Consider the following 110,797-nt stretch of genomic DNA (forward strand, 5'->3'; position numbering starts at 1 on the left):
CGCCGCCGCAATAGGTTCCGCCCAAGGGAATGCAGTGACCATCAAAGCTGCACCTCTGCCCGCCCGAGCAGCAGCGGCTGCCGCAGGCAAACTGACCCGCCCGGCATTGATCCGCCCCGCCAAGCAACTGGGCCGAGGCGGGTTCGCCGCCGAGGGCAAGCGCCAAAGCTACCAGAAGGAATCGCAGAAAAGACAGCATGACGCCCGCATGGTCGGTCTGTCCCGGTGCCGAGGCAAGGTCTATTCGCTTTCCCTCAGGCAAAAGCTGGTTAGATTGAGGGCATGGAATCGGGCTTGGACTATCACACTGCAAAGGCGCTGCTGGAATGGCAGATCGAACTGGGCGCGACCGAGGCGATCGGGGACGCGCCGATTGATCGCTATGCCTTGCCGGATACGACGCCCAAGGCGAAGAAGCCTGCAACCCCGCAAACCGCGCCGGAAAAGCCCAAACAGGTTGATCCAGTTGCGAATGCCAAAGCGGCCGCTCAAGGTACCGCGTCCCTCGACCAGCTGCGCGCGGTGATGGAGGCGTTCGATCATTGTGAGCTGAAGCGCGGCGCGCGACAGTTGGTCTTTGCCGATGGCACTCCGGGTGCGCGGGTGATGATCATTGGCGAGGCTCCGGGCCGGGATGAGGATCGCGAAGGTAAACCCTTTGTTGGTCGGGCCGGGCAGCTGTTGGACCGTATGCTAGCGGCGATTGATCTGGACCGCGCGCAGGATGTCTACATCACCAATGTGCTGCCCTGGCGCCCACCGCAGAACCGCGACCCAAAACCCGAAGAGATCGGCATGATGAAGCCGTTCTTGGAACGTCACGTGGCGCTTGCCAAACCCGAAGTGCTGGTGGTGATGGGCAATATCAGCTGTCAGGCGGTTTTGGGCAAACGCGGCATCACACGCTTGCGCGGGAGTTGGGATCAGGCGCTGGACCTGCCTGTCATCCCGATGTTCCACCCCGCGTACCTGCTGCGACAGCCGCAGATGAAACGACAGGCTTGGGCTGATTTGCTCGAGCTGAAAGCGCGACTAGGGGCTGGATGATGCGTATCCTGGCGTTCTCGGACCTTCACATGGCACGTAACCGGGCGGCTGATTTGGTGGCGGCCAGCGCCGATGCGGATTTGGTAATCGGGGCCGGGGACTATTGCAACATGCGGCAGGGGCTGGATGAAGCGATGCAGATGCTTTCTGGCATAGCGGCACCGCTGGTTCTAATCCCGGGCAATGCCGAAAGCGCGGCCGAGTTAATGGATGTCGCCCCCGATGGCGTCCATGTGCTGCATGGCACGGGCATGACCGTCGACGGGTTGCGCTTGTTTGGCTTGGGCTACGGCGTGCCGGTCACGCCGTTTGGCGACTGGTCCTGTGACCTGAGCGAGGCCGAAGCCGCAGAGATGCTGGACCGTTGCGATGGGACGGATGTGCTGGTTGTTCACTCTCCGCCCAAAGGGTTTGGCGATACTACGTCGCAAGGGATGTCCGTCGGATCGGTCGCCGTGCGCGATGCGGTGGAACGCCTGCAACCGGAACTGGTCTTTTGTGGGCATATCCACGATAGCTGGGGCTATCGCGGGTCATTGGGTCGTTCAGAAATCGCCAATCTTGGCCCCAGAACAAATTGGTTTGAGGTTGCGATATGATCGAAACCGTTACTCTGCTGGCCTTTGTCCCTGCCGCGATGTTGCTGAATCTCACACCCGGCGCGGATATGATGTTCTGCTTCGGGCAGGGCCTGAAATCCGGACCCCGTCCGGCGCTGGTGGCAAGCGCCGGGATATCGCTGGGTTTGATGGTGCATGTCCTGCTGGCAGGGCTGGGCCTTGGAGCCTTGGTCAATTCGATGCCATGGCTGTTTGATGTCATCCGCTGGATGGGTGTTGCTTATCTGCTGTATCTGGCCTGGGGCGCAATCCGCAACGGAGCGGTCTCGACCGCAGGGCCAGCAAGGCCGACGCGCATGGCGTTTCGGGATGGGATGGTGGTGAACCTGACCAACCCCAAGATCGTTCTGTTCGTTCTGGCCTTTATCCCTCAATTTGTTGATCCTGCGGCAGGGCCAATCCTAGGGCAGTTTCTGATCTTTGGCGTGATCATCGCGCTGGGCGGGTTTGTCGTAAACGGGTTGGTGGGCGTGTTCGCCGGAGGTGCTGGACGTTTGCTGATCGGAAACCCGCGCGCCTCACGCATTATGGGGTGGGTGACGGGCGGGATTTTCACCGCGCTCGCGCTGCGGCTTGCAATCATGGAAAGGGCCTGACGCCTGATGTCACGTATCGACGAAACGATCGACTTTATCCCCATCCGCATCGCGGTTCTGACCGTCTCGGATACGCGCTCGGTTGATGAGGATCGTTCGGGCCAGACATTGGTGGACCGCATCGAAAAGGCGGGGCACGTGGTGGCGGATCGCAAGATCATCCGGGACGAGCGCGCCCAGATCGCCGATCAACTGCGCGCCTGGGTTGCGGATACCGGAATCGACGTGGTGATCTCGACGGGTGGCACCGGGCTGACCGGGCGGGACGTTACGGTCGAGGCGCATCGCGACGTCTATGAAAAAGAGATCGACGCTTTCGGGACTGTATTCACCATCATCTCAATGGAGAAAATCGGAACTTCGGCGGTTCAGTCGCGCGCTACGGGTGGCGTGGCGGGCGGCACCTACCTGTTTGCGCTTCCGGGCAGCCCCGGTGCCTGCAAGGACGCTTGGGACGGTATCCTCGAGAAACAGCTCGATTATCGCCACCGCCCCTGCAATTTCGTGGAAATAATGCCCAGATTGGACGAACATCTGCGACGGAAGTAGACTGGTCGCACGTTCAACACCTTATAACCGCTTTGTGGCTTGGCATATTTCCTGCCTCCGCTACATTTTCCGCAGGGCAGCCCATTTGCAACCGGGATGAATAGAAGATGCGATTCTTAAGGCAGAGTCTGGTCGGTGTGTTTCTTGCGTCGCTGACGCTGGCCTTGCTGTTTGTTGCCGTTCAGATCGTCACTGGTGCCGTGCAAGAGGTCCTGACCCGCGAGAATGAACAACCCCAAGCGCGCGAGCGGGTCTTTGCGGTGACTGTTCGCCCGGCTGTTTTTGAGACCGTCACGCCCAATCTCGAAGCCTTCGGCGAAGTGCAAAGCCGCCGGCGTCTGGAGTTACGCGCAGCGCTGGGTGGTCGCGTAATCTCATTGGCGGATGATTTCGAAGATGGCGGCACCGTTACCACAGGTGAGGTCTTGGTTGAACTTGACCCGGCGGATGCGCAATCGGCGCTGGATCGTGCCAAGTCGGACGTTCTGGATGCGCAGTTCGAAGAACGCGACGCCGAACGGTCTTTGCTGTTGGCGCAGGATGAATTGAAATCGGCCGAGGCGCAGGCCGAGCTGCGTGAGAGGGCACTGCAGCGTCAGCGCGATCTCGAATCTCGTGGCGTGGGGGCAACCGCCAGCGTCGAAGAGGCCGAATTGACCGCCGCCGCCGCTCAGCAATCCGTACTGGCACGTCGCATAGCGCTGGCGCAGGCGGAATCGCGGGTGGATCAGGCCACGACCCTGCTGGCCCGCGCGCGGATCGCGCAGGAAGCCGCAGAGCGGGATCTGGAGGACATGACCATCCGCGCCCGGTTCGGAGGCACGCTGACAGATGTCACGCTGGTCGAAGGGCGCTTGGTTTCGGCAAATGAGAAGCTGGCCGAACTGGTGGATCCCAACGCGTTAGAGGTGGCTTTCCGCGTTTCAACCGCGCAATTCGTGCGCTTGCTCGACGAGAACGGAGAGTTGATCAGCGCCCCCGTCACCATCTCGCTCGAGGTCACAGGAACCGACCTGACCGCGACAGGCCGGATCAGCCGCGACAGCGGCTCGGCGGGTGAGGGGCAGACCGGGCGCTTGATCTATGCGCGGCTCGAGGATGCCTCGGGCTTCAAACCCGGCGATTTCGTGACCGTGACGGTTCAGGAACAGCCCCTGGCGCAGGTCGTGCGCCTGCCCTCCTCGGTTCTGGATGCCGCCGGAACCGTTCTGGTGCTGGGTGCGGATAATCGCCTAGAAGCCCTGCCCGTGCAACTGATCCGACGTCAGGGCGATGAGGTTCTGTTGCGTGGCGAAGGGCTGGAAGGGCGCGAGGTCGTGATAGGCCGCACGCCTCTGCTGGGGTCCGGGGTTCGGGTGCGCCCCCTACGCGCCGAAGCCAGTGCCGATCCCGATCTGGTGGAATTGACCGACGCGAAACGGGCCGAACTGATCACCCATGTCGAGGCCAGCGAGGATATGCCCGAGGCCGAGAAAATACGCATGCTCGGTCAGTTGGAAGAGGCGAAAGTTCCGGCCTCGCTTGTGCGTCGCATTGAAAACCGGGCCGGGGGCTAGGCGCTATGATGCGCGACATCCCTAGCGCTGCCGGTGGTATCCTGAGCTATTTCACCCGGCACAGAACCGTGGCCAACCTGTTGTTGCTGGTGATGCTTGTGCTTGGCGCGGCGTCCATCCCGAATATGCGGGCGCAGTTCTTTCCGGATGTGGTTCTGGAACGGGTCGACGTGAATGTCGAATGGGAAGGGGCCGGCCCCGAAGATGTCGACAATGGCATTGTCCAACTGCTCGAACCTGAATTGCTGGCGGTTGAAGGTGTGGCAAGCACCACGGCGACCTCTCGCGAAGGCTCTGCTAGTATCCGGCTGGAGTTCGAGCCGAACTGGGACATGTCCCGCGCGGTGGAAGAGGTGCGCACCGCCGTCGACAGCGTCACCAATCTGCCCGAAGATGCCGAAGAGCCCACGATCCGACGGGGGGCCTGGCGCGATCGGGTGACAGATGTTGTCGTCACCGGCCCAGTTGATCCGGACCAGCTGGCCAAGTTCACCGATGAGCTGATCAACCGCCTGTTTGCCGCTGGCGTGACCCGTACCACGATCCGCGGTCTCGCCGCCCCGCGTGTGGTGGTTGAGGTGCCGACCGCGCAGCTGATTGCCAATGATGTGGCTTTGGCCGACATCGCCTCGGCCATTTCGGCTGAGGTCAATGCCAGCCCGGCGGGGGATGTGACAGGCGCCAACGCACGCATCCGGACCGGCGCGGAAAAGCGCACGCCGGAAGAGATCGAGACCATCGCTTTGCGGACTTTTGCGGACGGATCGAAACTGTTTGTCGGCGATGTGGCGCAGATCCGGGTGGAAGGGGTCAATCGCAACCGTAGCTATTTTGTCGGCGACAATCCCGCCATGTCGGTTCGGGTGGACCGGTCCAATCTGGGGGATGCCATCGCGATCCAGCACACTGTCGAGGAAGTGGTGACCGAGATGCAGGCCAGCCTGCCCGAAGGTGTCTCGGTCGAGATGATCCGTACCCGCGCGCAGGCCATTACTGACCGTCTGGATATTCTTATCGACAATGGGCTGGTTGGCCTTGGCCTTGTCGTGTGTCTGCTGTTTCTGTTCCTGAACGCGCGCATTGCTTTCTGGGTTGCTGCGGGTATTCCGGTTGCGATGTCGGCGGCGATTGCGCTGATGTATATCGGTGGCCTGTCGCTGAACATGGTGTCTCTGTTCGGTTTGATCATCACGCTTGGGATCGTGGTGGATGACGCCATCGTTGTCGGCGAACACGCCGATTTCCGCGCCCGCCGTCTGGGAGAGCCGCCCATCGTGGCCGCCGAACGCGCCGCCCGCCGGATGGCCATGCCGGTTTTTGCCGCCACGATCACCACCGTGATCGCCTTTTTCGGCCTGACCCTTGTGGGTGGCCGGTTCGGAGAGTTGATCCGTGATATCCCCTTTACGGTGATCGCGGTGCTAGCGGCCTCACTCATCGAATGCTTCCTGATCCTGCCCAACCACATGTCCCACGCCATTGCGCATTCTGCCAAGGAGCATTGGTACGACCTGCCCAACCGGGTGGTGAACCGAGGCTTCCGCTGGGTGCGGGACACCCTATTTCGCCCACTAATCGCTTGGGTCATCTGGGCACGCTATGTCGTGGTTGCACTGATGCTGGTGATTCTGGCGACCCAGGCTGCCCTGTTCATTCGCGGCGATGTGAACTGGCGGTTTTTCAACGCGCCCGAGCGTGGCTCGGTCACCGGCAATTTCATCATGGCGGAAGGGGCAACCCGTTCTGACACGATCGCCATGATGCGCGAATTGCAGCGCGCCACCGAAGAGCTGGGTCAGATCTACGAGGACCGCCACGGGCGCAATCCTTTGGAATATGTTCTGGCCGAGGTTGGCGGCAGCGCAGGGTTCGGTCTGTCCGCCGCTGAGGGCAAAGATGAAGATCTTTTGGGCGGTATCTCGATCGAGCTGATCGACGCCGACCTACGCCCCTATTCCAGCTTCGAATTTGTTGGTGAGCTTCAGGATTTCGTCCCCCGCCATCCCAAGGTTGAGCTGCTGAGCTTCCGTGGCTGGCGCTCGGGTCCCGGAGGGGACGCGATTGACGTGCAGTTTTACGGCGCGGATGTAGACACGCTGAAAGCCGCCTCCGAGGATTTGCAGACCGAACTGTCAAAATACCCAGAAGTCTCGGCGCTTGAGGACAATCTGGCCTATGACAAAGAAGAATACATCCTCGACCTGACGGCACAGGGTCAGGCGCTGGGCTTCCGCATCGAAACGCTGGGCCGCGTGCTGCGCAACCGGTTGAACGGGATTGAGGCCGCGACCTTCCCCGATGGGCCCCGCAGCGCTGAGATCCGCGTGGAACTGCCCGAGGGCGAGCTGACCGCCGATTTCCTGGAACGCACCCTTATGCGCACGCCCGACGGGGTCTATGTCCCGCTGGCAGACATCGTCTCGGTCGAGCGTAAATCAGGCTTTTCGACCGTCAGGCGCGAGAACGGACTGCGTGTGATTTCGGTGAATGGCGACATCTCCGAGGATGACCCCGCCCGCGCTGCCGAAATCGGGCGCGCAATGAACGAAGAGATACTGCCGCGCATTGCGGGCGAATATCAGGTCGACTGGCGCATGGCGGGCTTGAGCGAACAAGAGGACGAGTTCCTGTCCGAGGCGCGCACCGGTCTGATTCTGTGCCTGACCGGCATCTATCTTGTTCTGGCTTGGGTGTTTGCCAGCTGGTCGCGGCCTCTGGTGGTGATGTCGATCATTCCGTTTGGCTTGGTGGGCGCGATCTGGGGGCACTACATTTGGGATGTGCCGCTAAGCATGTTCACCGTTGTCGGGCTGTTGGGTATGACGGGCATTATCGTCAACGACTCGATTGTCCTTGTGACCACGATTGACGGCTATCAGCAGGAGAGGGGGTTGGTGCCCTCGATCATCGAAGGCACAGCCGACCGGTTGCGTCCTGTGATGCTGACCACGCTGACGACGGTGCTGGGTCTGACGCCGCTGCTCTACGAAGGCTCGCAACAGGCACAATTCCTTAAACCGACGGTGATCACGCTGGTTTATGGGCTGGGTTTTGGAATGGTACTGGTGCTGGTTCTGGTGCCCGCTCTGCTGGCGATCCTGAACGATTTCGCGCGCCCGATGACTGCGATGCGCCGGGCGATCTATGCGCGGGACCGCGTGGTGCAGGCCGCACTTGGCGCTACGGCTGGGGTGCTGCTGATCTGGTTCGGAGTGACGCTGGTCTGGCCGATGGTCTCGGGTGCGCCTGTAGACCCATTGGTCGGTCTTTATGGAGGTGCAGAGGCCCCCGAGATTCTGCGCATGGGTTTGGGAGCGTTTGTGGCGGGTGCCATCCCCATCGTGATCCTGAGCGTGCTGCTGTCCGGGATGTTCTATGCCCGGTTCAAAACCCGGGCCGGGGCCTAGCCTGCCTTTAGCGCAAGCTGCAACAGGCTGGCCACACGGTTGCTCATCGGCAGGTCGCCTTTGAGGATCCGCTCGATAGGAAACCATTGCGCGTCCAACGCATCATCTCCTGCCAAAGGCGTGCCGGATTGGTACCGACAGGCCACCCCGACCAGTAGGTAGTGCGACAAGACTTGCCCATCCGTATCCCTCCTCAGCAGGTCTAGATTGTCCAGATAGTGTAACGGTTCAGCCGTGACCGATGTTTCCTCAAGCAATTCCCGTTCTGCGGCCTCAAGGACGGTTTCACCCCACTCCACATGGCCGCCGGGAAACCCCCACAAGCCTCGATCCGGTTCCTTGCTGCGTTGCACCAGCAGAACGTTCTCCTGATGCAGCACAACGGCCAGCGCACCGATCTTGGGGGATTGGGTCAAAGGGTCAGCCTGCAGAGCATCCCTGGATGTCCACAGCATGGTTAGCGCCCAGAACCGTGATACGAATCTCAGACCGGTCCAGCGCAAAGGGTGCGCCCGAGGCGCTGATCACCTCGGATCGTGCAATCAATGTGCCGCCCTGCCGCTGCGTTTCGGGCTGCGAAGCCCAAAGGACCGGGTTCCCCGGCTCGATCACCGCAACCTCCTGCCCTCCGGCCGAAGGCATGGTCACCCGCGCCTCGATCTGCATCCCGTCCGAGGTTGGGGTCAGATGGCAGCTGGCCTTTGCCACACGCGCTTCGCGGGCCGAGTAGGGGCGCTGCGCCAAAGCGGCTGCAATTGCAGGATTGCGACCTGCATCAGAGTCAACCTTGTGGTCAAAATCCAGACGCTGCGGGATGCACACGTCCTTGCACACCCCCAAATCCATCTCACCCCGCAGGCGCACGGGTTTGGCTGGGTTCTTGGGCGTAATCTCAACCGGCAGCACCAATTGATCCTCGTAGCCGATGGATTTCAGGCCGTTCTGGTCGAAAATCTCGGGCGCGGGCCAGGTGATACGCACGTCGCCCACGTTCCCGGACCCGCTCCAATCGAATTGCGGCGGGATCCCGGCGTCGCCCGGCGCGCGCCAATAGGTCTTCCACCCCTCCTTGAGGGTCAGACGCAGCGCGCCCAGATACGTCCCATTGGCCGTGCGCCCGCCATCCAGAACATCCAGCGCTACAACCCCGTCCAAACCCTGCGCCGAGGCGGGTGCGGACAGGCCCAGACAGGCGAGCAGAAGGGCAACCGAAGATTTCATGCGAGTCATCATACCCCATTACATGCGCCGTGCGGACCTGAAATCCAAGTCACGTTCGGGTCACCTGTGTGAAATCTGCTGAAATCAGCTTTGCTCCCTTGCCAATACCAGTGCCTCAGGGTCATTGTTGAGGGGTAACGAGCAAGAGAAACCTCGCATGGACCTGACCGGAAAACTGTTGATTGCGATGCCGGGGATGGGCGATCCGCGCTTTGATCACTCGGTTGTGTATATCTGCAGCTACGGCGACGATGGCGCGATGGGTTTGATCATCAACAAACCCTCTGATCTGCGGTTCAAAACCCTGCTGGGGCAGCTCAACATCCCGTGTCGCATTCCCATCATAGGCGAGCGTCTGGTGCATTTCGGGGGGCCGGTCGAGATGTCGCGCGGCTTTGTTCTGCACAGTTCCGACTATGACGCCAACCTGCACTCGATGCAGATTTCGGATGATTTCAGCATGACGGCCACGTTGGATGTGCTGGAGGATATGGCCGCAGGGCGTGGTCCGCTGAACGCGATGCTGACGCTGGGCTATTCCGGCTGGGGCCCCGGCCAACTGGAGGATGAGATCGCGATGAATGGCTGGCTGACGGCGGATGCATCGTCGGAGCTGGTGTTCGATGTGCCCGATGACGACAAATGGGAAAAGGCCTTGGCCACGCTGGGTGTTGACCCGCTGACCTTATCGGCTAGTGCGGGGCGTGCCTAAATTAAGTGTCGCGCGGTGCTGCGGCGCGGCGCAGACGGTCATTGATCGCCGCCCCCAGCCCATGATCGGGGATCGGTGAAACGGCGATCGGACGCCCGGTTTCATTCAGGCTGTGCAGCGCGGCGAACAAATTGGCCGCAGCCTCGGTCAGATTGCTCGTTTCAGACAGGTTCATGTCACAAACGACCGGGCCGAATCCCAGCAGAACCTCATCCCCTTGCACGGTTTCGGCATTCAACCTGACCGGTGCATCCGGAGCGTAGTGCGATTGCAGCTGCCCCGGAGCGGTCAGCATATCCCCCGTTTTGTGCAGGTGAAGGCGGGTGTTCAGGACGGTCTCGATCTTTTCCAACGCGACACCACCGGGGCGCAGCAGGCTGGGCTCTCCGGCCAGTCCGACGATGGTGGATTCCAACCCGACACCGCAGGGGCCGTCATCCAGAACGGCGGCGATCCGACCACCTAAACCCGCATGAACATGTGCTGCCGTCGTTGGGCTAATCTGACCCGAGGGATTGGCCGATGGCGCCGCAACCGGCCCGTCAACTGCTGCCAGCAAAGCGCGCGCCGTGGGATGCGCAGGCACGCGAACGGCCAAAGTATCCAACCCTGCAGTAACCAGCGATGACACACCGTGCCCCGGCTTCAGCGGCAGAACCAAGGTCAGCGGACCGGGCCAGAACGCATTTGCCAAACGCTCGGTCTGATCCGACCACTGCACAAACCGCTGCGCCGCCTCGATCGAGGCGACATGGGCGATCAGTGGATTGAAACTGGGACGACCCTTGGCCTCGTAAATCCGGGCCACGGCCTCACCGTCTCTAGCATCACCTCCCAGGCCATAGACCGTCTCGGTCGGGAAGGCGACCAATAGGCCCTGACGCAAAAGATCTGCAGCACGGGCGATGCCGTTGGGGTCGGCTGTCAGCTCAAGAGTGGTGGGGATCATATCTGGTGACGCCGCGTTTTGGTTGCTTGCAACATGGGGAAGAGTAGGTAATCCCAATACGCAAAGATGCATACCGGCGCTGATCGCAGATTCCAAGTGCGGCCGTGCCGACAGACCGCAAGGGAAGCCATGCCATACCGCGCCCCAGTTTCTGACTATGAATTCCTGTTCCGCCATGTGGTGGGTCTCGATCAGATCACGGCCACCGAGAGATTCGCTGATGCGACCCCGGATGTAGTCAGCGCGATCCTTAGGGAAGCGGGAAAGATGTGCGAAGAGGTTCTCGCCCCTCTGCAACGCCCCGGTGATCTGGAACCGGCGCGGTTGGAAAACGGCGTTGTTCGCACCTCACCCGGATACTCGGAAGGTTGGAAAGCCATCGCGGAAGGCGGCTGGATCGGGATGAGCGGCAGCCCTGACTATGGCGGCATGGGCCTGCCCATGGCCGTCACCTCGGCGGTCAATGAGATGATGAGCGCGGCCTGCCTGTCGCTGCAGGTGGCCCCCTTGATGTCGCAGGGTCAGATCGAAGCGCTTGAGGCGCATGCCAGTGACGAGCTCAAGGCGCTGTACCTACCCAAGCTGATGTCTGGCGCCTATTCGGGCACGATGAACCTGACCGAACCGCAGGCCGGATCGGATGTGGGGGCTTTGACGACGCGGGCAGAACCCAATGGGGATGGCACTTATGCGGTCACCGGGCAGAAGATCTATATCTCCTGGGGCGACAATGATTTCTGCGAGAATATCTGCCACCTAGTTCTGGCCCGTCTGCCCGACGCGGTTCCGGGCACCAAGGGGATTTCGCTGTTCCTGGTGCCGAAATACCTGCCCGACGCACAAGGTAACCCCGGCGCGGCCAATGACCTGAGCGTGGTGTCGCTGGAACACAAGTTGGGCCTACACGGCTCTCCGACCTGTGTGATGCAGTATGACGGGGCCACGGGTTGGCTGGTCGGGAAAGAGCATGGTGGTATGGCAGCCATGTTCACCATGATGAACAACGCGCGTCTGGGTGTCGGCGGCGAAGGCGTCGGCGTGGCCGAGGGCGCGTATCAGCACGCGCTGGCCTACGCGATGGAGCGGAAACAGGGTAAGACGCCTTCGGGCACGATCATCGACCACGCGGATGTACGCCGGATGCTGACCGAAATGCGGGCAGATGTGTTTGCGGCGCGGGCGATCATGCTGGCGAATGCCGCAGCGATTGATATGGCGCACGCGACCGGAGATGCCGACTGGGCCGCACGAGCTGCTCTGCTGACCCCGATTGGCAAGGCCTTTGGCACCCAGACCGGGATGCGCGTCGCCGAGACCGGTGTGCAGGTTCATGGCGGCATGGGCTTCGTTGAAGAAACAGGGGCGGCCCAGTATTACCGCGATGTCCGCGTAACCGCGATCTATGAAGGCACCAACGGCATTCAGGCGATGGATTTGGTCGCCCGCAAGATGATGGATGGCGGAGACGCTGCCGCCAGCTTGCTCGATGAGATTGAAGATCACGCCGAACAGGCCCGCTCCAAGATGCCCGATCTCGCCGGTCCGGTGTGGGAGGCCACGGAATCCCTGCGCGAAGCGACCGAGTGGATGGTGGCGCAGGACAATATGAACGCGCGCTTTGCGGGTGCCGCGGCCTACCTGCGCGCCTTTGCGCGGGTTTTGGGCGGGCACTACCATCTGGCCGCAGCCCTTGCCGATCCGGATGGCCCGCGGGCGCGACTGGCGCGCTACTACATCAATGCCTTGCTGCCCGAGTATTTCGGTCTGCTGGCGCAGGCGCAGAACGGTGCGGATGACCTATTCGCCCTCAGCGCCGAGGATCTGGGCGCGTGATGGACGGCGTGGAGCCATCGGGCATCCGATACCCTTGGCCCGAGCCGCCCGCCGCCGGTGAAGCCATCGAGATTGCCGAGGGCGTGCTGTGGATGCGCTTGCCGCTCCCAATGGCGCTCGACCATGTGAATATCTATGCGCTGGATGACGGTGACGGTTGGACGGTGATTGATACCGGGATGTCCTCGAACAAGACCCGTCGCATCTGGGCTGAGCTGATGTCGGGTCCTCTGGCCGGAAAGCCCATTCGTCGCGCTGTTGTCACCCATCACCACCCCGACCACGTGGGCAATGCCGGTTGGTTTCAGGCCGAACATGGGGTCGAGCTGGTCACCAGCCGCACGGCATGGCTGTTTTCGCGGATGCTGACGCTGGACGTGCAGGAAAACTGGCCGCAAGAGACGCTGGATTTCTATCAAAGCGCGGGTATGGACCCTGCCTTTCTGGAGAAGCGCAAGGCTGATCGTCCGTTCAACTTTGCCGATACGGTCTATCCCATGCCCCTCGGCTTCGCACGGATCAAACAGGGCGACGTAATCCGTATCGGTGGGCGCGAGTGGGACGTGCATATGGGCAACGGTCACGCGCCCGAACACATAACACTCTGGAGCCGGGATGATCATCTGGTGCTGAGTGGCGATCAGATCCTCGGCTCGATCAGCCCCAATCTGGGCGTCTATGCAACTGAACCCATGGCCGATCCGGTCTCGGACTGGATCGAGGCCTGCGAGCGGCTGCAAAAGCTGGCCCGCCCGGATCATCTGGTTCTGGGTGGCCACAAATTGCCCTTTACCGGTCTGCCGCTGCGCATGCGTCAGCTGATCGAGAACCACCACGGCGCGCTAGAGCGTCTGCTGGAATATCTCGACCAACCCAAAGCCGCCGCCGAGTGCTTTGCCCCGCTGTTCAAGCGTACCATTCGTGAAGGTGAATATGGGCTGGCGCTGGTCGAAGCGGTTGCACATATGAACCATCTTCATCACAGTGGAGCTGTTACCCGGACGCGACGCGCGGACGGGGCGTGGACGTTTCAGCGCAAAGGGTGATGAATGCAGGACAAGATTGAAACCTCGGCTGAGGCCGCCGAAGCGGATGCCTTGCCGCGCTGCTATGAGGTTCATGCAGATTCCGAGGCCGAGTCCGGCACCCAGCCCCTGCCGGGGCAGCTGAAAAAACCTGTTGAAACCAAGAGCGCCGCGCAATGGGCATATGAGCGTCTAATCCTTTATATCCAGAACTTCGAAAAAACGCTGGATGGCGATCACGAGGTCGCAATGGGCTTTACCGGCGGTGACGCGGGTGTGATGCGGATTCAGGGGATGGGCTATTTCGACCCCGACATCATCACGTTCTTCGGCTCGGATGGAACAGGCGCGCGCACGCAGCTGGTGCAGCATGTCAGCCAGCTGAACGTGATGCTGCGCGCCTTGCCCAAATCGGTCGAGGACAAGCCCGCGAACCGCATCGGGTTCCGTTTGGCGGCCGATCTCGAAGACAGCTGACTTGCAATTCATGCCTGCACACCCTTGAATGCATGCATCATTCAAGGGTGTTCGCATGTCCATTTTTTCAACCGTTACAAATGCCTATTCCGGCGCCTGGGCAAGACGCAGGGTCTTTGTGCCCATATATCTGGCGGTGCGGCTGCTGCTGATCGCGCTGGTCGCGCCCGGTGTCGCTCTGGCGGTCAATCTGGCGGTCTCGCTGTCCGATCAAACTGCGCTGACGGATCAGGATATTGCGGCCTTCATCCTCTCGCCCGCCGGTTTCATCGCGGCCATCGTAGTGCTGAGCCTGTTTCTGTTGGCCGAGGTGTTTGTCTTTGCGGTCATGGCAGCCTCTCTGAGGATGGGAGAGGCCGATCCGTGGCGCGCGGGCAGTGCGGCGATCGGATTGGTTCTGTCGCGCCTGCCATCGCTATTCGGCTTTGCGGCCCGGTTTATTCTTCGGGTTTTGCTATTGGCGCTGCCGTTTCTGGCGGTCGCCGCGTTGATCGCATGGTGGACGCTGACCGAATACGACATCAACTACTACCTGACCTTCCACCCGCCCGCCTTTATGGTGGCTGTGGCCCTGATCGGCGCGGTGGCTCTGGCCATGGCTTGGGTGCTGATCCGCAAGCTGTCGGGCTGGGCTTTGTCACTTCATCTGGTGCTGTTTGAAAACGTCCACCCGGCGCATGTGTTCAATATCAGTACGTCCCGGATGGAGGGCAAACGCGGGCGCTTGAAACTGGCCTTGGTTGCATGGCTGGCGATGCGCCTTGCGATTGCAGCGGCGATTGCATGGGTGGCCGGGCTTTTGTTTGGACTGGTGCCGTTGCAAGGCAGCAGTAACCTAAAATTGGCGCTAACCTATAGCCTCGCGATTGCAGGGCTGTGGTCTCTGGCCGGGCTGGTGCTGGCCGCCTCTGCGCTGGGCGCATTGGCGGTTCTGCTGGACAAGTTCTTTGAACCTCAGACGGATGAGCCGCCCCATCCCGAGCCGCGCCGCATGCAGGCCTCGCTGTTCACAGCGGTCGGGCTGGCGGCAGCTGCTCTTCTGCTGGGTGGCTGGTTCGGCCACAATCTGTTGGAACGCGTTCAAGCGGAGGATCATGCCGATGTTATCGGCCACCGGGGCGCTGCGGCGCTGCGGCCCGAAAACACCATGGCCTCGGTTCTTAAAGCGATCGAAGATGGCGCGGATTGGGTTGAGATCGACGTGCAGGAAACAGCCGATGGCGTTGTCATCGTGGCCCACGACAGTGACTTCATGAAACTGGCCGGGGTCCCGACCAAAATCTGGGACGCTACGATGGAGGATGTGGAATCCATCGACATCGGCAGCTGGTTTGGCCCTGAATATGCTGACCAACGCACCCCAACCCTGCGTGAGGTGCTGGAGGCGACAAAAGGCAAATCCAAAGTCATCATCGAGTTGAAGTATTACGGCCACGACGTTGACCTGGAAAACCGGGTCGCCGCGTTGGTCGAAGAGTTCGAAATGCAGGACGACATTGCCACCATGTCGCTCAAATATCCGGCCGTGCAAAAGATGAAAGCGCTGCGCCCGGATTGGCGCGCGGGCGTATTGGCGGCGACGGCGGTGGGCAATCTGGCGGGGCTGGAAGGCGATTTTGTTGCGGTGAACGCGGCAACCGTGTCTCCGGGACTGATCCGCTCGGTACACGCGGCAGGCAAAGAGATCTATGTCTGGACGGTGAACGACCCGCTGCAGATGTCGGCGATGGCCTCGATGGGCGTGGACGGGTTGATCACGGACCGTCCCGCCATGGCGCGCGAAGTTCTACGCGTCCGCGCCGAAATGGGCCCTGCCGAACGCGTGCTGCTTTGGCTTGCCACAACCTTTGGCATGACCGTCGATACCGAGGCGATGCGCGATGACAGCCCATAAACTGGCGCTGGGCCTGGTCTTGCTGGCCAGCCCGGCCACGTCTCAAGACCTGATGCGCGCGGTCGAGATGCCCTCGCACCGTGCCATGATCGCACAACGCGGCGATGCCGAGCTGATCCCGTTCGAAACTGACGGATGCTCGGGCGGCTTGTCGGCCAGTTGGCGCTGGGTGGCTGATACGTTCCCTCAGATCGGCGAGTTGTATCAGGAACATCCGCCTTGGGAGTATTGCTGCGTGACTCATGATCGTGCCTATCACAACGCCGGTGACGCGCAGACTGCCGCAGAAAGCTATAACTCGCGCCTCGCCGCTGATCAGGCTTTGCGGCTCTGTGTCGAAACCCATGGCGAGACCCACGCGCAGGCCTATGCGGAACGCTATGACATGACGCCCGAGCAGATCCGCTCGGTCCATTCGCTGACCTCGGACGCCCTCTACGGCGCGGTCCGATTCGGTGGCGGCCCCTGCAGCGGACTGCCTTGGCGATGGGGATTTGGCTATCCGGGGTGTTTTGTGTTGGGTGACAGGACCCCTGCGCTGGAATGACGTGGTGACAGGCCTGATATTTTCGACTATCCAGCGATAAAACACGCGAACTGGGAATCTGAGACTCATGGCTGAACACAAGCACGGCGAAATGGACATCACCGTTCAAACCAAAACCTTTGAAGGCTTCATCAAGGCCACCGTCTGGTGCTGCGTCGCCATCGCGATACTGGCGTTCCTGCTGGCGCTTTACGCGTCCTAAATCTTTCGGGGTCAACCGTGTTCAGGATTTTGATCGCCTGCCTTTTGGCGGCAACAGTGGCTGGCTGCGCGAATTCTAAACGCCCTCAGGCAGAACAGGCTGAGATCGTATCGCGGTCCTACCGTGATCCTGGGCCGTCGACTCTGACGCTCTATACGATGATCAACACGCGCTCCGGTTCGGGGGCGCATACCTCGTTGATGATCGGTGCCAGCGAGAGGGTGATTTTTGACCCAGCAGGCTCGTTCCGGGCGGATATCGTTCCGGTGCGGGATGATGTTCTATACGGCATCACCCCAGCGGTTGAGCGCGCCTATCGCAGCTCTCACGCGCGCGAGACGCATTTTGCCCGCATCCAGACCATTCAGGTGACGCCGCAACAGGCTGAGATCGCGCTGCAATTGGCCAAGCAGACCGGGCCTGTCGCAGGGTCTTTTTGCGCCAATTCAACCGCGCGGCTGTTGCAGCAGGTACCCGGATTCGAGCAGATCGAAGTGACTTTCTTTCCGATCAAGCTTTCGGAACAGTTCGCCGAAATTCCCGGTGTCATCACTGAAGAATATCGCGAGAATGACGATGCCGATCTGCAAAAAGGTCTGGCAGCCAATAACGCCGCTCTGAACCAGCTGGACGCGGCTTCAAGCCAGTAGATAAAGCAGACCGTAAAGTGTGGCCGCGCCTGAAAAGATCGCGGCCAGCACGTTTTTGGTGAACACTCCAACAGACAGCGTCACTGCCGCAGCCGCCATTCGGGCCGCATCGGGTTGGCCTTCGGTCGCGGCTGGCCACACGACCAGCGGCGCGATCAGCGCGGGCAGGATCGCCACGGCGGTGTAGCGCAGGTGGCGCAGCAGCCAGGGTGGCATCGGGCGGTCTCCGACAAAGCCGATGAACACAAAGCGCAGGGCAAAGCTGCCGATGGCCAGGCCGATAATGACGGTCCACATGGTGGTGGGGTCGATCTGCGTCATGCGTGCGCCTTTCTACGATCCAAGATCACCTCGGCCTGAGCGCCTGCGATCATGCCAGCGGTTCCGGCGATCAACAGACCCAGATTGAACGGCACGTTTACGGCCAGTAATGATACGACCAGCGCCACAAGGGCCGCAATGACATGGGGCAGCGTCCGCATCATCGGCCCCAGCATGGCCAGAAAGGTAATTGGCAAGGCGAAATCCAAAGCCCAGCTTTCGGGAATCCGGGTGCCCAAAACCGCGCCCAGATAGGTCGCCAGAATCCAGCACGGCGTGATCGGCGTAACCGAGCCGATGAAATAAGCCATGCGCTGCGGCACGGTCATCTTTGGCTCTTTCTCAAACTGAACGATCGAACAGGCATAAGATTGGTCAACCGTCAGATAGGCGGCGCAGGCCCGCTGCCACATTGGGGCAGCCCCCAGAAACGGCGTCAGTGAGGCTGAATACATCGCCACTCTCAAATTCACCGCAAGGGCCGAGGCCAGTACAATGGCTGTCGGCGCGTTCTCCTGCAGCAATTGCAGGGCGGTGAATTGCGCTGCTCCGGCGAAAACCGTGGCCGAGAAGGCGACGACCTGCACGATATCCAGCCCGGCCTCGGCGGCGAAAACCCCGAACAGGGTTCCAAAGGGAATCGCGACAAAAATGAAGGGTGTCCCGTCGCGAAACCCTTTCCAGAAGTATGACTTGGATGTGGCGTCTGCCATGGCTAAATCCTATGGTATTCGCAGCAGCAGTAGCGGTCTTGGGAAGGGGTTGCAATTGGTGACAGAACTGGATGTCTCGGACTACATCATCGCCCCCGATCCCGGCGCGGCGCGTTTGACGCGCGCCGTCGAAGGTGTGGACCAGAATGGCGAAGTCAGCCAGATTTCGGTGGTCGAAGAGCGCCCGCTGACGATCTTCCTCAATTCCCAGGAAATCGTGACTGCGATGACCATTGGCGACTATCCCGAGTATCTGGCGCTGGGCTTCCTGCGCAATCAGGGGATGTTGCTGGCGGATGATGAAATCACACGGGTCGACTATGATGATGACCTAGAAACCGTGGTTGTGCGGACGGCCCGCGAAACCTCTTATGAGGACAAGCTGAAGAAAAAAACCCGCACCAGCGGCTGTGCTGTGGGCACGGTCTTTGGCGACATGATGGAGGGGTTGGAGGACGTGCGCTTGCCGCAGGTGTCGGTCCGGACCTCGTGGCTCTACGATCTGGCCGCCAAGATCAATCGCACGCCTTCTTTGTACCTTGAGGCGGGTGCGATTCACGGCACGGTTCTCTGCCGTGAAAACCGGCCGCTTGTGTATATGGAGGATGTGGGTCGCCACAACGCCGTCGACAAAATCGCCGGCTGGATGCTGTCCGAGAATGAGACAGCAGAGGACAAGATCCTCTACACCACCGGGCGTTTGACCTCAGAAATGGTGATAAAAACGGCGATGATGGGCATTCCGGTTCTGGCCTCTCGCTCCGGTTTCACCGCTTGGGGCGTCGAGATCGCCCGCGAAGTTGGCTTGACCCTGATCGGCCGCATGCGCGGGCAGCGCTTTGTGTGCCTGTCAGGCGAGGATCGCCTGCTGCGCGACGTGGACCCGGCAAGCGTGGCCGTCGAGGACAAGAAACATCGCCGGAAAAGTGCCAATGGCTGATGGTATAACCAAACCCCTAGGAGTGATCCTCGCAGGTGGCCTTGCGACCCGGATGGGCGGTGGAGACAAAGGGCTCTTGCAGATCGGCGGGCAGAGCTTGTTGTCTCATGTCATCGACCGGCTCGGTCCGCAGGTGGATGGCCTCGCGTTGAACGCCAATGGTGATGCAGCGCGGTTTGCGGAATTGAATCTTCCCGTCCTGCCGGACTCGATTGAAGGGTTTGCAGGCCCTTTGGCTGGGGTTTTGGCCGGGCTGGATTGGGCAGCAGAACAGGGGGCTGACAGTATCGTCACCGCCGCTGCAGACACGCCGTTCTTCCCGCGTGATCTGGTGGCGCTGCTGACCGAGGCGGCTCAGGGTCAAACGCACCCGCTCGTCCTTGCCACGACGCCCCGCACCGGGGATGAGGCTTTGAAGTCAGGCGGTAAGAAAGTCAACCGGCACCCGACATTCGGCCTCTGGCCTGTGGCGCTGCGTGACGATCTGCGCGCCGCTTTGAACGACGGGCTGCGCAAGGTCGTACTGTGGACCGATAAACATGACGGGCGCGAGGCGCTTTTCCCCGCCGACCCGTTCGATCCGTTCTTCAATGTCAACACACCGGACGACCTCGCGCGTGCCGAAAAACTGTTGGAGCAGGCATGAAAGTCTACGGCGTCACCGGCTGGAAGAACGCAGGCAAAACCGGGTTGATGGAGCGGCTGGTGGCCGAGATCACCGGACGCGGCTACACCGTCTCGACCGTCAAACACGCGCATCATTCCTTTGACGTCGATCAACCGGGCCGCGACAGCCATCGCCACAGGATGGCAGGCGCCAGCGAAGTTCTTCTGGCCTCGGGTCAACGCGTCGCCCTCATGCAGGAGCTGCGCGGCGCTGATGAGCCTACGCTGGCCTCTCTGCTCGCCCGCCTCTCTCCCGTCGATCTGGTGCTGATCGAGGGCTATAAACGCGAACGCCACCCCAAGGTCGAAGCCTTCCGCGCCGAGCCGGGCAATGACCTGATCGCCCCATCGGATGACACGATCCGCGCTGTGGCCAGTGACACTCCGTTGGAATTGGACCGGCCTGTGTTCGATCTGAACGACACGGCGGCGATTGCGGATTTCATCCTCTCCGAGGTCGGTTTGTGAGCCTTTTCGACAGCTTTGCGATGGTTGATTGGTCCGGTGGCAACGACACTGGGCCGCGCCCTCGCAAAGATGCCATCTGGGGCTGTGTAGTGCGCGACGGCGCGGTGCAGGTATTGGACTACCTACGCAACCGGGTGGTCACCGAGGATTGGTTGCACAGTCTGATCGACACTGAACTGTCTGCAGGTCGCCGCCTGATGCTGGGGTTTGATCTCCCGTTCGGCTATCCTGCAGGATTCGCCAAGTCGATCACCGGGACACCTGATCCGCTTACCCTGTGGGACTGGTTCGAAGATCGGATCGAGGATTCTCCGACCGTCAACAACCGCTTTGACCTCGCTGGGCAGATCAACGCGGGCTTTGGCGGGAAAGGCCCGTTCTGGATGAATGGCTTGCGGCGCGACATTGTCGGGCTGCCGCGCACGAAACAGGACTATCACAACCCGTTTCCGGATCGCCGCGAGGTCGAGCATTTGGCAAAGGGCAGCTTTACCTGCTGGCAAATGGCAGGGGCAGGGGCCGTCGGCGGACAGGTGATGATGGGCCTGCCCGTGTTGAACCGGCTACGCCGCGCCTTCGCGGGCAAGATCGCTGTTTGGCCCTTTCAACCGCTGGACAAGCCGGTGGCGTTTGTCGAGATCTGGCCCTCGCTCAACCTTGGTGCAGCGCCACCGGATCGGATCAAGGATGCTTGGCAGGTTGAACAGGTTGCCTTGACTCTGTCGCGGATGACGGATCAGGAATTGGACAGACAGTTGAACGTTTCAGCCTCAGAGGAGGGGTGGATCTTGGGTGTAGCGCAGGACAAACCGAACATATCGCCTCCGCCATTGCGAAACGATTGTTTTGCCTTGCCCGCCGGGGTGAACTGGACGCCCGTAGATGATGCGCTCGCGTTACTGCGGGATCGGTTGCGCCCCGTCACAGGGGCCGAGGTGGTGCCGCTTGCGCAGGCGATGGGTCGCGTTCTGGCCGAGGACGTGGAAGCGCAGCGTTCGAACCCACCGCAACCCAACACGGCAGTGGATGGCTACGGGTTTGCAGGCCCCGTGACCGAAGGCGCGCAGGTGATGCCACTGACCGAGGGGCGTGCAGCGGCGGGTATTCCGTTCGACGGCACGGTTCCCTCAGGCCACGCGTTGCGCATCCTGACCGGCGCGGCTTTGCCCGAAGGCGTGGACACGGTCATCCTCGAAGAGGATGTGACGGTTCAGGACGGCCACATTGCCTTCCACGGCCCGTTGAAGCAGGGAGCAAACACGCGTCGCGCGGGGGAAGATATAGCGGCGGGTGAGGTCGCCCTGACAGCCGGTCGCAAGCTGACACCGGCCGATATGGCGCTTTTGTCGGCGGTCGGTATTTCCGAGGTGCCCGTGCGCAAACCTCTGCACGTGGCCGTTCTGTCCACCGGGGATGAACTTGTAGAGCCGGGCGGGACAGCAGGTGTCGGGCAGATATATGATGCGAACCGGCCCATGTTGCTGTCTTTGATCGACCGCATGGGCTTTGTGCCGGTCGACCTGGGGCGCGTCGCCGACGACCGCGAAACCCTAAGGGCAAGGTTGGATGAGGCCGCAACGCAGGCCGATGTGATCCTGACTAGCGGCGGCGCTTCGGCGGGGGATGAGGACCATGTCTCGGCCTTATTGCGCGAGGCGGGGGCGATGCAGGAATGGCGGATTGCCCTCAAACCCGGTCGCCCTCTGGCTCTGGGTATGTGGTCGGGCACACCGGTCTTTGGTCTGCCCGGCAACCCGGTGGCCGCCAAGGTCTGTACTTTGATCTTCGCCCGCCCTGCCCTGTGCCAGATGTCAGGGCAGGGGTGGGCAGAGCCACAGGGTTTCGAAGTGCCCGCCGCTTTTGAGAAACGCAAGAAACCCGGTCGCCGCGAATATCTGCGCGCGCGTATTCGCGAGGGGCGGGTCGAGGTTTTCCACTCAGAAGGCTCTGGCCGGATCAGCGGGCTAAGCTGGGCCGAGGGGCTGGTTGAGATCGAAGACGGCGCGCGCCACATCCAGCCGGGCGATCTGGTGCGCTTTATCCCTTACGGCAGTTTTGGACTGTGACGGTCACGGTTTCCAAAGGATTCAGTGAGGCTGAAAGGCCCCAAGCCGCAGCCCTGTTCTGGCAGGCCTTTGCGGCCAAGCTGCACAAGGTGATGGGGCCGGATGAAAAAGGTTTGGCCTTCTTTGAAACGGCCCTCGACCCGGAATTCGCGCTGGTTGCGCGTGATGCTGAAGGCCGGATGCTGGGCCTTGCGGGGTTCAAGACCAACAAAGGCGGCTTGGCGGGCGGCAGCCTGTCGGACCTCGCCCGCGCCTATGGCTGGTTCGGGGCGCTTTGGCGCGGTGTGGTTCTGAGTGTGTTGGAGCGTGATCTGCAGCCCGGTGTGTTCCAGATGGACGGCATCTTTGTCGCGGCTGAGGCCCGCGGGAGGGGCATTGGCACAACGCTGCTCTCTGCCATCAAGGCTGAGGCGCAGCGCCGTGGTATGGCCGAGGTGCAACTGGATGTGATTGATACCAACCCACGCGCGCAGGCCCTGTACGAACGCGAAGGGTTCAAACCCGTGGGTGTTGAGAAGACGGGTCCATTTCGGCACCTGTTCGGCTTCAGCCGCGCCACCAAGATGAGCTGGCCTGTGCCTGCCGCCTAGTCGAAGGTTCCGGCCACACGCCCCAGCAGCATGAAGGCCCTTGCGGTTCTTGTATCACCAAGGGCGGTCAGTTCCGCGTCGCTGGCATTGGCTTCGAATTCGACGATCATGTTGTCGAACCGGCGCAGGAAATGGTGCGCCGCATCCCGGAAGATCGGATCCTGTTTCATCCGCGCTGCCGTCAGCGCCAGCGACGAACGATCCCGAATCCCGCCCAACGCCGCGACCGAGCGTCCACGTGCGCCCTGCGCAAACTGACGCCAGACTTCAGGCCGCGCCATATCGGGTCGGAGGTCATCCATATAGATGCCCTCTTGGCTGAGCAGGGTCAGAACATCCTGCGAGGCCTGCACCAGTTTGGAGGCTTTTCGATCCTTCAAGGCCATCCGAAGCGCGGTGAAGCCTTCGGTGTCTTTCTCGGTTTCGGGGAAGTTCAGCGCGCGGATGAAGGTATCGGTGGTCAGAGGCGGCGTGATCTCTTCGGCGGTGGTGCCCAGCGCCAGCGAGGTTTGCCCTCCCTGCGCAGGTGGGTCGACCGGCAAGGGTTCACGCCGCTTACTGGAAAAGGTGGCCAACGCGTCCTCGGCCTTTTTCGTCACAGCGGCGATTTCGTCCAGCTTCTTGGACACCGTCGGCTCATACGAGCTGGCGGCGCGCTGTTGCTGAACGACATAGGCTTGACGGACTGCATCAATCGCGGTTTGCAACCGTGCGCTTTCCTCGCGCATGACGCGACTGGCACGCATCGCCGTTGCGGCAACCCAGATCATCGCTACCGGCAAGAAAACCGCCAATAGAGTCACAATGAACCCGCCACCCTGTGTCTGGTCGGGCAGCACAAGGAATACGACCGAGACCACCAGCCAGATGACACTTAGCACCCCGGCCGCAATCTCGATCGAGGTCACAGACGGTCGCTGAGGGCGATCATAGATGCCCAGCGAGGTCGGTCGATCGCTTTCCTGGTCAGGTTGTGGCCCCGACATGACAGACCCTCCGGGTCAGGCGAATTCGATGTTGAGAACTTCGTAAGAGCGGACACCGCCGGGGGTGCGAACCTCGACACTGTCGCCTTCGTCCTTACCAATCAGGGCGCGGGCCATGGGCGATTTGATGTTCAGAAGGCCTTTTTCGATATTGGCCTCGTATTCACCAACGATCTGCCAGGTCTTTTCCTCATCGGTGTCTTCATCGACCAGCGTGACCTTGGCGCCGAACTTGATCGCACCCGACAGTTTGGCCGGATCAATTACATCGGCCAGCGACAGGATGCCCTCAAGCTCTTTGATGCGGCCTTCGATGAAGCCCTGCTTTTCACGGGCCGAGTGGTATTCGGCGTTTTCCTTCAAATCACCCAGTTCGCGGGCCGAAGCGATAGCTTCGATGATCGCCGGGCGCTCGACGGATTTGAGGTTTTTCAGCTCCGCCTCGAGCGCGGCATTGCCCGCAGGCGTCATTGGAATCTTTTCCATAATCTTGTTGTCCACGCATAAATTGAGCCGCCCCGCCGCGGGGAAAGCGTCGGGGCGAATGATGGGTCGTTCAGTACCTGACCCAAATGGAGCGTGAAATGCAAGAGGCCAAGAGGGCGTCACACGTCGATTTGCGACTTAACGCCGTTCCGCTGAGGCGGTTCGCGCCTGTGGCGGTGATCCGGGGGCTTGTTCCTGCGCCACCGCTGTGACGGGGTGCAGAGCCACAACATTTCAATCATATTGCACCACCTCGAACTCGATCCCGTTGTCATCGTCGAAATAGAACCTCTTGCCCGGCTCATAATCGGCGTGGTTATGCGGTGTAAAACCTGCCGCGCGCACCTTGGCCTCGGTCGCTTCGATATCCTCGACCAGAACGCCCACATGGTTCAGGCCGCCGACCACGTCATAGCTGCTTTCGTTTGAAGGTTGGGGGTGTTCGGGGCGGTAGAGGGCAAGGTAGGTGTGTTTTGTACCCACATGCACGGTATAGCCACCCGCCATCGCGGCGCCTTCCCAGCGGATGTCCCATCCAAACACTTTGTGCATCCATGCAGCCGAGGCTTTGGGATCGTTGACGGTGAAGTTGGTGTGTTCAAGCGTGGCCATCATGGCAGGTCCTTTCGTTTTTCAGGCTTGTCACGACTCAGCGTAATTTCTAAACCTAACTTTAGGTCAAGGTATTTTTTGCGAGGGTGAAATGGCAGCTTCCGAAGGTCTGGCAATTGGCGCTTTGGCGCGGCGTACAGGGTTGGCGGTGTCGGCGATCCGGTACTATGAGGCGCAGGGGTTGATCTCGCCCTGGCGCAATGCAGGCGGGCAGCGGCGATATCAACGGGCCGATATCAGGCGGTTGAGCTTTGTGATGATCGCCCAGCAATTCGGTCTGACTCTGCCTGAGATCCGTGAGGTGCTATCGGGCCTGCCTGGTAACCGAACCCCTACGCCGCAGGACTGGAAAGACATCAGCGTCACGCTGCGCGCCCATCTGGATCAGCGAATCAATACCCTGACGCGATTGCGCGACAATCTGGACGGCTGCATCGGCTGTGGGTGCCTCAGCCTGCCGAAATGCGCCCTTTACAACCCCGATGACCGCGCCAAATCACATGGTAGCGGTCCCAGATACCTTATGGGCGACTCGCCAAACACATGAAGTGTCGAATAGCGGCACTGTTACGCCGTGTTTCGATTGACCTGAGTCTTTCTCACCATGTAATCAGCCGAGAAACAAAATTGCGCCGACCGCATGAGAAAAGCGCCAATTCGGAAAGTTAGCTAAGGAGCCCGCGATGGCCGAGATTGAACGCGAAGCGATGGAATACGATGTGGTGATCGTGGGCGCAGGCCCCGCGGGCCTGTCGGCGGCCATCCGTCTGAAACAGCTGGATGCCGACCTGAATGTCGTGGTTCTGGAAAAGGGCTCGGAAGTGGGCGCGCATATCCTTTCGGGCGCGGTGCTTGATCCCTGCGGGCTGGACGCTCTGATCCTGGATTGGAAAGAAAAAGGCGCGCCGCTGAATACGCCGGTGAACGAAGATAACTTCTACATGCTGGGCGAGGCCGGAAAGCTGCGCATCCCCAATGCGCCCATGCCGCCGCTGATGAACAACCACGGCAACTACATCGTCTCGATGGGCAACGTCTGCCGCTGGATGGCGGAACAAGCGGAAGAGCTGGGCGTGGAAATCTTCCCTGGCATGGCCTGTTCCGAGCTGGTCTACGGCGAAAACGGCGAAGTCAAAGGCGTGGTCGCCGGTGTCTTCGGTCTGGAAGCAGATGGCTCCTACGGCCCCGGCACCGAACCGGGCATGGAACTGCACGGCAAGTACGTGTTCCTGTCGGAAGGTGTCCGTGGCTCGCTGTCTAAGGAAGTCATCGCCAAATACGACCTGTCTGCCGGCAAAGAGCCGCAGAAATACGGCGTCGGCATGAAAGAGATCTGGGAGATCGACCCGGCCAAGCACAAGGAAGGCAGCGTCACACACACCATGGGCTGGCCTCTGGGCAGCAACGCGGGTGGCGGTTCCTTCATCTATCACCTGGAAAACAACCAGGTCTATGTCGGCTTCGTGGTTCACCTGAACTACAAGAATCCGCACCTTTATCCTTACATGGAGTTCCAGCGCTTCAAGCACCACCCGATGGTTGCTGAGCTGCTGAAAGGCGGCAAGCGCGTGGCGTACGGCGCCCGCGCAATCACCGAAGGCGGCTATCAGTCGATGCCGAAGCTGGTCGCTCCGGGCGTGGCGCTGCTGGGCTGCTCGGCCGGTATGGTCAACGTGCCGCGCATCAAGGGCAACCACAACGCGATGCTGTCGGGCAAAGCCGCGGCCGAGGCCGCCTTTGACGCCATCAAGGCCGACCGTTCGGGTGATGAGCTGACGGCCTATGAAACCGACGTGCGCGAAGGCGCCATTGGTCAGGACCTCAAGAAAGTGCGCAACGTCAAGCCGATGTGGTCGAAATGGGGCCTCATGCCCTCGCTGGCGCTGGGTGGTCTGGACATGTGGACCAACACGCTGGGCTTTTCGCTGTTCGGCACGATGGGTCACGGCAAGAACGACGCCGAGTCGACCGAAGAGGCCAGCAAGCACAAGCCTATCGACTATCCCAAGCCCGATGGCACGCTGTCCTTTGACCGTCTGACCAACGTGTCCTTCGCGATGACCAACCACGAGGAAAGCCAGCCCTGCCACCTGAAGCTGGGCGACCCGTCGATCCCGGTTGGTGTCAACCTGCCCAAATTCGCCGAGCCTGCGCAGCGCTATTGCCCGGCTGGCGTCTATGAAATGGTCGAGGATGAAGACGGTCCGCGGTTCGTGATCAACTTCCAGAATTGCGTCCACTGCAAGACCTGCGATATCAAAGACCCGAGCCAGAACATCACCTGGACCACGCCGCAGGGTGGCGACGGCCCGAACTATCCCAACATGTAACTGAAAACTCGGGCACTGGCGGCGCGACGCTGCTGCCATCCCGCCCTTGTTCCATGCCACCGGTCTTGCCGGTGGCATTTTTTGTCGTTGGAAAGAAAGTCTGTGTCGCAAACGGTGATGTGTAGGTAGAGTGATCGCTCTACCACCGAAATATGACTGAGACACAGCAGAAAATCGCGGAAAATCTTGACCGGCAGTTTTCAGAGATGGGATTTGCCACCCAAGGTGTTGAAGCGTTGCGAGAGGGCGCGAATGTTTCCCTGCGCACGCTTTATAAGTATTTTCCCAGCCGCGAAGCGATGGTCATAGGCGCGTTGGATCATCGAGACGCCGCCTATTCCGATTGGATCGGCACCGATCAACTCCGGGGCGCGGATCATGTGTTGCGTGTTCTGACCCGCCTGGCGGACTGGCTGCGCGAGGTTTCAAACACCGGATGTCTGTTCCGCAACGCGCTGGCGGCCTATCCCGAAAGTGACGCAATCCGCGATGCCGTCACGACGCATAAACAGCATGTGCGCGACATGTTCCGCACCCGGCTAATCCACGTGGCCCCCGATTGCGATGTCGAGGCTTTGGCCGAGGCTCTGTTCATCCTGCACGAAGGTCTAACCGAGAGCGCGCGTTTGATGGGTGCCGAGGCCGCAACCTTGGCCACGATGCGTTGCGCCCGCGCGTTGCTGGCCGCTGCCGATATTCACTAGGCCGGGCCTCCGGCAAAGGACAAAAGAGACGGATATGAAGATCAAGGAAATCCACATCTACGCCCATGATCTGCCGGTCAAAAACGGCCCTTACACCATGGCCAACGCCGAGGTCTGGGCGCTGGACACCACGCTGGTCAAGCTGGTGGCCGAGGATGGCACGATCGGCTGGGGAGAGACCTGCCCGGTCGGCCCCACCTATGCCGAAGCGCATGCAGAGGGCGCGCGGGCGGCCTTGAAGGCGATGGCAAAAGGCCTGATCGGCGCGGATCTGTGGCCTGTGGCCCTGCACCACCGGATGAACGGGCTGCTGAACGGGCACAACTATGCCAAGGCCGCCATCGACATCGCGGCCCATGACCTGATTGGCAAGAAGCTGGGCGTGAATGTCGCCGACCTGCTGGGCGGGGCGCAGACCGATCGCGTGCCCTCTTACTACGCGACGGGTGTGGGTGCGCCGGACGATATCGCGCGCCTTGCCAATGAGAAGCTGGCCGAGGGCTATCCTCGGTTGCAAATCAAGGTTGGCGGGCGTCCGGTCGAGATTGATATCGAAACCATCCGCAAAGTCTGGGAGGTTGTCGGCGGAACAGGCATGCGCCTTGCGGTCGATGGCAATCGCGGGTGGACCACGCGCGATGCGCTGCGCGTCAGCCGCGAATGCCCGGATGTGCCCTTCATCATGGAACAGCCCTGCAACACCTATCAGGACCTGGAAAAGATCCGCCCTCAGGTGACCCATGGCATCTACATGGATGAAAACAGCGTCGACCTGAACACCGTGATCTCGGCCGCCGGGACGGGGCTTGTGGATGGGTTTGGCATGAAAGTCACCCGGATCGGCGGCCTTCAGAACATGCGCACATTCCGCGACATCTGCGAGGCGCGCAACTTGCCGCATACCTGCGATGACAGCTGGGGTGGGGACATCATCGCCGCCGCCTGCACGCAGATTGCATCCACCGTGCGTCCGACGCTGATGGAGGGCGCATGGCTCGCCGCCCCCTATATCGAAGGCAACTACGATCCCGAAAACGGCATCACCATCCAAGGCGGCCACATTCAGCGCCCGACCGGGCCGGGTCTGGGCGTCAGCCCCGACGAAACGCTGTTCGGCGCGCCTCTCGCTTCATACTAAGGAGAACACCATGATCCCCGAAACCATGCATGCGGTCCAACTGACCGGCCATGGCGGTATCGAGATGCTTGACTACCGCTCGGACGTGCCAGTCCCGACACCGGGGCGCGGAGAGGTTCTGATCCGGGTCGCTGCCGCGGGTGTGAACAACACCGACATCAACACGCGGATCGGCTGGTACTCCAAGGCTGTCACCGAAGACACCAATACCGGTGGTGCCTCGGGTTTTGAAACCGTGGACGATGACGATGCCAGCTGGTCCGGCACGCCCTTGACCTTCCCGCGTATTCAGGGCGCTGATGTCTGTGGCTATGTTGCTGCCGTAGGCGATGAGGTCGACCCGGCGCGCATTGGCGAGCGTGTGATTGTGCGCAACATGCTGCGGACCTATGTGGACTACCGCCCTTTTGAATGCTGGACCATCGGCAGTGAATGCGATGGGGGTTTTGCCCAGTTCTGCGTCGCACCTTCTCAGGAATCTCATGCCGTGAATTGCGACTGGAAGGATGTGGAACTGGCCGCAATCCCCTGCGCCTATTCCACCGCCGAGGGCATGCTGCACCGCGCTAGCGTCGGGGCCGAGACTGTTCTTGTTACCGGTGCCTCGGGCGGTGTTGGTTCGGCTGCGGTGCAACTGGCGAAACGGCGCGGCGCGTACGTGATCGCAATGTGTTCACCCGCAAAGGCCGAGGCTGTTCGGGCTTTGGGCGCAGATCGCGTTCTGGACCGCAACGCTGATCTGGTGGCTGAACTGGGTGAGGGCTCGATCGACGTAGTGGTCGATCTGGTGGCCGGCCCGCAATGGCCCAGCCTGCTGGACGTGCTGCGCCGGGGCGGGCGGTATGCGACCGCCGGGGCCATCGCCGGGCCGATCTGTGAAATCGACGTGCGGACGCTCTACCTGAAAGACCTCACCCTGTTTGGTTGCACCTTTCAGGAGGACATCGTGTTCGAAAACCTCGTGAAATACATCGAGGCCGGAGATATCCGCCCCGTTGTCGCCAACACTTACCCGCTCAGCGAGATTGCGACAGCGCAGGAAGAGTTTTTGACCAAAACGCATACCGGGCAGCTGGTGCTGATCCCGCCGCAGGTGGCCTCGTGAAAATCCGCAAGATCGAGCTCTATGAACTGCATCTGCCCTATGCAGGCGGCTCTTATGAGTTGTCGGGCGGGCGAATTTACACCGGATTTGACAGTGTCATCGTCTGTATCACCGCCGATGACGGGTCCGAGGGGTGGGGCGAATCCACGCCCTTCGGCCCGAACTACATCGCCGCCCATGCACGGGGTGCGCGCGCCGGGGCTGAGGAAATCGCCCCCTATCTGATTGGCCGAGACCCGCGCGATGTGGACCGGATCAATGACGCCATGGATGAGGCTCTGCTGGGCCACAACCACGCGAAATCGGCGCTTGATCTGGCCTGTTGGGATCTGTTCGGCAAATCGGTTGGCCTGCCGGTCTATAAACTGCTGGGCGGTGCGACAGGCAATCGTCTGCCCGCAATCAGCTCGATCTACGCGGGCACGCCCGAGGATATGCGCGCCCGCGTCGCGGAACACCGCGCGATGGGCTATATGGGTCATTCGGTCAAAGTCGGTGCGATGGATTCCGAAGGCGGCCCGGCGCTGGATGCCGAACGTATCGCGGCCTCATTGGCAGATCGGCAACCGGGCGAATACTTCATCGTTGACGCCAATGGCGGCCTGATCCCGGAAACCGCGCTGCGGATGCTCCGTGCCCTGCCGAACGGGCTGGATTTCGTGCTGGAGGCCCCCTGCGCCACATGGCGCGAAACGCTTTCCCTGCGCCAGCGCTGTGACGTGCCGATCATTCTGGACGAGTTGGCGCAAGAAGATGGCGACATCGCCAAGCTGGTGGCGCTGGATGTGGCCGATGGCATCGGGCTGAAAATCTCGAAAGCCGGGGGGCTGACCCATGCCCGCCGTCACCGCGACATCTGCCGCGCTGCAGGGTTGACGATCAGTGTGCAGGACACGGTGGGGTCAACCCTGTCTGCCGCGTCGATCTTCCATATGGGTGCGACTGTGCCCGAACGGCTGCTTCGTTGCGTTCTGGACCCGCGCGACATGGTGACGATCCAGACCGGTGCGTTCGACGCCCCAATCGAAAACGGTGGTGTTCTGCCGCCCGATGCGCCGGGCCTCGGCGTGACAATGAACCGGGACCTGCTGGGGCAGGCCGTTGCAATCTGGGAAGACTGAAACATGTTTCAGGACAAAAACGCCCTCGTCACCGGCGCGGCCGGAGGGATCGGGCAAGCCATCGTCAACCAGCTGCGCGCGCAGGGCGCTCGGGTCGCGGTTGCGGATCGTTCGACCGATGGGATCGAGGCCGAGGCCCATCTGCCCGGCGATCTGCTGGACCCGGCTTATTGCGACCAATTGGCCTCTGCCGCGCATCAGGCTTTGGGCGGCCTCGATATCGTCATCAACAATGCCGGTGTCATCACACGCGGCCCGGTGACCGAGACCTCGGACGCCGACTGGAGTTTGTCCATGGGCGTGAATGTCGAGGCTCCGTTCCGGATCTGCCGCGCTGCCATTCCACTGATGGCCGAGTCGGGCGGCGGGGCCATCGTCAACACGGCGTCCTGCTGGGGCGGCAAGGCGCCGGGGCCAAACCATGCGCTCTATTGCATGACCAAGGCGGCGATCGCCTCGCTGACCGAATGCATGGGGATGGATCACGCACATCAGGGCATCCGCATCAACGCCGTTTGCCCGAATGAGGTTAACACGCCGATGCTGCGCTCGGGCTTTGCCAAGCGCGGGTTTGATCCTGACGAGGCCGTGACTGAACTGGGTAAGACCGTGCCTCTTGGGCGGATCGCCGAGCCTGAGGATATTGCTGATGTGGTCCTGTTCCTCGCCTCGGACGCGGCGCGCTACATGTGTGGCACGCTGGTTGAGGTCAATGGCGGGAAGCCGGTCGCATGAGGCGGTTTGAGGGCAAGGTTGCGCTGGTCACCGGCGGCCGCTCCGGGATAGGACAGGCCATCGCGGCACGGCTGACGGAGGAGGGCGCGCGCGTCTTCACCGCTCAGCGTGGTGGCGATGATCACTTCGAAGGAATCGCGGCCGATTTCACCGACCCCTCTGCGCCTGCACAGGTGATAGCCGAGGTCGTCGCCCGCGCCGGGCAGTTGGACGTTCTGGTCAACAATGCCGGGATGATGCAGGAGGCCCGCGTCGAAGAGATGACGTTGGATGACTGGCAGAAAAACCTGACCGTCAACCTGACCGCACCGTTCCTGATGATTCAGGCCGCTTTGCCCCATCTGCGCAAAACCAAGGGCAGCATTGTCAATACAGGCTCGATCGAGGGACTGGGCAGCAATCCCGGCCACGCAGCCTATTGCGCGTCCAAGGCTGGGCTGCACGGGTTGACCCGTGCCGTGGCGGTGGATCACGGGGCCGAAGGTATCCGCTGCAACGCCATCGCTCCGGGCTGGATCGACACCGAGCTGAACCTCGACTTTATCGACTCGATGCCCAACCCGGATGCGTTTCGCCGGGACATCGGCCAGATCCACCCGGTCGCACGCACCGGCAAGCCCGAAGAAGTGGCCGCATTGGCAGCGTTTCTGGCCGCTGAGGAAAGCGGCTTTATCACAGGGCAGGTCTACACCGTCGATGGCGGGCGGATGGCAAAACTCAGCTTGCCCTGACGTGAGAGCTGGTCCGGGTTGAGCATGACCCACACGCCCCCTTTGCCATCGGTTGGAAGCCTTACCGCAAGTCTTGCAACTGAGACAGCAATTCGGTGCTGACGTTGACGCCTCCGGCCTGAGACGCGGCGCGGTTTTTCAGCCGCCCGTCACCGGGTATGCGCGCGGTTCCGTTGCCTTCGATCTCGGCGCAGATGCGCGTGACATAGTCGTTGAAGGCGGCATTTCCGAACCGTGTCGGATCAATCGCGATCAGGGTCGCGCCGCCCTTGACGTTCAACGCGCCATGCGCCTCGCGCTCGGCATTGTCGACCGAAAGGGTGCCCCCCGCCAGTGCAGCGCCCATGATCTCGATCAGGAAGGCAATCGCGGCCCCTTTATGTTCGCCAAAGGGCAACAGGCTGCGGGTTTCGAGGATTGCGTTGGGATCAGCGCTGGGCTGGCCGTCCGGAGCCAGACCCGCCGGGCGCGGCAGGTCATGTCCTTCGGCGGCGGCCATGCGGATATCCATCAACGCAACCGTCGAGGACGCCTGATCCCAGACGATGGGCTCCATGCCGTCGCGCGGGCAGGCAAAAGACATCGGGTTGGTGCCAAAGACAGGGCGCACGCCACCCTGCGGCACCACCATCGACAGTGAGTTCACGACGGCCAAGGCCACCAACCCGGCCTCGGCCAGTGGTTCGGTGTCAAAGCGCAACGCGCCTAGGTGGTGACTATTTGCGCAGGTAAAGGCAGCGATCCCGTTTTCGCGCGCCATCGCAATTAGCTCGTCCCGGGCTGCGGCTGCGGCAATCTGGTAGTACCCGTTGTCTGCGTCGCCACGCAGAACGCCCGGTGCGATACGCTCGAATGTAGGGTGGGCAGCGGGGTTGGCATAGCCCGAGGTAAAGCTCTGGGCGTAGACCGGTAGCATGCGCAAACCGTGGCTGCGCGGGCCGTCACGTTCGGATTTCACGACAATCTCAGCGATCATGTCGCTGCCCGGTTCATCCATGCCCGCAGCCACAAGGACGGATTTCGCCAATTCCCTAACCTCTTGGAGTGAGAGCGTTTTCGTCGAGATATCGGTCATTGGCTAAATCCTGTCCTTGTGTTCGTGAAAGGGGCCGCAAGACCCCTTGTTGTTCTTGTCAGGCGCGTGCGCGGGCGCTGGAGGGATCAACGGCGCAGGTGTCGATGACCTCGGACTCGCGCATCTCGTTATGGACCAGCACCTGCATTCTGGTGCCCGGTGCCGTCATATCCTGCGGCACCAGAGCCATTGCGATGTCGTGGTTGCAATAGTATGAGAACCCGCCCGAGGTGACGCGCCCGATCAACCTACCATCGGAGTAGACGCCTTCGTCAAACATCACCGAGGTATCGCAATAGGGCAGCTTCAACGTGACCAGAGAGTTGTATCCCCCCGCGTCCAGCTGTTTCAGCAGCGCCGGTTTGCCGATGAAATCCCGTTCGACCACTTGCCCGTCGATCTTCTCGGTCATGGCGACTAACCGGCCCAGATCGGCCTCATAGGGGGTCAGGTCCTTGCAGATCTCGCGGTTGATAGCGCGGTAGGATTTCTCGAGCCGCATGGACTCCAGCGCTTCAAGGCCGAAGGGTTTCACGCCCGCCTTCAGCAACAGATCCACGAGGTGACGGTTGTAGCCCGCCGGATGGTGCAGCTCCCATCCCAGCTCACCGGTGTAGGAGACGCGCAGCAGGTGAACGCCCTTGGCATAGCCCACCTCGCCCATCTGGGCCGAGAGCCACGGGAAGGCCTCGTTCGACAGGTCATTGTCGGTCAGTTTCGACAGAATCTCGCGCGATTTGGGACCGGCCAGAGCGATCACGCCCAGCTGTTCCGAGATATCCTCCATCACGACCGAGCCGTCTTTGGGCAGCAGACGTTGCATCTGGTCCCAGTTATAGGCCTGCCAATTCGGGGTCGAGATCAGGTAGAAGTCATCTTCGGCGTAGCGCACGATGGTGTATTCCGCATCCATCCCGCCCCTGTCGTTCAGCATCAGCGACAGGGTCATGCGCCCCACCTTGGGCAGTTTGTTGGCCATCAGACCGTTCAGCCATCTGGCCGCTCCCGGCCCGCGTACGGTGAATTTGGTCATCGGAGACATCTCGATGAAGCCCGCCTCTTCCCGCGTGTGGCGCACTTCTTCCTGAACCAACCCCATATGATTGGTGCGGCGGAAGGAGTGTTCGGGGATCGCCTCTTCGGGTGATTTGGCGAACCAGCGCGGGAATTCATAGCCGTTGAAGCTGGTCCAGACGGCACCTTGCGCGGTCAACAGATCGTAGGAGCCTGCGGTTTTCATCGGGCGAGCCTCGGGGAAATCCTCACCGGGGATGTGCGCATCCATATGGGTGCCCCATGTCTCGCGCACCTTGTCCATGGTCCACCGTTTCGAGGCATAGTCCGAGAACCGGCGCGGGTCGAGTTCCGACATGTCCGCACCCGGATCGCCATCCACGATCCATTTGGCCAGACGGTTCCCTACCGTACCGCCCCAGAGGATACCGCCGGGCATCCCTTCGGCCAGCCAAAGGTTCTCGTGCCCCGGCGCGGGGCCAGCCAGAGGCAGCTCGTCCGGGGTCATCTGGAACGGACCGCGGGTGTTGGCCTTGATGCCGACCTCGCCCAGTGTTGGAACCCGTTCAATTGCGCGCTCCCATTGGGTTTCGACGGCATCGAAATCTTCGGGCAGAAGGTCGACCCCGAAATCCGGCGGCACGCGGTCTTCGGCGAACAGCTTGAGGTCCTTGGTGAATTCATAGGGGCCAAACTGGATGCCGCCCACGTCCTCGCGCAGATAGGCGCCATAATCCTCGTCCCGCAGGATCGGGAATTCCGGCAACCCCTGTGCCTTGCGCTCTTTCAGCAAGGGCACGGTCTCGGTTGTCCAATATTGGTGAACGATCGGGATACAAGGCAGGTCGAGCCCCACACGGCGCGCGTTTTCACGGGCGTAGTTGCCGGTGGCAAAGATCAGATGCTCGCAGGTGATCTCACCCTGGTTGGTGGTCACTTTCCAGTGGCCGTTCTCGAGCTTTTCATAAGCGGTGGCTTCGGTGTTCTGATAGACCTTGGCCCCGGCATCGCGCGCCAACTTGGCCAGCGCCATGGTGATGTCGGCGGGATTCACATAGCCGTCTTCGGTATGCAGGATGCCGCCACGAATATCCGGGCTTTGGTTCAGCAAGGGGTGAATCTCGGCAATCTCTTCCGGTGTCAGCAGTTTGCAGGGCACCCCGGCGGCTTCGGCGATCGAGATATAGGACTGGAACTCATCCCAGCGCTTTTCGGTATTGGCAACGCGCAGCTGGCCCACTTTGCGCAACCCAACCGAGGTCCCCATCTTTTCTTCAACCTCGGTATAGATGCGGATGGTTTCCATGGTCATTTTCGACACGTTTCGCGACCGCACAAAAGTCACAAGCAAACCGGCCGCATGCCACGTGGACCCTGACGTCAGCGTCGTCCGCTCCAACATCACGGCATCTGTGCAGCCATGTTCGGTCAGACCATATAGGATCGAGGCCCCAACGCAGCCGCCCCCGACCACAACAACTTTTGCATGTGACTTCATCGTAGGTTCATACCGTGTTTCGTTTGCCAATAGTGTTTGGAAGCACCATTCCGCCAGTCGGTCTTTTGCGCAATTGGAAAAATATTTCACTCTGAATGAGTTGAAGTCACCCAAGCCAAACAAGTGCCTTGTGAAACGCGCTGGGTACCCAAGTCCTCAGCTAGGGTGAGTTGACTAAGAGCTCTATTGATGGGTTGCCATTGAGTGTTGGGCGGCGCTCCTGCTTGATCCGTGCAATAGGGCGGCCAGTTCTTAGGCGAAAACCGGTGCAATGGCGTCGTCGTGAACCTTGAACCATTGCCTCTTGCGGGCCGAGGCCCTAGCTTAACGTGCAGTCAACGATAGCAAGGCAGGATTTTGGTGGTTTCCCTGGTTCGTCGCGTGGCACTGGCCGCGCTGCTTTCATCCTCGGTCGCAATCCCGGCATTTTCGGATACCGGGTCCGGGGCCTATTTGGCCGGACGTCAGGCAATCTACGAAAACGACTATGCCGCCGCCGAAAGGTATTATGCGCAGGCGTTGCGGTCTGATCCGCAGAACGCATTGCTGTTGGAAAGCGTGGTCGTCGCGCGGCTGGCGCTGGGCGAAGTTGAGCGCGCACTGCCCATCGCTGAGACGATTGAAGAGAATGGCCTTCCGAGCCAAGCTGCCCGGATTGCCATCGCCGCAAACCTGATCGCAGAGGGCGATTGGGAGACCCTGCTGTCACGTGATCCCGAAACGCAGGGCGTGGGTCCATTGGTCGATGGGTTGATGATTGCCTGGGCCTATCTTGGTCAGGGTGAGATGACCAAGGCGATGGAGCAGTTCGACTCGGTTACAACCCAGGAAGGGTTGCGCGAGTTTGCCCTCTATCACAAAGCGATGGCTTTGGCGTCGATCGGTGATTTCGAAGGGGCTGAGGCGATTTTCGCGGCCGATGACGGGGTCGTGGCCCGGTTCACACGCCGCGCCGCGTTAGCCCGGACCGAGGTTCTGTCGCAGCTTGACCGGAATGAGGACGCTCTGACCTTCCTGGCCGATGTGTTTCAGGCCGGAAGCGATCCGTCGATCGCAGATTACACAAGCCGATTGTCTGATGGCGAAACGCTGCCCTTCACCCATGCAGGAACGGCGCAAGACGGCATGGCCGAGATCTTCTTTTCGGTGGGTGCCGCGTTGAATGACGAGGCCGCGCCGGACTACGTTCTGCTCTATGCTCGCACGGCCAGCTTCCTGCGGCCTGATCACGTCGACGCCCTTCTGATGAGCGCTGAGCTTCTGTCGGAACTCAACCAGCTTGATCTTGCGGTCGAAGCGTATCGCGCGGTTCCCAAGGACAGCACCGATCACCACGTGGCCGAACTGGGCCGGGCTGATGTTCTGGGGCAATCCGGCAAAACCGATGCGGCGGTTGAGGTTCTGCAATCGCTGGCTGCGGAAAAGCCTGATCTTCCCAGTGTCCATGTCGCTTTGGCCGATCTGCAGCGCCGCGAGGAAAACTATGCCGCCGCGGTTGATTCCTACAACACCGCAATTGATCTGGCGGAGGGTGTCTCGGCCGCGAATTGGTTCCTGCACTACGCGCGCGGGATTTCTCATGAGCGCCTCAAGCAATGGGATCAGGCCGAAGCCGATTTCCGTCGCGCGCTTGAGCTGAACCCGGATCAGCCGCAGGTTCTGAACTATCTGGGCTATTCGCTTGTCGAACGTCGCGAAAAACTCGATGAGGCGCTGGACATGATCGAACGCGCCGTCGCGGCTCGCCCCGACAGTGGTTATATCGTCGACAGCCTGGGCTGGGTCCTGTTCCGCCTTGGTCGCTATGACGAAGCGGTCGAGCACATGGAGCGTGCGGTTGAGTTGATGCCGGTTGATCCGGTGGTCAACGACCATCTGGGCGATGTCTACTGGGCCGTCGGACGCGCCCGCGAAGCTGAGTTCCAGTGGAAACGGGCTCTGTCCTTTGTTGATCCCGAAGACACCGATGGTGAGGCTGATCCCGAACGCATCCGACGCAAGCTCGAGGTCGGTCTGGATACGGTTCTGTCCGAAGAGGGCGCGGATCCGTTGAAGGTTGCCAATGGCAACTAGCGCCTTTGCGCCCGCCAAGGTCAATCTAACCCTGCATGTCACCGGCCAGCGCGCCGATGGCTATCATCTGTTGGATTCACTAGTGGCTTTTGCCGACATTGGCGATCAGCTGACGTTTGACCCGGGCGTAGGTATTTGGATCTCGGTGAGCGGAGAGCATGCCGACGGGGTTCCGACGGACAGCCGAAATCTGGTCTGGAAAGCGGCCGAGGGCACTGGGTGGACAGGCCAAATCACGTTGAACAAGGTGCTGCCTCATGGTGGAGGCATCGGCGGAGGGTCCTCGGACGCGGCGGCCGTTCTGCGCCACGCGGCGGCGCAAGGGTTTGATATCCCGCCGCATCTTCCGACCGCGTTAGGGGCCGATGTACCGGTCTGCATGGTGGCCGAGGCTGCGCGGATGCGGGGGATTGGGGAGCAGGTGGACCGGGTCGCTTTGCCCCCATTGCCTGTCCTGCTGGTCAATCCTGGGGTTGAGGTTCCGACCGGATCGGTCTTTAGCGCTATGTCGTCGCGGGACAATCCGGGCTTGCCGGATCAAATCCCCTCATTCTCGGGCGTGGAAGACTGCGTCGCGTGGCTCTCGAACCAGAGAAACGACCTTGAACAGCCCGCCATAAGCCAGGCCCCGCAAATCGGGCGTGTGTTGGAGGAATTGGCGGACACAAGGGATGTGCTGCTAGCCCGAATGTCGGGGTCAGGGTCGACCTGTTTTGCGCTCTACCCGTCGATGAAGGCCGCGCATTTCGCAGCCTATGAGATCGGCGCGGCCCAGCCAGATTGGTGGTGCCGCGCAACGATGCTCAGTTAAGGCGCGAGACCACGTAGTCGGCCAAATCGCGCAGCAGAGTGCGGATTTCGTGATCAGGCAGAACCTCGAGCGAGGCTTTGGCCTTGTTCGCCCATCCCAGCGCGTCCTGACGGGTCGCCTCGAGCGTCTGGTATTTGTTCATAAGCCCAAGCGCATATTCCAGATCGCCATCCTGCTGGCGGCCTTTTTCGATCGTGCGCTCCCAGAAGATACGCTCATCCGCTGTGGCCCGCGCAACGGCTTTGATCACAGGCAGGGTCAGTTTGCGCTCGCGGAAATCGTCACCCACATTCTTGCCGGTTGCCTTGCTATCGCCCTGATAATCCAACAGATCGTCAGCAATTTGGAAGGCAATGCCCAGGGCATCGCCATAGTCGAACAGAGCTTTGACCTGCGCGTCTGAGGCTTCCGCAATCACGCCGCCAACCTCGGTCGCTGCGGAAAACAGGGCTGCGGTCTTGCCGCGTACGACCTGCAGATAGATGCTCTCATCCGTGTTCAAATCGGTGGCCGCGGTCATCTGCAGCACCTCACCTTCGGCAATCGTGGCCGAGGCATTGGCTAGGATATCCAAAACGCGTAGCGATCCGGTTTCAACCATCAACTGGAAGCTGCGGGAAAACAGATAGTCGCCCACCAACACGCTGGATTTGTTGTCCCACAACAGATTCGCCGTGGGCCGCCCGCGTCGTTGGGCGCTTTCGTCGACCACATCGTCGTGCAACAGGGTCGCGGTGTGAATGAACTCGACCGTCGCGGCCAGACGCACGTGATGCTCGCCCGTATAACCAAACAGCCGGGCCGCCGCCAATGTCAGCATCGGGCGCAGGCGCTTGCCGCCCGCTTCGACGAGATGCGCGGTCACCTCGGGGATACGGGGCGCGTGTTCGGACGCCATCCGGGTCCGGATTAGCGTATTCACAGCCTCCATTTCGCCGGTCAACATTTCGGCCAGCCGTTCGTGCGGCTTCGAGATTGTGCTGATGCCCATCACACTCCTGATACAAGGCTCGACTTTCGCCCTGCCTTGCCCTTACATCCATCCCCATGAAAGAACTATTGCGCAGTACCGATCCGACAATCTTGGCCTTTGCATCCGCTCTTCTTGAGGGCGAGGATATAGACTGCTTTCAGATGGACGTAAATATGAGCATCCTCGAAGGCGGCATCGGAATTTTCCCGCGACGCCTGATGGTTCGGGCCGATGATCTGACCCGAGCAGAGCGGGTGATGCGCGACAACGAGATTCCGCTGGGGCGATGAGCGGGTTCAAGGAGGATGAGCTAAGCCGGAACGATTTCCTCGGCGGGCGGTTGCGCCTGTGGCAACCCGTGTCGGGCTATCGCGCGGGGGTCGATCCTGTTTTGCTGGCGGCCAGCGTGCCCGCAACCTCTAGTCAGTCGGTGCTGGAGCTTGGCTGCGGGGCAGGGGCGGCAATCCTGTGCCTTGCGACACGCGTCCCCGGTTTGGACCTGTGTGGTGTTGAACTGCAAACGGCCTATGCGGATCTGGCCTGCCGCAATGCCACAAAAAACAATATGGTGTTGGAGGTCGTTTCGGCTGATCTGAATGAGCTGCCCTCCGATCTAAAGCAGCGCCAGTTCGACCATGTGATCGCCAACCCGCCCTACTATCGCGCAGGCGCGCACACTGCAGCTACGGACAGGGGGCGCAGTGTGGCTTTGGGGGAGCAGACGCCTATTGCCGATTGGATTGATGTCGCGGCCAAACGGCTGGCCCCGCGCGGCTATCTGCACATGATCCAAAAGGCGGATCGCCTGCAAGATATGCTTTTGGCCTGTCGGGGACGTCTGGGCTCGGTCGAAGTGCTGCCGCTTGCGGCCCGCGCGGGGCGAGAGGCCGAGCTTGTGATTCTACGGGCCCGCAAAGGTGGGCGGGCGGCCTTCAGGCTGCATGCACCTATCATCCTGCATGCGGGACAACGACATGAGCGCGACGGTGACAGCTATACGCCGGAACTCTCGGATGTGCTGCGGCAAGGCGCTGCGTTGGGGCCGTTTCACGTCAATCGGCAATGACCAGCCGAATTTGTCGGATTTATCACTTTTTCTTCGCGTCTGCGGCGTGACAGGCTGGAAACGATATGCTCAACTTCTTACGTGACATCTAGACACGTAAACAAGGAGGATCGCCATGAGCGTGAGCGCACATCTGACGGAACTGAAGAAGAAGCACGAATCTCTCGGTCTCGAAGTGGAACAAGCTCAACGCGCGCCAGGCATTGATGATCTTCATATCGCCCAGCTAAAGAAACAAAAGCTAAGGCTGAAGGAAGAGATCGAGCGCTTATCGACCTAACCTTTAAGACTGGCGCGCGCCGCAACCACGGCCCCGCCGGTGATCAAGACCGCCGCGATCGCCAATGTCCATGTCGGCATGGCGATCCCGGCAAAAACCAGAACCACGGTAGACAGCAAAGGCGCCGCGTAAGAGCTGGTGCCCAGCATTTGAATGTCGCCCTGTTTGACCCCGATATCCCACACATAGAAGGCCAGACCGACCGGCCCAAGGCCAAGGGCCAGTGTCGATATCCAGCTGTGCGTGGTGTCCGGCCAGACCGGTGCCTCAAGCGCGAAATGCAGGCACCATGAGGCGATCGCCGTGAACACGCAGAACACCGCGACCGAGCTTGTGGGCGTTTCTCCCAGCTTCCGTGACAACACGGAATAGCCCGACCATGTCAATGCGCATAGGAACGCCAGCGCGTATCCCGGTAGGTGGTCGGCTTGAAACCCGGCGCTGCCGCCTCCGGTGATGATCAGCGCAGCCCCGGCAAAGCCCAAACAGGCCCCGATCAGGTGGCCAGCGCGCAGATTCTCTCCGGGCAACAGGCCCGAGAACAGGACGATAAGCAGTGGCCAGAGATAGGCGATCAGCCCCGCCTCGGCCGCCGGGGCCATCCGAAGGGCCGAGAAGTATAGCGCGTGGTAGCCGAACAGGCCCACCGTTCCAAAAGCGTAGACTTTCCAACTGATGCGGCGCAGCTGGGACAATCCGCCCGATCGCCACGTCCAGACAAGCCCCAAAGTACCGCCGATACTGAAGCAGATCGCATTCAGTAGAAGCGGCGGTGTTGGGGCTGACCCGACTGTGAACAGGGCCAGCAGCGCCCAAAGCAAAACCGCAATGAAGCCGATGGCGGTGGCGCGTTGTCTGGTCATGTGGATGAGACGTCTTCTACAGGAACGATGGTGAATTCATCCGAGATATGAGCGGTTTTTTCAATCTCCGCAACAAACCAATCGCGAAATGCTGCGACTTGAGGCCGGCTCTCCGCTCCGGGCAGGCAGAGAAATCGAAAGCGGCCTTTGGTCTCGATCGCGGTTTTAAACGGCGCGACCAGCCGCCCTTCCATCATGTCCTTGATGATCATCGCCCGTCGCCCCAAGGCCACGCCCACGCCAGCGACGGCCGCGTCAATCGCGTGGTCTGCGTTGGAAAAATGCGCCCCGTGGGTCGGCGTAAACTCCACGCCAACAGCGCGGAACCACGTCGGCCAATCTGCCGGAGGTTTCAGAAACGCGATCGAATCGTCATGAATCAGAGGCGCTTCGCGCAGGCTTTCGGGCGTTGTGAACTCGGCGGCCAATTCGGGCGTCATGACCGGGGTTAGCCACTCCTTGCGAACTGGCAGGCAATAGAGGCCATCATCCCCGCCATAGCCGAACCGGATTGCGACATCCACGTCGTCCCGCTCAAGGTCCATATTGCGCAGGGTGGCTGAGAACCTCAGGTCGATTTCGGGATGGGCGCGGGCAAAATCATAAAGGCGCGGAGCTAGCCATTTGGCGGTCAGCGCAGGTCCGGCCGTCACGGTGAGGGTCGTGTTGTCCTGCAGCCTGCGTGTTGCGGCCCACGCGGCTTTGAGCGACGCAAACCCCTCGGCAGCCCCCGGGGCAAGCGCTTTGCCCGCCTCGGTCAGCTCGACCGCGCGATTCAGGCGGCGAAACAGCGGATGGCCCAAATGGTCCTCAAGCGACTTGATCTGGAAGGACAGCGCCGCGGGCGTGACGTTCAACTCTTCTGCGGCTTTGGCAAAGGACATGTGCCGCGCGGCAGCGTCAAAGGCGCGCAAAGCGGTGAGAGGGGGAAGGCGATCACTCATGTCACTTAAGTAATACTTATCTGAATGCTTGAAAACTCTCGTTTGTGCCTTTTTCAATCAAGGGTCATGTTTAGGGCAAGTCAAGTTCAGCTTTAGCAAAGGGGATCCGCCATGATCGAGATGTCAACAAACCCGTCTGTCCAGATTGCAATTCGTCGTGCCCATGAAGAGCGCAGCAAGCTTGTTCACAAAGTTCTGGGATGGGTGTTTGGTTCCCGCTGACCGCAGCGCGCGCGGACTTACGGGATAAAGAAGGGCCGGTCCAAAAGGACCGGCCCGTTTTCGTTCAGTGCGCTGAAATCAGACGAAGAACTGAGCGCCGTTGGCCGAGATGGTCGAACCATTGATGAACTGTGAATCGTCCGATGCCAGGAAGGCGACGCAGCGCGCGATTTCCTCAGGCTCACCCAAGCGACCGGCCGGAATCTGGCCGATAATCGACTCGCGGACCTTCTCAGGCACGGCCATAACCATTTCGGTGGCGATGTAGCCGGGGCAGATCGCATTTGCGGTGATACCGGCACGCGCGCCTTCCTGCGCCAGCGATTTCACGATACCCAGATCACCCGCTTTGGTGGCTGCATAGTTTACTTGGGCAAACTGGCCTTTCTGGCCGTTGATCGAGCTGATCACGATAACGCGGCCAAACTTGCGTTCGCGCATGCCGGACCAGACGGGGTGCACGGTGTTGAACACGCCGGTCAGGTTGGTGTCGATGACTTGATGCCACTGTTCAGGCGTCATCTTGTGGAAGGGCGCGTCGCGCGTGATGCCCGCATTAGCTACGACGATGTCGATGGGGCCGACTTCGGCCTCGACCTTTTCGATGCCCGCTTTGGATTCGTCATAGTCGGCCACGTTCCACTTGTAGGTGGCGATGCCGGTTTCCTCGGTGAATTTCGCTGCGGCTTCGTCATTCCCCGCATAGGTGGCGGCAACATTGTATCCTTCGGCCTTGAGCGCCTTGGAAATTGCTGCGCCGATGCCGCGAGAACCGCCGGTTACGAGTGCTGTACGTGCCATGGATGACTCCTCCAATTTTGGTCGTCTTGGTAATTCTGTTACTCTGAGAGAGAATGTTGCGCAATATCGTTTCGTGTTCGATCTTGTCTTTCTGTCTGGCGATATTGTCGCAGCTGTTGTGTAAAGCTTGATTGTAACAAAAAAGGGCGTCCAGTGGACGCCCTTTTCTATTTAGATGTCAACGCACTTAGTCGCGCTCCACGCAGAGGGCGACACCCATGCCGCCACCAATGCAGAGGGTGGCCAGACCCTTCTTGGCATCACGGCGCTTCATTTCGAATAGCAGCGTGTTCAGAACACGGCAGCCGGATGCTCCGATCGGATGGCCGATGGCAATCGCGCCACCGTTCACGTTCACGATCGAAGGATCCCAGGCCATGTCCTTGTTCACGGCGCAGGCTTGCGCGGCAAAGGCTTCGTTGGCTTCGACCAGATCCAGATCGTCAACCGACCAACCTGCTTTCTCCAACGCTTTGCGCGAAGCGTAGATCGGGCCAACGCCCATGATCGACGGGTCCAGACCGGCAGTCGCGTAGGACGCGATACGGGCCAGTGGCTCAATCCCGCGCTTTTCGGCGTTCTCAGCCGACATCAGCAGGGTCGCCGCTGCACCGTCGTTCAGGCCCGAGGCGTTTGCCGCGGTGACCGAGCCGTCTTTGGTGAAGGCCGGGCGCAGTTTGGCCATTGCTTCCATTGTTGCGCCGTGACGGATGTATTCGTCCTTGTCCATCACGATGTCGCCCTTGCGGGTTTTGATGGTGAACGGAACGATCTCGTCGGCAAATTTTCCTGCGTTCTGTGCAGCCTCGGCTTTGTTTTGCGAGGCAACGGCGAATTCGTCCTGCATGTCGCGGCTGATCTGCCATTTCTCGGCGACGTTCTCGGCGGTTTGGCCCATGTGATAGCCGTTGAACGCATCCCACAGACCGTCGCGGATCATGGTGTCGATGTATTTCATGTCGCCCATTTTGTGACCTGCGCGCAGGGCAGCGGCGTGGGGAGACAGGGTCATGTTTTCTTGGCCACCAGCGGCGACGATATCCGCGTCGCCCAGTTGGATGTGCTGAGCACCCAGCGCAACAGCGCGCAGGCCCGAACCACAAACCTGGTTAATGCCCCAAGCCGCGCTTTCCTGCGGCAGCCCGGCGTTGATATGCGCCTGACGTGCGGGGTTCTGGCCCTGAGCGGCGGTCAGGACCTGACCCATGATGGTTTCGCTGACTTCGCCTTTGTCGACGCCGGCGCGTTCGACGACGGCTTCGAGGACGGCAGCGCCCAGATCATGTGCGGGGGTATTGGCAAACGAGCCGCCAAAGCTGCCCACACCTGTACGTGCGGCGGATGCGATTACTACATTGGTCATATAATTTGTCCTTTACCGTCGTGGTCCAGCGGGAAATGTGACGACGCGGACCGCAGAGGGCTCCCTCTGCCCGTACCAGAGCGCCAATTTCTCCCCCCTCTAGTGACTTCTGCAATAGCGCAATGCTGCACTTGCAGCAACGGACAGCTTGCCTCAGGCGGCAATCAGGCAAGTGTTCGCGCGCCGATTGTCCAACTAAGTCCCTGTTTTGGAGTTTCTTTTTGCGTTCCACGGCGGCGACAACGACGGCGCGCCAAATAGGAAACCCTGCATGCAGTCGACACCGCTTGCGCTCAGAAAAGCTGCGTCTTGCGGATTCTCGACTGATTCGGCTGTGACCAGAATTTCGAACTCTCGCGCGACTGCGATCAATGCACGGACGAGGGCCTGGTTGTCGGGGTCGGTACTGATACCGCGAATGAACTGACCGTCGATCTTGGCGGCATCAAACAAGAATTCCCGGAAATGTCGAAAGCAGAAATTGCTTGCGCCAAAGTCATCCAGAGCAAAGGCAATACCACGCTCCTGCAACCTGTCCATCAGGTCGATCACCAGCTCGGGCACCTGCATCGCCGATTTCTCGGATATCTCCAAAATCAGTCGTTCGCCCAGATTGCTATCCCGTTTGAGAAAGCGATCTAGAATACGAGACCAGTGCGAATACCCGATCGAGCGCGCTGACATGTTGATCGACAGCCGGATCTGAGGGTTCCTGACCAGTGTCTGCAACCCCATCTCAAGCGCGATGCAATCCAACTCGCGCCCGATGGGCGTGTTTTCCACCTGAGGCATGAATTCCCGTGCAGGGATAACCCGCCCGGTTTCGTCCAACACACGGATCAGACCTTCGTAGAAGGCAACGTTATGAGGCGCCTGTGCCTGCATCAGCGGCTGAAAGGCCAGTTTGCATTGTTTGTGCCGAACTGCATCCGAGGCCATCTGCAATACAGATTGATCCCGACCGGAAATTGCTGAGGTCAAAGGGCTGTCTGGCCCGTCCTCGGCATCTGCAATTGTCTTGTCTCGCATGCGCGCTGATCCCGAATGGCTCTTCGGTTGCAGTGTCGCAGGAAACAGATGAATCTGGGGTTAATGCAGGTGATGATTAGCGCGCAGATTGCCACGCATGGCTGAGCGAGGCCGCTGCCCCGAACACTGCGCCCATAGCGCCAAGGATCATCATGGAAAACCCGATTAGGACAAGCGCTGATGCTGCCGTTGCGATGGCGGCAAACATGGCCAGAAGCACACCTAGCAGTCCGACTGTGGTTGATACGGTTGTCACTCGGGTCATTCCGGCCTCCGGCCACTGGTTACGTCACGCCTGACGCTCCATATGGACCGTTCGGGCCGGATTTCAACCAGAGCGGCGTAGTGCCGCGCCAGGATCAGGCCTGTTTTGCTGCGGAATTAGGCAAGTTTTCGCGGGTTTGCTCGAATCCGGGCGTTCCGAGATCATCAGGATGGCGGGCCACATGCTTTGCCTTGATCTGCTCTGAGCTATCCCGGCTTCCATCGTGGCTATAGCCGGGCGGGGCAAAACAATAGGCGAGGCGTTGCTTCAGCGTCAGCCCCGGTTGGGTCGCATCGCGCCAGATGCCGACCCATTCGTGAAAGGCGACGCGCAGCGGGTTGAAGGTGGCGATGTTGTGAACCAGCCCGTAGTCGACCCGGTCGTTCTCTTGCTCGGGGACAAAAGTGCCGAACATCTTGTCCCAGATGATGAAAACGCCAGCATAGTTGCAATCCAGATAGCGCGCGTTGCGGCCGTGATGCGCCCGGTGATGGCTGGGGGTGTTCATGACCGCTTCGAACCAGCGGGGCATTTTTCCGATGGCTTCTGTGTGAATCCAGAACTGGTAGATCAGGTTCAGCCCGCCCACGAACAGCACCATCGCCGGGTGAAAGCCCAGCAGGATCAGCGGCGCGCGCACCACCATCATGAAGGTAAACGTATAGGTCCATGTCTGCCGTAGCGCGGTGGTCAGGTTATAGTGCTGCGAGCTGTGATGGTTCACATGACTGGCCCAGACCCAGCGGATACGGTGGCCAAACCGATGCACCCAGTAGTACCGCAGGTCATCCAGCACAAAGCACAGGATGATGATCGGGATCGACGTGCCCAGATCGAGCGGCGTGATCCGCCACAGCCACATGAAGAACCCATAGGCGATAAATCCCAGAAGGAACCCCGACGCAATATTGCCCGCCCCCATGATCAGAGAGGTCACTGCATCGCGCGTCTCATACCGCCCACCGCGGCCTTTGACTGCGATCCAGACGAACTCGGCCAAAATGGCGGCGATGAAGAACGGGACGGCCCATTGGACGGCATCGGGAAAGGTGATCTGGTCGGTCATGCGGGCTCCATCAGGTTGCGCCAGTGGGGGCGCTCAAACTCATCCAGATGGATGATGGCTTTGGGGGTGCCGAAATCGTGGAACAGAATCTCGAACCCGTCGGTGCGATCCAGCAAGTCATAGTCCAGCAGATGCTGCGCCACAGTATCCGCGCCAAAGGACCAGATGAGACCCGGCCCTTTTTCCGTCCGTACCAGCGCTGCATGGCGATCATGGGCAACCGTGACGTCAATGACGGTGTCTTCCGGGAAATGCCGGACCCATTGATCGCGCGCGGTTTCAGCAGACAGAACGCACCGTTGCGATCTGCCGGTCAGATGCAGCAACAGAGTGACCCCGGCGATCCCGCCGACCACAAGCACCAACAGAATTTCCAGTGGCATTCCATCCTCCTGCGCACAGAGTGCGGATCAGAGGATGGGCTGTCAAAGGTGGCGTTGCGTCAGCTTAGCTGTTGGCCTCGACCAGAGTCGCAATGATCGCCTTCGCGCTATCCGAGTTCCATTCGGCATCGCCGATCAGGCGGGCGATTTCATTACCATCCGGGTCGATGATGACGGTGATCGGCAGTCCAATGACACCCATCTCACGCGCCACAGCTTGCGAGGGATCCTGATGGCGGGGCAGGTTGTCGATGCCATTTTCTTCGAAGAATTTCTTGATCCCGGCAGGCGAGTTGCGCCCGGTCGCCAGAGTCAGAACCTCGAACTTGTCTCCCCCGAACTCGTCCTGTAGCTCGGCGATCTGGGGCATTTCCTTGCGGCAGGGCGCGCACCAGGTGGCCCAGAAGTTCAGCAGGACGTACTTGCCTTTGTAGTCCGCAAGTGAGGCCGTTCCGCCATCATCTTCCAGTTGGAAGTCAACCGGCGTCACCGGCTTGGGTTCTTTATGCAGGATCAGCCGTTTCAGGCTGTCTTCGCGCAAGGGGCCCAGCGTTTCGGCATCGGTCGCCAAAGCGGCATTTGCACCCAGCGCAAGGGCCATATAAAGGGGGATCAGACGAAATAGGCGCATATCAACTCCGGGTTTTCTTACATGACCGATCATTCCTCGAACCAGATGTGGGGCGGCCGCTTTGCCGCCGGTCCAGACGCGATCATGGAGGCAATCAATGCCTCGATCGGGTTCGATCAGCGGATGGCAGCCCAGGACATCGCAGGCTCGCGCGCCCATGCCGCTATGCTGGCGGCGACAGGCGTTATTAGTGATAGTGACGCGCAGGCCATTCGGGAAGGGCTACTCACAGTCTTGTCAGAAATCCAGAACGGAGAATTTCAGTTCTCGACCGCGCTGGAAGACATCCACATGAACGTCGAAGCGCGCCTGAAAGAGGTGATCGGTGAGCCCGCAGGCCGTCTGCACACGGGTCGGTCGCGTAATGATCAGGTGGCAACCGATTTCAAACTTTGGGTACGTGACCAGTTGGACGCGGCAGAAACCGGCCTACTGGCCCTGATCCGCGCGCTTTTGGCGCAGGCCGAGGCCGGGGCGGATTGGGTCATGCCAGGCTTCACTCACCTGCAAACCGCGCAGCCGGTGACCTGGGGCCATCACATGATGGCTTATGTCGAGATGTTTGGCCGCGATCTCAGCCGTGTCCGCGATGCGCGCGCCCGGATGAACGAATCTCCCCTTGGTGCCGCCGCGCTGGCCGGGACGTCTTTCGCCATCGACCGCCACATGACGGCCGAGGCGCTGGGCTTTGACCGGCCTGCTGCGAACTCGCTGGATGCGGTCAGCGACCGCGACTTCGCGCTGGAGTTCCTGTCCACTGCCTCGATCTGCGCCGTTCACCTGTCGCGCTTTGCCGAAGAGCTGGTGATCTGGTCCTCGGCCCAATTCCGGTTTGTGACGCTCTCGGATCGGTTCTCGACCGGGTCCTCGATCATGCCGCAGAAGAAAAACCCCGACGCAGCAGAGCTGATCCGCGCCAAAGTCGGCCGCATCTACGGCGCAAACACCGCGCTGATGATGGTGATGAAAGGCTTGCCGCTGGCCTATTCCAAGGACATGCAGGAAGATAAAGAGCAGGTTTTTGATGCCGCCGACAACTGGATGCTGGCACTGGCGGCGATGGAGGGCATGGTCATGGATATGACTGCAAACCGCGACAGCCTTGCCGCAGCGGCGGGGTCGGGATTCTCGACCGCAACCGATCTGGCCGACTGGCTGGTGCGTGTTCTGGGCCTGCCGTTCCGTGATGCCCACCATGTCACAGGTTCGCTGGTGGCGATGGCTGAAAACAAGGGCTGCGACCTGCCTGATCTGACCCTGGAAGACATGCAGTCGCTCCATGCGGATATCACCGATGACGTCTATTCTGTTCTTACTGTCCAAAACTCTGTAAACTCGCGTCAGTCCTATGGTGGCACCGCCCCGGATCAGGTGCGGGCGCAGGTTGAGCGATGGAAGGCGCTGGTGTGATGACAGTTCTACGCATAGCGGTGATTGTGGCGGCTGGGTTCGCGCTGGCCGGATGTGGCGCGGATGGTGAGCCGGTTCAGCCAACGGCAAGTGTGGGTGTCGGCGTCGGCTCAAGCGGAACGCATGTGGGCGGAGGCATCGGCTTCCGCCGCGGGGGCTTTGGCCTCTATCTGGGCGTTTAGTCGCTGATCCCGTTGTAATTCTGGGTAAAACACCCAAGTAGGGTCTGGCACGCCGAGGCGCGGCCCTTCGTTCTAGTACTCAGAGACTGACCTCATGCGAATTTTCGGATTTCTTCTGGCGCTCGTCGCGCTTGCGGCTTGCGAGCCGACCTCCAGCCAACGGCCTGAACCGCAAAAAGAGCCCAGTTCAACCGGAGTCTCAGTGTCCGGCTATGCGCGTGTCGGCGTGTCGAACGATTTCTGAACGCCCTGCGGCGTATCGTTTCAGTGCGAATCCATTGATCCATAGGGCGGTTTTGGTCTAATCGCGCTTCTATGGATCACTTTCTCTACCGCGACGGCGCGCTTTTCGCCGAGGATGTCCCGATCTCCGAAATCGCAGCCGCGGTCGGAACCCCGTTCTATGTCTATTCGACTGCGACTCTGTTGCGGCATTTCAAGCTGTTCGATGACGCGCTTGAAGGCACTGATCACCTTGTCTGCTATGCGATGAAGGCCGCCAGCAATCAGGCGATTCTGAAGACGCTGGCGCAAGCGGGCGCCGGGATGGATGTGGTCTCGGGCGGGGAATACCTTCGGGCCAAGGCCGCCGGTGTGCCGGGCGACAAGATCGTTTTTTCGGGTGTTGGCAAGACGGCGGATGAGATTCGCACAGCGCTGACCGGTGGTCTCCGCCAGTTCAACGTCGAATCCGAGCCCGAGATGGAAGTGATCAACGCGGTAGCGACGGAGCTGGGCGTGGTTGCGCCGATCACCGTTCGGGTGAACCCGGATGTGGACGCCAAGACCCATGCCAAAATCGCAACCGGCAAGTCCGAGAACAAGTTTGGCATCCCGATCTCGCGCGCGTCCGAGGTCTATGCCCACGCGGCATCTCTGCCGGGGCTGGAGGTCATCGGCGTCGACGTCCATATCGGCTCGCAACTGACCGAGCTGGAGCCGTTTGAGCTGGCCTACACCAAGGTCGCCGAACTGACCGAGCAGTTGCGTGCAGAGGGCCACAACATCCGCCGCCTCGATCTGGGCGGTGGGCTTGGCATTCCCTACACGCGCTCGAACGACGCGCCGCCTCTGCCGTTGGAATATGGTGCGCTGATCAAGAAAACGCTGGGTCATCTGGGCTGTGAAATCGAAATCGAACCCGGTCGCCTGATTTCAGGCAATGCCGGTCTGATGGTCAGCAAGGTGATCTATGTGAAATCCGGCGAAGGGCGTGATTTCCTGATCGTTGACGGCGCGATGAACGATCTGATCCGCCCGGCCATGTATGAGGCGCATCACGATATCGTTGCGGTACAGGAACCCGCAGCGGGGGTCGAACAACAGCCCTATGACATCGTGGGCCCCGTCTGCGAATCCGGTGATACTTTTGCCAAACAGCGCAACATGCCGCCGCTTGCGCCGGGTGATCTAATCGCCTTCCGCAGCGCCGGGGCCTATGGCGCGGTGATGGCCAGCGAATACAACACGCGCCCCCTGATCCCCGAGGTTTTGGTGAATGGGGATCAATTTGCCGTAATTCGTGAACGCCCAAGCTTTGACGAAATCATAAACCGCGATACCATACCTGAGTGGCTCTGACGCGGTAGGCGCGCGGGCCAACACCCGGAGGCCCGCTTTGAGCGACAAACCAAACCTGCCCGTTCCCCGTCTGTCCGTGTGGATGACACATGCCGGATTGCTGGCCGAGCAGGTTTTGCGCGCGTTTTGGCCGTTTTTCTCGGTTTTGATGGCTGTTTTGGCCGCGTTGATGCTGGGTCTGCATGATGTTGTGCGGGTTGAGATCGTGTGGGGCGCAGCTGTCGTCGTAGCCATTGCGCTGCTTGTCAGCGCGATCTGGGGGATTCGGCAATTCCACCTGCCATCACGAGCCGAAGCGCTGGCCCGATTGGATGAAACCCTGCCCGGGCGTCCGATTCAGGCATTGATGGATGATCAGGCGATTGGTGCGGGGGATGCGGATTCGGTTGCCCTCTGGCAGGCGCACAAGGCGCGGATGGCGGACCGTGCCGCGCAAGCGCGCGTTGCCAAACCCGACCTGAGACTGGCGTCGCGCGATCCTTATGCCCTGCGCTACGCGGCTTTGCTGGCGCTGGTGGTCGCGGCCCTGTTCGGTTCGTTCTGGCGGATTGGCTCGGTGGCCGAGATGGCCCCCGGAACTGCAGTGGCGGGGCAAGGACCAACATGGGAAGGTTGGGTCGAACCCCCACGCTATACCGGACTGCCGACTCTCTATCTGGCCGATCAGACGGGTCCCACGCTGTCGATCCCTCAAGGCAGTCGCGTTACTCTGCGTTTTTATGGCGAGGTCGGCGCGCATAGCCTGACCGAAACAAGCTCTCCCTTAGGTGCCGAGGCCGCGACCGAAACTGAGCAGGATTTCACCGTCGCCCGTTCAGGCCAGATGCGCATTGATGGCCCCGCAGGACGGGATTGGATGGTGGACGTCATTCCCGACACCCCGCCGAGCATTGCGGTTGCTGATAAGGCCGAAGCCGAGGCAGGCGGGCAGATGAAGCTGCCCTTTACGGCTTCGGATGACTATGGGATTGTCTCTGGCTCGGCGGTTATCGAGTTGGACATGGCCTCGGTAGATCGTCGCTATGGTCTGACGGCTGACCCTGAACCGCGCGAGGTGATCGAGGTCGAATTGCCAATGCCGATCACCGGAGACCGCGCGGATTTCACCGAAGATCTTATCGAGGATTTCTCACAGCACCCATGGGCGCATCTGCCGGTTCGCATCACGTTGATGGCGCGCGACGCCTCGGACCAGGAAAGCACGTCCGAGCCATATTTGACCGATCTACCTGCGCGCCGATTCTTTGATCCCCTGGCGGCTGCGGTGATCGAACAGCGCCGCGATCTACTCTGGTCGCGGACCAGTGCGCCGCGTGTGGCCCAGGTTCTGCGGGCGATCTCGCACCGGCCCGAGGAACTGTTTCGCTCCGATACCGCCTATCTGCGCTTGCGGGTCACCCTGCGGCGGTTGGAAAACTTCAACGACTACGGTTTGAAGGATAAACAACAGGCCGAGATCGCGCAGGCCCTTTGGGATCTGGCGGTTTTGATCGAAGAGGGCACTCTGGCTGATGCGCTGGAGCGGATGCGCCGGGCGCAGGAGCGTCTCACTGAGGCGATGCAAAACGGGGCCAGCGATGAGGAAATCGCTGAACTGATGCAGGAACTGCGAGAGGCCACGCAGGATTACCTGAACCAGTTGCAGCGTCTTGCGCAGGAAAACGGCGACAGTGATGAGCGCCAGTCCGGTCAGAATGGCGAAAGCATGCAAATGACGCAGGACGATCTGCAGGCCATGATGGATCGCATTCAGGAATTGATGGAACAGGGCCGCATGGCTGAGGCGCAGCAGGCGCTGGAAGAGTTCCAGCAGATGATGGAGAACATGCGCGTCACACAAGGCCAAGGGCAGGGTGGTCAATCCGAAGGGCAACAGGCCATGGAAGGCTTGGCCGAGACCCTGCGCGAACAGCAAGGTTTAAGTGATCAGGCGTTCCGCGATTTGCAGGAACAGTTCAACCCCGGCGCTCAGGCCGGAGAAAATCAGGGTAATGAAGGCCGCAATGGCGGTCAGGGCCGTGGTGAAAGCCACGAGGGTCAGGGCGGCCAGGGTCAGGGTTCGGATCAGGCGGGCGAAGGCCAACCGGGTGAGGGGTCTTTGGCGGATCGGCAGCAGGCCCTGCGGCAGGAACTGAACCGACAGCAACAGGGCTTGCCCGGTGCAGGCACCCCCGAAGGCGACGCGGCGCGCGATGCGTTGGGCCGCGCAGAAGGTGCCATGGAAGAGGCGGAGGAGGCGCTGCGCGGCAATGATCTGGCCGAAGCGATCGACCGTCAGTCCGAAGCGATGGAGGCCCTACGAGAAGGCATGCGGTCCTTGGGTGAGGCCATGGCGCAGAACCAACAGAACCAATCCGGACAAGGCACCGAGGAAGGTGAGGCGCAAGCCAACAGCCGTGATCCGCTTGGCCGCAATCCCGGTGCAGCCGGGTCGATCTCAACCGATGACAACCTGTTGCAGGGCGAAGACGTTTACCGCCGCGCGCGTGAGTTGCTGGACGAAATCCGCCGTCGGACCGGTGAAACGGACCGGCCCGAGATCGAGCTGGAATACCTCAAGCGTCTGTTGGAACGGTTCTGAGCCGGTATATCGTTTCGGCTTAAACCTGAGACACGAATACCCTGCCCCGCTTTCAGCGTTCTCGGGACATTCGTGTCACTTGGTGTTACAGGTAAAACCCGAAACGCTTTACTCCTGCGGCGCGCCTGCCCCGGCTTGCGTCTCAAGCCAGATACGGGCCTGATCAATCAGAGAGACATAGGAGTCCAGCACGGGATCGGCTTGCGGTACGGCCTCACCGATCTGTTGCGCATTGCCGTAGATCAGATACAGGATAACGCCGATGACCAGCATCACGGCAAAGCCGCGCACGAAGCCACGGGATTGTTTGGCCGGGGGCGTGTCGTCGCCCTCATCGCTCATCATGCCTGAATTGATGGTCTCAACGTCAGGAAGCTCATCCTTTTGGCCCGCATCCTCGGCGGTCTCGGTCGCAGTTGGGCGCTTGATCTGAAACTCGGGTTCGACAGAGTCTTCCAGTGCCAGATCGGGTTGCGTCTCAAGGCTGCTGCCTTCTTGAGAGCGCAGCTCCGCCTCACGCGCGGCCTCCTCCTTCAAAATGCTCGCAACGGCAGGGTCGACATTGCCGGTCTTGCCGCTATCGGACGGAGTCTCAGCAACGACCTCGACATTTGTGTCGGGTTTAGGTGTTGGCTCTGGCTTAGCGTCCGGCTCGGCGGTGGCGTCCGGCGTGTCAGTGACGGGTGCTGCGTCTTCGGGGTGCTTGGGCTGAAACCACGTCTGGTCACAGGCGGAGCACTGCACATCGCGCCCCTCTTCGGGGATAACCTCGTCCGGCACTTCGTACTGAGCGCCGCAATTCGGACATGTAAGTCTCATACTGCCTCCCCGGCCTGACGTTCGGCCCGATAGTAGTTTTTTCAGGGATGATATTCCGTTAAGACCCAACAGCAAAGGGCGTTTTCGGTTTCATGGGGCAAGTGTCGCCAATTGGACTCGGTGCAGGCATTGAAACCGCAGGCAAGCTCGGGCAAGAAGATCGGCAAAAGAACTGGGGACACCTGTGATCGAGCTGGAAAATGTCAGCTATACCTATGGCGACGGTGCGTTACTGAGCGATGTCTCAGTCAAATTGCAGCCCGGCTCGTTCCATTTCCTGACCGGACCTTCGGGCGCGGGCAAAACCACGTTGCTGAAGCTGTGCTATGGCGCGTTGTTTCCGACCTCGGGTCGGTTGAGCGTGTTTGACGAAGATATCGCGCGTCTGGATCGGGATCAGATGGCCCTGTTGCGGCGTCGGGTCGGTGTTGTGCATCAGGATTGCCAATTTTTGGATCATTTGACGCTGGCTGAAAATGTCGCCTTGCCTCTGATGGTGTCGGGACGGGCCGAGTCGGAAGAGCAGGACAACCTGACCGAGCTTTTGTCCTGGGTCGGACTGGGGGCCCGGCTTGACGCCCATCCGCCTGAACTGTCGGGTGGTGAACGCCAACGCGCGGCTTTGGCCCGAGCCGTGATCCTGTCGCCAGACGTTGTGCTGGCGGATGAGCCGACCGGCAACGTCGATTGGGAGATGTCGCAACGGCTACTGCGTCTGCTGATCGAGCTGAACCGCATGGGCAAGACCGTCCTGATCGCCACCCACGACCTGAGTCTGATCCGCGCGGCCAAGAGCCAGGTTCAGGCCCGCGTGTTGCGCATCTCGCAGCGCAAACTGCATCTGGCCGGAGCGGACCTATGAGCAACGGTGACATCCGGAACCTGCTGCGCCGGGATACACGCGCGGATCGCGTTGTCCCTCCAACCGGGTACACGGCGCATCTGACCCTGTTTGTATCGGGCGCAATGGCGTTTCTGGCAGTGTTTGCACTGGCGCTTTCGCTTGCTTCGGGTCGGATCGCAGACCGTTGGGCCTCGGAGCTGGCGGGGGCTGCCACCTTGCGCATCAACGCCCCGGCCGAGCAGATGGCGGCACAGACGGAAACCGCGCTGACCGTTCTTGGCCAGACACCCGGCGTTGCCTCAGCCCGCGCGCTGACGGCCGAGGAACAGGCCGCGCTGCTGTCACCATGGTTTGGGCCTGATTTGCCGATTGAGACACTGCCGATCCCGCAACTTATTGAAATCGTTGAAGGTGAGCCGGGTCTCGACACGGCTGGTCTCCGTCTGCGATTGGGCGCCGAAGTGCCCGGAGCGGTTCTGGATGACCACACCCGCTGGCGCGAGCCTCTGGTGGATGCGGCGATGTCCCTGCGACGGCTGGGCTGGGTCTCGATCCTGCTGATCGGAGGTGCTACCGCGGCTATGATCACGCTGGCAGCCAACGCCTCGCTTGCTGCGAATGCCAGCATCATCGCAGTGCTGCGGCAAGTGGGCGCGCGGGATCGGTTCATCGCCGGCGCATTTGTCCGCCGCTTTACCTACCGCGCCTTCTTCGGCGCATTTGTCGGGACGATGTTGGGGATGACGGGCGTTTTGCTCTTGCCCGACCCCTCGGACGAGGGCGGATTTCTGACCGGAGTAGGGTTTCAGGGGCTTGGCTGGGTGTTGCCCTTGCTGATCCCCGTTCTGGGCGCTGTGGTTGCCTTCTTCGCCACCTGGACCGCCGCCCGCCGCAAGTTGAAGGAGCTTTCCTGATGTCACAGGGCTTTCAATGGATCCGTTCCCTGATCTTCATGATTGTGATTTACGTTTGGATGTTGATCCTTGGAATCGTCTATCTGCCATACGCGATCTTCACGAAACAGGGCGCTTTGCGCGCATGCAAAACTTACGCGCGCAGCACGATGTGGTTGGCGCGATGGATGGTTGGCATAAGGTGCGAGGTGCGTGGCACGGTGCCCACTGGCGAGGTTGTCATCGGGGCCAAGCACCAGTCTTTCCTTGATATCATCATGATCTTCGACGCCATCCCGCATGGTAAATTCATCATGAAACGAGAGCTTCTCTGGACCCCGGTCATCGGAATGTATGCGCGGCGTTTGGGCTGTATCCCGGTCAATCGCGGCAAGAAGGGTGCGGCAGTGGCCAAGATGGTCAAAGACGTCGCCAAAGAGTTCGCCGAACCCGGTCAGTTGGTGATTTACCCTCAGGGCACCCGCGTCGCGCCGGGCGTGTCCAAACCATATAAGGTCGGCACGGCGATCCTTTACGGAGGGCTGGGCTTTCCGTGTGTGCCGGTTGCGACCAATGCCGGCGTATTCTGGCCGCGCAGTGGTATCTTGCGCAAACCCGGGTTGGCGATCGTCGATTTCCTCGACCCGATTGAACCGGGCGTCGAACGGGACGCGTTTCTGAGCCGTTTGGAAGATGTGATCGAGACACGCTCAGACGCTTTGATGAAAGAAGTGGGGTTTGATCCGGATGGAGTTCATTGAGGACATCCCGAGCCTAGAGGCGCTCTATGGCACGCCCGCAGCGCCGTCGTTGCGCAAAGTAGCGCACAGCCTGACGCCGCTCTACCGGCAATGGATCATGGCATCGCGCCTATGTGTCCTCAGCACCGTTGGCCCCGAAGGCGTCGATGGCAGCCCGCGCGGGGACGATGGGCCCGTTGTTTTGGAGCTTGATCCCAATACGCTGGCCATGCCGGATTGGCGGGGGAACAACCGTCTGGATTCCTTGCGCAATATCGTGCGCGATCCGAGGGTTTCGGTGTTGTTTATCGTGCCCGGCTCCAACACTGTGGTTCGCCTGAACGGGACGGCACGGGTATCTGCGGATCAAGGGTTGAGGGCGCGGTTCGACAAGCAAGGCAAGCAACCGGCCACCGTGATCGTTATCCAGATTGCCGAGATCTACACCCAATGCGCCCGGGCCTTGATGCGGGCTGGGACATGGACCGGCGGAGATCAAAGCAGTGGATTGCCCACGGTTGGCGAGATCCTTGCAGAAGCCTCATCCGGTGAGGAAGGCGGCGCGCAATACGACTCCGAATGGCGCGCGCGCGCCGCAAAGACAATGTGGTAGGTAGGGCACCTAGATAGCCTCTGCGCCAATTCTGGCGACCTTGGAAATCCAGCGATCGACGCTTCCTGGCTTTGGCTCGCTGGCCCCTGCGAAATATGTGAACCGCGTTGGCTTGAAGCCGACAAAGCCGAGTATCTGATCGCGGACTTGCCGGATCAGTGCTTGACGGTAGATCAGGCGCATGAACCAGCCGGGTGTGTCCGAGGTCAGGATGACGCGCGCGGTGCGACCGGTCAGCATCGGGGCCGGAAAGCCCAGTTTGGTGGTGTTTCTCGTATCGAACGTTCGTCCCGGGATGAACATGCGATCAATTAGGCCTTTCAGCTTAGCGGGCAGGCCACCCCACCACATCGGCGCGGTCATAACGAGATGGTCGCTCCATTCGAAATCTTGCAACAGCTTCTCAAGCTCGGGCTCAAGAGGTTTGAACTCGTGATAGTTGCCCTGCCCAAAATCGAGATCGAACTGAAGGTCGCTCAGATGGATCAGGCGGACTTCATGACCGTTCTGGCGCGCAGCGTCGCCGTAGGTTTTCGCAAAAGTACGGGACAGGCTGCTTTCGGCAGGGTGTCCGTCGAGGATCAGGATTTTCTTGGCGTGCATGGGATGTCTCCTAAAAATGACCATGGTCAGTTTATTAGGTATAAAAATGACCATGGTCAATATAAAATTTGACCGCGGTCAAAAAACATGCAATCTGGCCTCATGCAAAAGACAGTCCAGAAACGCACGTTGAAAACCCGCGCCCGCCTGATGGCGGTGTCGGAAGAGTTGATTCAGAAAAGCGGGTATGAGGGCCTTCGGGTGGAAGAGGTGGTGCAGACGGCTGGTGTCGCCAAGGGCACCTTCTTTGCACATTTTCGCGACAAGGACGCGTTAATGGAAATCCTGATCGCGGACAGATTGAATGCGTGTCTGGATCAGGCCGAGGCGGGGACATCGCCCAAAAACGTAAAACAGCTTATCGCTGCCTTGGAACCGGTCCACAGCTTCATGATGTCCGAACGGTATGTTTTCGATCTGCTGATCCGGTATTCCGGCGCAACCGCCATCGCGGATGTTGGGCCGATCGCCTATTGCTTTGAGCGGTATTTCCGGGTGGTGATGATGTGGCTTGAAGTGGCCGAGACGCGCAAGGATGTGCCGTCCGAACTTTTGGCCGAAGGTGTTCAGGCCTTTGCGATTCAGGCCATGTCTCTCAGGTTCTGCGCGTTGCATTCGGCGACAACCTTCACCGACAGGCTTGAAACTTACCTGAATGCCTGGTTGACCCCGACAGGCTGATCGCCGCCGGGGTCAGAGACCTTTAGCTGTGAATTGGGCCGTCACCACAGGCCAGAGCGGCCTCACGCACGGCTTCCGAATAGGTCGGGTGGGCGTGACAGGTCAGCGCCAGATCTTCGGCTGAGGCACCGAATTCCATCGCAACGCAAACCTCGTGGATCAGATCGCCTGCAGCGGGGCCGATGATATGCGCACCCAGAATCCGGTCGGTTTCCTTGTCGGCCAGAATCTTGACGAATCCGTCAGAGGCAAAGTTGGCCTTGGCCCGGCCATTGCCCATGAACATGAATTTGCCGACTTTGTAGGCGCGGCCCTGTTCTTTCAGTGTCGCCTCGGTTTCACCCACATTGGCAACTTCGGGCCAGGTGTAGATCACGCCGGGGATGACGCCGTAGTTTACGTGGCCGTGCTTGCCTGCGACCTGCTCGGCTGCGGCCATACCTTCGTCTTCGGCCTTGTGCGCCAGCATCGGGCCTTCGGTGACGTCTCCAATCGCGTAGATGCCCGGCACGTTGGTCTGCCAGTCCGCGCCGACCTTGATCTGACCGCGCGGCGTCATCTCGACACCCAGCGCATCCAGCCCCAACCCGTCCGAGTATGGCTTGCGACCGGTGGCGACCAGGACGGTATCGGCTTCAATCACATGTTCACTGTCATCCTTGAGTAGCTTGTAGGTGACTTTCGCTTTGGTTTTCGACGCTTCGGTCTTTTGTACCGCCGCACCCATCACAAAGTTCAGGCCCTGTTTCTTGAGGATACGCTGGAAGGTCTTCTGTACCTCGGGGTCCATGCCCGGCGTGATCTCCTTGAGGAATTCGATCACCGTCACTTCAGCACCCAGACGGCTGTAGACCGACCCCAGTTCCAGACCTATCACACCGGCACCAATCACCACCATCTTCTTCGGGATCTTCCCCAGCGATAGCGCCCCGGTTGAGGTCACAACGACCTTCTCGTCAACTTCAACGCCCGGCAGGGCCGACGGCTCGGAGCCTGATGCGATGATGATGTTCTTGGTGTCGTGAACCTCATCACCCACTTTGACCTTGCCGGCAGCCGGGATTGACCCCCAGCCTTTCAGCCAGTCGATCTTGTTCTTCTTGAAGAGGAACTCGATGCCCTTTGTGTTGCCCTCGATAACCTCTTCCTTGTAGGCCTGCATCTGTTTCCAGTCGACGGACGGAGATTTGCCCTTCAGGCCCATCTTGGCAAAGTTATGCTCGGCCTCGTGCAGCTGATGAGAGGCATGCAACAGCGCCTTGGATGGGATGCAGCCCACGTTCAGGCAGGTGCCGCCCAGCGCCTCACGCCCTTCGACAACGGCGGTTTTCAGGCCCAGCTGGGCGCAGCGGATGGCACAGACATAGCCGCCGGGACCGGCTCCGATTACGATGACGTCATAGCTGGACATTGAGGGCACTCCTTGGTGTGTCTTGGCCGCATCCTGGTGCGGCGTACTAAGCTATAGGGCTAGCAGGTAAAGATAGATCGTCGCAAGAAACCCAGCCATCCACACGATCGTGCGCAGGAAGGGAACCGGGATTGCGAAGGCGTAGATCGGAACGAAAACCACACGCGCGATCAGAAAAATCTGCGCGGCCAGCAGCGATCCGGAGGTGAAGGCGTCCTTGGCGGACAGGATCAGAACGGCGGGGGCAAACAGGGCCATGGCGACGACCGAATTGGTCAGAGCCCGTTCGACCCGGCCCGCAACACCGGTCAGGGCGGGCATGTCGTCCCGCGCGCCACCCAATGTCATCAATCCGACCTGCGACATGGCTGTCAGCACATTCAGCAAAACCACTACGACGATCAGAAGGCCGTACAGAGCAAGAATGGAAAGTTCGGAAGACATGACGAGTATCCTTTTTCAACCAGAGTCCGTTTGTCGGTTAGCATTCTCTGACATCAATAGCAGGCGCGCTTCACGTGTATTTGCGGGGCTGTGTGCAGGGCGGTCCCGCACACAGCAGAGTTTTTAAGGCAAGACCGGGTCCAGAAGTTTCACCTGAATATGGGCGACCCCACCGCGTTCGAGATGCATGGCCAGCTCTTCCGAGTCGAAGAAAGCGCGGGCTTTTTGTATGTCATCCACTTCGAACATGGCGATGGCGTGATCCTTTTGATCGGGGTCACGCCAGACATGTAGGTCGTGGATACCAGCGGCCTGGCGCATCGCGATGTCTTCGCGAAACACCTTCAGCCAGGCATCAAAGTCTGCCACATCGGCTTGCCACAGAACATGCGTTGCCATGATTACAGATCCATCAGCAGGCGGCGCGGGTCTTCTAGCGCCTCTTTCACGCGGACAAGGAAGGTCACCGCGCCTTTGCCGTCAACGATCCGGTGGTCATAGGACAGCGCCAGATACATCATCGGACGGATCACAACCTGACCGTTGATCGCCATCGGGCGGTCCTGGATCTTGTGCATGCCCAGAATACCCGATTGCGGGGGGTTCAGGATCGGCGAGGACATCAGCGAGCCATAGACACCACCATTGGAGATGGTGAAGGTGCCGCCTTGCATCTCAGCCATGCTCAGCTTGCCGTCACGGGCGCGTTTGCCTTTCTCGGCGATGGCCTTTTCGATTGCTGCAAAAGACATCGAGTCCGCATCGCGAATGACCGGAACCACCAGGCCTGTGGGCGTACCGGCGGCGACACCCATATGGACGAAGTTCTTGTAGACGATGTCTGTACCGTCGATTTCGGCATTCACCTCGGGCACTTCTTTCAGCGCATGGCAGCAGGCCTTGGTGAAGAAGGACATAAAGCCCAGACGCACGCCGTGTTTCTTCTCGAACTGATCCTTGTACTGGCTGCGCAGGGCCATCACCTCGGTCATGTCCACCTCGTTATAGGTGGTCAGCATGGCAGCGGTATTCTGGCTGTCTTTCAGACGCTTGGCGATGGTCTGGCGCAGGCGGGTCATCTTGACGCGTTCCTCGCGCGCGGCGTCATCGGCGGCCACAGGCGCGCGCGGCGCAGGGGCCGGAGCGGGAGCGGCAGCAGGCGCGGGTGCAGCAGCCGTTGCCACGGCGCGGGCCACGTCTTCTTTCATGATGCGGCCATCACGTCCGGTGCCCGAGACTTGAGCGGCGGACAGACCGGCCTCGGCCATGGCTTTCTCAGCCGACGGAGCGTTGGCGACATCCTTGCCGGTTGCTGCTGCGGCCGGAGCTGCGGTGGCGGCAGGGGCGGGTGCAGGGGCGGCGCCAGCGCCGGAGCCCGAGATCACAGCCAGCTTGGCCGATGCGTCCACGGTTGTGCCTTCTGGCGCGACGATTTCCGCCAGAACGCCAGCAGCGGGGGCGGGAACCTCGACCGAGACCTTGTCGGTCTCCAGCTCACACAGCATCTCGTCTTGCGCGACCGCGTCACCAACCTGTTTGAACCATGTCGAGACGGTGGCTTCGGTGACCGATTCACCCAGCGTGGGCACCATCACATCAACACTGCCACCCGACGCTGCCGTAGCGGCCGCAGGGGCGGGCGCTGCTGCGGCGGGGGCAGGGGCTGCACCTTCGCCTGCGGCGATGGTCGCCAGCAGGGCGTCGACGCCAACGGTTTCACCTTCTGCGGCTACGATCTCGCCCATGACGCCAGCGGCGGGGGCGGGGACTTCGACCGTCACCTTGTCGGTTTCAAGCTCACAGAGCATCTCATCCACGGCCACGGCATCACCGGGTTTCTTGAACCAGGTCGCAACCGTGGCTTCGGTAACAGACTCGCCTAACGTGGGAACACGAACTTCAATGGTCATCGTTTACTTTCCTTCGAGGCTCAGCGCTTCGTTCACGAGCGCTTCTTGTTGAGCTTTGTGTTGGCTGGCCAGACCCGTCGCAGGCGAGGCCGAGGTTGCGCGGCCGACATAGAGCGGCCGTGTATGTTTGGCGCCGATACGGGTCAGCACCCATTCGATATTTGGCTCAATGAAGGTCCAGGCACCTTGGTTTTTTGGCTCTTCCTGGCACCAGACGATCTCCGCCCCTTTGAAACGCTCAAGCTCGTTGATCAGCGAATGCGCCGGGAACGGATAATACTGCTCGATCCGCATCAGGTAGACGTCGTCGATACCACGGGCGTCGCGTTCCTCCAGCAGGTCGTAGTAGACCTTGCCGGAACACAGAACCACGCGCTTGATCTTGTCGTCCGCGGCCAGCTTGGTGTCCGAGTTGCCCTGTTGCGCATCGTCCCACAGCACCCGGTGGAAGCTGGAGCCAGTGGTGAAATCCTCGGCCGTGCTGACAGCCAGCTTGTGGCGCAGCAGCGATTTCGGGGTCACCAGGATCAGCGGTTTACGGAAGGTGCGGTGCAGCTGGCGGCGCAGGATGTGGAAATAGTTCGCCGGTGTCGTGCAGTTCGCCACGATCCAGTTGTCCTGACCACACATCTGCAGGAACCGCTCCAAACGCGCCGAGCTGTGTTCGGGGCCTTGCCCCTCGAACCCGTGCGGCAGCAGCGTCACCAGACCCGACATCCGCAACCATTTGCTTTCGCCCGAGCTGATGAACTGGTCGAACATGATCTGCGCCCCGTTGGCAAAGTCACCAAACTGCGCCTCCCACAGGACTAGAGCGTTCGGCTCAGCCAACGAGTAGCCGTATTCAAAACCCAGAACCGCATATTCAGACAGCATCGAGTCGATCACTTCGTAGTGCGACTGACCCTCGCGGATGTTGTTCAGCGGATAAAACCGCTCTTCCGTTTCCTGATGGACAAAGCCCGAGTGACGTTGACTGAATGTCCCGCGCGTCGCGTCCTGACCGGACAGTCGAACCGGAAAGCCCTCGGTCAGCAACGAGCCAAAGGCCAGCGCTTCACCTGTGGCCCAGTCAAAGCCCTTGCCACTGTCGAACATCTGTTTCTTGTGGTCCAGCAGACGCGCAACGGTTTTGTGTACCGCAATATCCGCAGGGGCGTGGGTCAGCGCGTTGCCGATCTCGGCCAGAGTCGCCGGGGCGATGGCGGTTTCACCGCGCACATAGTCCTCTTTGTTTTTGTCCAGATGCGACCAGCGCCCGTCCAGCCAGTCGGCCTTGTTGGGTTTATAGTCTTTGCCGGCCTCGAACTCATCATTCAGATGGGCCTGGAAGGCGGCCTTCATATCCTCGATCTCACCTTCGGGGATCAGGCCGTCTTTGACCAGACGTTCGGTGTAGAGCGACAGAGTGGTCTTATGCGTCTTGATCTTCTTGTACATGATCGGGTTGGTGAACATGGGCTCGTCGCCCTCGTTGTGACCAAAGCGACGATAGCAGAAGATATCGATTACCACGTCCTTGTGGAACTTCTGCCGAAACTCGGTCGCGACCTTGGCGGCGTGAACAACCGCCTCGGGGTCGTCGCCGTTGACGTGGAAGATCGGCGCTTCGACCATCAGCGCGATATCCGTGGGATACGGGCTGGAGCGCGAGAAGTGTGGCGCGGTGGTAAAGCCGATCTGGTTGTTCACGACGATATGCATAGTGCCGCCGGTTTTGTGGCCCTTTAGGCCGGACAGGCCAAACCCTTCGGCGACCACACCCTGACCGGCAAAGGCCGCATCCCCGTGCAGCAGGATGCCCATAACCTTGGTGCGGTCGGTGTCGTTCAACTGATCCTGCTTGGCGCGGACCTTGCCCAGAACCACCGGGTTCACCGCCTCAAGGTGTGAGGGGTTGGCGGTTAGCGACAGGTGGACACTGTTGCCGTCAAACTCACGGTCGCTGGAGGCGCCGAGGTGATATTTCACATCGCCAGAGCCATCCACATCTTCAGGCTTGAAGCTGCCGCCCTGAAATTCATTGAAAATCGCGCGGTAGGGTTTGCCCATCACGTTGGCCAGAATATTCAGGCGGCCTCTGTGCGGCATGCCGATGACAATGTCGCTGACGCCCAGTGCGCCACCGCGTTTAATAATCTGCTCCATTGCCGGGATCAGGCTTTCGCCACCATCCAGACCGAACCGTTTGGTGCCCATGTATTTGACATGCAGGAATTTCTCGAAACCCTCGGCCTCGACCATCTTGTTCAGGATCGCCTTACGGCCTTCCTTGGTAAAGGCGATTTCCTTGCCGTAACCTTCGATCCGCTCCTTCAGCCACGCGGCTTGTTCCGGGTCTGAGATATGCATGTATTGCAGCGCGAAGGTGCCGCAGTAGGTCCGCTTCACGATCTCGACGATCTGCCGCATCGAAGCCATCTGCAGGCCCAAAACATTGTCGATAAAGATCGGCCGGTCCATGTCGGCTTCGGTAAAGCCATAGGTCTTCGGATCGAGTTCCGGATGTGTGCTGGCCGCGCGCATCCCCAGCGGGTCCAGATCGGCGGCCAGATGGCCCCGGATCCGGTAGGCCCGGATCAGCATCAGCGCTCGCAAGCTGTCCAGCACGGCGCGCTTGATCTGGTCATCGCTGACCTCTACGCCCTTGTCTGCCGCTTTTTCCTTGATCTTCTTGCCCGCAGCCTTGGCATCGATCTCGGCCCACTCACCGGTCAGCGCCCCAGTCAGATCATCCGCAGGCATCGGCGGCCAGTCGGTCCGCGCCCAGGATGGCCCCTCGGCCTCGCGCTGAACATCCGGAGAAGCGTCACCCATTGCCTTAAAGAACTCGGCCCAAGCGGCATCCACCGCCCCGGGGTTCTTGGTGTATTGGGCATAGAGCTGCTCCAGATACTCGGCATTGTGGCCTTGCATAAAGCTTGAGGCATGGAACGCGGAATTGGGCGTATGTTCGGTCATTGGGCTACCTCATATGGGTTGGGACCGTATTGGTTGGTGCCTGGTTGAGACGGGCGGGTCAGCCACCACAGAACCAGGAGGGGCGACACAAATAAAACAAGCAGTGTCGGAATGACGATCAGCAGAGTGGCACGTGTGAACAGAATGTCCAGATTACCGCCATGCTGGAAACTTGAGGCAAGGCCGATGCCGAAAATCAGAACCGCGAAGGCCCCGAGGATCAGCAGGATCGGCAACAGAGCGTAAAGCCCACTGCGCCCGGAATCGTGCATCCGCCGCCACGCGACGGCCAGATGCGGGAAGAACACAATCAGGCTGACGATGCTTTGCACCGGTTGACGGGATGTGGCGGTGACGGATTTCACGCCGTCCCCCTCAGTCACCGAGACCTGAGTGAAGAACTGCGCATCAATGATCCCGGCGAGAATGCTCCAGATCACGATGAACAGGAAAAAGAACCAATACTCGGTCCGCGAGGCACGACCCGAGAAAGTAAAGAACTTCGAGAAACAAGTGCGGATGGCGTCGGAGAAGGTCATTGCAGTCAATTCATCCCCTTGCGTCGTCACATGAAAAAGAAACGATCAGAGCACGCTCCCTTCCGCGATTGGCTGAGAAAACGGCCCTTTCGCTGCCTATCAAATCGCAAACATAACCAACGCGTTGCACTATTTCATCCTTGGTGGATTCTTTGTTTGCGCGAAAGCGGAACTGGTATTTTTTGCTCCCCGATAGCTCGAGGTCAAAAAAACCTTTTGCCTTGGCAACGTTGTGTATGCCGCAAGCCTCGTCCTGAATAAACTGACCCTCGCTGGACCAGCCAATTCGAACTTCACATTCCATTGCTTTGGCTTGCCCAGCGGTAGAAAATGCGAACATCGCAGTCGCGAACAAAGACCACAGCCAAGCTAAAGATGAGAAGGATGGACGCAACGCGCCCACCCTTTTTTCGGGCGCCGCCCTTAGAGCGTATGCCCGGCAGTTGATCATTTACCCAATCGCTTCCAGCACGGCCTCACCCAGCGTTGCCGGGCTTTCTGCCACAACGATACCGGCCGAGCGCATGGCTTCGATCTTGTCCTCGGCGCCGCCTTTGCCGCCCGCGACAATCGCGCCTGCGTGGCCCATGCGGCGTCCCGGAGGGGCTGTGCGGCCTGCGATGAAACCGGCAACCGGCTTCTTGCGGCCCTTCTTGGCCTCATCCGCCAGGAACTGTGCGGCTTCTTCTTCGGCCGAGCCACCGATCTCACCGATCATAATGATCGAGTGGGTTTCGTCATCGGCCAGGAACCATTCCAGCACGTCGATATGCTCGGTGCCTTTGATCGGGTCGCCGCCGATACCCACGCAGGTGGATTGGCCCAGACCCACATCGGTGGTCTGCTTAACGGCCTCATAGGTCAGAGTGCCCGAGCGGGACACAACGCCGACCGAGCCGCGCTTGTGGATGTGGCCGGGCATGATGCCGATCTTGCAGGCGTCAGGTGTGATGACACCGGGGCAGTTCGGGCCGATCAGGCGCGATTTGCTACCTTCCAGCGCGCGCTTCACCTTCATCATGTCCAGAACCGGGATGCCTTCAGTGATGCAGACGATTACCTCCATCTCGGCATCAATCGCTTCGAGGATCGAGTCAGCCGCGAAGGGCGGCGGAACATAGATCACGGAGGCGTTGGCTTCGGTCACGTGCTTGGCTTCGTGGACCGAGTTGAACACGGGCAGGCCCAGATGCTCCATCCCGCCTTTGCCGGGGGTCACGCCGCCGACCATCTTGGTGCCGTAGGCGATGGCCTGTTCGCTGTGGAATGTGCCCTGCGAGCCGGTAAAGCCCTGACAGATCACTTTGGTATTTTCGTCGATGAGGACTGCCATCTGGCGTTCTCCTATTTTAGGCGGGCCACGGCCTGCCAGAATTCTTCGGAAAAGTGGGGCGAAACCCACTCCACGGAATTGGGCTTAGCCTTTCACGGCTTTCACGATCTTCTCGGCACCGTCTTTCAGGTTGTCTGCCGCGATTACATCCAGGCCAGAGGTGTTGATGATCTCTTTGCCCTTCTCGACATTCGTGCCTTCCAGACGCACGACCAGCGGAACCTGCAAGCCAACCTCTTTCACCGCGGCAACAACGCCCTCGGCGATGACGTCACAGCGCATGATGCCGCCGAAGATGTTGACCAGAATGCCTTTGACGTTCGGGTCCGAGGTGATGATCTTGAACGCCTCTGTCACTTTCTCTTTGGTCGCACCGCCGCCCACGTCGAGGAAGTTGGCAGGCTCGGCACCGTAGAGCTTGATGATGTCCATCGTTGCCATCGCCAGACCAGCACCATTGACCATGCAGCCGATCTCACCGTCCAGCGCGATGTAGTTCAGATCGTACTTGGAGGCTTCGAGTTCCTTGGGGTCTTCCTCGGTCTCGTCGCGCAGCTCGGCGATGTCGGGGTGGCGGTAAACCGCGTTGCCGTCAAAGCCCAGCTTGGCGTCCAGCACCTTGAGCTCGCCGCTGTCCGAGACGATCAGCGGGTTGATCTCCAGCATCTCCATGTCCTTCTCGACGAAGGCTTTGTAGAGGATGCCCATCAGGCGCACACATTGCTTGACCTGTGCGCCCTGAAGACCCAGCGAGAACGCGATGCGGCGGCCGTGATAGGCCTGATAGCCGGTCACAGGGTCCACCGAGAAGGACAGAATTTTCTCAGGCGTGGACGCGGCGACTTCTTCGATATCCATGCCGCCTTCGGTCGAGCAGACAAAAGAGATGCGGCTGGTCTGGCGATCCACCAGAAGCGCTAGGTACAGTTCACGCTCAATGCCGGAACCGGCTTCGATATAGATGCGGTTGACCTGCTTGCCTGCGGGGCCGGTCTGGTGAGTGACCAGAGTGCGGCCCAGCATCTTCTTTGCTTCCTCGGCCGCTTCTTCCACCGACTTGGTCAGACGGACACCGCCTTTTTCACCTGCGTCTGCCTCTTTGAAGCTGCCCTTGCCGCGCCCACCTGCGTGGATCTGCGCCTTCACAACCCATAGAGGGCCGTCCAGTTCACCGGCTGCGGTTTTGGCTTCCTCGGCGCGCAGAACCGCGCGACCGTCGGAGACCGGAGCGCCATAGCTGCGAAGAAGCGCCTTGGCTTGGTATTCGTGAATGTTCATCGAAATTGTCCCGTCTGACTACGATTAAACCGATATAGAGGTGTCTAGGGCGCAATTATAAAGGCTTTTTTGACCTCGGAGCGGTTTTTAGTGAAGATTTTTCTTATTTGTGATCACAGTATTTTGGGGTGTGATCACAAAATTCAACGGATTGACGTTTGATTCGAATCCACGTCGAACGGAGTTTCAAAACCGCTTCAAAATAGGCGGTTGCGACGTTTGCCCTAACATTCCAGGCGGCGGATTAGTGACGTAATGGGCCCGCCGAATAAAAAAACCGGCCCCATTTAGGGCCGATTCTGAGATTGAGTCTTAGAGCGCTTAAGCCAGAGAACCATCAATGCCTTTACAAGCCTCGATCAAGCCTTTGACAGCGTTGACCGAGTTTTCAAAGCCCGCTTGTTCGTCTTCGTTCAGCTTGATGTCGACGATACGCTCGATGCCACCAGCACCGATGACGGTCGGAACGCCGACATACATGCCGTCAACGCCGAACTCGCCGTTGCAATAGGCCGCGCAGGGCAGAACGCGCTTCTGATCTTTCAGGTAGGCTTCGGCCATTTCGATTGCCGAAGTCGCAGGCGCGTAGAAGGCCGAGCCGGTTTTCAGCAGGCCAACGATCTCGGCGCCGCCATCACGGGTGCGCTGAACGATGGCGTCCAGTTTCTCTTGCGTGGTCCAGCCCATCTCGACCAGATCGGGCAACGGGATACCGGCAACGGTCGAGTAGCGCACCGAAGGCACCATGGTGTCGCCGTGGCCGCCCAGAACAAAGGCGGTGACGTCGCGCATCGAGACGTTAAACTCTTCCGACAGGAAATGTGCGAAACGTGCCGAATCCAGAACGCCCGCCATGCCGCAGACCTTGTTGTGCGGCAGGCCCGAGAATTCACGCAGAGCCCAAACCATCGCGTCCAGCGGGTTGGTGATGCAGATCACGAATGCGTCGGGCGCGTGGGCTGCGATGCCTTCGCCGACCGATTTCATGACTTTCAGGTTGATGCCCAGCAGGTCATCGCGGCTCATCCCCGGTTTGCGGGCGACACCTGCGGTGACGATGCACACGTCTGCGCCTGCGATGTCCGCATAGTCGCTAGAACCTGACATTGCGGCGTCAAAGCCTTCGGACGGGCCGGACTCGGCGATGTCGAGCGCCTTGCCCTGAGGCAGTCCGTCAGCGATGTCAAACAGGACGACGTCACCGAGTTCTTTGACAGCTGCAAGATGCGCAAGCGTGCCGCCGATGTTCCCAGCGCCGATCAGCGCAATCTTGGGTCTGGCCATTTGGAATATCTCCGGTCGGTATTGAAATCGCGGGTTTGCTAGTCGTTAAATGGTTTTTGCGCAAGGGTCCTGCGGCGCGGCATGCCACCGCATACCGTTTGCCATCCCCAATCCGGTTGCGCTAAACCGCCTGTGAATCAAGCCAATTCCCGGGACGCTGCATGTTTGAATTGAACCTGATGTTTTTTGCAGTCGCGATCCCGGCGGTGATCTTTGCGGGCATCTCGAAGGGTGGGTTCGGCTCGGGCGTGGCCTTTGCGTCGTCGTCGATTCTGGCTCTGATACTGACACCGGGGCAGGCGCTGGCGCTGATGCTGCCGATCCTCATGGTGATCGACGTGGCCACGCTGGGACCTTACTGGAAACGCTGGAGCTGGCCGGATTCGCGTCTGCTGATCTTGGGCGCGGTTCCGGGTGTTCTGCTGGGCACTTGGCTATACCGCGTGACAGATGACGACCTGCTGCGCCTGCTGATCGGAGGGATCTCGGTCGGGTTCGTGATCTGGCACGTCGCCCAAAGCAAAGGCTGGATTCGCGGTTTCACCAGCCGGTTGCCTGCCTCTGCCGGACTGTTCGCGGGGCTTGTGGCCGGGTTTACCAGTTTCGTCAGCCATGCCGGAGGTCCCCCGGCTGCCGTCTATCTGCTGTCACAACGCCTGTCGAAGACCGAGTTTCAGGCCTCGACCGTTTTGGTGTTCTGGGTGATCAACGCGGCGAAATTCGTGCCCTACGCCTATCTCGGCCTTTTCACTTGGCACACGGCGCTGGCGGATCTTCTGCTGACCCCATTCGCCATATTGGGGGCCTGGCTGGGCGTCCGGGCGCATTTCATGCTGTCCGAACGCCTGTTCTTTGGCATCGCCTATGTGTTGCTGACCCTGACCGGAGGCAAGCTGATCTGGGACGCACTAACTTAGGTGTTTGGCGGCAGGGCATCGGCCATCTGCTCATAGGCCTGCCCCGAGGCCACCAGGCAGGTCAGCCCGTCCGGCAGGGTCACCGTGATCGTCCAGCTGCCGGATTGGTCCGAGGCAAACAGCTCCATCACCGCACCCTGACGCGCAATGCCGATCCCCCGGCGCGTTTCGCCATAGGTCTCGGCAAGGCGTTGCAACACATCGGCCCGAGGGGCGCAATTGCGGGCCTGCGCCTGAACCTGTTGCGCCGCGAGGACCATGATTCCCAGCCCGATTGTCATCTTCAATACTGTCTTTTTCATCTCTGACCCCATCTGTCACCAGTCGTCCAAAGCCTGCGGTCAAGAGGGCGATATTGCGTTAAAGCAAAGAGCGTTGCGTCATTTATGCTGCGTTGCGGCGATTTTTGCCTTGAACTTTCCTGAGAAAAATGCCCCTTTCTGCGCAACATTATTTCAACGGGAGAGGCCAATGCACCCGCGTCAGCGCCCTTATCGCTCGGTTCTATACATTCCCGGTTCGCGCGACCGGGCCTTGGACAAGGCCCGCACCTTGCCGGTTGATGCTATCATCTTCGATCTTGAAGACGCGGTGTCTGCCGACGAAAAGGCCAATGCACGCGAGACGCTCAAGGCAGCGCTGGCCGCTGGGGAATACGGCCCTCGGGTCAAGATCGTGCGCATCAACGGGCTGGATACCCAGTGGGGTGCAGATGACGCCAAAGCCGTGCGCGAGATGGATGCGGATGCGGTTCTGTTGCCCAAGGTGAACTCAGCGGCGGATGTGGATGCTTTGGCCGCGATCACCGGGGATCTGCCGATCTGGGCCATGATGGAGACCCCGCGCGGTATGCTGAATGCGGCCGAGATTGCAGCGCATCCGCTTATGGCGGGTTTCGTGATGGGGACAAACGATCTGGCCAAGGACCTGCAAACGCGTTTCCGTCCCGACCGTCTGCCGCTGATGACCTCGCTTGGCCTATGTCTGCTGGCCGCCAAGGCCGAAGGGCTGATCATTGTTGATGGCGTCTACAACGCCTTCAAAGACACCGAAGGACTGGCCGCCGAATGCGAACAGGGCCGCGATATGGGTTTTGATGGCAAGACGCTGATCCACCCGGCACAGGTCGAGGTCACCAATGCAGCCTTCGCTCCGTCGGATGACGAGATAGACCTCGCCCGTCGTCAGATCAGCGCGTTTGAGGAAACCGAGGCGCAAGGGCAGGGTGTTGCAGTCGTCGACGGTAAGATCGTCGAAAACCTGCATGTTGTAACTGCCCGCGAAACTCTGGCAAAAGCGGAGGCGATTTCAGCTTTGCAAGCGGGGTAAGCCAGCATGGGCTTTGTTCTTCTGATCCTTGGTGTGGCGCTATGGTGGGCCGCACATCTGTTCAAACGCGTCCTGCCTGCGCAGCGCGCGGCCATGGGCGATGGCGGCAAAGGGGCTGTGGCGCTCGCGCTGGTGGCCGCGATTCTGCTGATGATCTTCGGCTACCGCATGACCGAGTTCATCTATGTCTGGGCGCCGCCAAGCTTCATGACCCATATCAACAACCTGTTGGTGCTGATCGCGATCTACATGATGAGCCCGGCCCCTAAGAAAGGCCGTCTGCTGCATAGGCTGCGCCATCCAATGCTGGGCGGGTTCAAGCTATGGGCCTTTGCGCATCTGCTGGTGAATGGCGATCTGGCCTCGATCATCTTGTTTGGTGGGCTTTTGGCCTGGGCCGTGGTCGAGGTGATCGTGATCAACAAATCCGAACCCGACTGGACCCCTGGCGAACCCGGCACCTATGGCATGGACGCGATGTTCTTTGTTGCCTCGATCGTGCTGCTGGGTGTGATCGGCTATATCCACGGGCTGGTCGGCCCGTCTCCATTCGGATGATAAGGACCTGAAAGAATGGCAAAACTCTATCGCCTGCTGACCGAGGAGGACACCTCGGCCTTCTGTCACAAAGTGTCAGACGCCTTGGCAAAAGGGTGGGAGCTTTATGGCGATCCCTCCTACGCCTTCGATCAGGCCAACAACGTCATGCGGTGCGCGCAGGCTGTGACCAAAGAGGTCGACGCGGACTATTCACCTGAGATGAAACTGGGACAGCAATAATGGCAAAAACCAATCCGGGCCGCTTTTTTGAGGATTATTCCGTCGGACAGGTGCTGCCGCACGCCGTCCCGCGCACCGTGACGGAAGGAGAGCGCGGCCTCTACCATGCGCTCTATCCTGCGCGTCATGCGCTGTATTCCTCGGATGAGTTCGCGCGGTCCTGTGGTTTGCAGGAAAGCCCGATTGATGATCTGGCGGCCTTCCACGTCGTGTTCGGCAAAACGGTGCCCGATATCTCGCTGAATGCAGTGGCCAATCTGGGCTATGCCGAGGGGCGTTGGCTGCTACCGGTTCATGCGGGTGACACGCTGCGGTCGGTGTCCGAGGTGATCGGGGTCAAGCAGAACTCGAACGGCAAGACCGGAGTGGTCTGGGTGCGGACGCGCGGTCTGAACCAGTTGGACGAAGTGGTCATGGAATATGTCCGCTGGGTGATGGTGCGCAAGGCAAACCCGGATGCGCCGGCACCGGAAACACTCGTGCCCGAATTGAAGAAAGTGCTGGAGCCGAGCGATCTGGTCATCCCCGAGGGGCTTGATTTCTCGAATTACGATTTCACCCTGGCGGGTGAGCCGCATCGTTGGGGCGACTATAAGATCGGCGAAACCATTGATCACGTGGACGGCGTGACCGTGGAAGAGGCCGAGCATATGTTGGCCACACGCCTGTGGCAGAACACGGCCAAGGTGCATTTTGACCTGACCTTCCGCCCCGAAGGCCGCCTGATTTATGGCGGTCACGTGATCTCGATGGCGCGGGCCTTGTCGTTCAACGGCCTCGCCAATGCGCAGATGATCGTGGGTCTGAATGGCGGCGCACATGCCAACCCCTGTTTCGCAGGAGATACGATCAAGGCGTGGTCCGAGGTTCTGGACAAGGCCGAAACCGACGTGCCCGGGGTAGGGGCGATCCGTCTGCGTCTGGTGGCGACCAAGGGCGGCGCGCCGTTCGAGCTACGCGGTGAAGACGGAAAATACAGGTCGGATGTGTTGCTGGACCTCGATTATTGGGCCTTGATGCCGATCTAGTCGGGTTACAGTGATGTGAACACAGGACCCGCAATCCGTGCTAGGGTGGCGTCATGTTTCTGCGTTTTCTCACCCTTTTCCTGTGCCTTACACGCCCCGCTTGGGCGTGTGATCTGGCGCTGGCCTTGGCGGTGGATGTCTCTGGCTCTGTCGACAGCAGCGAATACCGCATTCAGATGGATGGCCTCGCCGCTGGGTTGCGTGACCCGATCGTGTCCGAGGCCTTGGTGCGCGGGCAGGCGCGGGTGATGCTGGTGCAGTGGACGGGCGAATCCCGCCAGCGGGTGACGATCCCGTGGACGACAATCGACAGCTTTATCGCTCTGGAGAAGTTTGCTGATCAAGTTGCGCAGGATCCAAGGGTCTGGCGAAACTTCTCAACCGCGATCGGAGAAGCTTTAGAGGCCACCCTGCTGCGGTTTGACGAAGTGGCAGAGTGCAGGCGACTGCTGATTGATATCTCGGGAGACGGGGTTTCCAACGAAGGGATTGAGCCGACGCAGATTCATGGCCTTCTGAAAGATCGAGGCGTGACAGTAAACGCCATAGCTATTGAAGAAAGTGAACCGGATCTGACGGCCTACTTCTTTGAGAACGTCATCTTTGGAGAGGGGGCTTTTGTCGTGTCGGCCTCAGGGTTTGCAGACTACCCAGAGCGCATACGTAAAAAGCTGCTACGCGAGGTGACGCAGCAATCTGCGGGTTTTCGCTGATCTACAGGGATTCGTGATCACAATGCTTCGACGTTGAAAACGCTAACATAGAATGATCGCATTGTATTTTGTGATCACACTTTTAAAGTGCGTGATCACAATTGGTCAAAATCACCGTTTTTGAGGCAATTTTACCTGTTTTTGCAGGTGCAGCACGTGACAGAAGCGCAAAAACAAGTAAAAAGTCTGGTAGCCAAAGTAAGAGGAGCCGCCATGGCCGATGTCAATCGGGGCAACCGCCCGCTCTCGCCACATATTATGATCTATCGCCCGCAGATGACTTCCATGTCGTCCATTATGGTTCGGTTTTCCGGCCTCGGGGTTTTCGCCGTTGCCGTTCTGGTTGTCTGGTGGTTGCTGGCCGCGTCAACTTCGGAAAGTGCATTTGCGCTGATCGACGGGTTCCTGACCAGCTGGTTCGGCAATCTGATCCTCATCGTCGCGACCTGGGCGCTTTGGTATCACACGCTGGGCCGCCTGCGTCACGTGTTCTGGGACTTCGGCTACTGCCTCGACGTGAACACCTCGGAAAAGCTGGGGATGGGTATGTTCATCGGGGCCACCGTCCTGACCATTCTCACCGTGCTTGTGGTTTAAGGAGACGGACATGCGATATCTGACCGACCGCAAACGCGCGCAGGGCCTGGGCGCAGGGAAATCGGGAACACAAACCCATTGGCGTACCATGGTGCGCGCGATGATCCTGACCGTGCTGGTTCCCATATTTTTCATCACCTTCGGAATGGGCCTCGGCGGCACGTATGAAGAGGTTCTGGCCTATTTCAGCCGTCCCTTCCCTGCGATTGTCACCGCCCTGACGCTGGTCGTGGGCCTCCAGCAGCTTATGTATGAGGCGCAGGAAACTATCGAAGACTATATCCATGGCATTCTTGAGAAAATCTCTCTCGTTGCGATGTGGGCGCTTGGCTACACGCTGATGGCTGCGGGGCTGTTTGCCCTGGTCAAGCTGGCCCTGTGACGCGCGATAAGGAACAAGAACAATGACAGCAGCATATGAATATGAAACCCACGAATACGACGTTGTCGTCGTAGGTGCAGGTGGGGCCGGTCTGCGGGCAACATTGGGCATGGCCGAGCAGGGTCTACGTACAGCCTGTGTCACCAAAGTGTTCCCGACACGCTCACATACGGTTGCCGCGCAAGGTGGTATTGCCGCGTCCCTGTCCAACATGGGGCCTGACCATTGGCAATGGCACATGTACGACACCGTAAAGGGCTCGGACTGGCTGGGTGACACCGATGCAATGGAGTACCTTGCGCGCGAAGCTCCCAAGGCCGTTTATGAGCTGGAACACTACGGCGTGCCCTTCAGCCGTACGGAAGAGGGTAAAATCTATCAGCGTCCCTTCGGCGGTCACACCACCGAGTTTGGCGAAGGCCCCGCCGTGCAACGTACATGTGCAGCCGCTGACCGGACCGGTCACGCGATCCTGCACACGCTTTACGGTCAGTCGCTGAAAAACAACGCTGAATTCTACATCGAATATTTCGCTATCGACCTGATCATGTCCGAGGACGGGCAGTGTCAAGGCGTTGTCTGCTGGAAGCTGGACGATGGCACGATGCATGTCTTCAACGCCAAGATGGTTGTGCTGGCGACCGGCGGTTACGGTCGTGCATATTTCAGCGCGACCTCGGCCCATACCTGCACCGGCGACGGTGGCGGCATGGTGGCCCGTGCCGGTCTGGCCCTGCAGGATATGGAGTTCGTTCAGTTTCACCCGACTGGCATCTACGGCTCGGGTTGCCTAATCACCGAGGGTGCTCGGGGTGAGGGCGGTTACCTGACCAACTCTGAAGGTGAGCGTTTCATGGAGCGCTATGCGCCCCAGTATAAGGACTTGGCGCCGCGCGACTATGTCTCGCGTTCAATGACGATGGAGATCCGCGAAGGACGTGGTCATGGCGATGACGGGGACCATATTCATTTGAACCTGAGCCACCTGCCAGCCGAGGCGCTGGCGGAACGGCTGCCTGGAATCTCGGAATCGGCGCGTGTCTTTGCTGGTGTTGACGTTACCAAGGAACCCATCCCGGTTCTGCCGACCGTGCACTATAATATGGGCGGTATTCCGACGAATTATTGGGGTGAGGTTCTCAACCCAACTGCAGACAACCCAACCGCAGTTGTTCCCGGCCTGATGGCAGTGGGCGAAGCGGGCTGTGCTTCGGTCCACGGTGCCAACCGTCTGGGATCTAACTCTCTGATCGATCTGGTCGTCTTTGGTCGCGCGGCGGCCATCCGGGCCGGTAAAGTAGTGGACGCAGACGCGCCGAACCCTGTGCTGAATCAGGCATCGGTTGACAAGGCATTTGATCGGTTTGACGCTGTACGGAACGCCTCGGGCGCAGTCCCAACCGCTGACCTGCGGCTTGAGATGCAAAAGACCATGCAGCAGGACGCGGCTGTGTTCCGGACCGCCAAGACCATGGCGGAAGGCGTCGAAAAGATGACAGCGATCGCGGCTAAGATGGACGATCTGAAGGTTTCGGATCGGTCTCTGGTCTGGAACAGTGACCTGATGGAGTCACTGGAACTGACCAACCTTATGCCAAGCGCTCTGGCTACCATCGTGGGGGCCGAAGCGCGCAAAGAGTCCCGTGGCGCACATGCGCATGAGGATTTCGCAGAGCGCGACGATGAGAACTGGCGTGTCCACACCGTCAGCCGGGTCGAGGGTAACAAGGTTGAACTCAGTTACCGTCCGGTGATCGTTGATCCTCTGACCAACGAGGATCAGGGCGGCATCAGCCTCAAGAAAATCGCGCCTAAAGCGCGGACGTTCTAAGTAGGAGCAACCATCAGGCAATGCGGTGCAAGCGCCACATACCCACCGACACGACAAACGCCCCTTTCGGGCGTGGTGAGGGGTGCTTGCCATGACGGTTGAACAGCTGCCCTCGGGTCCGCGAGACCCCAAGATCATCCTGATCGGTCTGAACCGCTGCGCCACCACGTCGCTGCACAAGCTGTTTCAGAACAGCGGCATCGCGTCGGTGCATTGGGTGGACGATCAAGGCAAAAACCTGGCCCAGAAAATGGTGACGAATATCGCCATGGGCCGGAAACCGCTGGATGGGTTCGGCTCGGTCCGGGCCTTTACTGACATTGCCTTTGTGAATGCCCGTTTCATGCTGGATGGCACACGGTTTTTCCGCGAGTTGCATGCGGCTTATCCGGATGCCTATTTTCTACTGAATACGCGCGATCGCGAGGATTGGATCTCCTCACGCGCGCTGCACAGCAATGGTGGTTATCTCGAACGCTGCTGCAAGGCCAACGGGATGGGCACAGACGAAGTGAAACAGGGCTGGCGCCGGATGTATGACGTACACCACGCCGAGGTGCAGGCCCATTTCGACGGGAACGTAAGGTTCCTGCGCTTTGATGTCGACCGCGATGACCCCCAGGCGATTGCCGATTGGTTGTCTGCGGATTTTGACGTGAACACTGCCCATTGGGGGCACTACAATCGAGGCGCGTCTGACCGCGCCCGGACAGGCTGAATGGAGAATTGACATGGTTCAACTGACCCTGCCCAAGAATTCCCGGATCACCACCGGTAAGACATGGCCCAAACCGGACGGCGCGAAGAACCTGCGCAAGTTCCAGATCTATCGCTGGAACCCCGATGACGGCCAGAACCCGCGTGTCGACACGTATTTCGTCGATATGGACACCTGCGGTCCGATGATCTTGGACGCGCTGATCAAGATCAAGAACGAGATTGATCCGACCCTGACCTTCCGTCGTTCGTGCCGGGAAGGGATCTGTGGCTCCTGCGCGATGAATATCGACGGGATCAACACGCTGGCCTGCATCTACGGCATGGATGAGATCAAGGGCGACGTGAAGATCTATCCGCTGCCGCATATGCCTGTAGTCAAGGACCTGATCCCCGACCTGACGCATTTCTACGCGCAGCACGCCAGCATCATGCCGTGGCTGGAAACCAAGACAAACCGCCCCGCAAAAGAGTGGAAGCAGTCCATTGAAGACCGCAAGAAGCTGGACGGCTTGTATGAATGCGTAATGTGCGCCAGCTGCTCGACCTCCTGCCCGAGCTACTGGTGGAACGGCGACCGCTATCTTGGCCCCGCAGCTTTGCTGCATGCCTACCGCTGGATCATCGACAGCCGTGATGAAGCCACGGGCGAGCGTCTGGATGAGCTAGAAGATCCCTTCAAGCTGTATCGCTGCCACACGATCATGAACTGCGCCAAGACCTGCCCGAAGGGTCTGAACCCGGCAGCAGCGATCGCGCAGATCAAGAAGATGATGGTCGAACGCTCTGTCTGATCGACCGATGCGCTTGCCGTGCTGCGGCAAGCGCATGCCCCCTTTGCAAAAACGTCCGATGTCGTCGGTCCACCGACGCCGTATATTTGCGGAAGGGAGGAGTGATGAAATCAGGATCACTCCGATGAGTACACAAGCAAACACACCGAAAACCGACGCCAAGGAAGCTCTGACCTTGTTGGAGCAAGCTTGGGCGTATTGCACGCCAGAACCGGTTGGCGCGCACGATCAACGAGAGCCTGAGTTGTTCGAATACGCCAACGCGGCGTGACACCGGCCTTGCCATTTGCGGCTGGAACGGGCCAAACAGATCTATGCCTGTTCTTCTGCTTCTTCTGGCCGCTGGGGTTTTCGCCTATTTCTTCTGGCGGTCCCGCACGTCTTCGCTGACACGCGACTGTCGCTGGCGATTGCATCGTGACGAAGATCTGTGGGTTTGTGCCTATTGCGGCGCGCGATCCGACGGTTCAGATCGTCCTTCGAAATGTCTGCGGCAATCAATCGGCAAATAGAAATCGGGCCGAGACATGCTCGGCCCGTTTCACGTTATGCTGCGTCCGGGAAGGCCGCTTGCAGCGCGATCTCGACCATGTCACCAAAGCTACGCTCCCGATCGGATGAGGGCAGGGCCTCGCCCGTCAACAGGTGGTCCGAGACGGTCAGAACCGCAAGAGCACGGCATTTGTGTCTGGCGGCGAGGATATACAGCTCGGCCGCTTCCATCTCGACCCCCAGAATGCCGTGACGCACCATCTGTTCGTTCAAATCAGGGCGCTCATCATAGAACACGTCGGACGAATAGATCCCGCCCACATGGGTCGGTGTTCCCTTGGCTGCCGCTGCATTGGCAGCAGCCTGCAACAGGCCCCAATCGGCGCAGGGAGCGAAGTTCAATTCCTTCATGATGCCCCGGGACGGCGTGCTAAGCGTGGTCGATGTCATGGCCAGAATAACATCGCGGACATTGACGCTGTCTTGCATACCACCGCAGGAGCCGATGCGGATCAGTGTCTTTGCGCCGAAATCCCGGATCAATTCGTTCACGTAAATGGAAAGTGAGGGCATCCCCATGCCGCTGCCCTGAATGGTGACAGGGTTTCCTTTCCACTTACCGGAAAACCCGAGCATGCCGCGCACGTCATTGACTAGCCCAACGTCATCCAAAAACGTTTCCGCCGCCCATTTCGCCCGATAGGGATCTCCGGGCAAAAGAACGGTTTCTGCGATGTCACCTTTTTCTGCGCCAATGTGGATTGTCATTTCTGAAACGACCTCAAATTTAGATTTCCAACTCGGCGATATCGGTGCCGGAATTCAGCGCGTCATGGACCCATTGAGGCTTGCGTCCACGGCCGGTCCAGGTTTGATCTGGGGCGTTTGGGTTGCGGTATTTTGCTTTTGATTTCTGGAGTTTGGCGCCTTTCGGGGCGGCGTCCGAAAGCTCGGACAAGGAAAACCCGAATTCGGCTGCGGCTTTTTCGGCAGCTTCCAGAGCGGCTTTGCGCTCGCGCTTTTCAGCATCTACCAGGGCTTTATCTATATCGTCGCGCAATTGCAGAAGTTCATTGCGTGACATTTTTTCAAGCTCAAGTCCCATTACTTTTCCTCTTTCAGGCGTGAGTGGCTACGGTTGAAAAATACAAGCCGTATTTCCATACGCCGATATAGGCTATTCCCGGTATTTCGGGAATAGCCATCAAGAGTTTTTCAAAACGGGTGTTATTCGGCGGCGATTTCCTGCGGGTCCACCAGCGCGACGATGTCGCCCATGATTGCGTTCAATTCGAAATTCTTGGGCGTGTAGATTCTGGCGACACCCATTTTCTTCAAAGCGTCTGCGTCATCGTCCGGAATAATCCCACCGACGATGACAGGCACGTGCGACAGGCCTGCCTGTTTCAGGCGGGTCATTACGTCTTCGACCAGAGGCAGATGACTGCCAGACAGGATCGACAAACCGATCACATGGGCATCATCCTCGGATGCGGCCGAGACGATTTCTTCTGGTGTCAGGCGAATGCCCTCATAGCTGATATCCATGCCGCAATCGCGGGCGCGGAAGGCAATCTGCTCGGCTCCGTTGGAATGGCCATCCAACCCCGGCTTGCCGACCAGGAATTTCAAACGACGCCCGAGCCGGTCACTAACCGCATCGACCGAGGCGCGCAGGTCCTCCAACCCTTCGGTCTTGTTCGAGACCGAGCCGGACACGCCGGTTGGGCCACGGTAGGTGCCGAAGACCTTGCGCATTTCCTCGGCCCATTCACCCGTGGTTGCACCGGCCTTGGCCGCAGCAATCGAGGGCTCCATGACATTCGCCCCGGTTTGTGCCGCCTCACGCAGAGCACCTAGAGCAGCAGCCACGGCTAGGTCATCACGCTCTGCCCGCCATTCGTTCAAGCGATTGATCTGCTCCTGCTCGACCGCAGGGTCCACAACCATGATGCCGCCATCCTCGGTTTGCAGAGGCGAGGGTTCACCGTCGACCCATTTGTTCACACCGACCACAATGGTTTCGTTCCGTTCAATGCGGTTCAGGCGTTCCGCATTGGAATCGACCAGTCGTGACTTCATATATTCGATCGAGGCCACGGCACCACCCATGGAGTCGAGATTGGCCAATTCGGCCCGCGCGCCTTCCTTGAGTTCTTCGACCTTGGCATCAACCGCCGGATTCCCGTCGAACAGATCGCCATATTCCAGCAGGTCCGTCTCATAAGCCAGAATCTGCTGCATGCGCATCGACCACTGCTGGTCCCAGGGGCGGGGCAGGCCCAAAGCCTCATTCCAGGCAGGCAATTGAACGGCACGGGCGCGCGCCTTTTTCGACAGGGTCACAGCCAGCATTTCGATCAGGATGCGGTAGACGTTGTTTTCCGGCTGCTGTTCGGTCAGCCCAAGCGAGTTGACCTGAACGCCATAGCGGAATCTGCGGAACTTGGGGTTCTCAACGCCGTATCGTTGTTGAAGGATTTCATCCCAAAGATCGACGAATGCCCGCATTTTGCACATTTCGGTGACAAAGCGGATACCTGCATTTACGAAGAAGGAAATGCGTCCACATAGGGCAGGGAAGTCCTCGGCAGGCACACGAGGGCGTAGCTCATCTAGCACCGCAATGGCGGTGGCGAGCGCGTAGGCCAGCTCCTGTTCCGGGGTCGCGCCGGCCTCTTGCAGGTGGTAGGAACACACGTTCATCGGGTTCCATTTTGGCACGTTGGTGTAGCAATACTCAGCCACGTCCGCGATCATCTTCAACGACGGCTTGGGTGGGCAGACATAGGTACCGCGGCTGAGATACTCCTTGATCAAGTCATTCTGAACGGTGCCCTGCAGCTTTGAGACATCCGCGCCCTGTTCCTCGGCCACGGCGATGTAAAGCGCCAGCAGCCACGGGGCCGTCGCGTTGATCGTCATCGAGGTGTTCATCTGCTCCAGCGGGATCTGATCGAACAGCACCCGCATGTCGCCCAGATGGCAGATCGGCACGCCCACTTTGCCAACCTCACCCCGCGCCAACGTGTGGTCGCTGTCATACCCCGTTTGAGTCGGCAGATCGAAAGCCACAGACAGGCCAGTCTGACCTTTGGCGAGGTTGCCGCGATACAGCGCGTTCGAGGCTTTGGCGGTGGAATGACCGGCATAGGTTCGGATCAGCCAGGGGCGGTCTTTCTGCATCTGCGTCATGGGCGGGCCTCGTGTTTCGGTGAGCAACAAAATTACGTCTACGGCTTCTAAATCGCAATTTTCAGGCATTGTCAATTCGCTGCGTTGCGGCATGTGCGAATTGTCTAGATTGTGAGCCGTCTCGTTTGGTGGCAGTGTGGCCCGATGTTGAGAACCGTGGAACTTCCGCTGTGGCTATTCCTGTTGATCGTGGTCTTTGCCATGGTCACTTTTGCCTCGCATTTTCTTTTCCCGTCCGTCCGCTGGTTCTTTCGCCGCAGGCTTGAGAGGGCGGTCTCTCGGTTGAACCAACGCCTGCAGAGGCCGATCCAGCCGTTCAAGCTGGCGCGGCGGCACGACATGATCCAGCGGCTCATCTATGATCCTCAGGTCGGGCACGCGGTGCAGCAGCACGCCCATGAAGAAGGCATCCCCGAAGCCGTTGCGTTCGAACAAGCCCGCCGATACGCGCGTGAGATCGTGCCCTCCTTTTCGGCTTTTGCCTATTTCAGCTTTGCCATTCGCCTGTCCCGGTTGCTGAGCAACGCGTTCTACAAGGTGCATCTCAGCTATAAGGATGAAAGCGCGATCAAAGATATCGACCCCGAGGCGACGGTTGTCTTTGTGATGAACCACCGCAGCAACATGGACTATGTTCTGGTTACCTATCTAGCGGCGCAGCAATCCGCCCTGTCCTATGCCGTGGGCGAATGGGCACGGGTTTGGCCGCTCAGCCGGTTGATCCGGGCGATGGGCGCGTATTTTATCCGGCGCAAATCGGGCAGTGAATTATATCGCCAGGTTCTGGCCAGCTATGTAAGACACGCGACCGAAGCAGGTGTAACGCAAGCGATGTTCCCCGAAGGCGGGCTCAGCCTGACCGGCGCTTTGGGGCGCCCCAAGCTGGGTTTGTTGAAATATATTATCGACGGCACCTCGCCCGAGGGGCGCGATGTGGTGTTTGTGCCGGTGGCCTTGAACTATGACCGCGTACTTGAGGACACGATTCTGACGCGCGCCGCCCTCGGAACTGATCGACGTTTTCGTGCGCGGATCGGGGTGATCACAAGCTGGGTTCTCAAGCAAATCTGGCGTCGGCTGATCGGTCGGTACAAGCGGTTCGGAGTGGCTGCGGTTCGCTATGGTAAGCCGATCTCACTTAAAGAATTCGAGGCGCAGTCTGGGGATGACGTGATGACTGACCTCGCGCGTGCGTTGATGAAACGGATTGGCGCGGCGATTCCCTTGGTGCCCGGACCGGCCGCCTGCTGGCTGCTGCGCGAGAATGGCTCAATGCCCGAAGAGGACGTGCGGAGTCGAATCCTTGCCCTTATGGAATCTGATGGTCTTGCGTTCGCGGAGGCTGAGGACGCCATCACAAGCGCGGTGGATCAAATGGTCGAACGGCGCATTCTGACGCGTGAAGACGGGGTTTTGAATCTGTCCGGGCAGCGCGAGGATCTTATGCAATACTACGCAGAGTCAGTGCCCGAACATGTGAAATCCGCCAATGCTGCGCCCGCAAAAGACGTTTCTGCACCCGCTGGGTCATAAAATTACAAAAATAGACCAAAGATGGTTGCAATGTTGCGCAACCCCTCCTATCCCTCTGTAGGAGAGGCGGCGATTCTGCGCCGCGGCAAAGATATAGAAAAGGAGGCCAGCATGGCTTTGGACACCGAAAGCGGTATCGCGTCGTACGAGGCACCCGAAAAGGACCTCTATGAAATGGGGGAAATCCCTCCGATGGGGTTTGTGCCCAAGCAGATGTACGCCTGGGCAATCCGCAAAGAGCGTCACGGAGAACCAAATACTGCGATGCAGCAGGAAGTGGTCGATGTGCCCGAACTCGACAGCAACGAGGTTTTGGTCCTCGTGATGGCGGCGGGCGTCAACTATAATGGCGTCTGGGCCGCTTTGGGCCAGCCGATCAGCCCGTTTGATGGCCACAAGGCCCCGTACCACATCGCTGGTTCGGATGCGTCGGGCATCGTTTGGGCCGTGGGTGACAAGGTCAAGCGCTGGAAGGTCGGCGATGAGGTGGTGATCCACTGCAACCAGGACGATGGCGACGATGAGGAATGCAACGGCGGCGATCCGATGTACTCACCCAGCCAGCGCATCTGGGGCTATGAGACCCCAGACGGGTCGTTCAGCCAATTCACGCGCGTGCAGGCGCAGCAGTTGATGCCGCGTCCCAAGCACCTGACCTGGGAGCAGGCGGCGTGCTATACCCTGACGCTCGCTACGGCCTACCGAATGCTGTTCGGCCACGAGCCTCATGACCTGAAGCCCGGTCAGAACGTTCTGGTCTGGGGTGCCTCGGGTGGTTTGGGCTCTTACGCGATCCAATTGATCAACACGGCCGGTGCAAATGCGATTGGTGTGATCTCGGACGAAAGCAAACGGGATTTCGTGATGGGGTTGGGCGCAAAAGGCGTTCTGAACCGCAAGGACTTCAACTGCTGGGGTCAGCTGCCCACGGTCAACACACCCGAATACGCTGAGTGGTTCAAAGAGGCCCGTAAGTTCGGCAAAGCGATCTGGGATATCACCGGTAAGGGCAATAACGTCGATATGGTGTTTGAACACCCTGGCGAAAGCACCTTCCCAGTGTCGACCTTCGTGGTGAAAAAGGGCGGCATGGTCGTGATTTGTGCTGGGACCACCGGGTTTAATTGTACCTTCGACGTGCGCTACATGTGGATGCACCAGAAGCGCCTGCAAGGGTCGCACTTTGCGCATCTGAAGCAAGCGGCAGCCGCCAACAAGCTGATGGTCGAACGCCGTCTGGACCCCTGCATGTCGGAAGTGTTCGCCTGGAACGATCTGCCCGAAGCGCATATGAAAATGCTGCGCAACGAGCACAAGCCAGGGAACATGTCGGTTCTGGTTCAGGCCCCGCGCACCGGCATGCGCACTTTGGAAGAGGTTTTGGACGCGCGTCCATAAGCCCATCCTGAAATAGACAAAAACACCCGCGAATCGGATCTTCGATACGCGGGTGTTTTGCCTTCTGGGAAAGCCCTTTTTTGTTTCAACAGGTTGGAATTTTGCCCCTCACTATTTTTGGGGAGTAGAAACCGGTGAATAGGTCAAAAAGATCGCACATGCTATGGTTGTGTTAACACTTCGTTAACTGTTTCAGAGAGACCCTTATGGCGCAAAATGAGTGGATACTGGACGTATTGTCGGACCTCAACGCGTTCGCTGTTGCGAATGGGTTGACTGCCTTGGCCGAACAGCTGGACGACACCAAGCTGATTGCCGCAGCCGAAATCGCGTCCATGACAGATAAGGCACGGGCGCCCGCGGATGGGAACAGAACTCGATTTGGGTCAGATCCTGAAGGATTTGGAAAACACCAGCACGCTTGATGAGCTTGGCTCGGTCGCCATTCGCCTGCGCGACTGTCTGAAAGTCGAACATCTGACATATCATTGGGTGGATGCCGCCGGGGATCAGTACGGCTATACCACCTATTCCGATGCCTGGGATGAACGGTATCGCGAAAAGAACTATCACCGCATCGATCCGGTGATTCTGGGATGCTTCCAACGATTTCACCCCGTTGATTGGAAAGCGCTGGATTGGTCCGGCAAGGTCTCCAAGGCGTTTCTTCAGGATGCGTTGGAACATGGGGTGGGCAATCAGGGATATTCAATCCCGATCCGAGGGCCAAACGGCCAGTTTGCGCTGTTCACCGTCAATCACAGTTGTGACGACGACACTTGGCAGGATTTCATCTCGACCTTTGGCCGCGAGTTGATTCTCGTGGCGCACTACATCAACCGCAAAGCACTGGAGTTTGAAAAGGACAGGCAGCCTGAAGCGACCCGAGGTCTGTCCCCGCGTGAAATTGATGCGATGACTTTGCTTGCGCAGGGCTTCAGCCGCGCTCAGGTTGCGCATTCGCTGTCGATCTCGGAACACACGCTTAGGGTCTATATTGAAAGCGCGCGCTCGAAACTGGGTGCGCAAAATACGACGCACGCCATCGCGACCGCGCTCAGCCGTGGGTTAATAGTCGTTTAAGCAACGTACGGCCTTAGAACAGTAAATTAACCACGACTTCGTACCCCTTTCGTTCCTGCACAGGACGACAAGGGGAATTAGTCATGTTGCGTTATTTGTATGCTGATGAGCTGCATAAATTTCCAGCTTTGGCCGACGGGATGTTTCGCGATCGCGCGGATCAGTTCAAAACCCGGCTGGGATGGGACGTTTACGTCAATGAAAAAGGGGAAGAGCGGGATCAATACGATGATCTCAACCCGCTCTATGTGATTTGGGAGGAGCCGGATGGCAGCCATGGCGGCTCAATGCGGGTTCTGCCGACCACTGGCCCGGTCATGGTGAACGAGGTGTTCGGGCATCTCAACGAGGGCGAGCCAATTTGCAGCCCTTTGATCTGGGAGGTCACGCGCTTTTGCCTATCGCGTACAGCCAGCCCCCATACGGCTGGGGCTATTATGCTGAGCGGCGGTGAAATGATGGAGGGGTTCGGTCTGACTCATATCGCCGGCGTCTTTGATGCGCGGATGATCCGGATCTACCGGTTGATCGGGTCGTCGCCGATTGTGTTAGGGTCCGAGGGGAAAGGGCGCGATCAAATTTCGGTCGGTCTGTGGCCCTATTCCGCGGATGATTGCAACCGCGTGGCCGAACGGGCGGGCATCCCGCGCGAGCTTTCGCGCCTGTGGTTCAGAACCGCGTTCGGCCCGGCCAAACAGCACCGGTTTGCGCTGTCGGCCTAGGGTCTTGAAAACCCAAATCCGTATCTGGTGAAGGGTGGCGCGGCCCTGTAGGGTCGCGCCATGTCTTTGCCCAATGTGACCTTCTCAGAAGACCAGGCTGCCGCCTATGACAGCATCGCCGAGATGCTGCGCTCTGCCGGGGTGGACCTTGAAGATGATGCGCTACTGAAACTGCCGGGGAACGGTGAATCGGGCGTTATGGCCGTGATCGGTAAGGCTGGTTCGGGCAAGACCCTTTTGCTGGCGGAACTGTATAAGGCGCTGGCCGAGACGGGCGTTCACATCGTCTCAGGCGACTATGAAAGCCGCAAGTCCCGCGACAAGCGCAGCCTGGCGATTCTGGCACCCACCAACAAGGCCGCAAGCGTTTTGCGCCTGCGCGGGGTACCCGCGACGACCATCCATCGCATTCTCTATACGCCCGTCTACGACCCTGAATATGAACGCATCGCCGAGTGGCTTGAGGGCAATGACGAACGGCCCGAGATCGAAGGCCTGACGGATGAGGCGCTGGACCGGGCGGCTGCCTTCTACCAGAACAACAAGTCGATCCCAGGTGCTTTGGCTGCCGCCGGTTTGCGCGGGTCGGATTTCATCACTGGCTGGAAGCGCCGGGAAGAGCCGCTGGATATCGGCTTTGTCGACGAAGCCTCGATGCTGGATGACCGCCAGTTTGATGATTTGAAAGAGATCTTTCCGACGTTGCTGCTGTTCGGCGATCCGGCGCAGCTGGCACCAGTGAACCAATCCGGCAGCATGGTGTTCGAAACCCTGCCCGAGCCGCGCAAGCTGACCCTGCACCGCATTCACCGTCAGGATGCCGACAATCCCATCCTCGATCTGGCTCATGCGCTTGCTGACCCTGCCATGGGGTTTGAGGATTTCGAGCGTCTGGTCGAAGATACCGCGCGTCGCGATGACCGTGTGGTCTGGGGGCAGCGGGTCGAGGTTGACCTGATGGCGCGCAGCCCGGTTCTGGTTTGGCGCAACGCAACGCGCATCCGTCTGATTCAGGCCTTCCGGCAGGTCCATGGCGCCCCCGAGACGGAATTGCTGGAAGGTGAGCCGCTGATCTGCGACGGGATCGAGCTGCCTCTGAAACACCGCAAGAAACGGCTGGATCTTGAGGCGCGCGGCCTGATCAAAGGCGCGCAGGTTGTTTATCTGGGGCCGGGGCGAAAACCCGGTTTTTCCCGCCTGCATGTCATGGGCGCCGAGGACCCTCAGGTCAGTGCGGCGTCGATTGTGCAGATCGAAAAACCGGATGAAGAAGAACCGTTCATCCCCTATGCCGCGCGTATGGGCGCGACCTTTCTGCATGGGGCGGCGGTGACTATCCACAAGGCGCAGGGCTCGCAATGGGATACGGTGCAGGTTTTTGCGCCCGACATCTATGCCGCGGCCCGCATGGGCCGAACCGAGGCCGGGCAGCCCTTGTGGAAACGACTGGCCTATGTTGCCATCACCCGCGCGCAGGAACGATTGATCTGGGTGGTGCGTAATCGGTTGTCCAAACCCACCCATCATCTGCGCGTCGATGATCTGCGCGCGATACCGGCGGCGACCCTGACACTGGAGGCTGAAGAGACATGAAATCCATCCTCATAACCGGCGCAAGTTCCGGGATCGGAAAAGCCACGGCCGAGCTGTTCCTGGCCGAGGGCTGGACTGTTGGTCTGCTGGCCCGCAGCGAAGACAAACTGGTGGAAGTGGCCGAAGGGCATCGCAACGCGATCCCTCTGGTTGCGGATGTGACCGATCCCGTGGCAGTTGCGCGTGCCTTCCGGTCGTTCTCGAACAGGGCCGAGCGGCTGGACGTTCTGTTCAACAATGCGGGCATCTTCGCACCCGGCGGCACGATTGATGAAATCGCGCTGGAGGACTGGTACCAAAGCGTCAACGTCAACCTCAACGGCATGTTTCTGAGCGCGCGTGAGGCGTTTCGGATCATGCGTCATCAAACACCACAAGGCGGGCGCATCATCAACAACGGCTCGATCGCGGCTTATGTGCCGCGCCCGAATTCGGTGCACTATTCTGCAACGAAACACGCCATCACAGGGCTTACGCGCAGCCTGTCGCTGGACGGGCGCGATTTTGGCATTGCCTGTGGCCAGATCGATATCGGGAACGCCCGCACTCAGATGGTGCAGGGGCTAGTCGATGCTGCGATTGCCGACGGTGCGACGCCCGATCCGACTATGGATGTGGAAGATGCCGCCAAGTCGGTGCTGCACATGGCCAATCTACCGCCCGAGGCCAATGTGCAGTTTATGACCGTGATGGCCACGACCATGCCCTATATCGGCCGGGGCTGAGCGTTACTTTTCGCGCAGCAGACGGAAAGCCGTCGAGGCACCCCACCCAGCGGCGATGGCGATGACCAGTGACATCAACCCGTACCAAACGGGCTGTTCGCGGGACATGTTGTAGAGAAATCGCTCCAGCCCCACTTTGCGCACGTCGATGGTGGTTTCGTATTGCGACACCACATTGCCGCCCCGCGTCAGGAAGATGCGTGCGGCGTAGTCGCCTTCGGTCAGGTCGGCGGGCATGTCGATAGAGGTGCGGAACAGGGTCTGTTCATCCACCGCAACCGTGTTTTCGCGGATCGAATACAGGCTCTCGCTTTCGCGAATGCGTATCACGGCATCGGCAAAGTCCTGAGCGGCCTCGATATGCATGGCCGCTCCGACCGAGCGGATGGCGCGCTCGATGGAAACTCGATAGCGCAGATCCTCGGTATTGGTGAGGATTTCTTTGAATGGCCCGCTGGTGGCAACAGCGTAGAAGCTGGGGGCCAGATCGACTTCGACGCTGTCGGAGTTCACCCAGATTCCCAGCTTGCGCTCTTTACGGCGCACGGTCAGAGGCTCGGACGGGCCTGCAACAGTGACGATCACCTCAAGCGGAGGGCCTTCGGGGATCGGGGCTTCGCGCTTGATGGCCCCGAAGATCAGAATTTCGGACCCGTCGAACGTAGCAGTAATGGCAACCCGGTCCTGGCTGAGGCCCAGGACCACCTGCTCTTCCGCGGCAGCGGCGGGCAGGCAGAACAGGCACAGGGCGGCGATCAATGAGCGGACCATAGTCAGTGTCCCCCGCTGGCGCCAAGCGAATACAGCTCGGACGGTTCCAGAAGCAGATCAAGTGCCAGCTTGCCACAGACGACCAACACCAGCGCGGCCAGCAAAACCCGCAATTGCTCGGCTGGCATCCGGGCCCCGATCACGGTTCCGATCTGAGCTCCGATAACGCCGCCGACAAGGAGCAGCACGGCCAGAACCACGTCCACGGTGTAGTTCGTTGTGGCGTGCAGCATTGTGGTGAAGGCGGTTACGAAAATAATCTGGAACAGGGATGTCCCGACCACAACCTTGGTGGGCATGCCCAGCAGGTAGATCATGGCAGGCACCATGATAAAGCCGCCGCCAACGCCCATGATCGCGGACAGAACGCCTACGCAGAGGCCGACCAGAACCGGTGGGATGACCGAGATATACAGACCCGAGGTGCGAAAGCGCATCTTGAAGGGCATTGCATGGACCCAGCCGCGCTGACGACGCTTGGCAGGTGCCGCCCCGCCTTTCTTGGCCTTGCGCAAGGCGCGCAGGCTTTCGATGAACATCAGGCTGCCGATCACGCCAAGGAAGACGACGTAGCACAGCGTTACCAGCAAATCGACCTGACCCAGGCTCTTGAGGTAGTTGAACACGACAACGCCAAGCGCGGCCCCGATGAGGCCGCCGATCAATAGCACCGTGCCCATCCTGAAATCGACCGTCCTTCGCCTGAAATGAGCCAGAACGCCCGAGAAGGACGAGGCGACGATCTGGTTGGCTTCGGTCGCGACGGCAACTGCCGGAGGGATGCCGATAAAGAACAGAAGCGGCGTCATAAGGAACCCACCGCCGACTCCGAACATGCCCGACAGAACGCCGACCATGCCGCCGAGCCCTAGCAATAGAAAGGCGTTTACGGAGACTTCGGCAATCGGAAGGTAAATTTGCATGGCATGCTCTAGTCGTATTGAGTTCGGCTGTGCAAAGCGGTGGACCCGCCGGCATCGGAAATGCGTGCAGCCTGAATATCGGGCGCTGCGGTCACAGGCCTACCACCCGTCTTTGGCAAATACGAGGGGAGGTTTGCACTCTTTTCTATCAGAGGAAACACGCACATACCCTCTTAGAGCGGTTGCGGCATGCAAAATCAACTCTGCATGCCGCTCTGCAGCGAACAGGACCCAGAATTGGCCCTGAACTGGACTTATCAGCGTTCTTTCACGTAAGGCTCGCCACCAGCGCGGGGCGGAACCGCCTTGCCGACGAAGCCCGCGAGAATCACCACGGTCAGGATATAGGGCAGGGCGTCCATCACCTGCACAGGGATCACGATGCCGCCCAAGTCGATATTCTGGAATCGCAGCGCGATGGCCTGTAGCAGGCCAAACAGCAAACAGGCCCACATCGCGTGCCAGGGACGCCATTTCGCAAAGATCAGCGCCGCCAGTGCAATGAACCCGCGACCGGCGGTCATTTCCTTGACGAACCCGGCCTGCAGCGCAGTTGCAAGATAGGCTCCGGCGATACCGCAGAGCACGCCGCATATGGCGACAGCTGCAAAGCGCAGACCGACGACCGAGACACCGGCCGTGTCCACGGCGGCCGGGTTTTCACCCACCGCGCGTAACCGCAACCCGAACCGGGTGCGATAGAGGATCCACCACGTCGCAGGCACCATCAGGAAGGCGATGTAGACAAGGATCGAATGGCCCGACAGCAGTTCAGAATAGATCGGGCCGATGAAGGGCACGTCGCTCAGCGCTTCGGCGAAGGGGAAGTTGATCGGCTCAAACCGGCCTTCCCCGAACAGCGACGGGGTGCGCCCGCCTTGTTGGAACCAGCTTTGAGCAATCAAAACCGTCAGGCCAGAGGCTAGGAAGTTGATCGCCACGCCAGAGATCAGCTGATTGCCCCGGAACGTGATCGACGCCACGCCGTGTAGTGCCGACAAAACCAAAGACGACGCAATCCCCGCGAGCAATCCCAACCAGACCGAGCCGGTCACTGCAGCAACAGCGGCCGAGAAGAAGGCCGAGATCAGCATTTTGCCTTCAAGCCCGATGTCGAAAATCCCGGCACGTTCGGAATAGAGACCTGCCAGACAGGCCAGCAGCAAAGGCGTCGCCAGACGGACGGTAGAATCAAGGACCTGGATCAGTGTTACGAACGAATCCATCACTGAGGCTCCTTCCGCAGGGCAAGGAACAGCTTTTCAAGCGGCATCCGCACCATGTTGTCCAACGCTCCGGTAAACAGGATCACCAGCGCCTGAATGACGACGATCAATTCGCGCGGGATGGATGTCCACAAGGCCAGCTCTGCACCGCCTTGATACAGGAAGCCGAACAGAAGCGCCGCGAGGAACACGCCGAACGGGTGCGAACGGCCCATCAACGCCACGGCGATCCCGATGAAACCCGCGCCTTCGGTCGAGTTCAGAACCAGTCGCTCTGCCTCACCCATCACGTTGTTGATCGCCATCAGACCTGCCAACCCGCCCGAGATCAGCATGGCGATGATAGTGATGCGAACCGGCGAGATTCCCGCATAGACGGCACCGGTCTCCGAATGACCATAGGCCCGGATTTCATAGCCCAGCCGAGTGCGCCAGATCAGCGCCCAGACCACGAAACAGGCGATGATCGCCACGAAGAACGAAATATTGGCAGGTGCGCCGCGGAACATCACGTTTTCGGCGGTTGAGAACATGGATTGGAAGGTCGGCAGGTGTACCGCCTCGGGGAAGCGCGCTGTTGCCGGGTCCTGCGAGCCTTGCGGGCGCATGACATTGACCAGCATGTAGTTCAGGAAGGCAGCCGCGATAAAGTTGAACATGATCGTGGTGATCACGATGTGACTGCCGCGTTTGGCCTGCAGATAGGCCGGGATCGCAGCCCACGCCGCGCCGAATATAGCGGCCCCCAGTCCTGCAGCGATCAGAGCGATGCTCCAATGCGGCCAAGGGATGTAGAGACACACCATGGCAACGCCAAGACCGCCCAGCATCGCCTGACCTTCGCCGCCGATGTTGAACAGCCGTGCGTGAAAAGCCACGGCCACCGCGAGCCCGGTGAACATGAAGTTGGTCGCGTAGTAGAGCGTATAGCCCCAGCCATAGGTCGATCCCAGCGCGCCTGTGACCATCAGGTTCACGGCCTCAACCGGGTTCTCTCCGATGGCGAGGATCACCAGCGCCGACAGGATCGTGGCCAACACCAGGCTGATGATGGGGATCAGCACGACGTCGGCCCATTTGGGCATTTTTTCCATCTTACGCGGCCTCTCCCGCAACACCGGCCATCAGCAGGCCCAGTTCTTTTTCATCTGTCTCATGTGGCAGACGCTCACCCATGATATGTCCGTCAAACATCACGGCGATCCGGTCAGAGAGCGAGAAGATCTCCTCCAGCTCGACCGAGACCAGCAGGATCGCTTTGCCTTGGTCGCGCAGGGCTACGATCTGTTTGTGAATGAATTCGATCGCGCCAATGTCTACGCCGCGGGTCGGTTGGCCGACCAGCAACAGGTCTGGATTCCGCTCAATCTCGCGCGCGACGACGATTTTCTGCTGGTTGCCTCCGGAAAAGCTTTTGGCGGTCAGCCAGCCGTTCGGGGGACGCACATCGAATTTCTCGATCTTGGCTTCGGTGTCCGCGCGCAGGGCGGCGTTGTCCATGAACAGGCCGCGCTTGTAGGCCGGGTCACGGTGATAGCCGAAGGCAACGTTTTCCCAGGCATGGAAATCCATGATCAGACCTTCGCGCTGACGGTCTTCCGGTACATGCGCGATGTGCTGCGCGCGACGCGCTTGACCGTCAGATCCAGCCCCGCTGAGGGGAAGCGGTGTCCCGTTCAGCTTGATCGACCCCTGACCGGGGCGCATTCCGCCCAGAACTTCCAACAGTTCCGACTGGCCGTTGCCCGCGACGCCTGCGATGCCGACGATCTCACCGGCGCGGACGGTCAGGTCGATGCCTTTGACACGCTCAACACCTGCGGCATCGAACACGCGCAGGTCTTGGACCTCAAGAATGGGTTTTCCGGGCTGAGCGGGTACCTTGTCGACCTGTAGCAGGACCTTGCGGCCCACCATCAGCTCGGCCAGACGCTCAGGGCTGGTTTCGGAGGTTTTGACCGTCGCCGTCATCTCTCCGCGCCGCATGACCGAGACAGTATCGGTGTTCTCCATGATCTCGCGCAGTTTGTGCGTTATCACGATGATGGTTTTTCCTTCGGCCCGAAGGCGATCGAGGATGCGGAACAGCTGGTCGGCCTCGGCCGGGGTCAGAACGCCGGTGGGCTCATCAAGGATCAGGATCTCGGCCTTGCGATACAGCGCCTTGAGGATCTCGACCCGTTGCTGCATGCCCACGCCGATTTCATCGATGCGCTTGTCGGGGTCGACGAACAGCTCGTATTCTTCTTCCAGCGCTTTCAACTCTTTCCGGGCCTTGGCCAGAGACGGGGCCAGCAGCCCGCCATCCTCGGCGCCCAGAACAATGTTTTCCAGAACGGTGAAGTTTTCGACCAGCTTGAAGTGCTGGAACACCATCCCGATACCCGAGGCGATGGCCGCCTGACTGTCTGGAATGTCGGTCTTGGTGCCGTTGATCCAAATCTCACCTTTATCGGCTTTGTAGAAGCCGTAGAGAATGCTCATCAGCGTGGATTTGCCCGCACCGTTTTCACCGATGATCCCATGGATCGTGCCGGGGGCGACGCTGATGGAAATGTCTTTATTGGCCTGAACCGGCCCAAAGGCTTTGGAAATCCCTTTGAGCTCAATGGCGGGGACTGTCATGTCTTGTCCTTGGGTTGCCGAAGGGCCGCGCGGTTCGCGGCAGAGTGGGACCGAGGCGGAGGTCACCCCCGCCCCGTGTGATATCAGAACTGCAGTGCCGGGCAGCTGTCGTTCTCGTAGTAGCTGACAACGGAGATGTCGCCGTTGATGATCGCTTTGCGTGCTTCGTCCACGGCGTCGTTCATACGAACCGAGACAAGTTCTTTGTTGTTCTCGTCCATGGCAACACCAACGCCGTCCTCGGCCAGGCCCATGGCGAATACGCCGGTTTCCAGATCTTCACCCGCTTTCATCGCGTCATAGACCGCCACGTCCACGCGCTTGAGCATCGAGGTCAGGACCTTGCCCGGGTGCAGGTGGTTCTGGTTGCTGTCCACGCCGATCGACAGGATGCCTTCATCTGCTGCGGTCTGCAGAACACCAACACCGGTGCCGCCTGCGGCCGCATAGATCACGTCGGCGCCTTGGCTGATCTGCGCTTTGGTCAGCTCGGACCCTTTAACCGGGTCGTTCCATGCGGCAGGTGTTGTGCCGGTCATGTTGGCAACCACATTGATGTCGGGGTTCACAGCCTTGGCGCCTTGCGCATAACCGCAACCAAAGTGGCGGATCAGCGGGATATCCATGCCGCCGATGAAGCCGACAGTGCCCGATTCCGACGCCATCGCAGCCATCATACCAACGAGGTACGAGCCTTCGTGCTCGGCAAAGCCGATCTGACGGATGTTCGGGGCATCCAGCCAGGTGACGTCAACCGCGACGAACTTGGTGTCAGGATAGTCGCCGGCAACGGCAGACAGCGGATCGGCCATGGCGAAGCCCATGGTGATCACCGGGTTCGCGCCAGCCTCGGCGAAACGGCGCAGGGCCTGTTCACGCTGTGCTTCCGACTGAAGCTCGATCTCGCGATAGGTGCCGCCGGTTTCGTTGGCCCAACGCTGTGCGCCGTTATGTGCGGCTTCGTTGAACGACTTGTCGAACTTGCCACCCAGGTCAAAGATCAGGGCCGGTTCGGCCAGTGCGGCACCCGCGGTCAGAGCGACGACGGCGGCAGCGCCCATCAAGGATTTCATCAGGGTCATTTGGTACTCCCGTTGTTTTTGTCGGTTCGAGGTTAAACTAGCCTCGTATACCCACCTATAGCGAGCATAACCGTTGTGATGACGGGAATTAAGGCCGTATGCAACAGGCAGGGTCAACTGATTTTTGACCACTTGGTCTAAAAAGTGGGATGTGGGGCTACGGTAGGGGGCGTTCCATAACGATTGCGTCGCAATTTGAGGCGGAATCGCGTGTATAGTAGCCTTTTCGCCTCCCGCAGGGGCTGTATCCGAAGCCTTCATAGAGTGCGATAGCGGCTCCATTGTCTGCCGCCACGTCAAGAATCGCGCGCGCTGCACCAAGGTCAGCAGCAACGGCGTGCCAATTTTTCATGCAGGCTGCAGCCAAGCCCTGACGCTGATACAGGGGGTGAGTCGCGATGGTCAGCAACTCGGCCTCGCCCGCGATGACCTGAAACAGGGCAAAACAGTTGGGGTCTCCGACAACATGGGTGAAGCGGTTTTGCAGCAGGTCTTCGAACTCGGCAGCCGTCCACGGGCGCGCCTGTGTGAAGGCCGCAGCGTGGGTTAGGGCCATGTCTTCTGGGGTCATTCGTCCAGCAGCACAGGAGGGAGATCGCGAGAAGGCGCCGCATCCGCAGGGCGTATGTAAAGCGGTGCGGGTGGCTCCACTTCCGTGCCGTATCGGCGCGCCGCGACTTGGGCGATGGCCTGTACATGCGCGTTTGGGTCCGTGGCAGTGAAGAGGGGGCCAAACCCCTCGGCCTCGGCCCGAGGCATCAGGCGTGAGCCATCTGAGGTCCGCACATAGACCTGATCGCGCGGGGCCGAGATCGCGGGAAGGTGACCGTCGGGCATAATCTCCGCCAAGGCGTCGAAACCGGACACGCCGACGGCCGGGATGTTTAGACCCAACGCAAGCCCCCGTGCTGCCGAGACCGAGATTCGAATGCCGGTGAAGTTTCCTGGGCCGATGCCAACACCGATGGCGTCCAGGTCTTTCCAGCCAAGACCGGCCTCAGACAGAACCTCCTCCAGCAGCGGCATCAGGCGTTCGGCCTGCCCACGTGACATGGCCTCGGCTCGCGTGTTGACAATTTCAGAGCCACGCAACAAAGCGGCCGCGCAATGCGCGGCCGATGTGTCAAATGCCAGAAGGGTCGGTTCAGACAGCAACAGGGCGAACCTCGGTCACTTCGGGGATATAGTGGCGCAGCAGGTTCTCGATCCCCATTTTCAGAGTCAGGGTCGAGGACGGGCAGCCCGCGCAGGCCCCTTGCATATGCAGGTAGACCACGCCGCGGTCAAAGCCGTGGAAGGTGATGTCGCCACCGTCCTGAGCCACCGCAGGGCGCACACGGCTGTCCAGCAGATCCTTGATCTGGTCGACGATTTCCGAATCTTCGCCAGTATGTTCGGCATGGCCGGATGCGGGTGCGGCCTCGGCTCCCATGACGGGCTGGCCGGATTGGTAATGCTCCATCACCGCGCCGAGGATGCTTGGCTTGATATGGTCCCAATCGACGTCATCCGCTTTGGTCACGGTGACAAAGTCATTGCCAAAGAACACGCCGGTCACGCCGCTAACCGCAAAGATGCGCTGGGCAAGCGGCGATTTTTCGGCGGCTTCTGCGGATGGGAAGTCGGCTGTGCCTGCCTCAAGCACCGTCTGGCCGGGCAGGAACTTCAAGGTTGCCGGGTTCGGGGTGGATTCGGTCTGAATGAACATGAGGCAGCTCCGTTTTCGTTGCTTCTGATATGCGGGCAGCCGCCGTGGAAGTCAAGATTTGGAACCGTTCTAAATTGTCAGGGCGTGGTTTATCGCGTCAACCAACCGGTCATCGCCCCAGAAAACCTCATTCCCGACGACAAAACTGGGTGCGCCGAACAGGTCCAGATTCTTGGCGCGGCTGGATTGAGCAAAGAGCGCCGCTTTGACCTCCGGGTCTTGCGATTTGTCCACAAAACCGGCGGGCAGACCTGCGGCTGCAAGGCAATCGGTCAATGTTGATGCGGCCGAGATATCGCGGCCCTCGCCGAACTCGGCCATGTAGACGGCACGGGTAAACGCGGCCCGCTGGTCTTGGGACGTGATGGCCACTGCCAAACGCGCCGCGGTCAGGGAATTCTGCGGAAACGGATCGGGGCGTTGAAACGGCAATGCGCGCGCGGCGCATAACCGCTCCATATCGCGCCACATGTAGCGTCCCTTGGCAGGGTAGATCGTGAATGGAGACGTATTCCAGCCCTGTTCGGCAAAGATGGGCCCCAAAAGAAAGGGCTGCCAATCAGTGGACACCCCCTTTTCAGCGGCTAGCTGCTCGATCCGCATCGCGCTGAGATAAGAATAAGTTGAGGCGAATTCGAACCAGAACTGAACGGGTGCTGCCATGGTGCCTCAGGTAATCTCTTCCAGTTTTTCCTTGCTCAGATCACCTGGCACGATGGTGATCGGGATCGGCATGCTGCCCGAGTTCTTGGTCAGCTGAGTCACCAGCGGACCCGGCCCTTTCTTGTCGGTGCCGGCGCCCAGAACCAGGACCCCAATCTCCGGGTCGGACTGTACGTGTTCGATGATCTGTGCAACCGGATCGCCTTCGCGAATGGCCAATTCAGGCTCAACGCTTTGCTTGTCGCGCATCCATTTGGCGAAGACTTCGAAATGGGCGTGGATGCGTTCGCGGGCCTCTTCGCGCATGGTTTCGGCCACACCGATCCAGTGATTGAATTCATCCGGCGGGATCACCGACAGGATTGTCACGCCGCCGCCAGTATGCGCGGCCCGCATCGCTGCAAAACGCATGGCGTTCAGGCATTCGCGGCTGTCATCCAGAATGACGAGAAACTTGCGCATTTGGGTCCTCTTGATTTTCTGGGATCATGCCCGACCGATAGCGTGCTGGCAACTCGGGTAAATCCCTAGCGCTCGCTTGCCGCCCAATCCCAGTAGAGCGCGCGGGCGCGACGGGCGATAGGGCCAACCTGATATTGCGTGTCGTCCAGAGCGGTCACAGGCGTCACTTTGTTCATGTTGCCGGACATGAACACCTCATCCGCCGCATGGAAATCATCAAAGCTGAGGACGGACTCATGTACGGTGACACCATCGGCGCGCAGGTTCTTGATGTGCCTTGCGCGGGTGATCCCGGCCAGAAAGGTGCCGTTGGGCATGGGGGTGAAGACCTCTCCGTCCTTGGCCATGAAGATATTGGCGGTGGCGGTCTCGGCCACATTGCCCATCGCGTCGGCGACCAGCGCGTTCGAGAACCCTTTGGAGCGCGCCTCGGTCAGCATCCGGGCGTTGTTCGGGTAGAGACACCCGGCCTTGGCATTCACCACGGCGGATTCCAGTACCGGACGGCGGAACCGGGTGGTCGTCAAGGTTACCGAGGCCGTCTCGGGCGCCATTGGGATCTCTTCGAGACAGATGGCGAAACCGGTACTGTCTTTCTGGGGCACGATGGCCGTGACGTCTCCGTGGATGCCCCAATACATCGGGCGAATATAGACAGCCTGATCCGGGCCATAGGATTGCAGCCCCTCGCGCACCAGATCGACCATCTGTTCCGGCGTCACGGTCGGGGTCAGCATCAAAGCCTCGGCGGAACGGTTCACGCGGGCGCAATGGGCCAGCAGATCAGGGGCCATGCCGTCAAAGTAGCGTGCGCCATCAAAAACCGAGGACCCCAGCCACGATCCATGATCCGCCGCCCGCATGATCGGTGCGTCCCCTTCATGCCATTGGCCTTCGAAATAGGTGCGGATATTTTTGCCGACTGCCATAGCGCCCTCCCTCAGCTTTCGGCAAACCTAGGAGGGCGTCAGGCGAAGGTCCAGTGCAATCAGCGCGATGCAGCGCCGACCATGCCCACAATCTCGTAGGTTTGTTTCAGGATCGGAGCGGCAATCGCGCGCGCCTTTTCCGCGCCACGGGCAAGGATCTGGTCAATCTCGGACTGCTCGCCCATCAGGCGGGCCATCTCGGACGAGATCGGAGACAGTTTTTCGACCGCCAATTCCGCGAGCATCGGTTTGAACTCACCGAACTGCTTGCCGCCAACATCGGCCAGCACCTGCTCGGCCGAGCTGTCGCTGAGCGCGGCGTAGATATTGACCAGATTGCGCGCCTCGAGACGATCTTCCAAACCGTCGACTTCTGATGGCAGGGCGTCCGGATCAGTCTTGGCCTTACGGATTTTCTTGGCGATCGTGTCGGCATCGTCGGTCATGTTGATCCGACTCATGTCTGACGGGTCAGACTTGGACATCTTCTTGGAGCCGTCACGAAGGCTCATGACCCGTGTGGCCGCCCCTTCGATCACGGGTTCGGTGACCGGGAAGAAGTCGACGCCGAAATCGTTGTTGAATTTGATCGCGATGTCGCGCGTCAGCTCAAGATGCTGTTTCTGGTCCTCACCCACAGGAACATGGGTCGCGTGATAGATCAGAATGTCCGCGGCCATCAGCGCCGGATAGGCAAACAGGCCCAGCGAGGCGTTTTGCGTGTTCTTGCCCGCCTTGTCCTTCCACTGGGTCATGCGCTGCATCCAGCCCATCCGAGCGACGCAGTTGAAGATCCACGCCAGTTGCGCATGTTCGGGCACCTGGCTTTGGTTGAACAGGATGGATTGTTTCGGGTCGATGCCCGCCGCGATATAGCCCGCGCACAGTTCGCGCGTGTTGTGTGACAAGGCGGCGGGGTCCTGCCAGACGGTGATCGCATGCAGGTCGACCATGCAATAGATGGTTTCGAACTCTGGCCCCTGCATATCCACAAAGCGCTTCATCGCGCCCAGATAGTTGCCCAAGGTCAGCCCGCCCGAAGGCTGGATGCCGGAAAACACGCGCGGCGTGAATTGGGTCTGGGTCATCGAAGGGAACTCCCGTCTGGAAAAATCAGCCCTCGTCGCTTACCCATGAGGCCAAGGGACGTCAACAGCCGCGAAAGGCCAGCCCAATGAGCAGTGAGCATTATACACCCGCCGTGAACCCTCTGCCGCCTGTCGTGGTGGCCTTGGTTCTGTTCATCATGGGGATCGAACTTGCGTTTACGCTGGGCGCCCGGGGTCTGGTCGGAGGGCCCGGCGCGGTCGGATGGCGGCTGGATGCGCTGCAGAGCTACGCGTTCTCGGCCGATATCTTCGATTGGATGGTCCAGAACGGGCGCTGGCCGTTCGAGCATGTTATCCGCTTTGTGACCTATCCGTTCGTTTCGGGCAGTTTTACGCAGGCGGTTTTTGTCTGCGTGTTCGTGCTGGCAATGGGCAAGATGGTGGGTGAGGTCTTTGGCGGCTTTCCGATGCTGCTGATCTTCGTTCTGTCGGGTGTTGGTGGCGCGCTCGCCTATGCGCTGTTTCTGGACCCGTCTTATCCGCTGCTCGGAGGGTTCCCACCGGTCTACGGGTTGATCGGGGCATTTACTTGGTTGCTGTGGCGCAAACTTTCTTTGGTTGGGGCCAATCAGGCGCGGGCATTTCAGTTGATTGCGGTGCTGATGGGCATTCAGCTGCTGTTTGGCCTGATCTTTGGCGGCACATCCGATTGGGTGGCCGATCTGGGCGGTTTTGCCACCGGGTTCGGCCTGTCCTTCTTTTTGGCGCCGGGTGGTTGGGCGCGGATCAAGGGCCGCATCCGGCGTGATTAATCATGACCGGCGCAGGGCCGTTTTGAACTCGGACAGTCTAAATGCCCCCAACAGGTGGCCAAATGCGAAGTAGCTGACCGCTGCAACCATGATCAGCGCAAGCAGAGCCAGATAGCGCCACCCGGGCACATCAAGCGTCCAGCCGAACAGTTGAATGGCGGCAAACAACACCGCGCCCATCCCGACAGATGCCAAGATGATCCGCCCCGCGCGCCGCCGGAAGCGGTCGTCGAACCGAGTCTCATCGCCCATATTCCGCGCGCCGAAGGCCAGTAAGCCAACCATGGCCCAGCCAGCGGCAGAGGCTGCGATGGCAGGGGCAATCCATCCGAAAATCGGGTAAAGGCCAAAGGCAAGCGCCGCGTTGATGATCATTGCCACCAAAGCATAGTGGAACGGAGACCGCGTGTTCTCACGCGCGAAATACAGCGGTTGCAGCAGCTTCTGGAGCATGAACGCGGGTAGGCCGATGCCATAGATCGCAACGGCCAGGGCTGTCGCGGCTGTGTCCTCAGCGGTGAACTGGCCCCGCTGGAACAGGACCGAGACCAGCGGGTTCGGGATGATCAGGAAGGCTACGGTCGAGGGCAGGGTGAGCAGCAACATGAACTCTCCGGCCCGCGAAAACGCATTGCGCGCGCCTGCTTTGTCATCCGCGCGCAAGCGGCGAGACAGATCGGGCAGCAGCACGATTCCGATGGCAATCCCGACAACACCCAGGGGCAGCTGATAAAGGCGGTCTGCCGCAAACAACCAGCTGACAGCTTTCTCGGTCTTTGAGGCCACAAGTTGCCCTACAACCAGATTGACCTGCGTCACCCCCATGGCCAGGGCGGCGGGTACGGCGATGCGGACCATATTCCGCATCTCGGGCGTCAGACGCGGCAACCCAAAACGTATGCGGATACCGGCGCGTTCGGTGGCAAACCAGACCAACGCCAACTGCGCCACACCTGCCAAAGGGATCACGGCGATGAGCCAGCGAATGACCTCACCTCCGGATATCGCGCCAGCGATCAGGGCGGTGCAGGCGAAGATGTTTAGAAGAACCGGTGCTGCGGCGGCGGCAGCAAACCGCCCGGTCGCGTTCAGAACGCCCGAAAACAGCGCCGCCAGTGACATGAAAAGAATGTAGGGGAAGACGACATAGCCATAGTCGACCGCCAAGTCGAAGCGCTCATCGCCGTAAAACCCCTCGGCCGTCAGCCAGACGAGGCCGGGCATGAACACCATCGCCAACCCGACCAGGGCTAATACCGCAGCGACCAATAGGTTGAAAGCGTCTTGCGCGAACCCTTGCGCGTTCTCTCCGCCTTCTAGCCGCTTGGAAAACATCGGCACGAAAGCTGCGTTGAATGCGCCTTCGGCAAAGAAGCGGCGGAACATGTTGGGCAGACGGAAAGCCGCGACGAAGGCGTCCATCACCGGGCCGGGGCCGATGAACGCGGTCAGCAGGATCTCACGCAGAAAGCCCAGAATGCGACTTGCCAACGTCCAGAAACCGACCGTGAAAAAGCCGGAAAACAGCCGGATCTGCTTCATGAGGCCGCTCGCTCGGCGCCCTCGGTTATGGCTTTGCGCAGTTTGGTCTCAAGCCCGCGCTGCTTGCTTTCCGAGTGGTATTTCAGCCCGAACATGTCCTTGACGTAGAATGTATCCACCACCTGCTCGCCATAGGTCGCGATCACGGCGTTGGCGATATAGACATTGGCCGCTGCCAGCGTGCGTGTCAGGTCATAGAGCAAGCCGGGGCGGTCGCGGGTATCAACCTCGATGATCGTGTAGATCTCGGACCCGTCATTGTCGAAGGTGATATGGGTCGGCACGTTGAAGGCGCGTTCGCGTTTCTTGATCTTGTCGCGCGATTTCAACGCCTCGCGGGCCACGACCTCGCCTTTCAGCGTTTTGTGGATCATCTGGGTCAAACGCGGCAGACGGCTGGCTTCGAACGGGTGGCCTTCAGCATCCTGTATCCAGAACGCATCCGTGACATAGCCATCCTTGGTGGTGTAGCTGCGGGCATCCACGACGTTGGCGCCGACCAAGGCCAAGGCCCCGGCGATCCGTGCGAAAATACCGGGGTGATCACCCATGGCAAAGCAGGCGCGGGTGGCGTCGCGATCCTCGTCCGGATGCAGGCGAATTTCCATCGCGCCGGGATCGCCGCTGTGCTCCAGCGCCCGTAGCATCTCGGCAAATTCTACGTGGGTCGAGACGTTCAGGCCTTGCCAGTACGGGGCATAGTGCCGCCCGGTTTCCGTCTTCAGATCGGCCTTGGACCATTCGGCCAGTTCTGCGCGCAGCAGTTTCTTGGCCTCGGCCCCGCGATTGGCGCGGTTCAGATCCTCCATGCCCGTTTCCAAGGCACGTTTGGTTTCCGCATGCAGCGCGCGCAGCAACGTGGCTTTCCAGTTGTTCCACGTATTGGGCCCGACACCGCGAATGTCACAGACGGTGAGCACGGTCAGCAGATCCAGCCGTTTGACCGTTTGCACAGCTTTGGCAAAATCCCGCACGGTCCGAGGGTCCGAGATATCGCGTTTTTGTGCCATATCCGACATCAGAAGGTGATAGCGCACCAGCCATTCGACCGTCTCGGCATCGGATTTGTTCAGCCCAAGCCTAGGGGCCACTTTGCGCGCGATTTGCGCCCCGAGGATCGAGTGATCTTCGGGCCGCCCCTTGGCGATGTCGTGCAAAAGCAGCGCAACATAGAGGACCTTGCGGTTCACGCCCCCTTCAAGGATCGAGGACGCCAGCGGCAGCGATTCAACCAGCTCTCCGCGTTCGATCTGGGCGAGGTTGACGATGCACTGGATGATATGCTCGTCCACCGTGTAGCTGTGATACATATTGAACTGCATCATCGCCACGATGGGTTCGAACTCGGGTATGAAGGCCGATAGCACCCCAAGTTCGTTCATCCGGCGCAGGGCGCGTTCCGGGTTGCCATGTTTCAGCATCAGGTCGAGGAAGATGCGCTGGGCTTCCTTGTCGTTGCGCATATCTTCGTCGATCAGGTGCAGATTGGCCGTGACCAGCCGCATGGCATCCGGATGGATCAGCATGCCCGTGCGCAGGCCTTCCTCGAAGAGGCGCAACATGTTCAGCTTGTCGGTCAGGAATGTATCCGGATCGGCAATGTCCAGACGACCATGAACCATGCTGTACCCGGCTTTGACCCGAGGACGGCGGCGGAAAATCCGCTCCAGCAGCGGGGCGCCTTTCATATGCAGGGCTTCCAGCTTGGTCAGGAAGATCCGCGTCAATTCCCCTACGCTGGTAGCATGGCGGAAATAACGCTGCATGAACACTTCGACCGCGCGCCGCCCGGCACGATCTTCATAGCCCATGCGCGCCGCAACCTCGACCTGCATATCGAAGGTCAGCTGCTCGGTTGGGCGCCCCGTGACCAGATGCAGGTGCGAGCGTACGGCCCAGAGGAAGTTTTCGGCCTCGGCAAACGTCTTGAATTCATCGGGCGTGAACAGGCCCAGCGGGACCAGCTCGGCCACATCTTGCACACCGTAGATGTATTTCGCGATCCAGTAGAGCGATTGCAGATCGCGCAGCCCGCCTTTGCCCTCTTTCACATTGGGTTCGACTACATAGCGCTGGCCCTGTTTCAGGTGTCGTTCGTCGCGTTCCTGAAGTTTGGCCTCGATGAACTCACGCTCGGAGCCCTTGAACAGATCGGCCTTGAGGCGTTGGTCCAGCTCCTTGGCCAACCGCGTATCACCAGCCAGATAGCGCTGTTCCAGCATCGCGGTGCGGATGGTGAAATCTTCGGTTCCCAAACGCAGGCAATCCTTGATCGTGCGTGAGGAATGGCCGACCTTCAGGCGCAGATCCCAAAGGATATAGAGCATGGATTCAATCACGCTCTCGGCCCAGGCGGTGATCTTGTAGGGCGTTAGAAACAGCAGATCGACATCCGAGGCAGGTGCCATCTCACCGCGCCCATAACCGCCGACCGCCAGAACGGCGATGCGTTCCCCCTGCGTCGGGGTGGCCAGAGGGTGCAGATGCTCGCTGGCGACCCGCATCGCAGTACCGACCAGACAATCCGTGAGGTAGGTATAGGATCGGGTCAGAGGGCGCGCGTCGAATGGGTGGGCGGCAAAAGCCCCGGCAATGGCGGCGCGCCCGACCTTTTGCGCCTCACGCAGAATGCGCACCGTTTCAGCACGCAGCGTGGAGTTGTCAGTGCCTGCCTCGAACGCTGCAGCAAGCTGAGCGTCAACGTGGGCGCCGTCGAAAATATCCTCAGGCGGGCAGATAAGTGAGTTTTCAGGCACTGCGGTCAGGTGAGGCTGGTCAGAAACCGGCCCCTGAGAAGCTTTGAGGGGCAGGGTCAATCACAACCACCTGTTTGTTCTGGATCGTGGCAACCGCCAGACCCCGTTCATTGGTACCATCAGAGCGCAGGCGGAAGATGCCGCCAACGCCCTGAAAACCGGCACTCTGGGTCAGCGCAGCCCCGGTCAGAGCATTCGATTTGCCCTGGCTTACAAGCGCTCCGATGGCGGCGATCCCGTCATAGGCCAGTCCGCTGATCGGATGAGGCGCTTCGCCATAGGTCGCATTGTAGCGCTGACGATAGGCCTGCGCTTTTGCAGGATCAGGTAGGGCAAACCAACCGCCCTGAACGCCGGGCAGTTCAAGAGTTTGGGCGGGAATGTCCCACCGTGTCAGACCGATATACTGGGAGGTTGACGGCGAAACCCCCGCTTCGGGCAGAAGCTGCGAGAACAAGGGCAGCGCGCCTGCGGTGGTTGCAGTCAGGAAGACCGAGTCCGCCCCAGTAGAATCCATGGCGGATTTGATGTTGGGCACCGCGTTGATCACACCCTGCTGCGACCGGTCATAGCCGACACTTCCGGCGTTGTTCATACTGCTGCTGGCCAGTGCATTGGCAATGGCTGAGCGGCCGGCCTCTCCGGCTGCGTCATTGCTGTGTACGATGATTGCTCCTGTCTTGCCCTGTCTTCCGCCATAATTGGCCAGTCGATTGGCCGTGTTCTGGAAGGTCGGCCCTAGTACAAAGACATTCCCGCCCGCGATGCTGGTGTTGTTTGAGAAGGACAGGACGTTGACGTTGTTGTTCAGCACCGCAAGACCGGCTGCGTTGGCGGCCTGTGCATAGACGGGTCCGATGATGATCTTGGCCCCATCCGCCACCGCCTGTTGCGCCACACCCGAGGCCGTACCCGCATTGCCTGCCGTATCATAGACACGCAGGTCGATTGTAACGTTCGGCAGGTCTGACATCGCCAGACGTGCTGCATTTTCAAGGCTTTGCGCCAGCGCCGCGTCACCAGACTGGCCTGATCCGCGCGGAACCAGAAGCGCAACGGGCACCGGTTCCGAGGTGTTGATCGAGGGGCCTCCGCCGACGCCAGTGGTTTCACATGCGGCCAGAAAAACGGCGGTGGTCAGGGCAATCGTGGTTTTGGCCAACTTGCTTACGGACTTGCAAACGGTAAACATCTAAAAGAAAACTCCCTGATCCGGCGGCTTGCGACGCTGCTGTTCTATCGAGCCGCGATAATAAACGTCACGCTGTGAGGGTCCAGCTTTGAATTTCCAAAACATAAGTTTGGCTGCTGGCCTGTATTTTGTTGCCACTCCGATCGGTACGGCGCGCGATATTACGCTCAGAGCGTTGGATGTGCTGGCATCGGCCGACATGATCGCCGCAGAAGACACCCGCAGTCTGCGCCGGTTGATGGAAATCCACGGTATTCCCTTGGGCGGACGTCGCATTCAGGCGTATCACGACCACAGTGGAGCAGGCGCACGCGGCAAGATCATGGATGCTTTGGCTGCAGGGCAATCCGTTGCCTATGCGTCCGAGGCCGGTATGCCGCTGATCGCCGATCCGGGCTACGATTTAGGGCGGCAGGCGGCCGAGGCCGGGCACACCGTAACTTGCGCACCGGGCCCGTCCGCCGTGCTGACGGCGCTGACGCTGGCGGGCCTGCCAACGGATGCGTTCTTTTTTGCGGGCTTTTTGCCGAATGCGTCGGGCGCACGCCGCAGCCGAATCGAGGCGCTGCGGGATATTCCCGGAACGCTGGTTTTCTACGAATCACCCAAGCGCGTGGCTGGATGCTTGTCCGATCTGTCCGACATCCTCGGCTCCGACCGGCAGGCGGCTTTGTGCCGCGAGCTGACGAAGAAGTTCGAGGAAGTCCGACGTGGCTCTTTGCAAGACCTGGCAGAGGCCTTCCAAGACCAAACCCCCAAGGGTGAGGTGGTTCTGCTCGTGGATCGCAGCCATTCGCCAAGCGTTAACGAATATGACGTAGAAGAGGCTTTGAAACAGGCCTTGCAAACCCATTCGGTTCGGGATGCGGCGGATTTGGTGTCAAAGATGTATGATCTTCCCAGACGTCCCATTTACCAGCAGGCCCTCAAACTGGGAAAGGGATGACATGACGCAGCGTGCGGTGCGGGGGTCGGTATCTTATCATGCAGGGCAATCTGCGGAATTGCGGGTTGCAGCCGACTATGAACGCCGCGGATTCTCGATCGCTCACAGACGCTGGCGCGGTGCCGGGGGTGAGATTGACCTGATTGCGCGGGGTGACGAAGGGCTCGTTTTTATCGAGGTCAAGAAAAGCACCAGTTTCGACAGGGCTGCGGCTCGGATCACCCCACGGCAGACCCAGCGTATCTGCGCATCAGCGGCGCAGTTTCTTGAAAATGAGCCGGGTGGGCAATTGACGAATGTCCGGTTCGACGCGGCGCTGGTCGATGGCACGGGCGCTGTTCAAATCATCGAAAACGCCTTCGGACTGGTCTAAGCCCCATTGAACCCCTCGGCCTGCTGCGCCATGTATCTGGCGTGAAGTTGAGGGACATGCCATGAAAATCGCCTTTCAAATGGACCCGATCGGGGCCGTGGATATCAACGCCGACAGCTCTTTCCGCCTTGCGGAAGAGGCACAGGCCCGCGGGCATGAGCTGTTCTTCTACGGGCCGGATCAATTGGCCTATCAGGAGGGGCGGATCACCGCGCGAGGACAAGACATGCAGGTTCAGCGCGTTGCCGGAGACCCCGCGGTCCTCGGTCCCGAGCGTGAAGTTGATCTGGCTGAGTTTGACGTGGTGTGGCTACGTCAGGACCCGCCGTTCGACATGCACTACATCACCTCGACGCATCTGCTGGATCGGTTGAAGGGGCAAACTTTGGTGGTCAATGACCCGTTTTGGGTACGCAATTACCCCGAGAAACTACTGGTTCTGGATTTC

The 110,797-nt window shown here is 60.0% G+C and carries 118 protein-coding genes (2 of these 118 only partly in view); 65 read left to right on the forward strand and 53 right to left on the reverse strand.

The annotated features are described in order from the left end of the window. Positions 1-199, reverse strand: the start of a protein-coding gene (locus ACR0B5_RS13825; RefSeq protein ID WP_170678653.1) for a scavenger receptor class F, member 2. It extends 434 nt beyond the left edge of the window; only the first 199 of its 633 coding nucleotides appear in the window; its start codon is at positions 197-199; the stop codon falls past the left edge of the window. A gap of 83 nt (positions 200-282) precedes the next feature. On the opposite strand from ACR0B5_RS13825, the gene ACR0B5_RS13830 reads away from it, so the two are divergent. The 6 genes from ACR0B5_RS13830 (at position 283) to ACR0B5_RS13855 (ending at position 7,775) form a co-directional block, all read left to right on the forward strand. Continuing rightward, positions 283-1,047 (forward strand): uracil-DNA glycosylase, encoded by a 765-nt coding sequence (locus ACR0B5_RS13830; protein WP_170678655.1) that lies wholly within the window; start codon positions 283-285, stop codon positions 1,045-1,047. After that, positions 1,047-1,646, forward strand: coding sequence for a metallophosphoesterase family protein (locus ACR0B5_RS13835; protein ID WP_480541307.1), 600 nt, complete (start codon positions 1,047-1,049; stop codon positions 1,644-1,646). The genes ACR0B5_RS13830 and ACR0B5_RS13835 overlap by 1 nt, the downstream gene beginning before the upstream one ends. Next, entirely contained in the window at positions 1,643-2,263 is a 621-nt protein-coding gene (locus ACR0B5_RS13840) for a LysE family translocator (RefSeq protein ID WP_170639861.1), read from the forward strand. The genes ACR0B5_RS13835 and ACR0B5_RS13840 overlap by 4 nt, the downstream gene beginning before the upstream one ends. Positions 2,264-2,269: 6 nt before the next feature. Then, positions 2,270-2,812 (forward strand): molybdenum cofactor biosynthesis protein B, encoded by a 543-nt coding sequence (gene moaB / locus ACR0B5_RS13845; RefSeq protein ID WP_170678659.1) that lies wholly within the window; start codon positions 2,270-2,272, stop codon positions 2,810-2,812. A gap of 107 nt (positions 2,813-2,919) precedes the next feature. Next, positions 2,920-4,368 (forward strand): efflux RND transporter periplasmic adaptor subunit, encoded by a 1,449-nt coding sequence (locus ACR0B5_RS13850; protein WP_480541161.1) that lies wholly within the window; start codon positions 2,920-2,922, stop codon positions 4,366-4,368. 5 nt (positions 4,369-4,373) lie between these two features. Next, complete coding sequence (locus tag ACR0B5_RS13855; protein ID WP_480541163.1) at positions 4,374-7,775, forward strand: efflux RND transporter permease subunit; 3,402 nt, start codon at positions 4,374-4,376, stop codon at positions 7,773-7,775. Here ACR0B5_RS13855 and ACR0B5_RS13860 read toward each other — a convergent pair. Together ACR0B5_RS13860 and ACR0B5_RS13865 are read right to left on the reverse strand one after the other, a co-directional pair. Then, complete coding sequence (locus tag ACR0B5_RS13860; protein ID WP_480541165.1) at positions 7,772-8,230, reverse strand: NUDIX hydrolase; 459 nt, start codon at positions 8,228-8,230, stop codon at positions 7,772-7,774. The genes ACR0B5_RS13855 and ACR0B5_RS13860 overlap by 4 nt on opposite strands. Beyond that, a complete protein-coding gene (locus ACR0B5_RS13865) occupies positions 8,196-9,005 on the reverse strand; it encodes a protein-disulfide reductase DsbD domain-containing protein (RefSeq protein WP_480541167.1) in 810 nt (269 codons plus the stop codon). The genes ACR0B5_RS13860 and ACR0B5_RS13865 overlap by 35 nt, the downstream gene beginning before the upstream one ends. A 148-nt stretch (positions 9,006-9,153) precedes the next feature. On the opposite strand from ACR0B5_RS13865, the gene ACR0B5_RS13870 reads away from it, so the two are divergent. Then, complete coding sequence (locus tag ACR0B5_RS13870) at positions 9,154-9,708, forward strand: YqgE/AlgH family protein (protein ID WP_170379089.1); 555 nt, start codon at positions 9,154-9,156, stop codon at positions 9,706-9,708. A gap of 1 nt (position 9,709) precedes the next feature. Here the strand turns inward: ACR0B5_RS13870 and ACR0B5_RS13875 are convergent, their stop codons facing one another. Further along, positions 9,710-10,657, reverse strand: coding sequence for an L-threonylcarbamoyladenylate synthase (locus tag ACR0B5_RS13875; RefSeq protein ID WP_480541169.1), 948 nt, complete (start codon positions 10,655-10,657; stop codon positions 9,710-9,712). A 129-nt stretch (positions 10,658-10,786) separates the two neighbouring features. On the opposite strand from ACR0B5_RS13875, the gene ACR0B5_RS13880 reads away from it, so the two are divergent. From ACR0B5_RS13880 to ACR0B5_RS13910, 7 genes are all read left to right on the forward strand, one after another. Then, positions 10,787-12,490, forward strand: a complete 1,704-nt coding sequence (locus tag ACR0B5_RS13880; RefSeq protein WP_480541171.1) for an acyl-CoA dehydrogenase — start codon at positions 10,787-10,789, stop codon at positions 12,488-12,490. Then, positions 12,490-13,536 (forward strand): MBL fold metallo-hydrolase, encoded by a 1,047-nt coding sequence (locus ACR0B5_RS13885; protein ID WP_480541309.1) that lies wholly within the window; start codon positions 12,490-12,492, stop codon positions 13,534-13,536. The genes ACR0B5_RS13880 and ACR0B5_RS13885 overlap by 1 nt, the downstream gene beginning before the upstream one ends. Before the next feature lie 3 nt (positions 13,537-13,539). Next, positions 13,540-13,992, forward strand: coding sequence for a DUF6173 family protein (locus ACR0B5_RS13890; protein WP_170379083.1), 453 nt, complete (start codon positions 13,540-13,542; stop codon positions 13,990-13,992). Between the two features lie 55 nt (positions 13,993-14,047). Next, positions 14,048-15,886, forward strand: a complete 1,839-nt coding sequence (locus tag ACR0B5_RS13895; protein ID WP_480541173.1) for a glycerophosphodiester phosphodiesterase — start codon at positions 14,048-14,050, stop codon at positions 15,884-15,886. Next, positions 15,873-16,433, forward strand: coding sequence for a hypothetical protein (locus ACR0B5_RS13900; protein ID WP_480541175.1), 561 nt, complete (start codon positions 15,873-15,875; stop codon positions 16,431-16,433). Before ACR0B5_RS13895 ends, ACR0B5_RS13900 begins: the two co-directional genes overlap by 14 nt. A gap of 67 nt (positions 16,434-16,500) precedes the next feature. Next, positions 16,501-16,635 (forward strand): aa3-type cytochrome c oxidase subunit IV, encoded by a 135-nt coding sequence (locus tag ACR0B5_RS13905; protein WP_170379077.1) that lies wholly within the window; start codon positions 16,501-16,503, stop codon positions 16,633-16,635. Between the two features lie 17 nt (positions 16,636-16,652). After that, complete coding sequence (locus tag ACR0B5_RS13910) at positions 16,653-17,285, forward strand: hypothetical protein (RefSeq protein ID WP_170553704.1); 633 nt, start codon at positions 16,653-16,655, stop codon at positions 17,283-17,285. On the opposite strand, the gene ACR0B5_RS13915 is transcribed toward ACR0B5_RS13910, so the two are convergent. Then, positions 17,274-17,606 carry an AzlD domain-containing protein gene (locus ACR0B5_RS13915; protein WP_170469111.1) on the reverse strand — a complete coding sequence of 111 codons (333 nt, stop codon included), beginning with the start codon at positions 17,604-17,606 and terminating at the stop codon, positions 17,274-17,276. The genes ACR0B5_RS13910 and ACR0B5_RS13915 overlap by 12 nt on opposite strands. Beyond that, positions 17,603-18,319: an AzlC family ABC transporter permease gene (locus tag ACR0B5_RS13920; protein ID WP_480541177.1), complete on the reverse strand. Its 717-nt coding sequence runs from the start codon at positions 18,317-18,319 to the stop codon at positions 17,603-17,605. Before ACR0B5_RS13920 ends, ACR0B5_RS13915 begins: the two co-directional genes overlap by 4 nt. A 49-nt stretch (positions 18,320-18,368) precedes the next feature. On the opposite strand from ACR0B5_RS13920, the gene ACR0B5_RS13925 reads away from it, so the two are divergent. From ACR0B5_RS13925 to ACR0B5_RS13945, 5 genes are read left to right on the forward strand one after another with little or no spacing between them, the layout of a single operon-like run. Then, on the forward strand, positions 18,369-19,259 hold the full coding sequence (locus tag ACR0B5_RS13925; RefSeq protein ID WP_170462781.1) for a formate dehydrogenase accessory sulfurtransferase FdhD: 891 nt from the start codon (positions 18,369-18,371) through the stop codon (positions 19,257-19,259). Continuing rightward, positions 19,252-19,905, forward strand: coding sequence for a molybdenum cofactor guanylyltransferase MobA (gene mobA, locus ACR0B5_RS13930; RefSeq protein ID WP_480541179.1), 654 nt, complete (start codon positions 19,252-19,254; stop codon positions 19,903-19,905). Before ACR0B5_RS13925 ends, mobA begins: the two co-directional genes overlap by 8 nt. Further along, positions 19,902-20,393, forward strand: a complete 492-nt coding sequence (gene mobB / locus ACR0B5_RS13935; protein ID WP_480541181.1) for a molybdopterin-guanine dinucleotide biosynthesis protein B — start codon at positions 19,902-19,904, stop codon at positions 20,391-20,393. The genes mobA and mobB overlap by 4 nt, the downstream gene beginning before the upstream one ends. Positions 20,394-20,413: 20 nt before the next feature. Next, positions 20,414-22,459 (forward strand): molybdopterin-binding protein, encoded by a 2,046-nt coding sequence (locus ACR0B5_RS13940; RefSeq protein WP_480541311.1) that lies wholly within the window; start codon positions 20,414-20,416, stop codon positions 22,457-22,459. Beyond that, entirely contained in the window at positions 22,456-23,049 is a 594-nt protein-coding gene (locus tag ACR0B5_RS13945; protein ID WP_480541183.1) for a GNAT family N-acetyltransferase, read from the forward strand. Before ACR0B5_RS13940 ends, ACR0B5_RS13945 begins: the two co-directional genes overlap by 4 nt. Here the strand turns inward: ACR0B5_RS13945 and ACR0B5_RS13950 are convergent. The 3 genes from ACR0B5_RS13950 to ACR0B5_RS13960 form a co-directional block, all read right to left on the reverse strand. Then, the gene (locus ACR0B5_RS13950) at positions 23,046-24,035 is read right to left on the reverse strand and encodes a hypothetical protein (protein WP_480541185.1); all 990 of its coding nucleotides are present in this window, start codon (positions 24,033-24,035) and stop codon (positions 23,046-23,048) included. The genes ACR0B5_RS13945 and ACR0B5_RS13950 overlap by 4 nt on opposite strands. A gap of 15 nt (positions 24,036-24,050) precedes the next feature. Then, complete coding sequence (gene greA, locus ACR0B5_RS13955) at positions 24,051-24,521, reverse strand: transcription elongation factor GreA (RefSeq protein WP_170379061.1); 471 nt, start codon at positions 24,519-24,521, stop codon at positions 24,051-24,053. 234 nt (positions 24,522-24,755) lie between these two features. After that, positions 24,756-25,136: a VOC family protein gene (locus ACR0B5_RS13960; protein ID WP_170767110.1), complete on the reverse strand. Its 381-nt coding sequence runs from the start codon at positions 25,134-25,136 to the stop codon at positions 24,756-24,758. Positions 25,137-25,224: 88 nt separating this feature from the next. Here ACR0B5_RS13960 and soxR point away from each other — a divergent pair, with 88 nt between their 5' ends. From soxR to ACR0B5_RS14000, 8 genes are all read left to right on the forward strand, one after another. Next, positions 25,225-25,680 (forward strand): redox-sensitive transcriptional activator SoxR, encoded by a 456-nt coding sequence (soxR, locus tag ACR0B5_RS13965; RefSeq protein ID WP_170379057.1) that lies wholly within the window; start codon positions 25,225-25,227, stop codon positions 25,678-25,680. Between the two features lie 136 nt (positions 25,681-25,816). Further along, positions 25,817-27,463 (forward strand): electron transfer flavoprotein-ubiquinone oxidoreductase, encoded by a 1,647-nt coding sequence (locus tag ACR0B5_RS13970; protein ID WP_480541188.1) that lies wholly within the window; start codon positions 25,817-25,819, stop codon positions 27,461-27,463. A gap of 152 nt (positions 27,464-27,615) precedes the next feature. Further along, a complete protein-coding gene (locus ACR0B5_RS13975) occupies positions 27,616-28,167 on the forward strand; it encodes a TetR/AcrR family transcriptional regulator (protein WP_170642752.1) in 552 nt (183 codons plus the stop codon). Positions 28,168-28,201: 34 nt separating this feature from the next. Further along, on the forward strand, positions 28,202-29,305 hold the full coding sequence (locus ACR0B5_RS13980; protein WP_170701343.1) for a mandelate racemase/muconate lactonizing enzyme family protein: 1,104 nt from the start codon (positions 28,202-28,204) through the stop codon (positions 29,303-29,305). A gap of 10 nt (positions 29,306-29,315) precedes the next feature. Next, entirely contained in the window at positions 29,316-30,410 is a 1,095-nt protein-coding gene (locus ACR0B5_RS13985; protein ID WP_480541191.1) for an alcohol dehydrogenase family protein, read from the forward strand. After that, positions 30,407-31,531 carry a mandelate racemase/muconate lactonizing enzyme family protein gene (locus ACR0B5_RS13990; protein ID WP_480527350.1) on the forward strand — a complete coding sequence of 375 codons (1,125 nt, stop codon included), beginning with the start codon at positions 30,407-30,409 and terminating at the stop codon, positions 31,529-31,531. The genes ACR0B5_RS13985 and ACR0B5_RS13990 overlap by 4 nt, the downstream gene beginning before the upstream one ends. 3 nt (positions 31,532-31,534) lie before the next feature. Continuing rightward, positions 31,535-32,266, forward strand: a complete 732-nt coding sequence (locus ACR0B5_RS13995; RefSeq protein ID WP_170691547.1) for an SDR family oxidoreductase — start codon at positions 31,535-31,537, stop codon at positions 32,264-32,266. Continuing rightward, positions 32,263-32,997, forward strand: a complete 735-nt coding sequence (locus ACR0B5_RS14000; RefSeq protein WP_480541193.1) for an SDR family NAD(P)-dependent oxidoreductase — start codon at positions 32,263-32,265, stop codon at positions 32,995-32,997. The genes ACR0B5_RS13995 and ACR0B5_RS14000 overlap by 4 nt, the downstream gene beginning before the upstream one ends. Before the next feature lie 61 nt (positions 32,998-33,058). Here the strand turns inward: ACR0B5_RS14000 and ACR0B5_RS14005 are convergent, their stop codons facing one another. Both ACR0B5_RS14005 and ACR0B5_RS14010 read right to left on the reverse strand, forming a co-directional pair. Next, positions 33,059-34,072 (reverse strand): Ldh family oxidoreductase, encoded by a 1,014-nt coding sequence (locus tag ACR0B5_RS14005; RefSeq protein ID WP_480541195.1) that lies wholly within the window; start codon positions 34,070-34,072, stop codon positions 33,059-33,061. Between the two features lie 58 nt (positions 34,073-34,130). After that, on the reverse strand, positions 34,131-36,584 hold the full coding sequence (locus tag ACR0B5_RS14010; protein WP_480541197.1) for a GcvT family protein: 2,454 nt from the start codon (positions 36,582-36,584) through the stop codon (positions 34,131-34,133). 357 nt (positions 36,585-36,941) lie between these two features. Between ACR0B5_RS14010 and ACR0B5_RS14015 the strand changes: the two genes are divergently transcribed. Both ACR0B5_RS14015 and ACR0B5_RS14020 read left to right on the forward strand, forming a co-directional pair. Then, positions 36,942-38,657, forward strand: a complete 1,716-nt coding sequence (locus tag ACR0B5_RS14015) for a tetratricopeptide repeat protein (protein ID WP_480541199.1) — start codon at positions 36,942-36,944, stop codon at positions 38,655-38,657. Next, positions 38,647-39,468 (forward strand): 4-(cytidine 5'-diphospho)-2-C-methyl-D-erythritol kinase, encoded by an 822-nt coding sequence (locus ACR0B5_RS14020; protein WP_480541200.1) that lies wholly within the window; start codon positions 38,647-38,649, stop codon positions 39,466-39,468. Before ACR0B5_RS14015 ends, ACR0B5_RS14020 begins: the two co-directional genes overlap by 11 nt. Here the strand turns inward: ACR0B5_RS14020 and ACR0B5_RS14025 are convergent. Next, on the reverse strand, positions 39,461-40,459 hold the full coding sequence (locus ACR0B5_RS14025; RefSeq protein ID WP_480541202.1) for a polyprenyl synthetase family protein: 999 nt from the start codon (positions 40,457-40,459) through the stop codon (positions 39,461-39,463). The genes ACR0B5_RS14020 and ACR0B5_RS14025 overlap by 8 nt on opposite strands. A 56-nt stretch (positions 40,460-40,515) precedes the next feature. Here ACR0B5_RS14025 and ACR0B5_RS14030 point away from each other — a divergent pair, with 56 nt between their 5' ends. The 3 genes from ACR0B5_RS14030 (at position 40,516) to ACR0B5_RS14040 (ending at position 41,787) form a co-directional block, all read left to right on the forward strand. Beyond that, on the forward strand, positions 40,516-40,731 hold the full coding sequence (locus tag ACR0B5_RS14030) for a putative signal transducing protein (RefSeq protein WP_037316655.1): 216 nt from the start codon (positions 40,516-40,518) through the stop codon (positions 40,729-40,731). After that, complete coding sequence (locus tag ACR0B5_RS14035) at positions 40,728-41,507, forward strand: tRNA1(Val) (adenine(37)-N6)-methyltransferase (RefSeq protein ID WP_480541204.1); 780 nt, start codon at positions 40,728-40,730, stop codon at positions 41,505-41,507. Before ACR0B5_RS14030 ends, ACR0B5_RS14035 begins: the two co-directional genes overlap by 4 nt. Positions 41,508-41,622: 115 nt before the next feature. Then, the gene (locus tag ACR0B5_RS14040; RefSeq protein ID WP_170379030.1) at positions 41,623-41,787 is read left to right on the forward strand and encodes a YdcH family protein; all 165 of its coding nucleotides are present in this window, start codon (positions 41,623-41,625) and stop codon (positions 41,785-41,787) included. On the opposite strand, the gene yddG is transcribed toward ACR0B5_RS14040, so the two are convergent. The 9 genes from yddG to ACR0B5_RS14085 form a co-directional block, all read right to left on the reverse strand. Continuing rightward, positions 41,784-42,650: an aromatic amino acid exporter YddG gene (gene yddG, locus ACR0B5_RS14045; protein WP_480541206.1), complete on the reverse strand. Its 867-nt coding sequence runs from the start codon at positions 42,648-42,650 to the stop codon at positions 41,784-41,786. The genes ACR0B5_RS14040 and yddG overlap by 4 nt on opposite strands. Beyond that, positions 42,647-43,594, reverse strand: coding sequence for a transcriptional regulator GcvA (locus ACR0B5_RS14050; RefSeq protein WP_480541208.1), 948 nt, complete (start codon positions 43,592-43,594; stop codon positions 42,647-42,649). Before ACR0B5_RS14050 ends, yddG begins: the two co-directional genes overlap by 4 nt. Before the next feature lie 300 nt (positions 43,595-43,894). Beyond that, on the reverse strand, positions 43,895-44,617 hold the full coding sequence (gene phbB / locus ACR0B5_RS14055; protein ID WP_039523022.1) for an acetoacetyl-CoA reductase: 723 nt from the start codon (positions 44,615-44,617) through the stop codon (positions 43,895-43,897). A 187-nt stretch (positions 44,618-44,804) separates the two neighbouring features. Beyond that, entirely contained in the window at positions 44,805-45,980 is a 1,176-nt protein-coding gene (locus ACR0B5_RS14060) for an acetyl-CoA C-acetyltransferase (protein WP_480541210.1), read from the reverse strand. A gap of 195 nt (positions 45,981-46,175) precedes the next feature. Then, positions 46,176-47,009, reverse strand: coding sequence for an EAL domain-containing protein (locus tag ACR0B5_RS14065; protein WP_480541212.1), 834 nt, complete (start codon positions 47,007-47,009; stop codon positions 46,176-46,178). A 76-nt stretch (positions 47,010-47,085) separates the two neighbouring features. Next, positions 47,086-47,274 carry a hypothetical protein gene (locus tag ACR0B5_RS14070; protein WP_170553624.1) on the reverse strand — a complete coding sequence of 63 codons (189 nt, stop codon included), beginning with the start codon at positions 47,272-47,274 and terminating at the stop codon, positions 47,086-47,088. Between the two features lie 94 nt (positions 47,275-47,368). After that, a complete protein-coding gene (locus tag ACR0B5_RS14075; RefSeq protein ID WP_480541214.1) occupies positions 47,369-48,340 on the reverse strand; it encodes a sterol desaturase family protein in 972 nt (323 codons plus the stop codon). Continuing rightward, positions 48,337-48,723 (reverse strand): hypothetical protein, encoded by a 387-nt coding sequence (locus ACR0B5_RS14080; RefSeq protein WP_480541216.1) that lies wholly within the window; start codon positions 48,721-48,723, stop codon positions 48,337-48,339. The genes ACR0B5_RS14075 and ACR0B5_RS14080 overlap by 4 nt, the downstream gene beginning before the upstream one ends. Before the next feature lie 64 nt (positions 48,724-48,787). Beyond that, entirely contained in the window at positions 48,788-49,354 is a 567-nt protein-coding gene (locus tag ACR0B5_RS14085) for a TlpA disulfide reductase family protein (protein ID WP_170639896.1), read from the reverse strand. A gap of 21 nt (positions 49,355-49,375) precedes the next feature. Here ACR0B5_RS14085 and argH point away from each other — a divergent pair, with 21 nt between their 5' ends. The 5 genes from argH to ACR0B5_RS14110 all read left to right on the forward strand — a co-directional run bounded on the left by argH (position 49,376) and on the right by ACR0B5_RS14110 (position 55,108). Beyond that, positions 49,376-50,764, forward strand: coding sequence for an argininosuccinate lyase (gene argH, locus ACR0B5_RS14090; RefSeq protein ID WP_480541218.1), 1,389 nt, complete (start codon positions 49,376-49,378; stop codon positions 50,762-50,764). After that, on the forward strand, positions 50,764-50,946 hold the full coding sequence (locus tag ACR0B5_RS14095; protein WP_170469036.1) for an argininosuccinate lyase: 183 nt from the start codon (positions 50,764-50,766) through the stop codon (positions 50,944-50,946). Before argH ends, ACR0B5_RS14095 begins: the two co-directional genes overlap by 1 nt. Positions 50,947-51,040: 94 nt before the next feature. Continuing rightward, positions 51,041-51,190, forward strand: coding sequence for a hypothetical protein (locus ACR0B5_RS14100; RefSeq protein ID WP_480541220.1), 150 nt, complete (start codon positions 51,041-51,043; stop codon positions 51,188-51,190). A 71-nt stretch (positions 51,191-51,261) separates the two neighbouring features. Next, entirely contained in the window at positions 51,262-52,527 is a 1,266-nt protein-coding gene (lysA, locus tag ACR0B5_RS14105) for a diaminopimelate decarboxylase (RefSeq protein WP_170553609.1), read from the forward strand. A gap of 37 nt (positions 52,528-52,564) precedes the next feature. Further along, positions 52,565-55,108 carry a TIGR02302 family protein gene (locus ACR0B5_RS14110; protein ID WP_480541222.1) on the forward strand — a complete coding sequence of 848 codons (2,544 nt, stop codon included), beginning with the start codon at positions 52,565-52,567 and terminating at the stop codon, positions 55,106-55,108. A gap of 108 nt (positions 55,109-55,216) precedes the next feature. Here ACR0B5_RS14110 and ACR0B5_RS14115 read toward each other — a convergent pair whose 3' ends face one another. Next, a complete protein-coding gene (locus ACR0B5_RS14115) occupies positions 55,217-55,927 on the reverse strand; it encodes a zinc-ribbon domain-containing protein (protein WP_480541224.1) in 711 nt (236 codons plus the stop codon). Positions 55,928-56,111: 184 nt separating this feature from the next. Here ACR0B5_RS14115 and ACR0B5_RS14120 point away from each other — a divergent pair, with 184 nt between their 5' ends. The 4 genes from ACR0B5_RS14120 to ACR0B5_RS14135 are packed head-to-tail and all read left to right on the forward strand — an operon-like array spanning position 56,112 to position 59,017. After that, positions 56,112-56,789 carry a cell division ATP-binding protein FtsE gene (locus tag ACR0B5_RS14120; protein WP_480541226.1) on the forward strand — a complete coding sequence of 226 codons (678 nt, stop codon included), beginning with the start codon at positions 56,112-56,114 and terminating at the stop codon, positions 56,787-56,789. Further along, positions 56,786-57,685 (forward strand): cell division protein FtsX, encoded by a 900-nt coding sequence (locus ACR0B5_RS14125; protein ID WP_170661201.1) that lies wholly within the window; start codon positions 56,786-56,788, stop codon positions 57,683-57,685. The genes ACR0B5_RS14120 and ACR0B5_RS14125 overlap by 4 nt, the downstream gene beginning before the upstream one ends. After that, positions 57,685-58,425 carry a lysophospholipid acyltransferase family protein gene (locus ACR0B5_RS14130; protein WP_480541228.1) on the forward strand — a complete coding sequence of 247 codons (741 nt, stop codon included), beginning with the start codon at positions 57,685-57,687 and terminating at the stop codon, positions 58,423-58,425. Before ACR0B5_RS14125 ends, ACR0B5_RS14130 begins: the two co-directional genes overlap by 1 nt. Further along, positions 58,412-59,017 (forward strand): pyridoxamine 5'-phosphate oxidase family protein, encoded by a 606-nt coding sequence (locus ACR0B5_RS14135; RefSeq protein WP_170642769.1) that lies wholly within the window; start codon positions 58,412-58,414, stop codon positions 59,015-59,017. The genes ACR0B5_RS14130 and ACR0B5_RS14135 overlap by 14 nt, the downstream gene beginning before the upstream one ends. 9 nt (positions 59,018-59,026) lie before the next feature. Here ACR0B5_RS14135 and ACR0B5_RS14140 read toward each other — a convergent pair whose 3' ends face one another. Then, positions 59,027-59,620 (reverse strand): NAD(P)H-dependent oxidoreductase, encoded by a 594-nt coding sequence (locus tag ACR0B5_RS14140; RefSeq protein WP_170553580.1) that lies wholly within the window; start codon positions 59,618-59,620, stop codon positions 59,027-59,029. A 102-nt stretch (positions 59,621-59,722) separates the two neighbouring features. Between ACR0B5_RS14140 and ACR0B5_RS14145 the strand changes: the two genes are divergently transcribed. Then, positions 59,723-60,301, forward strand: coding sequence for a TetR/AcrR family transcriptional regulator (locus tag ACR0B5_RS14145; RefSeq protein WP_170553923.1), 579 nt, complete (start codon positions 59,723-59,725; stop codon positions 60,299-60,301). A 22-nt stretch (positions 60,302-60,323) separates the two neighbouring features. Here ACR0B5_RS14145 and lpdA read toward each other — a convergent pair whose 3' ends face one another. The 10 genes from lpdA to mdh form a co-directional block, all read right to left on the reverse strand. Further along, on the reverse strand, positions 60,324-61,712 hold the full coding sequence (gene lpdA / locus ACR0B5_RS14150; protein WP_170378991.1) for a dihydrolipoyl dehydrogenase: 1,389 nt from the start codon (positions 61,710-61,712) through the stop codon (positions 60,324-60,326). Between the two features lie 51 nt (positions 61,713-61,763). Further along, positions 61,764-62,156 (reverse strand): MAPEG family protein, encoded by a 393-nt coding sequence (locus ACR0B5_RS14155; protein ID WP_170666823.1) that lies wholly within the window; start codon positions 62,154-62,156, stop codon positions 61,764-61,766. Positions 62,157-62,279: 123 nt separating this feature from the next. Further along, a complete protein-coding gene (locus ACR0B5_RS14160; RefSeq protein WP_170469015.1) occupies positions 62,280-62,555 on the reverse strand; it encodes a hypothetical protein in 276 nt (91 codons plus the stop codon). Positions 62,556-62,557: 2 nt separating this feature from the next. Then, positions 62,558-64,066, reverse strand: a complete 1,509-nt coding sequence (gene odhB, locus ACR0B5_RS14165; protein ID WP_480541231.1) for a 2-oxoglutarate dehydrogenase complex dihydrolipoyllysine-residue succinyltransferase — start codon at positions 64,064-64,066, stop codon at positions 62,558-62,560. Between the two features lie 3 nt (positions 64,067-64,069). After that, positions 64,070-67,027 (reverse strand): 2-oxoglutarate dehydrogenase E1 component, encoded by a 2,958-nt coding sequence (locus ACR0B5_RS14170; RefSeq protein ID WP_170639909.1) that lies wholly within the window; start codon positions 67,025-67,027, stop codon positions 64,070-64,072. Then, complete coding sequence (locus ACR0B5_RS14175; protein WP_170553562.1) at positions 67,024-67,566, reverse strand: DUF805 domain-containing protein; 543 nt, start codon at positions 67,564-67,566, stop codon at positions 67,024-67,026. Before ACR0B5_RS14175 ends, ACR0B5_RS14170 begins: the two co-directional genes overlap by 4 nt. 10 nt (positions 67,567-67,576) lie before the next feature. Then, on the reverse strand, positions 67,577-68,017 hold the full coding sequence (locus tag ACR0B5_RS14180; protein WP_170666827.1) for a hypothetical protein: 441 nt from the start codon (positions 68,015-68,017) through the stop codon (positions 67,577-67,579). After that, a complete protein-coding gene (gene sucD / locus ACR0B5_RS14185; RefSeq protein WP_170378979.1) occupies positions 68,018-68,899 on the reverse strand; it encodes a succinate--CoA ligase subunit alpha in 882 nt (293 codons plus the stop codon). Between the two features lie 84 nt (positions 68,900-68,983). Next, the gene (sucC, locus tag ACR0B5_RS14190) at positions 68,984-70,177 is read right to left on the reverse strand and encodes an ADP-forming succinate--CoA ligase subunit beta (RefSeq protein ID WP_170666828.1); all 1,194 of its coding nucleotides are present in this window, start codon (positions 70,175-70,177) and stop codon (positions 68,984-68,986) included. 321 nt (positions 70,178-70,498) lie between these two features. After that, on the reverse strand, positions 70,499-71,461 hold the full coding sequence (gene mdh, locus ACR0B5_RS14195) for a malate dehydrogenase (RefSeq protein WP_170378975.1): 963 nt from the start codon (positions 71,459-71,461) through the stop codon (positions 70,499-70,501). A gap of 161 nt (positions 71,462-71,622) precedes the next feature. Here mdh and ACR0B5_RS14200 point away from each other — a divergent pair, with 161 nt between their 5' ends. After that, positions 71,623-72,378 carry a sulfite exporter TauE/SafE family protein gene (locus ACR0B5_RS14200; RefSeq protein ID WP_480541233.1) on the forward strand — a complete coding sequence of 252 codons (756 nt, stop codon included), beginning with the start codon at positions 71,623-71,625 and terminating at the stop codon, positions 72,376-72,378. Here the strand turns inward: ACR0B5_RS14200 and ACR0B5_RS14205 are convergent. Beyond that, positions 72,375-72,680: a hypothetical protein gene (locus tag ACR0B5_RS14205; RefSeq protein ID WP_480541235.1), complete on the reverse strand. Its 306-nt coding sequence runs from the start codon at positions 72,678-72,680 to the stop codon at positions 72,375-72,377. The two genes, ACR0B5_RS14200 and ACR0B5_RS14205, sit on opposite strands and share 4 nt — an antisense overlap. A gap of 169 nt (positions 72,681-72,849) precedes the next feature. On the opposite strand from ACR0B5_RS14205, the gene ACR0B5_RS14210 reads away from it, so the two are divergent. From ACR0B5_RS14210 to ACR0B5_RS14265, 12 genes are all read left to right on the forward strand, one after another. Continuing rightward, on the forward strand, positions 72,850-73,707 hold the full coding sequence (locus ACR0B5_RS14210) for an HpcH/HpaI aldolase/citrate lyase family protein (RefSeq protein ID WP_480541237.1): 858 nt from the start codon (positions 72,850-72,852) through the stop codon (positions 73,705-73,707). 6 nt (positions 73,708-73,713) lie between these two features. After that, positions 73,714-74,265, forward strand: coding sequence for an NnrU family protein (locus tag ACR0B5_RS14215; protein ID WP_170462671.1), 552 nt, complete (start codon positions 73,714-73,716; stop codon positions 74,263-74,265). A gap of 15 nt (positions 74,266-74,280) precedes the next feature. Then, entirely contained in the window at positions 74,281-74,487 is a 207-nt protein-coding gene (locus tag ACR0B5_RS14220) for a DUF1737 domain-containing protein (RefSeq protein ID WP_170378966.1), read from the forward strand. Continuing rightward, positions 74,487-75,515 (forward strand): MaoC family dehydratase, encoded by a 1,029-nt coding sequence (locus ACR0B5_RS14225; protein WP_480541239.1) that lies wholly within the window; start codon positions 74,487-74,489, stop codon positions 75,513-75,515. Before ACR0B5_RS14220 ends, ACR0B5_RS14225 begins: the two co-directional genes overlap by 1 nt. Before the next feature lie 53 nt (positions 75,516-75,568). Next, the gene (locus tag ACR0B5_RS14230) at positions 75,569-76,228 is read left to right on the forward strand and encodes a DUF1194 domain-containing protein (protein ID WP_480541241.1); all 660 of its coding nucleotides are present in this window, start codon (positions 75,569-75,571) and stop codon (positions 76,226-76,228) included. Positions 76,229-76,441: 213 nt separating this feature from the next. Further along, a complete protein-coding gene (gene sdhC / locus ACR0B5_RS14235) occupies positions 76,442-76,825 on the forward strand; it encodes a succinate dehydrogenase, cytochrome b556 subunit (RefSeq protein WP_480541242.1) in 384 nt (127 codons plus the stop codon). A 10-nt stretch (positions 76,826-76,835) separates the two neighbouring features. Next, positions 76,836-77,207: a succinate dehydrogenase, hydrophobic membrane anchor protein gene (locus tag ACR0B5_RS14240; protein WP_480541244.1), complete on the forward strand. Its 372-nt coding sequence runs from the start codon at positions 76,836-76,838 to the stop codon at positions 77,205-77,207. 22 nt (positions 77,208-77,229) lie between these two features. Further along, positions 77,230-79,038 (forward strand): succinate dehydrogenase flavoprotein subunit, encoded by a 1,809-nt coding sequence (sdhA, locus tag ACR0B5_RS14245; protein ID WP_170378956.1) that lies wholly within the window; start codon positions 77,230-77,232, stop codon positions 79,036-79,038. Positions 79,039-79,129: 91 nt separating this feature from the next. Next, complete coding sequence (locus ACR0B5_RS14250) at positions 79,130-79,756, forward strand: sulfotransferase (protein ID WP_480541246.1); 627 nt, start codon at positions 79,130-79,132, stop codon at positions 79,754-79,756. Positions 79,757-79,769: 13 nt separating this feature from the next. Further along, positions 79,770-80,549, forward strand: a complete 780-nt coding sequence (locus ACR0B5_RS14255) for a succinate dehydrogenase iron-sulfur subunit (protein ID WP_170462678.1) — start codon at positions 79,770-79,772, stop codon at positions 80,547-80,549. Positions 80,550-80,673: 124 nt separating this feature from the next. Beyond that, positions 80,674-80,820: a hypothetical protein gene (locus tag ACR0B5_RS14260; protein WP_480541248.1), complete on the forward strand. Its 147-nt coding sequence runs from the start codon at positions 80,674-80,676 to the stop codon at positions 80,818-80,820. Positions 80,821-80,863: 43 nt separating this feature from the next. Next, positions 80,864-81,061 carry a hypothetical protein gene (locus ACR0B5_RS14265; RefSeq protein ID WP_170747525.1) on the forward strand — a complete coding sequence of 66 codons (198 nt, stop codon included), beginning with the start codon at positions 80,864-80,866 and terminating at the stop codon, positions 81,059-81,061. 34 nt (positions 81,062-81,095) lie between these two features. Here the strand turns inward: ACR0B5_RS14265 and deoD are convergent, their stop codons facing one another. The 3 genes from deoD to ACR0B5_RS14280 form a co-directional block, all read right to left on the reverse strand. Further along, positions 81,096-81,809: a purine-nucleoside phosphorylase gene (gene deoD / locus ACR0B5_RS14270; RefSeq protein WP_480541250.1), complete on the reverse strand. Its 714-nt coding sequence runs from the start codon at positions 81,807-81,809 to the stop codon at positions 81,096-81,098. A 19-nt stretch (positions 81,810-81,828) separates the two neighbouring features. Next, entirely contained in the window at positions 81,829-82,146 is a 318-nt protein-coding gene (locus ACR0B5_RS14275; RefSeq protein WP_480541252.1) for an H-NS histone family protein, read from the reverse strand. Positions 82,147-82,268: 122 nt separating this feature from the next. Continuing rightward, positions 82,269-84,236, reverse strand: a complete 1,968-nt coding sequence (locus ACR0B5_RS14280; RefSeq protein ID WP_170678759.1) for a protein meaA — start codon at positions 84,234-84,236, stop codon at positions 82,269-82,271. Positions 84,237-84,380: 144 nt separating this feature from the next. On the opposite strand from ACR0B5_RS14280, the gene ACR0B5_RS14285 reads away from it, so the two are divergent. The 6 genes from ACR0B5_RS14285 to ACR0B5_RS14310 all read left to right on the forward strand — a co-directional run bounded on the left by ACR0B5_RS14285 (position 84,381) and on the right by ACR0B5_RS14310 (position 91,290). Further along, complete coding sequence (locus tag ACR0B5_RS14285; protein WP_480541255.1) at positions 84,381-85,769, forward strand: 1-acyl-sn-glycerol-3-phosphate acyltransferase; 1,389 nt, start codon at positions 84,381-84,383, stop codon at positions 85,767-85,769. Positions 85,770-85,880: 111 nt separating this feature from the next. After that, entirely contained in the window at positions 85,881-87,167 is a 1,287-nt protein-coding gene (ccrA, locus tag ACR0B5_RS14290) for a crotonyl-CoA carboxylase/reductase (RefSeq protein ID WP_170468948.1), read from the forward strand. Between the two features lie 363 nt (positions 87,168-87,530). Next, on the forward strand, positions 87,531-88,250 hold the full coding sequence (locus ACR0B5_RS14295; protein ID WP_480541257.1) for a helix-turn-helix transcriptional regulator: 720 nt from the start codon (positions 87,531-87,533) through the stop codon (positions 88,248-88,250). Positions 88,251-88,333: 83 nt separating this feature from the next. Continuing rightward, on the forward strand, positions 88,334-88,972 hold the full coding sequence (locus ACR0B5_RS14300; protein WP_480541259.1) for an acyl-homoserine-lactone synthase: 639 nt from the start codon (positions 88,334-88,336) through the stop codon (positions 88,970-88,972). A gap of 60 nt (positions 88,973-89,032) precedes the next feature. After that, positions 89,033-90,565 (forward strand): ATP-dependent DNA helicase, encoded by a 1,533-nt coding sequence (locus ACR0B5_RS14305; RefSeq protein ID WP_480541261.1) that lies wholly within the window; start codon positions 89,033-89,035, stop codon positions 90,563-90,565. Continuing rightward, the gene (locus tag ACR0B5_RS14310; protein WP_480541263.1) at positions 90,562-91,290 is read left to right on the forward strand and encodes an SDR family oxidoreductase; all 729 of its coding nucleotides are present in this window, start codon (positions 90,562-90,564) and stop codon (positions 91,288-91,290) included. Before ACR0B5_RS14305 ends, ACR0B5_RS14310 begins: the two co-directional genes overlap by 4 nt. A 3-nt stretch (positions 91,291-91,293) precedes the next feature. Here the strand turns inward: ACR0B5_RS14310 and ACR0B5_RS14315 are convergent, their stop codons facing one another. The 13 genes from ACR0B5_RS14315 to trpS form a co-directional block, all read right to left on the reverse strand. Further along, the gene (locus ACR0B5_RS14315; protein ID WP_170378931.1) at positions 91,294-92,061 is read right to left on the reverse strand and encodes a TIGR02186 family protein; all 768 of its coding nucleotides are present in this window, start codon (positions 92,059-92,061) and stop codon (positions 91,294-91,296) included. Between the two features lie 2 nt (positions 92,062-92,063). Continuing rightward, positions 92,064-92,984 carry a sulfite exporter TauE/SafE family protein gene (locus tag ACR0B5_RS14320; protein WP_480541265.1) on the reverse strand — a complete coding sequence of 307 codons (921 nt, stop codon included), beginning with the start codon at positions 92,982-92,984 and terminating at the stop codon, positions 92,064-92,066. A 257-nt stretch (positions 92,985-93,241) separates the two neighbouring features. Next, entirely contained in the window at positions 93,242-94,210 is a 969-nt protein-coding gene (locus ACR0B5_RS14325) for an ABC transporter permease (RefSeq protein ID WP_170661172.1), read from the reverse strand. After that, positions 94,210-95,304: an ABC transporter permease gene (locus ACR0B5_RS14330; protein WP_170462690.1), complete on the reverse strand. Its 1,095-nt coding sequence runs from the start codon at positions 95,302-95,304 to the stop codon at positions 94,210-94,212. Before ACR0B5_RS14330 ends, ACR0B5_RS14325 begins: the two co-directional genes overlap by 1 nt. Position 95,305: 1 nt before the next feature. Further along, a complete protein-coding gene (locus ACR0B5_RS14335; RefSeq protein ID WP_480541268.1) occupies positions 95,306-96,835 on the reverse strand; it encodes an ABC transporter ATP-binding protein in 1,530 nt (509 codons plus the stop codon). An 83-nt stretch (positions 96,836-96,918) separates the two neighbouring features. Beyond that, a complete protein-coding gene (locus tag ACR0B5_RS14340; protein ID WP_480541269.1) occupies positions 96,919-97,917 on the reverse strand; it encodes a BMP family lipoprotein in 999 nt (332 codons plus the stop codon). Positions 97,918-98,074: 157 nt separating this feature from the next. After that, a complete protein-coding gene (locus ACR0B5_RS14345; RefSeq protein WP_170721160.1) occupies positions 98,075-98,488 on the reverse strand; it encodes a GNAT family N-acetyltransferase in 414 nt (137 codons plus the stop codon). Continuing rightward, positions 98,485-99,072: a tRNA (adenosine(37)-N6)-threonylcarbamoyltransferase complex dimerization subunit type 1 TsaB gene (tsaB, locus tag ACR0B5_RS14350; RefSeq protein WP_480541271.1), complete on the reverse strand. Its 588-nt coding sequence runs from the start codon at positions 99,070-99,072 to the stop codon at positions 98,485-98,487. The genes ACR0B5_RS14345 and tsaB overlap by 4 nt, the downstream gene beginning before the upstream one ends. Continuing rightward, positions 99,062-99,625 carry a NifU family protein gene (locus ACR0B5_RS14355; RefSeq protein WP_170462695.1) on the reverse strand — a complete coding sequence of 188 codons (564 nt, stop codon included), beginning with the start codon at positions 99,623-99,625 and terminating at the stop codon, positions 99,062-99,064. The genes tsaB and ACR0B5_RS14355 overlap by 11 nt, the downstream gene beginning before the upstream one ends. 69 nt (positions 99,626-99,694) lie before the next feature. Next, positions 99,695-100,288, reverse strand: coding sequence for a DsbA family protein (locus ACR0B5_RS14360; protein ID WP_480541273.1), 594 nt, complete (start codon positions 100,286-100,288; stop codon positions 99,695-99,697). Between the two features lie 6 nt (positions 100,289-100,294). Continuing rightward, the gene (locus tag ACR0B5_RS14365; RefSeq protein WP_170378913.1) at positions 100,295-100,750 is read right to left on the reverse strand and encodes a universal stress protein; all 456 of its coding nucleotides are present in this window, start codon (positions 100,748-100,750) and stop codon (positions 100,295-100,297) included. Between the two features lie 65 nt (positions 100,751-100,815). Then, positions 100,816-101,679, reverse strand: coding sequence for a branched-chain amino acid aminotransferase (locus ACR0B5_RS14370; RefSeq protein WP_480541276.1), 864 nt, complete (start codon positions 101,677-101,679; stop codon positions 100,816-100,818). Between the two features lie 59 nt (positions 101,680-101,738). Continuing rightward, the gene (trpS, locus tag ACR0B5_RS14375) at positions 101,739-102,767 is read right to left on the reverse strand and encodes a tryptophan--tRNA ligase (RefSeq protein ID WP_170468868.1); all 1,029 of its coding nucleotides are present in this window, start codon (positions 102,765-102,767) and stop codon (positions 101,739-101,741) included. An 86-nt stretch (positions 102,768-102,853) separates the two neighbouring features. Here trpS and ACR0B5_RS14380 point away from each other — a divergent pair, with 86 nt between their 5' ends. After that, positions 102,854-103,540 carry a rhomboid family intramembrane serine protease gene (locus ACR0B5_RS14380; protein WP_170553474.1) on the forward strand — a complete coding sequence of 229 codons (687 nt, stop codon included), beginning with the start codon at positions 102,854-102,856 and terminating at the stop codon, positions 103,538-103,540. Here the strand turns inward: ACR0B5_RS14380 and murJ are convergent, their stop codons facing one another. The 3 genes from murJ to ACR0B5_RS14395 are packed head-to-tail and all read right to left on the reverse strand — an operon-like array spanning position 103,541 to position 109,030. Beyond that, positions 103,541-105,082: a murein biosynthesis integral membrane protein MurJ gene (murJ, locus tag ACR0B5_RS14385; protein ID WP_419738879.1), complete on the reverse strand. Its 1,542-nt coding sequence runs from the start codon at positions 105,080-105,082 to the stop codon at positions 103,541-103,543. It lies immediately after the preceding gene. Beyond that, complete coding sequence (locus ACR0B5_RS14390; RefSeq protein ID WP_480541279.1) at positions 105,079-107,898, reverse strand: [protein-PII] uridylyltransferase; 2,820 nt, start codon at positions 107,896-107,898, stop codon at positions 105,079-105,081. The genes murJ and ACR0B5_RS14390 overlap by 4 nt, the downstream gene beginning before the upstream one ends. Next, positions 107,858-109,030 carry a penicillin-binding protein activator gene (locus tag ACR0B5_RS14395; RefSeq protein WP_170378902.1) on the reverse strand — a complete coding sequence of 391 codons (1,173 nt, stop codon included), beginning with the start codon at positions 109,028-109,030 and terminating at the stop codon, positions 107,858-107,860. The genes ACR0B5_RS14390 and ACR0B5_RS14395 overlap by 41 nt, the downstream gene beginning before the upstream one ends. Positions 109,031-109,118: 88 nt before the next feature. Here ACR0B5_RS14395 and rsmI point away from each other — a divergent pair, with 88 nt between their 5' ends. The 3 genes from rsmI to gshB form a co-directional block, all read left to right on the forward strand. Continuing rightward, a complete protein-coding gene (gene rsmI / locus ACR0B5_RS14400; protein ID WP_480541281.1) occupies positions 109,119-109,976 on the forward strand; it encodes a 16S rRNA (cytidine(1402)-2'-O)-methyltransferase in 858 nt (285 codons plus the stop codon). Between the two features lies 1 nt (position 109,977). Continuing rightward, entirely contained in the window at positions 109,978-110,349 is a 372-nt protein-coding gene (locus tag ACR0B5_RS14405) for a YraN family protein (RefSeq protein ID WP_170553449.1), read from the forward strand. Between the two features lie 61 nt (positions 110,350-110,410). Next, positions 110,411-110,797 carry the start of a glutathione synthase gene (gene gshB, locus ACR0B5_RS14410; protein WP_170378897.1) on the forward strand. The gene runs 546 nt beyond the window's last position, so the window shows 387 of its 933 coding nt (coding positions 1-387); its start codon is at positions 110,411-110,413; its stop codon lies off the right edge, out of view.

Source organism: Ruegeria sp. AG1, assembly GCF_056541705.1.

Excerpts from the sequence above, each read along its gene's own strand:
- ACR0B5_RS13830 (WP_170678655.1), top strand. The coding sequence starts at position 283 with ATGGAATCGGGCTTGGACTATCACACTGCAAAGGCGCTGCTGGAATGG.
- ACR0B5_RS13835 (WP_480541307.1), top strand. The coding sequence starts at position 1,047 with ATGCGTATCCTGGCGTTCTCGGACCTTCACATGGCACGTAACCGGGCG.
- ACR0B5_RS13840 (WP_170639861.1), top strand. The coding sequence starts at position 1,643 with ATGATCGAAACCGTTACTCTGCTGGCCTTTGTCCCTGCCGCGATGTTG.
- moaB (WP_170678659.1), top strand. The coding sequence starts at position 2,270 with ATGTCACGTATCGACGAAACGATCGACTTTATCCCCATCCGCATCGCG.
- ACR0B5_RS13850 (WP_480541161.1), top strand. The coding sequence starts at position 2,920 with ATGCGATTCTTAAGGCAGAGTCTGGTCGGTGTGTTTCTTGCGTCGCTG.
- ACR0B5_RS13855 (WP_480541163.1), top strand. The coding sequence starts at position 4,374 with ATGATGCGCGACATCCCTAGCGCTGCCGGTGGTATCCTGAGCTATTTC.
- ACR0B5_RS13860 (WP_480541165.1), bottom strand. The coding sequence starts at position 8,230 with ATGCTGTGGACATCCAGGGATGCTCTGCAGGCTGACCCTTTGACCCAA.
- ACR0B5_RS13865 (WP_480541167.1), bottom strand. The coding sequence starts at position 9,005 with ATGACTCGCATGAAATCTTCGGTTGCCCTTCTGCTCGCCTGTCTGGGC.
- ACR0B5_RS13870 (WP_170379089.1), top strand. The coding sequence starts at position 9,154 with ATGGACCTGACCGGAAAACTGTTGATTGCGATGCCGGGGATGGGCGAT.
- ACR0B5_RS13875 (WP_480541169.1), bottom strand. The coding sequence starts at position 10,657 with ATGATCCCCACCACTCTTGAGCTGACAGCCGACCCCAACGGCATCGCC.
- ACR0B5_RS13880 (WP_480541171.1), top strand. The coding sequence starts at position 10,787 with ATGCCATACCGCGCCCCAGTTTCTGACTATGAATTCCTGTTCCGCCAT.
- ACR0B5_RS13885 (WP_480541309.1), top strand. The coding sequence starts at position 12,490 with ATGGACGGCGTGGAGCCATCGGGCATCCGATACCCTTGGCCCGAGCCG.
- ACR0B5_RS13890 (WP_170379083.1), top strand. The coding sequence starts at position 13,540 with ATGCAGGACAAGATTGAAACCTCGGCTGAGGCCGCCGAAGCGGATGCC.
- ACR0B5_RS13895 (WP_480541173.1), top strand. The coding sequence starts at position 14,048 with ATGTCCATTTTTTCAACCGTTACAAATGCCTATTCCGGCGCCTGGGCA.
- ACR0B5_RS13900 (WP_480541175.1), top strand. The coding sequence starts at position 15,873 with ATGACAGCCCATAAACTGGCGCTGGGCCTGGTCTTGCTGGCCAGCCCG.
- ACR0B5_RS13905 (WP_170379077.1), top strand. The coding sequence starts at position 16,501 with ATGGCTGAACACAAGCACGGCGAAATGGACATCACCGTTCAAACCAAA.
- ACR0B5_RS13915 (WP_170469111.1), bottom strand. The coding sequence starts at position 17,606 with ATGACGCAGATCGACCCCACCACCATGTGGACCGTCATTATCGGCCTG.
- ACR0B5_RS13920 (WP_480541177.1), bottom strand. The coding sequence starts at position 18,319 with ATGGCAGACGCCACATCCAAGTCATACTTCTGGAAAGGGTTTCGCGAC.
- mobA (WP_480541179.1), top strand. The coding sequence starts at position 19,252 with ATGGCTGATGGTATAACCAAACCCCTAGGAGTGATCCTCGCAGGTGGC.
- mobB (WP_480541181.1), top strand. The coding sequence starts at position 19,902 with ATGAAAGTCTACGGCGTCACCGGCTGGAAGAACGCAGGCAAAACCGGG.
- ACR0B5_RS13940 (WP_480541311.1), top strand. The coding sequence starts at position 20,414 with ATGGTTGATTGGTCCGGTGGCAACGACACTGGGCCGCGCCCTCGCAAA.
- ACR0B5_RS13950 (WP_480541185.1), bottom strand. The coding sequence starts at position 24,035 with ATGTCGGGGCCACAACCTGACCAGGAAAGCGATCGACCGACCTCGCTG.
- greA (WP_170379061.1), bottom strand. The coding sequence starts at position 24,521 with ATGGAAAAGATTCCAATGACGCCTGCGGGCAATGCCGCGCTCGAGGCG.
- ACR0B5_RS13960 (WP_170767110.1), bottom strand. The coding sequence starts at position 25,136 with ATGATGGCCACGCTTGAACACACCAACTTCACCGTCAACGATCCCAAA.
- soxR (WP_170379057.1), top strand. The coding sequence starts at position 25,225 with ATGGCAGCTTCCGAAGGTCTGGCAATTGGCGCTTTGGCGCGGCGTACA.
- ACR0B5_RS13970 (WP_480541188.1), top strand. The coding sequence starts at position 25,817 with ATGGCCGAGATTGAACGCGAAGCGATGGAATACGATGTGGTGATCGTG.
- ACR0B5_RS13975 (WP_170642752.1), top strand. The coding sequence starts at position 27,616 with ATGACTGAGACACAGCAGAAAATCGCGGAAAATCTTGACCGGCAGTTT.
- ACR0B5_RS13980 (WP_170701343.1), top strand. The coding sequence starts at position 28,202 with ATGAAGATCAAGGAAATCCACATCTACGCCCATGATCTGCCGGTCAAA.
- ACR0B5_RS13985 (WP_480541191.1), top strand. The coding sequence starts at position 29,316 with ATGATCCCCGAAACCATGCATGCGGTCCAACTGACCGGCCATGGCGGT.
- ACR0B5_RS13995 (WP_170691547.1), top strand. The coding sequence starts at position 31,535 with ATGTTTCAGGACAAAAACGCCCTCGTCACCGGCGCGGCCGGAGGGATC.
- ACR0B5_RS14000 (WP_480541193.1), top strand. The coding sequence starts at position 32,263 with ATGAGGCGGTTTGAGGGCAAGGTTGCGCTGGTCACCGGCGGCCGCTCC.
- ACR0B5_RS14005 (WP_480541195.1), bottom strand. The coding sequence starts at position 34,072 with ATGACCGATATCTCGACGAAAACGCTCTCACTCCAAGAGGTTAGGGAA.
- ACR0B5_RS14010 (WP_480541197.1), bottom strand. The coding sequence starts at position 36,584 with ATGAAGTCACATGCAAAAGTTGTTGTGGTCGGGGGCGGCTGCGTTGGG.
- ACR0B5_RS14020 (WP_480541200.1), top strand. The coding sequence starts at position 38,647 with ATGGCAACTAGCGCCTTTGCGCCCGCCAAGGTCAATCTAACCCTGCAT.
- ACR0B5_RS14025 (WP_480541202.1), bottom strand. The coding sequence starts at position 40,459 with ATGGGCATCAGCACAATCTCGAAGCCGCACGAACGGCTGGCCGAAATG.
- ACR0B5_RS14030 (WP_037316655.1), top strand. The coding sequence starts at position 40,516 with ATGAAAGAACTATTGCGCAGTACCGATCCGACAATCTTGGCCTTTGCA.
- ACR0B5_RS14035 (WP_480541204.1), top strand. The coding sequence starts at position 40,728 with ATGAGCGGGTTCAAGGAGGATGAGCTAAGCCGGAACGATTTCCTCGGC.
- ACR0B5_RS14040 (WP_170379030.1), top strand. The coding sequence starts at position 41,623 with ATGAGCGTGAGCGCACATCTGACGGAACTGAAGAAGAAGCACGAATCT.
- yddG (WP_480541206.1), bottom strand. The coding sequence starts at position 42,650 with ATGACCAGACAACGCGCCACCGCCATCGGCTTCATTGCGGTTTTGCTT.
- ACR0B5_RS14050 (WP_480541208.1), bottom strand. The coding sequence starts at position 43,594 with ATGAGTGATCGCCTTCCCCCTCTCACCGCTTTGCGCGCCTTTGACGCT.
- phbB (WP_039523022.1), bottom strand. The coding sequence starts at position 44,617 with ATGGCACGTACAGCACTCGTAACCGGCGGTTCTCGCGGCATCGGCGCA.
- ACR0B5_RS14060 (WP_480541210.1), bottom strand. The coding sequence starts at position 45,980 with ATGACCAATGTAGTAATCGCATCCGCCGCACGTACAGGTGTGGGCAGC.
- ACR0B5_RS14065 (WP_480541212.1), bottom strand. The coding sequence starts at position 47,009 with ATGCGAGACAAGACAATTGCAGATGCCGAGGACGGGCCAGACAGCCCT.
- ACR0B5_RS14070 (WP_170553624.1), bottom strand. The coding sequence starts at position 47,274 with ATGACCCGAGTGACAACCGTATCAACCACAGTCGGACTGCTAGGTGTG.
- ACR0B5_RS14075 (WP_480541214.1), bottom strand. The coding sequence starts at position 48,340 with ATGACCGACCAGATCACCTTTCCCGATGCCGTCCAATGGGCCGTCCCG.
- ACR0B5_RS14080 (WP_480541216.1), bottom strand. The coding sequence starts at position 48,723 with ATGCCACTGGAAATTCTGTTGGTGCTTGTGGTCGGCGGGATCGCCGGG.
- ACR0B5_RS14085 (WP_170639896.1), bottom strand. The coding sequence starts at position 49,354 with ATGCGCCTATTTCGTCTGATCCCCCTTTATATGGCCCTTGCGCTGGGT.
- argH (WP_480541218.1), top strand. The coding sequence starts at position 49,376 with ATGACCGATCATTCCTCGAACCAGATGTGGGGCGGCCGCTTTGCCGCC.
- ACR0B5_RS14095 (WP_170469036.1), top strand. The coding sequence starts at position 50,764 with ATGACAGTTCTACGCATAGCGGTGATTGTGGCGGCTGGGTTCGCGCTG.
- ACR0B5_RS14100 (WP_480541220.1), top strand. The coding sequence starts at position 51,041 with ATGCGAATTTTCGGATTTCTTCTGGCGCTCGTCGCGCTTGCGGCTTGC.
- lysA (WP_170553609.1), top strand. The coding sequence starts at position 51,262 with ATGGATCACTTTCTCTACCGCGACGGCGCGCTTTTCGCCGAGGATGTC.
- ACR0B5_RS14115 (WP_480541224.1), bottom strand. The coding sequence starts at position 55,927 with ATGAGACTTACATGTCCGAATTGCGGCGCTCAGTACGAAGTGCCGGAC.
- ACR0B5_RS14125 (WP_170661201.1), top strand. The coding sequence starts at position 56,786 with ATGAGCAACGGTGACATCCGGAACCTGCTGCGCCGGGATACACGCGCG.
- ACR0B5_RS14130 (WP_480541228.1), top strand. The coding sequence starts at position 57,685 with ATGTCACAGGGCTTTCAATGGATCCGTTCCCTGATCTTCATGATTGTG.
- ACR0B5_RS14135 (WP_170642769.1), top strand. The coding sequence starts at position 58,412 with ATGGAGTTCATTGAGGACATCCCGAGCCTAGAGGCGCTCTATGGCACG.
- ACR0B5_RS14140 (WP_170553580.1), bottom strand. The coding sequence starts at position 59,620 with ATGCACGCCAAGAAAATCCTGATCCTCGACGGACACCCTGCCGAAAGC.
- ACR0B5_RS14145 (WP_170553923.1), top strand. The coding sequence starts at position 59,723 with ATGCAAAAGACAGTCCAGAAACGCACGTTGAAAACCCGCGCCCGCCTG.
- lpdA (WP_170378991.1), bottom strand. The coding sequence starts at position 61,712 with ATGTCCAGCTATGACGTCATCGTAATCGGAGCCGGTCCCGGCGGCTAT.
- ACR0B5_RS14155 (WP_170666823.1), bottom strand. The coding sequence starts at position 62,156 with ATGTCTTCCGAACTTTCCATTCTTGCTCTGTACGGCCTTCTGATCGTC.
- ACR0B5_RS14160 (WP_170469015.1), bottom strand. The coding sequence starts at position 62,555 with ATGGCAACGCATGTTCTGTGGCAAGCCGATGTGGCAGACTTTGATGCC.
- odhB (WP_480541231.1), bottom strand. The coding sequence starts at position 64,066 with ATGACCATTGAAGTTCGTGTTCCCACGTTAGGCGAGTCTGTTACCGAA.
- ACR0B5_RS14170 (WP_170639909.1), bottom strand. The coding sequence starts at position 67,027 with ATGACCGAACATACGCCCAATTCCGCGTTCCATGCCTCAAGCTTTATG.
- ACR0B5_RS14175 (WP_170553562.1), bottom strand. The coding sequence starts at position 67,566 with ATGACCTTCTCCGACGCCATCCGCACTTGTTTCTCGAAGTTCTTTACT.
- ACR0B5_RS14180 (WP_170666827.1), bottom strand. The coding sequence starts at position 68,017 with ATGATCAACTGCCGGGCATACGCTCTAAGGGCGGCGCCCGAAAAAAGG.
- sucD (WP_170378979.1), bottom strand. The coding sequence starts at position 68,899 with ATGGCAGTCCTCATCGACGAAAATACCAAAGTGATCTGTCAGGGCTTT.
- sucC (WP_170666828.1), bottom strand. The coding sequence starts at position 70,177 with ATGAACATTCACGAATACCAAGCCAAGGCGCTTCTTCGCAGCTATGGC.
- mdh (WP_170378975.1), bottom strand. The coding sequence starts at position 71,461 with ATGGCCAGACCCAAGATTGCGCTGATCGGCGCTGGGAACATCGGCGGC.
- ACR0B5_RS14200 (WP_480541233.1), top strand. The coding sequence starts at position 71,623 with ATGTTTGAATTGAACCTGATGTTTTTTGCAGTCGCGATCCCGGCGGTG.
- ACR0B5_RS14205 (WP_480541235.1), bottom strand. The coding sequence starts at position 72,680 with ATGAAAAAGACAGTATTGAAGATGACAATCGGGCTGGGAATCATGGTC.
- ACR0B5_RS14210 (WP_480541237.1), top strand. The coding sequence starts at position 72,850 with ATGCACCCGCGTCAGCGCCCTTATCGCTCGGTTCTATACATTCCCGGT.
- ACR0B5_RS14215 (WP_170462671.1), top strand. The coding sequence starts at position 73,714 with ATGGGCTTTGTTCTTCTGATCCTTGGTGTGGCGCTATGGTGGGCCGCA.
- ACR0B5_RS14220 (WP_170378966.1), top strand. The coding sequence starts at position 74,281 with ATGGCAAAACTCTATCGCCTGCTGACCGAGGAGGACACCTCGGCCTTC.
- ACR0B5_RS14225 (WP_480541239.1), top strand. The coding sequence starts at position 74,487 with ATGGCAAAAACCAATCCGGGCCGCTTTTTTGAGGATTATTCCGTCGGA.
- ACR0B5_RS14230 (WP_480541241.1), top strand. The coding sequence starts at position 75,569 with ATGTTTCTGCGTTTTCTCACCCTTTTCCTGTGCCTTACACGCCCCGCT.
- sdhC (WP_480541242.1), top strand. The coding sequence starts at position 76,442 with ATGGCCGATGTCAATCGGGGCAACCGCCCGCTCTCGCCACATATTATG.
- ACR0B5_RS14240 (WP_480541244.1), top strand. The coding sequence starts at position 76,836 with ATGCGATATCTGACCGACCGCAAACGCGCGCAGGGCCTGGGCGCAGGG.
- sdhA (WP_170378956.1), top strand. The coding sequence starts at position 77,230 with ATGACAGCAGCATATGAATATGAAACCCACGAATACGACGTTGTCGTC.
- ACR0B5_RS14250 (WP_480541246.1), top strand. The coding sequence starts at position 79,130 with ATGACGGTTGAACAGCTGCCCTCGGGTCCGCGAGACCCCAAGATCATC.
- ACR0B5_RS14255 (WP_170462678.1), top strand. The coding sequence starts at position 79,770 with ATGGTTCAACTGACCCTGCCCAAGAATTCCCGGATCACCACCGGTAAG.
- ACR0B5_RS14260 (WP_480541248.1), top strand. The coding sequence starts at position 80,674 with ATGAGTACACAAGCAAACACACCGAAAACCGACGCCAAGGAAGCTCTG.
- ACR0B5_RS14265 (WP_170747525.1), top strand. The coding sequence starts at position 80,864 with ATGCCTGTTCTTCTGCTTCTTCTGGCCGCTGGGGTTTTCGCCTATTTC.
- deoD (WP_480541250.1), bottom strand. The coding sequence starts at position 81,809 with ATGACAATCCACATTGGCGCAGAAAAAGGTGACATCGCAGAAACCGTT.
- ACR0B5_RS14275 (WP_480541252.1), bottom strand. The coding sequence starts at position 82,146 with ATGGGACTTGAGCTTGAAAAAATGTCACGCAATGAACTTCTGCAATTG.
- ACR0B5_RS14280 (WP_170678759.1), bottom strand. The coding sequence starts at position 84,236 with ATGACGCAGATGCAGAAAGACCGCCCCTGGCTGATCCGAACCTATGCC.
- ACR0B5_RS14285 (WP_480541255.1), top strand. The coding sequence starts at position 84,381 with ATGTTGAGAACCGTGGAACTTCCGCTGTGGCTATTCCTGTTGATCGTG.
- ccrA (WP_170468948.1), top strand. The coding sequence starts at position 85,881 with ATGGCTTTGGACACCGAAAGCGGTATCGCGTCGTACGAGGCACCCGAA.
- ACR0B5_RS14295 (WP_480541257.1), top strand. The coding sequence starts at position 87,531 with ATGGGAACAGAACTCGATTTGGGTCAGATCCTGAAGGATTTGGAAAAC.
- ACR0B5_RS14300 (WP_480541259.1), top strand. The coding sequence starts at position 88,334 with ATGTTGCGTTATTTGTATGCTGATGAGCTGCATAAATTTCCAGCTTTG.
- ACR0B5_RS14305 (WP_480541261.1), top strand. The coding sequence starts at position 89,033 with ATGTCTTTGCCCAATGTGACCTTCTCAGAAGACCAGGCTGCCGCCTAT.
- ACR0B5_RS14310 (WP_480541263.1), top strand. The coding sequence starts at position 90,562 with ATGAAATCCATCCTCATAACCGGCGCAAGTTCCGGGATCGGAAAAGCC.
- ACR0B5_RS14315 (WP_170378931.1), bottom strand. The coding sequence starts at position 92,061 with ATGGTCCGCTCATTGATCGCCGCCCTGTGCCTGTTCTGCCTGCCCGCC.
- ACR0B5_RS14320 (WP_480541265.1), bottom strand. The coding sequence starts at position 92,984 with ATGCAAATTTACCTTCCGATTGCCGAAGTCTCCGTAAACGCCTTTCTA.
- ACR0B5_RS14325 (WP_170661172.1), bottom strand. The coding sequence starts at position 94,210 with ATGGATTCGTTCGTAACACTGATCCAGGTCCTTGATTCTACCGTCCGT.
- ACR0B5_RS14330 (WP_170462690.1), bottom strand. The coding sequence starts at position 95,304 with ATGGAAAAAATGCCCAAATGGGCCGACGTCGTGCTGATCCCCATCATC.
- ACR0B5_RS14335 (WP_480541268.1), bottom strand. The coding sequence starts at position 96,835 with ATGACAGTCCCCGCCATTGAGCTCAAAGGGATTTCCAAAGCCTTTGGG.
- ACR0B5_RS14340 (WP_480541269.1), bottom strand. The coding sequence starts at position 97,917 with ATGACCCTGATGAAATCCTTGATGGGCGCTGCCGCCGTCGTCGCTCTG.
- ACR0B5_RS14345 (WP_170721160.1), bottom strand. The coding sequence starts at position 98,488 with ATGACCCCAGAAGACATGGCCCTAACCCACGCTGCGGCCTTCACACAG.
- ACR0B5_RS14355 (WP_170462695.1), bottom strand. The coding sequence starts at position 99,625 with ATGTTCATTCAGACCGAATCCACCCCGAACCCGGCAACCTTGAAGTTC.
- ACR0B5_RS14360 (WP_480541273.1), bottom strand. The coding sequence starts at position 100,288 with ATGGCAGCACCCGTTCAGTTCTGGTTCGAATTCGCCTCAACTTATTCT.
- ACR0B5_RS14365 (WP_170378913.1), bottom strand. The coding sequence starts at position 100,750 with ATGCGCAAGTTTCTCGTCATTCTGGATGACAGCCGCGAATGCCTGAAC.
- ACR0B5_RS14370 (WP_480541276.1), bottom strand. The coding sequence starts at position 101,679 with ATGGCAGTCGGCAAAAATATCCGCACCTATTTCGAAGGCCAATGGCAT.
- trpS (WP_170468868.1), bottom strand. The coding sequence starts at position 102,767 with ATGACCCAGACCCAATTCACGCCGCGCGTGTTTTCCGGCATCCAGCCT.
- ACR0B5_RS14380 (WP_170553474.1), top strand. The coding sequence starts at position 102,854 with ATGAGCAGTGAGCATTATACACCCGCCGTGAACCCTCTGCCGCCTGTC.
- murJ (WP_419738879.1), bottom strand. The coding sequence starts at position 105,082 with ATGAAGCAGATCCGGCTGTTTTCCGGCTTTTTCACGGTCGGTTTCTGG.
- ACR0B5_RS14395 (WP_170378902.1), bottom strand. The coding sequence starts at position 109,030 with ATGTTTACCGTTTGCAAGTCCGTAAGCAAGTTGGCCAAAACCACGATT.
- ACR0B5_RS14405 (WP_170553449.1), top strand. The coding sequence starts at position 109,978 with ATGACGCAGCGTGCGGTGCGGGGGTCGGTATCTTATCATGCAGGGCAA.